Here is a 96721-nt window from a genome sequence, read left to right as displayed (position 1 = left end):
GCGCCCCGGCGGGCGCGGGCGCCCGGGCGGGGCGGGGGGCGCGGGCCGCCGCGCCGGGGGGGGGGGGGGGGCCGCGGGGGGGGGGGGGGGGGGGGGGGGGGGCGCCCCGGGGGGCGGGGGGGGGGGGGGGGCCCCCGCGCCCCCCCCGCCTCCCGTCCGTCGCGCTCAGCGCCTGGTGTTCCGTCGGCGACGACGACGGATCATCGTGCCGACGTACACACCGCTCGCCCCGACGGCGACCGAGTTGACCACCGCACCCGTCCACTGACCCGGTGTGTCCACCGTGCTCGCGAAGTACGCAGAGCCTGCGACGAGCAGGCCGACCGCGACCGCGACCGCGAACCACACGTTCGTCAGGAGCCTCAGCACCGCTCTGCACTCAGGCACATCGGGGTGCGTGGTGCGAGACGGGGTAGACGCGCAGCGACTTCGTACCGCAGCGGATGCCACCACCACTGCCGATGGCATTGCTCGCGAGGAGCGCTGCCACCTGAGCAACGGCACACACCGCCGGGCCGAGCGCGCACATGCCGGAGGCGATCGCGGTCAGCGCCCCGCTGATGATGAGGTTCTGATCGAGCGCGTTGAACGCGACGTACATGCCGTATCGGTCGGACCATGTACCCAGGCGGGCGTCCGGACCGCCGGTGTTCAGTTCGAGCGTCGTTCCGTCTTCCCCCTCGATCACGACGGTCGTCGTACCGTCAGCCGCGGTGTGCTCCGCTGTGATCGCTCCTGCGGACCGGGCTTCGTCGATGGCTCGATGAACGGTCTCCATCGTGACGGAACCCGGCGCGGTGCCGTCGATGCTCTGGGGTGCGTCCGCCGAAGAACGCGCAGCTGCGTTCGCAGCGGGAGCGTTCACGAGGCCGGCTGCGATGAGTGCGCCAGCCAACGCGATACCGGCCGACCGAGTACGGAAGTTCTGCAAGATCGTCTCCTTCGCGAGGTGTGCACCAGGATCTGGTCACCCTGGTGATGAGACCGTAGTGCCGGGAACACCGGATGAGGAACACTGATATATCCTTCACCCGCGAGGTGAACACCACTCGGGGGGGGAGCAGGACAGCGCCGACCGGCCAGCCGGCTTCGTCCCGCGGGCTGATGCCGACGGGCGCGGTGCCGTGTCAGTGTCGGGACGGAGGGGATCCGACCGCTGTCGAAGGAGGCACCACGGACACCGCACACGACCGAGCGCCACGACGACGAGCCCTGCCGGCGGTCCTGGTGGCCGCTGCCGTGCTGGTCGTCGGGACCGGTGCCGCTGTCGGCGTGCACCTCGAGCACGCTGCCGAGGTCGCGCGGCGACTCCCTCCGGCGAGCGCCACGTCGGAGCAGGTCCTGCGCGTCTACCTCCGCGCCGCCGAGGCCCACGACTGCGCAGTGACCGAAGCCCTCACGGCCGCGGACGCGCCGGGTACACCCGGTCAGTCGTGGTGCGGCCAGCGCCAGCCGACGTCGTGGTTCGACGAGCACCCGGACCTGCTGGCCCACCGGAACGTCGGTGCCGTCGAGCGGATCCCGGCCGAAGAGCGCGGCGGGGTCGCCGAGGAGTGCATCCCCGTCGACGTCACCGAGACGAACATGACGGGCGCCGACCCCGGGACCCTGCGGGGGTGGCAGTTCTGCTTCCACCACACCAAGGACGGGTGGCGTCTGTCCGACCAGGGCTACGGCTGATCGGCCGCGCCGCTGACGAGAGGACAACGACGTGACGACCAGACGAGCGACCCGCGCAGAGGCATCGGCCTGCGGGGCGGTGCTGGCGCGCGCGCTCCGGGACGACGCCGTCGTCGCAGCGGTCATCCCCGGCGAACACCGGCGCGAGGAACGACTGACGCGGTCGTACACCGCGAGCCTCCTGACCGGCGCCTTCGCGGACGGAGAGGTCGACGTCGTCGAGTCCGCGGGCCGGATCATCGGGCTCGCCGCGTGGGAACGTCCCGGACACCGCACGGGCCTCGGCGATCGTCTGCAACAGTTCCCGAGGTACCTGCGAGCGATCGGCCTCCGGCACCTGCGGACGGCACTGCGAACGTCCGAGGTGTTCACGCAGCACCGACCCACGACGCCGCACTGGTACCTCGCCGACGTCGCGGTCGACCCCGCCGCCGGCGGCCGGGGCATCGGCTCGGAACTCCTGCGCACCGGTCTCGCGCGCGTGGACGAGGAGCAGGCTGCTGCGTACCTCGAGGCCACGACGCCCGGGAGCCGACGGCTCTACGAACGGTTCGGCTTCGTCGCCGGGGCCCCGCTCGACCTCGTGCCCGGAGGCTACCCCGTCGCCATGCACCGCTCAGCACGTCGCTGACACGGCGCCGGCTCCACGCACTGGCGTGACCGACGGGGACGCGCTACTGTTCCCCGCAGAGGGAAAAGACCCGCGCCGCTCGTCGGCCGGGAGCGTGCACGCGTCTCACGGGAGTCGCCACTTCTTCATCGAAGGAGTGCACCCGTGTCTGCACACACCCCACCCGCCCGTCTCCGTGACGCGTGGATCGCCCTGACCGGGCTGTCCGCCGTGTTCCTGTTCGAGATGCTCGACAACTCGGTCCTCACCGTCGCCCTGCCGACGATCGGCCGTGACCTCGCCGCCTCCACCGCCTCGCTGCAGTGGGTCTCGAGCGCGTACTCGGTCGCGTTCGGCGGCCTGATGCTCCTGTTCGGGGCCGTCGCCGACCGGTTCGGCCGCCGCCGCACCATGCTCGTCGGACTGGTCCTGCTCGCGGTGGCGAGCGCGTCGACCGTCCTCGTGACCAGCGTGGAGCAGCTCGTCGCCGTCCGCGCTCTCATGGGTCTCGCCGCCGCGATGACGACACCCGGCTCGATGGCGCTGACCTTCCGGCTCTTCGCCGGCGACGACCTGCGCGTCCGGGCGCTGACGGTGGTGTCGACCGCCGGGCTCGTCGGGCTGGCGGTCGGCCCGACCATCGGCGGCTTCGTGCTCGCGGTGGCGCCGTGGCAGGTGCTCCTGGTGGCGAACGTGCCGATCGCCCTCGTCGCGCTCGTCGGCATCCGGTCCGGGGTCGCCGCCGACCGGCCGGAGGACCTGCACCGGCACCCGCTCGACCTCGTCGGCGCGGTGCTCGGGACGGCAGCGCTGGTCGGGGTCCTGGTGACCCCGACGCTCGCCGTGTCCACCACCGGCTGGCCGACCTGGGCGGCCGCGGTCACGACCGTCGGCGCCGTCGCGGGCTTCGTCGTCCGCGAGCGGTCCGCCCGGCACCCGCTGCTCGACCTCGCCCTGGCGGCGCGGCCCCTCGTCGCGAGCGGTCTGGCGTACAAGGCCGCGGCCGGGCTCGCCACCGCCGGGCTGTCGTACGCGGTGACCCTGCAGCTGCAGGCCGCGTGGGGGTGGCCGCCGGCCCTCGCGGCGATCGGGACCCTGCCCCAGGTCGTGGTGCTGCTCGTGAGCGGCCGCTTCGTGGGGCCCGTCGTCCGTCGGGTCGGGCTCGAGCGGGCCGCGTGGACGAGCGCCACGGCCGTCGTCGTCGGGCTCGCCGTGTTCACCCTGCTCGGCCGTACCGGGTACCCGGCCGTCGCGGTCGCCCTCGTGCTCGTCGCGGCCGGGATGCGTGTCGTCGGGGCGGTCGCCGGGGCCAGCGTCCTGTCCGGGCTGCCGACCGACCGCACGTCGATCGGGGCGGCGCTCGTCGACACCGCGAGCGAGCTCGCCACCGCGGTCGGGATCGCGGCGACCGGCACGGTGCTCGCGGCGTTCGTCCCGGGCAGCATCACCGCCGCCCGGACCACGGCCGTGCACGCTGCCGCCGTCGTCGGCGCGCTGCAGGTCGCCGGGGCCGTGATCACCGTGGTCGCGGCGCTGCTCGTCGCCGTAGGGGTGCTCCGCGCGCGACGCGGCGTCGGCACACCGGAACCGACGCCGGCCCCGACCCCGACACCGACACCGACACCGACACTGCCGATGCCGATGCCGTCGACGTCCACGTCCACGTCCGCGTCCTCTTCCTCGTCCACTTCCGCCGACCACCACCAGGAGTCCTCCCGTGCCTGAGACCACCATGCCCCGACCGCCCTTCGACCCCGAGCTCGCCGTCCTCCTCACCGCGCTCGAGGCCCGCGGACCGTTCACCATCGACGCCGCGGCCCTGCCCCGGATGCGCGCGCTCGACGTCAGCGAACAGGAGCTCGACGACCGACTGCGCTCCCGCGGCCTCGAGCGGCGGAGCATCACCGTCCCCGGCCACGGCGGCGACTCGATCGACCTCGCGGTGATCCAGCGCACCGGCCGGACCGGTCCGACCACGGGCGTCTACACGATCCACGGCGGCGGGATGGTGATGGGGCACCACCTCGGCAACCTCGACTCGTACGACGACTGGCTGCTCGACCACGACGTCGTGCTCGTCAGCGTGGACTACCGCCTCGCCCCGGAGCACCCCGACCCCACCCCCGTCGAGGACTGCTACGCCGGACTCGTCTGGGTCGCGGAGCACGCCGACGAGCTCGGCATCGACCCGGCGCGCATCGTGGTGGCCGGGCAGAGCGCGGGCGGGGGCCTGGCGGCCGGGACCGTCCTGCTCGCTCGTGACCGGAACGGGCCCGAGGTGCTCGCGCAGGTCCTCGTCTCCCCGATGCTCGACGACCGCGACGACACCGTGTCCACCCGGCAGATCGACGGCGTCGGCGTCGCCGACCGGCAGGCGATGCACTTCAGCTGGGGCGCCTACCTCGGCGAGCGCCGTGGTACCGACGACGTCTCCCCGTACGCGGCACCCGCGCGCGCCGAGGACCTGTCCGGGCTCCCCCGCACGTACGTCGACTGCGGCAGCGCCGAGGTGTTCCGCGACGAGACCGTGGCGTTCGCGAGCGCCCTGTGGGCCGCCGGGGTCGACGCCGAGCTGCACGTGTGGCCGGGCGCCTTCCACGGCTTCACCAGCATGGTGCCGGGTGCGGCGGTCTCACGCTCGGCGGTCGCGGCCCTGGCCGACTGGACGACCCGGCTGCTCGGGGAGCCCGACCCGGTCCGGACGCCGGAGGCCTGACCGGGCGCACCCGGCAGCAGCGGCGGCGGGCGGGGCGAGAGCTCGGGCGGACAGCGGGCGGCGGCGGGGCGAGAGCCAGGGCGGCGGGCAGCGGTGGCGGGCAGCGACGAGGATGGAGCGCACCGCCACCACGGCGGTGGCACCGGCACGTCCCCGACCTCCCCCGGAAGGACCGCACCGCATGCTCATCCCCCGCCCCCGCTCCCGCGTCGACGGCACCGGCTCGTTCACCCTCGACGAGCGCACCCGCGTCACCGCCGACCCCGCGGCCGAACCGGTCGCCCAGTACCTGCAGCAGGTGCTCCGCGCATCGACCCGACTCCCCCTGTTCGGCGCCGGCGGCGCGACCGACGTCCCCCTGGTCGCCCTCCGGATCGCCGCCGACCCGAGCGACCTGCCGGAGGGTCCCGGCGGTGACCGATCGGAGGCCTTCCGCCTCGCGGTCACCACCGACGGCGTCGTCGTCACCGGTGGTGGCCCGGCCGGGGTCTTCTACGGCGTCCAGGCGCTGCTCCAGCTGCTGCCCGCCGACGTGTACCGACGCGGCCGGGTGCGCGCCGAGGGGTGGACGCTCCCGGTCACCGTCGTCGAGGACGCCCCGGCCTTCGCCTGGCGCGGCGTGATGCTCGACGTCGCCCGGCACTTCCGCACGAAGGCCGAGGTGCTCCGCCTGGTCGACCAGCTCGCCGTGCACCGGATCAACCGTCTGCACTTCCACCTGACCGAGGACCAGGGCTGGCGCATCGAGATCACGAAGTACCCGCGGCTCACCGAGGTCGGGTCGTGGCGCACGGAGTCGCAGGTGGGCGCGCACGTCGCCGACGCGGACGGCACGCTCCGGGTGGCCGGCAAGGACGGTCGCCCGCACGGGGGCTCCTACACGCAGGACGACATCCGCGAGATCGTCGCCTACGCGGCCGACCGGTTCGTCACCGTCGTACCGGAGATCGAGACCCCCGGGCACGTCCGCGCCGCGCTGGCCGCGTACCCGGAGCTCGGCGTGCACCCGGACCGACAGCTCGACGTGTGGACCGAGTGGGGCATCGCGCACGACGTCCTGAACGCCGAGGACAGCACGGTGCAGTTCTTCCGCGACGTCCTCGACGAGGTCGTCGCGCTCTTCCCCTCGGAGTACATCGGGATCGGCGGCGACGAGTGCCCGAAGGACCAGTGGGAGGACGACCCGCGCACGCAGGAGCGCATCCGCGAGATCGGGCTCGAGGACGAGGAGCAGCTGCAGGCCTGGATCGTCGGGCAGCTCGCGGCGCACCTCGAGGCGCACGGACGCCGGGCGTTCGGCTGGGACGAGATCCTCGAGGGCGGCACGCTGTCCCCGTCGGCGACGGTGGTCTCGTGGCGCGGGCTGCAGGGCGCGATCACCGCAGCCCGACGCGGGCACGACGTCATCGCGACGCCGGACGACCAGGTCTACCTCGACTACCGGCAGAGCGACCTGCCGAACGAGCCGATCCCGGTGTCGATCGTGCTCACCGTCGACGACGTGTACGCGTTCGACCCGGTGCCGACGGAACTCACCGAGACGGAGCGGGCGCACGTCATCGGCGGTCAGGCGAACATGTGGACCGAGCACGTCGACTCCGTCAGTCGGCTCGACTACCAGCTGTTCCCCCGGGTGGTCGCGCTCTCCGAGGCCCTCTGGTCGGCGGACACCACCGGTCCCCGCGACGTCGGGGAGTTCCGGCAGCGTCTGGCGCACCACCTCGGTCGCCTCGACGCCCTCGGTGTCGAGTACCGGCACGAGTCCGGCCCGCGCCCCTGGGAGGAACGACCCGGCGTGCCGGGCCGCCCCCAGACGCGCGCGGAGCGCGCCGCGTACATCGACGCGGTCACCGCGAACATCGCGGACGGCGCGTCGACGCCGTAGTCGCGACCGGGCGGCGGACGGGAGGCTCGTGGCGGCACCGCGCCGCGCCTCCCGTCCGCCACGCGTCGAGACGGAGCCGTGGTCGCGTCGCCGGGACCGGCATCAGTCCTCGGCTGCGGGGATGATCGACTCGAGCAGGCGGAGCACCCGCTCGCCGTCGACCGCCTCCGGGTCGAGCAGCCACTGCACCTGCAGGCCGTCGGACGCGGCGATGCCGAGGCTCGCGAGGTCGACGGGGTCGAGGTCCGCGCGGATCCGACCGGCCGCCTGGTCCGCGGCGATCAGCTCGGCGAGGTCGGCGCGCAGCCGGGTGAAGCGCTCGCGCATGAAGTCGCGGGTGGCGGGGTGGCCCTCCTGCACCGCGTCGGCGGCCAGGGTCGTGTAGAGCTGCACGAGCCCGGGGACCTCGCGGTTCCGCGACGCGCTCTCCCGCATGTCGCCGATCGCCGACCGCATCCGGTCCGGGGCGTCCCGTTCGCGGACCTCGTGCTCCCGGTAGACGGCGAGCAGCAGTTCGTCGCGGCTCGGGAAGTAGTGCCGGAGTGCCGCGTGCGTGATGCCGAGCGCGTCGGCGACCGATCGGAGCGACGACGCGTCGACGCCCTGCGCCGCGACCATGCGGATCATCTCGTCGAGGATCTGCGCACGGCGTTCGGCGCCCTTGCGGTACCCACCGCGTCGGGGCGGGGTCGCGCCGTCGTCGTCGACCTCGTGCGTCATCCCCCCAACTTACCGCTGGAAGGTTTTCGCGCCACCCCGCGGTCGCCGCTAGGAGTCGTTCGGCTCCGCAGCGCCGTCGGGGTCGACCGTGTACTCGTCCACGGGGGTCGGGGTCCCGACGGCGAGGGCGTCGGTGATCTGGGACAGGCAGCGCGCGAGCACCTCGTTGTCCTCGCTCGACAGGTGGTCCATCACGCCGACCACTGCCTCGTGGAAGCGGGCGTACGACGAGTCGATCTTCTCGGCGGCCTGCACCGTGGGCTCGAGCACCTGTGCCCGACGGTCGGTGGGGTGCGGGACGCGGACGATGTCGCCCTTCGCCGCGAGCCCGTCGACGATCTTCGTGACCGACGCGTTCGAGACGTTGAGCATGACCGCGAGGTCCTTCGGTCCCATCGCGCGACCGTCCCGGTGCGCCTGCAGCATGTACCGCACGGTCAGGAACTCGTTCTTCGTCAGGCCGCTCTCGGTGCGGGCCTGCTCGAGCTGCTGCTCCTCGACGTGCTGCAGGCGCAGGAGTGCGTCGACGGCGACCTTCGCGGCCTTCGACCGCGGCTCCCTGGCGTAGAGGTGGACGTGCTCACGGCGGACGACGGTCAGGGGCATCGGCTGGTGGGGTCTCTCTGTCGGGCGGATCCGGTCGGAGCGGGTGGCTACGCGGTGGGCGCCGTGAAGAAGTCAGCGTACGACGGTTCGCTGCGCGTCGACAGGAGCGAGGGGTCCTGGATGCGCCGGGACACCCATGCGTCGATGACGGCGGGGTCGGTCAGACCGACCCGCGTGTGGGTCGCGGCCAGCCGTGTGGTGCGCGGCATCCCGGAGTACGTGCTGTGCATGAGTGATCCCGCCTTCCTGCGTCGTTGCCGTCCTGGTCGGACGAGGGAACTGTTTCACGACGCGAACGATCAGTGCAACGAACTTTTCGCGTTCTGTACGGTTCGCGCGGCACCCGTCGGGGCGGGGCCAGGATGGGTCCATGGCCTACATCGCCGCGGACGACCGCTACGACTCCATGCCCTACCGCCGGACCGGCCGCTCGGGCCTCGACCTGCCACTGCTGTCGCTGGGCTACTGGCACAACTTCGGCGACGACAAGCCGTTCGAGACGCAGCGGGCGATCAGTCGTCGGGCGTTCGACCTCGGCATCACGCACCACGACCTCGCGAACAACTACGGCCCGCCCTACGGCGCCGCCGAGGTGAACTTCGGGCGGCTGATGCGCGAGGACTTCCGTCCCTACCGCGACGAGATGGTGATCTCGACGAAGGCCGGGTGGGACATGTGGCCCGGACCGTACGGGCAGGGCGGCGGCTCGCGGAAGTACGTGCTCGCCTCGCTCGACCAGTCGCTCGAGCGGATGGGCCTGGACTACGTCGACGTGTTCTACTCGCACCGGCTCGACGCCTCGACCCCGCTCGAGGAGACCATGGGCGCACTCCACACCGCCGTCCAGCAGGGCAAGGCGCTCTACGTCGGGATCTCGTCCTACGACGCCGAACGCTCCCGGCAGGCCGTCGAGATCCTGCGCGACCTCGGCACGCCGCTCCTCATCCACCAGCCGTCGTACTCGATGCTCAACCGCTGGATCGAGGACGAGGGGCTCCTCGACGCAGCCGGCGACCTCGGCTTCGGCGTCATCGGCTTCACCGCGCTCGCGCAGGGGCTGCTCACCGGGCGCTACCTGGACGGCGTGCCGGAGGACTCGCGTGCCGCCGCCGGCAAGTCGCTCGACGCCGGCACCCTGACGGACGAGGTCGTCGGACACCTGCGGGCGTTGAACGACATCGCGTCCGACCGCGGGCAGAGCCTCGCGCAGCTCGCCCTCGCCTGGGCGCTGCGCGACGAGCGGGTGACCTCGCTCGTCATCGGGGCGTCCCGCGTGGAGCAGCTCGAGCAGAATGTCGCGGCGCTCGGCAACCTGTCCTTCACGGACGACGAGCTGCGTCGCATCGACGAGCACTCCGTCGGCGTGCTCGACGTCGACCTCTGGTCAGGAGCCCGTTCCGGCCAGGTGAGCTGACCTCCGCGCGGGTGCGACCCCCGCGGTACGTTACACATCAGTGGGGCGGATCGCCGGGTCGTCCTGCGGGCAAGACTGAAGCCCACCACCGCGGCAACGGTGATGGGCTCCGGGATGCCCTCCGAGTGGAAGGCCGAGGGCGAAGCAACCGCCCCCGGTTTCACTACTCGGGACCAGCATACGCGAGCTCGCTCGCGCATGCAGCCCTCGGTCACTTCCGCTCTTCCTGTCCGCCGGCGCGACACGGAAGGTGGTCTCGATGTCGAAGGACACCGAGCCCGACCGCAGGCGTCAGGTGCCGTGGCTGGGGATCGCGAGCTTGCTCGTGACCCTGGTGCGGCTCCTGCACGACCTGTGGCGGAAGGGCCAGTAGGCAGGACGGCCCGCACCCGATCGGGTGCGGGCCGCTCCGGTCGCCGGCGTCAGGCCATGCCGAGGCGCTCGTCGAGCAGCGCCAGGAGCCGCTCCCGGAAGGGCACCGACGACCAGCCGTGGTCGGCGCCGTCGACGACCGTCAACCGCGCGCCGGGCAGGAGTTCGGCGTAGCGGCGGCCGTACGACACCGGCACGATCGCGTCCTCGGTCCCGTGCACCACGTCGGCGGGCCCGGCGTACCCGGACACCGGCCCGTACACGTCGAGGCCGTCCTGCACGTCGGCGATGAACGCGTCACCGAGGGGCATCCCGCCGAAGTCGAACCAGCCGCGCTCGCGCACCGGGGCGAGGGGCTGCCCCTGGATCGCGTCGTGCTTCGTGATGTCGTCGACGACGACGCCGGCCGGCGACCACAGCGTCAGCGTCCGGACGCGCGAGGGCTCACGCGCCGCGGCGAGCGCCGACTCCACCGCGCCCAGGCTGTGCGCGACGACGTGCACGCCCTGTCCGCGGTCGGCGGCGCGGATCATCGTGACGACCTGCTCCACCTCGTCACGGATGGTGATGTCCGCGAACTCCCCGTCGCTGACGCCCTGCCCGAGTCGGTCGTGGCTGCGGACGACGGCCCCTCGGGTCACCAGGTGCCGTGCGGTCTGCACGAACAGCTGGTGCCCGCCGAGCGCACTGTCGCTGAAGCCGTGCACGAGCAGCACGACGGGGGCATCCGCCGCCCCGTCCTGCGGCTCCCACTGCCAGCCGCGGATCGTCCGACCGTCGTGGTCGAGCGTGGTCGGGGTGGTGCGGGGGTCGACACCCCGCAGCGGCGCGCTGGCCATCAGTTCGTCCGGTCCGCCCAGCCGGCCGGCAGGTCGCCGGGAGCGGTGTCGACCACGGTCTCGTCGTCCTCGCCGACGTGCTCGAACAGCGTGATGTGCGCGAACTCCGGCACGACGTAGATCGGGTAGGTCGGCCCCTCGTCGCGGAAGCGCTGCATCTCGTCCAGGTGGTCGTTCTGGAAGAGCACGGTCTTCTGCCCGTCGAGCTCGATCCAGCGCGGGAAGAAGATCGTCCCGTGCAGGACGCGCTGCTCGGGGATGACGTTGACGACGACGCTGGTGCCGGTCGGCTCGTTCCAGGACACCTTGTAGACACCGGGGGCGAGGGCGACGAGGTCGACGGTCTGGTCCTTCACCCAGCGGCCTCCGACGTGGCCGGTGTGGATGCGGTAGTCGATGGTCGTCGCGTTCTTGACGTACATCTCGTACTGCCAGCCGTTGGCGTAGGTGTAGACGAACCGGTGGCCGACGATGCCGGTGAGGTCCTGGGGCGGTTCGGGGTGCTCGACGGAGGTTTGTGCGGTCATGCGATCGAGTTTGCACCCGGAATGGTTTTGTTGCAAACACTTCTCGCTGCTAGGTTGCCGTGTGTGCAGGGTACGGACGCATCGGACGCCACGACGCAGGTCGCGCGCAGGCTGAGCGACCGCATCGGCCCGTTCCGGCGCGCTCTCCTCCGCACGTCCCGTGAGGTCGCCGACCTGCCCGACCTGCCCGACGCCCAGGTCGAGGTGATGCGCGCCCTGACAGGGTCCACGACGACCCCCTCGGCCCTCGCCGCCCGCCTCGGTCTCGCCCGGTCGACGGTGAGCAACCTCGTCTCGGCGATGGAGTCCGTCGGACTCGTCGAGCGACGCCTGGCCGCCGGCGACGGACGCCGGACCGAGCTCCGCCTGACCCCCCTGGCCGAGGAACGGCTCGCCGCCTACGACGAGGCCTCGGCCGCGGTGCTCGTCGAGGCACTCGGCCGACTCGCACCCGAGGACCGCACCGCGCTGGCCGCCGCGCTCCCCGCACTCGAGCACCTGCACCGCGAGATCACGCACCGCGGCGACCACTGATCGCCATCGGGGCACCGTTCCCAGCAGGCTCCGAGCGGTTTTTTGGCACTCCCGAGGGGAGAGTGCTAGAACGGGTCGCAGTTGAGTCGAGGGGACTCAACGAAGACCACGAAGGAGTTGATCTCGATGACGATGCAGTTCGACCCGTTCCGCGAGCTCGACCGACTCGCTGGCTCCCTGCTCGGAGCCGGAGCCGGTGCTCTCCGCTCGATGCCGATGGACCTGTACCGCACCGGCGACCACTACGTCCTCGACGTCGACCTGCCGGGCATCGACCCGGGCTCGGTCGACGTGGACGTCGACGGCTCGGTGCTGACCATCCGCGCGGAGCGCACGCTCGGCGCCCCGGAGGGCTCGCAGTGGCTCACCCGGGAGCGCCAGCCGGGCACGTTCGTCCGGCAGCTCACGCTCGGTGACCACCTGGACACCGCGCGCATCAGCGCCGCCTACGACAACGGCGTCCTGAGCGTGACGATCCCGGTCAAGGAGTCCGCGAAGCCGCGCAAGATCGACGTGACCACCGGCGGCGGTGCGCAGCAGCTCGCGGTCGGCAGCGGTTCCGCCGAGTAGTCCGGGGGCGTGCGGTGACGACGATCATCAACGCCCTCCTCGCCGTCGCGGTCGTGACGGGAGCGCTGGTCGCGACGAGCCTGGACCGTCGGGTGGCCGTGCTCCTGGGCGCGGCCGGCAGCACGGCGGGGAACTTCCTCACCTGGCTGGTCGCGCCCGGCGCGTGGGCACAGGTCCCGCTCGTCCCGTGGCTCGCCGCGGCCGCCGGCACGGTGGCGCTCATCGCACTCTGGAGCGCGACGCGCCTCTGGTCCGGCATCTTCGAGCCACCGGGCGCACCGCGCGACGACGACACCGCTGCGCTGGCGACGGTGGGTGCGGAGTCGTGACGGCGTGACCACGTGACGGACGGGAGGCGCGGTGCCGGCTGGCACCGCGCCTCCCGTCCGTCTCCCGGTCGCGTCCTGCGACCGGCGGGACCGTCACTCCTTGTGCAAGGTGTCCTGCACGAGGCCGGCGGTCTTCTCGACCACGTTCGGCAGCTCCGTCGTGCCGTAGAACCGGACGTCCGGGTGCGTGGGCGGCGGCATCGGCACCGACGACGTCGGGCCGTCGTGGTACGAGTACTCGCCCTTGCCGTCGAACGACGGGCCACTCGCCCAGGGTCCGTCACCGGCCGCCTTGCCGTCCGAGAAGTTGAGGTACTGGTAGCTGAACTCGGTGTGCTCCTTCGACTGCGGGAAGTTGCTCGGCACCGGGAAGCCCTCCACGCCCTTCTCGCGGAGCTCCGCCGCGGCGGTCGCCCACATGTTCTGGTGCATGGTGTCGCGCGCGATGAGGAACGAGAGCAGGTCCCGCACGCCGTGGTCGTCGGTCATGTGGTAGAGCCGGGCGGCCTGGACGCGCCCCTGCATCTCGGCGTTCTCGTTGGCCGTGAAGTCCGCGAGCAGGTTGCCGGACGCGGTGATGTACGAGCCCTGCCAAGGGTTGCCGTTGCTGTCCACCGGTCGGGCTCCGGCGCCCGCGACGATCGCGTGCTGCACGTCGGTGCCTCCGACGATCGCCGCGACGGTCGGGTCGTCCTGCAGCGCGTCCTCGGTGATGCCGAGCGGGCTCTTCTCGAGCAGCTGCGCGATCATCGTCGCGAGCATCTCGACGTGGCCCATCTCCTCGGCGCCGATGCCGAACACCATGTCGCGGTACTTGCCCGGGATGTGCATGTTCCACGCCTGGAACTGGTACTGCAGCGCGACGGAGATCTCGCCGTACTGGCCGCCGAGCACCTCCTGCAGCTTGCGCGCGTACACCGCGTCGGGCTTGTCGGGGGTGGCCTTGAACTGGAGCTCTTGCTTGTGGAAGTACAACTCGTTCTCCTGTCTCGGTGATCGTCGCACCGTCGTCGTGCACGGCGGCACGGCCGGGTACTGGTCGTCGTGTCCGACGGTCCGCGTCGGTGACTGGGCGGGCGTCCGGGGTGGACGGATCACGCGGGTCCGGTGGCCGGATCGCGCGGACGACGTCCCGGTACCCCCGGTCCGCGCGCGGGTGATCGGCCTAGCGTGTGGCGCATGGACCTCGAACTGCGTGACCGTGTCGCCCTCGTCGTCGGCGGACGGGGGACCATCGGCTCCGTCGTCGCCGAGACCCTCCGGCACGAGGGTGCCCGGGTCGTCGTCGCGTCGAGGAGCGCCGACGGGGACGACGCCGTGACGATGGACACCGCGTCCCAGGAGTCGGTCGACGCCGCGGTGGCCCGGGTGCTCGAGCAGCACGGACGGATCGACGTGCTCGTCGTCACCGCCGCGCCTGCCGCCGGCACCCTCGACCCCGACCGCGCGTCGGACCCCGAGCAGGTGGCCGCGGCGATCGACGGCAAGGCCCTCGGCTTCCTCCGGGTCGCGAACGCCGTGCTGCCCGCACAGCGCGAGGCAGGCTTCGGCCGCGTGGTGGTCGTGAGCGGGCAGAACGCCTACCTGTCGGGCAACGTGACGACCTCGCTCCGGAACGCGGCGACGAGCATCATCGCGGGGAACCTCGCCGACCAGTCGGCCGGCACGGGCGTCACGGTGAACGTCGTGAACCCCGGCAAGGTGACCGACGAACCGGCCACCGCGGTGCAGCCCGGCGCCGGCGGCGAGTCCAGCCCGCAGCAGATCGCCGACCTCGTGGCCTTCCTGTCGTCCCCGCGGTCGGTCGTGAGCGGGGAGTCGGTGTCGATCGCCCACCGTGTGCTCGGACAGTTGACGATCTGACGGGTTCGTCCTGCAGGACGACCCCGTTCGTTCCTCCGCACGATGCACGGCGACCGGGTCGACCGCCAGGCTCGTTGGCATGGAGAGTTCGACCAAGCACGTGATCGCCACCCTCGCCACCTGCGCCGCGATCGTCGTCGTCACCGCGGTGGCACTCGTCGCGATGTCCCCGATGCCGTGATCCACCGGCGTGCGATGATCGAGCCGTGACGGACCGGCGCACGTTCCTCCGGCCGATGCGGCGCCGGTCGATCCTCGTCGACCTCCTCTGGGCCGGGCTCGCGGCACTGCTCTTCGCCGCACCGATCGACGTCGAGCTCGAGCACGCGAGTCCCCTGGCCGTGGCGGTCGCCTGCGTCGCGATCGCGCTCCGCCGCCTGTCCCCGAGCGCGGCGATGGTCGCGACCGTCGCCCTGGGCGCGGTGCAGGTGGCCGGCGGCGAACGGCCGTCGTTGGTCGACCTCGCCATCGCGGTCGTCATCGGTACCGTCGCCGTCGTCGGGACACGGTTCGAAGCCGTGCTCGCCGGCCTCCTCGCCGTGATCGCAGGAGCCTCGGCGTCCATTTACCTCTCCTCGACCGGTTACCGGTACGCCCTGCTGCTGAACGGGCCACGTGACCAGGTCGTCCTCGTCCTCGCCGCACCGGCACTCGTCCTGCTCTCCTTCTGGGCCGCTGGTCTCGCCGGTCGGGCGATCCGGTCGCAGAACGCCGAGGCCGTCCGACGCGCCGACGCCGAGGCAGCTGCCAGCCGGGCGGAGGCCGTGGCCAACCGGGCCGAGGCCGTCGCCACCCGCGCCGTCGACGAGGCCGAGGCCGAGCGCATCCGCGCCGACATCGCCCGCGACGTGCACGACGTCGTCGGCCACTCGCTCGCGGTGATCATCGCGCAGGCGGACTCGGTGCCCTTCCTCGACGACGAGGCCCGCATCCGCGAGGTCAGCGCGACCATCGCCAGCACCGCCCGCAGCTCCCTGGTCGAGGTGCGGCAGGTGCTCGGACACATCGACGGCTCGGACACGGCGAGCGACCCGACGTCCTTCGAGGAGATCGTCCGCGGAATGCGCGACGCCGGGGTCGACGTGGAGCACGCCGTCCGCGGTGTCGCCCGGCCACTCGGTGCCGTGCACGGCACCGCTGCCCGCCGGGTCCTGCAGGAGATGCTCACGAACGCGCTCCGGCACGGGGCACCCGGCGGCGCCGTCGAGGTCCGGGAGACCTGGCGCTCCGCCGACCTCGTGCTCGAGGTCGAGAACGCCGTACCCTCGAGCGCGCTGCCCGTCGGCGCCGAGCTCGGGCTCGAGGAGCTCGCCGCTGCGGCCACCGGCGCCGTGGCCGTCCGCACCGTCGCGACCGGTGAGCAGCCGACGACCGCGTCGACACGGGGTTCCGGCCGGGGCCTCACCGGCATGCAGACCCGACTCACCACGATCGGCGGGTCGTTCGACGCCGCCGTGCTGGACGCCGTGTTCGTCGCGCGCGCCCGCATCCCGTTCGACGTCCGAGGGGGGACAACTCGATGACCGACCCGATCCGCATCCTGCTCACCGACGACCAGGCGCTCTTCCGCGCCGGCCTCCGTGTGGTGCTCGACGCGCAGCCCGACATGCAGGTGGTGGGCGAGGCGTCCGACGGTGCCGAGGCACTCGACCGCATCCGCGAACTCCGACCCGACGTCGTCCTGCTCGACATGCGGATGGCCGGCGTGGACGGCGTCGAGACGGTGCGCCAGCTGTTCTCCGGCGCGTTCCCGGGGCCGCTCCCCCGTGTGGTGGTGCTCACGACGTTCGGCCTCGACCCCGCGGCCGCCACGGCGATCCGGCTCGGCGCGAGCGGGTTCCTGCTCAAGGACACCACGCCGCCGTTCCTGTTCGCGGCCGTGCGCGCCGTGCACGAGGGCAGCTCGGTGATCGCGCCGAACGACCTGTCGCAGCTGTTCGGCGCCGACGTCGACCGTGCCCCCGCCCCGCAGCCCGAGGCCTTCCAGACCCTGACCGACCGGGAGCGCATCGTGTTCGGTTGGGCATCGCGCGGGCTGTCGAACGCCGAGATCGCGGCGAAGGAGTTCGTCACCGAGTCGACCGTGAAGACGCAGATCTCGAGCATCCTCGGCAAGCTCGCGCTCCGTGACCGGGTGCAGCTCGTGGTGTACGCGCACGACCACGGGCTGGCCGGTGCCCGCGACGCCCGGTCCACCGGCCCGTAGGCCGACGCCCCTGGGCCACCGACCCCGGCCACTCGTCCCCGGTACGCTCCGACCGTGTTCCTCCTCGTCGTCGCCGTCGTCTTCGCCGTCTGCTTCGCGGTGTCACGCCGCCGCGACCCGCGCCTGCTCCGCAACGGCGTCTTCCTGACCGCGGCGGTCGTGTTCGGCGTGCTCGGAACGCTCTCCGTCGCAGCCGACCGCTCCCCCGTGGCACTCGTCCTGCTCGCGCTGCTGATGCTCGCCCTGCCCGTCAGTGTCGCGGTGTTCGGCGTCGCCCTCGTCGCGAACGGCGTCACGATGCTCCGCAAGGAGGGCAGGAGCCTCGGCAACCAGCTCTCGCTCATCGCCGGGGTCCTGGTCTTCGCGCTGCCGGTCCTCGCCGTCCTGGTCGTCGTCTGGTTCGGCGCCGTCGGGGTGACCGTGGCGGCGCTCGTCGCCCTGGTGTCCGCCTACGCGAGCGCAGCGTTCGTGTCGTTCGCGGTCTACTCCGTCGTCTACGGGCGGATGCGGCACGGACTCGTGCCGACCGCCGTCGTCGTGCACGGCGCCGGACTCCGGCCGGACGGCACCGTGACCCCGCTCCTGCGCGGACGGCTCGACCGGGCGCTCACGGTCTGGCGTGCCGAGACGGCGCGCGGCAACCGACCGCTGCTCGTGCCGTCGGGCGGCCAGGGCAGCGACGAGGTCCGGTCCGAGGCGGCCGCCATGGGCGAGTACCTCGGAGCCCAGGGCGTCCCGGCGGAGGCCGTGCTGCTCGAGGACCGGTCGACCACCACCCGCGAGAACATCGAGCGGTCCGCCGTGCTCCTGCGGGAAGCGGACCGACACGGCCCCCTCCTCCTGGTCACGAGCGACTACCACGTGCTCCGCACCGCCTCGCTCGCCCGACGCCTCGGGGTCGACGCGCAGGTGGTCGGCGCACGGACCGCGCGCTACTACGTGCCCAGCGCGTTCCTCCGCGAGTTCGTCGCACTGCTGGTCGAGCACCGCTGGGTCAGCGTGATCGCGCTCGGCCCGTTCGTGGTGCTGGCGGCGGCCGTCGTCGTCGGCCAGCTCACCCAGCCGGTCCCCTGAGGCACCCGGCCGACCACGGGACGGACGGGCGGTCCGTGGCAGCGGTGATCCGCGCCTCCCGGCCGGCACGCACCCATCCCACCGCGCGCGACCGTGGGCGGGCCCGGGAACGCGAGAAGGCCCCCGGATCCCTCCGGAGGCCTTCCCTCACCTGGTGCGCGAGGGGGGACTTGAACCCCCACGCCGTTTCCAGCACACGGACCTGAACCGTGCGCGTCTACCAATTCCGCCACTCGCGCCAGCCCGGCAACACTAGCACGCGTGGGAGGGTGCCCGTGACCACGCACAGACGGGCAGGAGCGCCACCCACTACCATGCAGTGGTCCCTGACCGACGAACACGGAGACACATGGGCCTCTTGGACAGCTTCGAGCGAGGGTTGGAGCGCGCCGTGAACGGCGCCTTCGCGAAGACCTTCCGCTCCGGCGTGCAGCCCGTCGAGATCTCCAGCGCGCTGCGGCGGGAGCTCGACACGAAGGCCGCCGTGGTCTCGCGCGAGCGGATCCTCGTGCCCAACGAGTTCACGGTGCGCCTCGCACCACCGGACCACACCCGCATGAACGACATCGGTCGACCGCTCATCGACGAGCTGTCGCAGATGGTGCAGCAGCACGCGGTCGCGCAGAACTACTCGTTCTCCGGCCCGGTGTCGATCTCGCTGCAGCAGGACGGCACGCTGTCCACCGGGATCCTGGAGATCGACTCGTCGACCGTCCAGCGCGACGTCGCCTGGGTCGCCGTGCTCGACATCGGCTCGCAGCGCCACCGGCTGCGCCGCGGCCGCACCGTCATCGGGCGGGGCACCGACGCGGACATCACCGTCGCCGACACCGGGACGAGCCGGAAGCACGTCGAGGTCATCTGGGACGGCAAGCACGCACAGGCCAACGACCTCGGCTCCACGAACGGCTCGAAGCTGAACGGCGAGCGCTTCCAGCAGGCCATCGTCGACCCGGACTCCACCATCGAGATCGGTCGTACCCGTATGGTGTTCCGGGTGATCCCGGAGAACGACGGAGGTGCACGATGACCACGGGCCTGACCCTGCTCGTCCTGCGCTTCGCCTTCCTGGCGGTGCTGTGGCTGTTCGTGTTCGTCATCGTCTTCGCCCTGCGGAGCGACCTGTTCGGCCAACGCGTCCGCACCATCCCGACCGACCCGAAGGCCGGTGCGTCCTCGCCGACGACGCCGGCCGTCCCCGCCGCAGCAGCACCGGCGGCCGCGGCGCCGGGTGCGTTCACGGAACTGATCGGCCAGCCCTCGGGCCCGACGCCGCAGCAGTCGGGTGCCGCACAGCCGCCCGCCGGCGTCCCGACGCGCCTCGTCATCACCGAGGGCTCGCGCGAGGGACTGGAGATGCCGCTCGGCGGCGGCCCGATCACGATCGGTCGCTCCAGCGAGTCGAACGTCGTCATCCGCGACGACTACACCTCGACGCACCACGCCCGCCTCGACCTCCGTGGCGAGGGCTGGGTCCTGTCCGACCTCGAGTCCACGAACGGCACGTTCGTCAACGGTCAGAAGGTGACCGGACCCGTGACCATCGCGGAACGGACGCCGATCACGATCGGGACGACGACGTTCGAGCTGCGGCGGTAACCGGCACATGACGGCTCGCACGCTGAGCGCCGCTGTGTCCCACGTGGGGCGCATCCGTGCCAACAACCAGGACTCCGGGTACGCCGGCACGCACCTGTTCGCGGTCGCGGACGGCATGGGCGGGCACGCCGGCGGCGACGTCGCCTCGGCGATCGCCATCCGCCGCATCCGCGAGGTCGACCGCGAGTTCCCGTCCGCGCACGACGCGGAGTTCGCCCTGCAGTCCGCGCTCATCGCCGCGAACCAGCTCATCACCGAGACGGTGTTCGAACACCAGGAGCTCACCGGCATGGGCACCACGGTGTCCGCGCTCATCCGGGTGGGCGAGCAGATCGCGATCGCCCACATCGGCGACTCCCGCATCTACCGGATGCGCGACGGCGAGCTGCAGCAGATCACCTCCGACCACACCTTCGTGCAGCGGCTCGTCGACAGCGGCCGGATCACCCCGGAAGAGGCAGCCGTCCACCCCCGTCGCTCGGTGCTCATGCGCGTGCTCGGGGACGTCGACGCCGCACCCGAGGTCGACACCGCCGTCATGGACATCCAGACCGGCGACCGTTGGCTGCTCTGCTCGGACGGCCTGTCGTCGTACCTGGCCGAGGAACGGATCCGCCACGCACTCGCGTCGAACATGGACGCGAACCAGGTGACGCAGCGCCTGGTCAAGGAGACCCTCGACCACGGCGCCCCGGACAACGTGACCGTCGTCGTGATGGACGTCACCGACACCGAGCCCGAGGACGACGACGCCGCGGCCACCACCGTCGGCTCCGCAGCCGCACCGCTGACGTTCGAGGCGTCGACCGGCCGGAAGCCGATCCGCCTCCCCACGATCCTGCTCCACCCGCTCAAGGTGAGCTCCGTCCCCGAGGACTCCCACTTCGAGCCCGAGTCCGACCAGTACTTCGCCGAGCTCATCGCCGAGGACCGCCGTCGTCGCATCCGGCGCCGAGTTGCCTGGTCGATCGCACTCGTCGTCGCCGTCGCGGCGCTGGTCGGCGCGGTGTTCCTGGGCTGGCGGATCACGCAGGCGCACTACTACGTCGGGACCGACCGCGGCACGGTCGCGATCTACCAGGGCGTGCAGCAGTCCATCGGCCCGATCGCCCTGTCGGACGTCTACGAGGACACCGACATCTCGGTGTCGTCGCTCCCCGACTACACCCGCGAGAACGTGCGCTCGACGATCAACGCGACGTCGCTCTCCGACGCTCGTGACATCGTGGACCGGCTGCGGAAGGCCGCCGAGACCGGTCAGGACCAGGCCGGCACCGGCGGGGACACGTCCTCGTCGCCGACACCGTCGCCGACCCCGTCGGCCTCGCCGTCGGACGGCGCTTCACCGACGGACGGCGCTTCGCCGACCGACGCGGCGGGAGCCACCCGATGAGCGCCGCGACCGCCCAGTCCTTCACGCAGGCGATCACGATCAAGCTGCGTGAGCCGGCCCGTGCCCGCAACCTCGAGCTCGTGCTGCTCGTCATCGCGTGCGGCATCTGCGCCGGGGCGATGGTGCTCGTGCAGCTCGGCACCAAGGGCCGGATCTTCGACACCGGTGTGCTCTGGGTCGGCGCCGGCATCCTCGGACTCGCACTCGTCATGCACGTGGCGCTCCGGGTGGTCGCCAAGCACGCGGACCCGTTCGTGCTGCCGATCGCCCTGGTGCTCAACGGCATCGGCATCGCCGAGATCTACCGCATCGACGTCCACAACGGCCTGACCGGCTGGGACGCGATCGGCGTCAAGCAGATCGTCTGGACGATGCTCGCGATGGTCCTGGCGACGATCACCGTCGTCGCGGTCCGCAACCACCGCTTCCTGCAGCGCTACCGCTACATCTTCATGTTCGCGACGATCGCGCTGCTGCTCCTGCCGATGCTGCCCGGCATCGGGGAGAACATCGGCGGTGCCCGGGTGTGGATCCGCATCGGCCCGTTCTCGTTCCAGCCCGGCGAGCTCGCGAAGATCACGATGGCGCTGTTCTTCGCCGGCTACCTCGTCACCGCACGCGACTCGCTCTCGATCGTCGGCAAGAAGTTCGCCGGCATGACCTTCCCGCGCGCCCGCGACCTCGGTCCGATCCTCGTGATGTGGGCGTCGGCGATGGCCGTCCTGGTGTTCCAGCGCGACCTCGGGACGGCGCTGCTGTACTTCGGCCTGTTCCTCGTGATGATCTACGTCGCCACCGCGCGGCTCGGGTGGGTCGTCATCGGTCTCGGCCTGTTCATCGGTGGAGCCCTCGTCGCGCAGTCGGTCCTGGTCTACGTCCGAGGCCGCTTCGAGCAGTGGCTCGACCCGTTCGACCAGACGATCTTCGACCGCCAGACCCAGGGCAGCTACCAGCTCGTGCAGGGCCTGTTCGGCTTCGCGAACGGCGGGATCACGGGCACCGGCCTGGGCCAGGGCCGCCCGTACATCACCCCCGTCGCGAACGCCGACTACATCGTCGCGTCGCTCGGCGAGGAGCTCGGGCTGATCGGCGTCTTCGCGATCCTCGCCCTGTTCATCGTCCTGGCGTCCCGAGGCCTGCGCGTGGCCTTCATGGCCCAGGACGACTTCGGCAAGCTGCTCGGCGTCGGCTTCGGCTTCATCATCGCCCTGCAGGTCTTCGTCGTCGTCGGCGGCATCACCCGGATCATCCCGGTGACCGGCCTCACCACACCCTTCATGGCCGCCGGTGGATCGTCCCTGATCGCGAACTGGATCATCGCGGCGATGCTGCTGCGCCTGACCGACTCGATCCCCGCAGAACAGCGCGTCCAGCAGGGCGCGGTCCCCGCCGCCCGTGGCCGTTCCGGACGCGGTGCGACGACCAGGAAGGAGCGCTCCCGGTGAATCGACAGCTCCGCGGCGTCTCGACCGTCATCGTGCTCATGTTCGTCGCGCTCTTCGTGTCGACGACGTCCATCCAGTTCTTCGCGGCCGACTCCCTGCGCGCCGACTCGCGGAACTCCCGCACGATCCTCGACAGCTACTCGACCAAGCGCGGCGCGATCCTGGTCGACGGCAGCCCGATCGCCGAGTCCACCCCCTCGGACGACCAGTACCAGTACCAGCGCAAGTACACGAACGGTGCGCTGTACTCCGCCGTGACCGGCTACTTCACCATCGGGCAGGGCAACACGGGCATCGAGAGCGCCGAGAACACCGTGCTCTCCGGCAACTCCGACGCCTCGTTCTTCCAGAACCTCAACGCCATCCTCACGGGCCAGGACGTCCAGGGCGACAACGTCAACCTGACGATCGACCCGGACGTGCAGCAGGCGGCGTACGACGCGCTCGGCCAGAACAGCGGCGCCGTGGTCGCGATCCAGCCGTCGACGGGCAAGATCCTGGCGATGGTGTCGAAGCCGGCGTACGACCCGAACGCGCTGACCTCGCACGACACCGCACAGGTGAAGCAGCAGTACGACGCCCTGCTTCAGCAGACCCCGACCCCGCTGCAGAACCGCGCGATCGGCGGCGACCTGTACACGCCGGGCTCGGTCTTCAAGCTCGTCGTGGCCTCCGCCGCGCTGAAGGACGGCAAGTACACGCTCGACTCCGAGTTCCCGAACCCGTCCCGCCTGCAGCTCCCGGGCACCAGCACCTACATCAACAACGCCGAGGGTGGTTCCTGCGGCGGTGGCGAGACGGTGCAGCTCCGCACGGCGATCCAGTACTCGTGCAACATCCCGTTCGCCGAGCTCGGTCAGAAGCTCGGGTACGACACGATCAAGTCCGTCGCGGACGAGTACGGGTTCGGCGACGCGATCGAGGTGCCGATGCGTGCCACCGCCAGCCAGTACCCCGACGTCGACTCGACCGCGCAGCTCATGCTGAGCGCCTTCGGGCAGGCCAGCGTGCGCGTCTCGCCGCTGCAGATGGCGATGGTGTCTGCCGGCATCGCGAACGGCGGCAAGGTCATGCAGCCCTCGCTCGTGGACTCGATCACCACGAGCGACCTGAAGACCGTCGAGTCGTTCTCGCCGAAGCAGTACAGCGACCCGCTGTCCGGCTCCGAGGCCGCCGACCTGACCGAGGCGATGCAGAGCGTCGTCAGCGGCGGGACCGGCACCAATGCCAAGATCGACGGAGTCGACGTCGCGGGCAAGACGGGCACGGCGGAAGGCGGTACGGGCGACCCGTACACGCTGTGGTTCACGGGGTTCGCCCCGGCGAAGGACCCGGAGGTGGCCGTGGCGGTCGTCGTCGGGAACGGTGGCGGACTCGGGCAGTCCGGCGTCGGCAACACGGTCGCGGCTCCGGTCGCGAAGAAGGTCATGGAGGCGGTGCTGAACAAATGAGACCCACCAGCGGACTCACTTTCGGTGGGCGGTACCAGCTCTCCTCCCGTGTCGCGATCGGCGGCATGGGCGAGGTGTGGCAGGCGACCGACCTCGTCATCGGCCGGACCGTCGCACTCAAGATCCTGAAGGACGAGTACCTCGGTGACCCGGGCTTCCTCGAGCGCTTCCGCGCCGAGGCCCGGCACGCGGCACTCGTCAACCACGAGGGCATCGCCAACGTCTTCGACTACGGCGAGGAGGACGGCAGCGCCTACCTCGTGATGGAGCTCGTCCCCGGCGAGGCCCTGTCCACCATGATCGAGCGGGAGCACACGCTGCCGGTCGACAAGGTGCTCGACATCGTCGCCCAGACCGCCAACGCCCTGCAGGCCGCGCACGCGGTCGGTCTGGTGCACCGCGACATCAAGCCGGGCAACCTGCTCATCACGCCCGACGGCCGTGTGAAGATCACGGACTTCGGCATCGCGCGCATCGCCGACCAGGTCCCGCTCACCGCGACCGGACAGGTCATGGGCACCGTCCAGTACCTGTCGCCGGAGCAGGCGAGCGGCCACCCGGCGTCGCCGTCGACCGACATCTACTCGCTCGGCATCGTCGCGTACGAGTGCCTGGCCGGACGTCGCCCCTTCACCGGTGAGTCCCAGGTCGCCATCGCGATGGCGCACATCAACGAGCAGCCGCCCGCGCTGCCCGGCGACGTGCCCGAGCCGGTGTCGGCCCTCGTGCTGTCCTGCATCGCGAAGAAGCCGGCGGACCGCCCGGCGACCGCCGCGAACCTCGCCCGTGCAGCCCAGGCGCTGCGCCGTGGGGACGTCGCTGCTGCGACCGTCGCCGTCCCGGCGGTCGGTGGTGGCGGGACCGTCGCGTTCAACCCGCCGCAGGGCCCCGGTGACGACGCTGCGACCGCGCTCATCGGGACGCAGGCGGGAGCGGTCGCCGGCCCTCCCGGTACGCCGCGGTCGCCCGCGGCCCCGGAGGACGAGGAGCCGCGGAAGAAGCGCACCTGGATCTGGTGGCTCGTGGGCGTCCTCGCGGTGCTCGTGATCGGCGGTGTCATCGCGGCGTTCGCGCTCAGCGGGTCGGACGAGCCGGAGCCCGCTCCGACGTCCTCGTCGCCGGCACCCACCCGACCGACGCCGACGCCGACCCCCACGACGACCCGGGTCTTCCTGAACAAGAGCGACTACCTCGGTCGCAACGCCGACGAGGTCCGGAACGAGCTCCAGCAGCGCGGGTTCGAGGTCACGGTGCAGGACGGCAGTCCAGCACCGACGGCGGAGCAGGCCGAGACGGTCGCGGACATCACCCCGACCGGCAGTGTGGTCGAGGGCACCCTCGTCACCATCACCCAGTACACGACCCCGCCGACGGCCAACAAGCCGAACACCCCGACCGCGGGGACGGTGTCGGAGTCCGGCCAGGTCACCTTCAGCTGGTCGGCCGCGACCTGCCCCGACGGGTACACCGTCTCGAAGTACTCGTGGACGGTGTCGGGCGGGAAGGACGCCTCCGGCGCGACCTCCGGTGACACCAGCTCGACGGCCGTCACCATCCAGGCCGACGCAGCGGGCGCCCCGGTGTCGTTCACGTACACGGTCACCTGCGGCTCGCTCGCCGCCTCCGAGTCCTCGGACCCGGCGACCGCGACCTGGGAGCAGACGACCCCCACGCCGACGGGCACCCCGACCGCGCCGTCGACCGGAGCCGCCAAACCCTGACCGATCGTCACCCGAACGGGGGCTGTCGACACCGTTGTGTAACGGTTCGTCGGGAGCCCCCGTCGTCAGCGTTCGGGCAGGAAGCGCTGCCGTACACTTGCCCGGACGGACATTCGGAGGAGTACGTGCCAGAAGGTGTGACCGCGGGGATCACGCTCCTCGCCAACCGCTACGAGATCGGTGACGTCATCGGTCGCGGGGGCATGGCGACGGTGCACGTGGGGACCGACACGCGACTCGGTCGCAAGGTGGCCGTGAAGCTCCTCAAGCCGAGCCTCGCGTCCGACCCGACGTTCCGGATCCGCTTCCGGCAAGAAGCGCAGGCGGCAGCCCGCATGGCGCACCCGACCATCGTGCGTGTGTACGACGCGGGCGAGGAGACCGTCACCGAGCCCTCGGGCAACCAGGTCCAGGTGCCCTACATCGTCATGGAGCACGTCGACGGCCGCGCGGTGTCCGACGTCCTCGACGACGGCCCGCTCGACCCGGCAGAGGCGGTCCGCATCACCGAGGGCATCCTGACCGCCCTCGAGTACTCGCACCGCGCCGGCGTCGTGCACCGTGACATCAAGCCCGCGAACGTCATGGTGACGCACGGCGGTCAGGTCAAGGTCATGGACTTCGGCATCGCCCGCGCCATCACCGACACGTCCGCCACGGTGGCGCAGACCACGTCGATCCTCGGCACGGCGTCGTACTTCTCCCCGGAGCAGGCCCGCGGCGAGACCGTCGACGCGCGGACCGACCTGTACTCCACCGGCGTCCTGCTCTTCGAGCTGCTGACCGGCCGACCGCCGTTCGTCGGCGATTCGCCGGTGGCGGTGGCCTACCAGCACGTGAGCGAGCAGCCGGTCGCCCCGTCCACGCTCGCACCCGAGGTGTCCCCGGCGCTCGACGCCGTCACGCTGCACGCCCTGGTGAAGGACCGCACGCGCCGGTTCCAGAACGCTGCGGAGTTCCGGACCGACCTGCAGCAGGCGGCTGCCGGCAAGGTCCCGGTCTCCACGCGCACGCTGCAGCAGAACGCCGCGCACGACGCGTCCACGATGCTCTTCGGGGTCAACCCTCGCACCACCTCGAACCCCGCGGTCGCGTTCCGAGAGCTCGACGACGACGCCGCCGACCACCGCCCCCAGCGCACGCAGAACCGACCGCCGGTCGCGTGGATATGGCTCGGCATCATCCTGACCGCCGCCGTGATCGCGGGCGTGGTGTTCTTCGTCGCCAACCTGCAGCCGGGCAAGGCTCCGGTGTCGTCCTCGGTGTCCGTGCCGAACGTCGTCGGTGCCACGTGGGACTCCGCGCGCACCGAGCTCGAGAAGCGCGACCTCAGCGCGGTCGAGGTCGGCGAGAACTCCGACGACGTCGCGAAGGACACGGTCATCCGGACCGAACCGGGGTCCGGCACCAACGTCGCCCGCAAGCAGAGCATCAGGGTCGTGGTGTCCCTCGGCCCGGAGCAGGTGGCCGTCCCGGACGTCGCGAACCAGACGCAGGACGCTGCGGAACAGGCCCTGAAGGCCGCCGGCTTCGCGATCGGCGCGATCAACAGCGACTACTCGAGCGACGTCCCCGAGGGCACCGTCATCAGCAGTGACCCGGCGAGCACCACGCAGCTGACGAAGGGTTCGGTCGTCAACCTGACCGTGTCGAACGGCAAGGTGCAGCTGCCGGACGTCACGCAGCAGCCCATCAGCGCCGCCAACGAGGCGCTGGCGAACCTCGGGCTCAACGTCGTCGCGTCACCGACGTACACGTGCACCGGCAGCATCGTGGTGCAGCAGAGTGCGCCGAAGGGTGACGTCGCACAGGGCAGCACGATCACGCTGACCTACTGCGCTGCCTCGGCGCAGCGGCAGTCGCAGGCCCCGTCCGCTCCGGCGGCCCCGGCCCAGGGTGGTGCCGCTGGCGGGAGCGTCGGAGGCGGGGACGGCGGGCAGTAGCCCGGTCCGTCGCGTCGGCTGGCGCGGGCACACGTCCGCCCGCCTGGAGGCACGCCGCACCCACCGCCCCGTCCGTCACGTCGCGAGGCGGTCACGTCGCGAAGGCGGTCACGTCGCGAGGCGGGCAGCGTCGGAAGACGGTCAGCGTCGGAAGACGCGCTGCGTCAGGAGACGGGGAGCGTCCGGTGGACCGGTGGCGTCGGACGACGCACGGCCGAGGTGGCGGACGGCCCGGTCAGCGCCGGCACCCTCCGGCGTGCATCTGCACGCGCTCGACCGGCGCCGTCAGGACCGGTGCTCGGCGATCAGGGGGTTCAGGGCCGCGGCCCGCTCGGCGGCGCCGACCAGACCGGTGGTCTCGAGCCAGTTGCCGACCATCCGGTACCCACCCTCGGTCAGGACCGACTCGGGGTGGAACTGCACGCCGTACACGGGGTGGTCGCGGTGCTCGACACCCATGATCACGCCGCCGCCGGTCCGCGCCGTGACGGTCAGCTCGTCCGGCACCGTGCCGTCCACGATGGCGAGGGAGTGGTACCGCGTGGCCGTGAACGGGTGCGGGACGCCCGTGAAGAGCACGCTGTCGTCGTGGTCGACCTGCGAGGTCTTGCCGTGCATGAGTTCCTCGGCGTGGGTCACCGTCGCGCCGAGCGCCTCGGCGATGGCCTGGTGGCCCAGGCACACACCGAGCAGCGGGGTCTCGGCGTCGATCGCCGCCCGGACGGTGGGGATCGAGACGCCGGCGTCCGCTGGCGTGCCCGGACCGGGCGAGAGCAGCACGCCGTCGTAGTCGGCGATCCGCTCGGCGATCTCGGTTTCGGGAAACGCGTCGTTCCGAACGACGTCGGTGTCCGCGCCGAGCTGCTGCAGGTACCCGTTGAGGGTGTAGACGAAGCTGTCGTAGTTGTCGACGACGAGGATCTTGGTCATGGTCGGATCACCGTACTCGGGGGGGATGTGCGCGGGCTGCTGAGGGTCTTCCCACAGACATGGTCACGGTAGGATACCGGCCATGGCCAAGGACAAGGACCGCACCAAGCCCGCCCGGAGGACCCGAGCCGACTCGGTCGACACGGCGGGCGACCAGCCCAATCCCGTGTGGTTCAAGCCGGTCATGTTCGGCTTCATGCTCGTCGGGCTCGCCTGGGTGATCGTCTTCTACATCTCGAACACGACCCTGCCGGTGCCGTCGCTCGGCTCCTGGAACATCCTGATCGGCTTCGGGATCATGTTCATCGGCTTCCTCATGACCACGCGCTGGCGCTGACTCGCCGCTCTGCACCTCCGACGCCCGTCGCACCTCCTGGTGCGGCGGGCGTCGTCGTTCGTCCGGCCCTTTCGCCGCAGCCCGCTCTCCACAAGCGCAACAGCGACCGCAGCCGTTCATCCACACTCGAGGGCCGATTCTCCACAGTTGTCCACACTTTCCACACGGTCATCCACACCTGCTTCCCCGAGTTGTCCACAGCCTCCTCCACAGTGGGGATAATCACACCCGTGTAACTCACCGAGTTGTCCCCAGTTGTGGATAACTCAGCGGGCAGCTGTGGAGAGCGGTACGCGGAGATGCAGAACGCCCCGCCCCACACTGCGGTGGGACGGGGCGTTCTGACGGTGCTCCGCGGTGCTCAGCCGATCGCGTAGCCGCCGATGCTGAGGTACGCGGCTCCGATGCCGGCCACGAGCAGCACGGCCTCGGCGATGAGCAGACCGATCTGCAGGCCCCGCTGGCGGACGTTCCGGGTCTTGGAGAAGACGAACCCGGTGACGAAGCCGAGGACGATGCCGCCGACGTGCGCCTGCCACGAGATGTTCGTCCCGGGCAGGAACCCGACCACGAGGTTGAGCCCCATTATGACGAGCAGCTGGACGGCGTTGTAGCCGAGGCTCCGCTGGATCACGAAGAACGCCGCGAACAGACCGAAGATCGCACCCGAGGCACCGACCACGGGGGTCCCGGGCGTCAGCAGGGAGACCGCGAGGTCACCGCCGAGGCCGGCCAGGAAGTACAGCGCCACGAAGCGCCACGTCCCGAGCAGGTTCTCGAGGATCCGCCCGAAGATGAACACCGCGAGCATGTTGAACCCGATGTGGAAGATCGACGAGTGGACGAAGAGCCCCGTCACGAGTCGCCACGGCTGCGTCCCGACCAGCGGGGTCCAGTAGCTCAGCCACTGGTTGACGACGCCGCCCGACAGCAGGTTCAGCAGCCAGACCACGACCGACACCGCGATGATCACGGTGGTCGCCTTCTGGTCCATCATCGCGAAGCGACGCCGAGCAACGGTCAGACCGCCCGGCGCCCCCGAGGCACGACGGTTCGCCTGGAACTGCGCACGCTGCTCACGGACGCACTCCGGGCAGTGCACGCCGACGGCCGCCGGCGTCTGACACTCGGTGCAGATGGTCCGCCCACACCGCTGGCACAGGATGAAGCTCTGCCGGTCCGGGTGCCGGTAACAGTAGTTGTCCCGCCCCGGGGCCTGGTCGGTCACCGGGTTCAGACGTCCTCGACGTCGATGCTCTCGATGACGACGTCGTCGAGCGGCTTGTCACGGCCGTCCGTGGGGACGCCCTCGATCGCGTCGACGACGGCGCGCGACTCGTCGTCGGCGACCTGGCCGAAGATGGTGTGCTTGCCCTGGAGCCACGGGGTGGCCACCGTCGTGATGAAGAACTGCGAGCCGTTGGTGCCGCGCCCGCCCTGGATGCCGGCGTTCGCCATCGCGAAGATGTACGGCTCCTGGAAGGTGAGCTCCGGGTGGATCTCGTCGTCGAAGCGGTAGCCCGGACCACCGATGCCCTGGCCGAGCGGATCGCCGCCCTGGATCATGAAGTCCTTGATGATGCGGTGGAAGACGACGCCGTCGTAGAGCTTGTCGGTCGAGACCTTGCCCGTACCGGGGTGCGTCCACTCCTGCTTGCCGGTCGCGAGGTCGACGAAGTTCTTGACGGTCTTCGGGGCGTGGTTGCCGAACAGGTTGACGCGGATGTCGCCCTTGTTCGTGTGGATCGTTGCGACAGCGGTGTGCAGAGACATGTTCCGATTCTCGCATGTACTCCTGACGGTGGGACGGATCACACAGCCGACGATCCGTGACCTGTCAGGGTGCTCGGTGGCAGGATGGGGTCACGCCGATCCGATGGAGGTACCAGATGACGACGATCGAGATCCCGCGCAAGCGTCGGAAGCAGATCAAGAAGCTCAAGGGCAAGACGGCCTCGCTCCTCGGCGAGCAGCGCAAGGTCCTCGAGCACGCGAACGCGATCCTCGCCGAGGCCCGCTCGCACGCTGCCGATGCAGCCCGCAAGGACATCGCCCCGCGCGTGCAGAACGCGATCGACAACGGGATCCGTCCCGCCGTCGCGACGGGTGTGCACGCAGCGACCTCGGCCGCCCAGAGCGCGTCCCACCGCTTCCAGACCGAGGTCGTCCCCGGCCTCGTCGCGACCGCCGGTTCGGTCATGAGCGTCAAGGACCTCGCGAAGGACCCGCGCGTCAAGAAGATCGTGAAGGACGCCCAGAAGAAGGGCAAGAAGGCGAAGAAGGCTGCGGCCAAGTACACGCCTGGCCAGCAGAAGAAGGGTCTGGGCTTCGGTGGCGTCGCCCTCATCGTGGTCGGTGTGGTCGCCGTCGCCGGTGCCGCGTACGCCGCGTACCAGACGCTCCGCGCCGACGACGACCTCTGGGTCGCCGACGACGCCGACTCGGCGGAGAAGCCCGCCGCCTGACCTCCCCGGTTCGTACGAAGGGCCCCGGCACTGCGCGGGGGCCCTTCGTCGTCCCCGGCCCAGCCCGCCCGTCGTGCTCCGATGCCTGCCGATCACCGAGCGGGCACGTTCTGTCACGCTCGCCTCGGTCACTCGACCAGGACAACCCGCTCGGTGGCACGCACACGGCACGACCTGCCCGTTCGCGGCCAGCAGCAGCGTCGTCGCGCGGGAGGCACCCATCCCGTCGGTCGCCGCGGGGCGCGGTCACGCGACCTTCCGCGGCCGCTCGCTCAGGTGCGACGACATGCCGCGCCGGAACACCCACAGACGGCACGTCGTGCGACCGCACTGCACCGCGAACGCCCACCGCGGCCGCACCGCTCACCCGACGACGACCGACGAGGTCCTTCAGCAGCGCTCGCGGGCGACCGCCGCAGAGCGGCAGCACTCGCCGGGCGACAAGCCCCGCAACCGGGTCCGCAGCCGGACCGGAGGCGACGGGACCGGGCGACCATCGCGGAGCGGCGCGCCGGCTGCGCCGGCCAGCACAGAACGAAGCCCCTGCGAAGCGACGAAGTCGCGAGCAAGGGCTTCTGGAGTGGAGCCTGGGAGAATCGAACTCCCGACATCCTGCTTGCAAAGCAGGCGCTCTACCAACTGAGCTAAGGCCCCGTGAGGACCAGCGTACCGGCCCCCGGAGGGAAGTGGTGGGGCTACAAGGACTTGAACCTTGGACCTCTTCGTTATCAGCGAAGCGCTCTAACCGCCTGAGCTATAGCCCCTCAGACCAGATGAAAGCCTACCGTACCGATCTCGCAGAACGAAATCGAGGGCGAGCTGCCATCCGGCCCGGGTGTGTCAGTTGTTCGTGAAGCCCACGAGCAGGCCGCCCGTGATCCGCACACTGAGGTTGTAGAGGACACTCACGATCGCGCCGAGCACGGTGCCGACGACGACGTTGAGGATGCCCACCACGACGGAGAACCCGAGGACCTGCCCGAGGGAGAACTGGTCCATGATCGAGTAGCTGTTCTGCCCGGTGACGTCCTTGAGCAGGGCGTCGATCTGGGTGAAGACACCGGTCTGGTTCAGGATGACCCACACCAGCGCCGTGGCCACGACGATCACGATCGACCCGGCGAGGGCGATGAGGAAGCTCAGCTTCACCATCGACCAGAAGTCGAGGTACACCAGACGCAGGCGGACCTGCCGGGTACCGGTGGGACGTTTCGCCTTCTTCTGGAGCTTCTCGGCGACACTACTCATTGTTCGACTGGTCCTCTCCGGCCTCGTCCTCGACAGGCTCGGTGTCGGCGGGGTCGGCGGGTTCGGGCGCCGCTTCGTCAGGGCTCACCGTCTCCACCGGGCCCGCAGGCTCGATCTCAGGCTCGGCGTCGTCCTGGTCGTCCAGGTTCCGCTCGCTGTTCCGGGCCACCGCGATGATCCGGTCGTTCTCCGCGAACCTCGCGAAGACCACACCCATCGTGTCGCGACCCTTGGCGGGCACCTCGGACACGGCAGACCTTACCACCTTGCCCGACTGCAGCACGACGAGCACCTCGTCGTCCTCGCCCACGATGAGTGCGCCCACCAGGTCGCCTCGGTCGGTGGCCAGCTTGGCCACCTTGATGCCGAGACCACCACGGCCCTGCACCCGGTACTGGTCGACCGAGGTCCGCTTGGCGTAGCCGCCCTCGGTCATCACCCAGACGTACCCGTCGTCCGACACGACCCGCGCGGCGAGCAGCGAGTCGTCGCCGCGGAAGGACATGCCCTTCACGCCGGAGGTCGACCGACCCATCGGACGCAGGGTGTCGTTCGTCGCGGTGAAGCGGAGCGACATGCCGTGCTTCGACACGAGGAGCAGGTCGTCGGTCTCGTCGACGAGCAGCGCCTGGACGAGCTTGTCGCCCTCGCGCAGGTTGATCGCGATGATGCCGCCGGTGCGGTTCGTGTCGTACTCGGTGAGCGCGGTCTTCTTCACGAGACCCTGCTCGGTCGCGAGCACGAGGTACTGCGCGGCCTCGTAGTCGCGGATGTCGAGCACCTGCTGGATCTGCTCGTCCGGCTGCATCGCGAGCAGGTTGGCGACGTGCTGGCCCTTGGCGTCGCGGCTCGCCTCCTGCAGCTCGTACGCCTTGGCGCGGTACACGCGGCCCTGGTCCGTGAGGAACAGCAGCCAGTGGTGGGTCGTGGTGACGAAGAAGTGCTCGACGATGTCGTCCGCCCGGAGCTGCGCGCCCTTGACGCCGCGACCACCACGGTGCTGCGACCGGTAGTTGTCGCTCCGTGTGCGCTTGACGTACCCGCCGCGGGTGATGGTGACGACCATCTCCTCTTCGGGGATGAGGTCCTCGATCGACATGTCGCCGTCGTACCCGAGCATGATCTCGCTGCGACGGTCGTCCCCGAAGCGGTCGACGATCTCGGCGAGCTCGTCACCGATGATCGTGCGCTGCCGGGTCTCCGACGCCAGGATGTCCTGGAAGTCGGCGATCTTCCGCTCGAGTTCCTCGGCCTCGTCGTGGATCTTCTGGCGCTCGAGGGCGGCCAGGCGCCGGAGCTGCAGCTCGAGGATCGCGCGTGCCTGGATCTCGTCGACGGACAGCAGGTCCATCAGACCGGTCCGCGCCTCTTCCACGTCGGGCGAGCGACGGATGAGCGCGATGACCTCGTCGAGGGCGTCGAGCGCGGCGAGGTAGCCGCGCAGGATGTGCGCGCGCTTCTCGGCCTCGCGCAGCCGGTACTGCGTGCGACGCACGATGACGTCGATCTGGTGGTCGACCCACGCGGAGATGAACCCGTCGAGCGACAGCGTGCGCGGCACTCCGTCGACGATCGCGAGCATGTTCGCGCCGAAGTTCTCCTGCAGCTGCGTGTGCTTGTACAGGTTGTTCAGCACGACCTTCGCCACCGCGTCGCGCTTGAGCACGATGACCAGGCGCTGCCCGGTGCGGCCGGAGGTCTCGTCGCGGATGTCGGCGATGCCGGCGAGCTTGCCGTCCTTGACGCCCTCGGCGATCTTGATCGCGAGGTTGTCCGGGTTCACCTGGTACGGCAGCTCGGTGACGACCAGGCACGTGCGGCCCTGGATCTCCTCGACGTTCACGACGGCACGCATCGTGATCGAGCCGCGACCGGTCCGGTAGGCGTCCTGGATGCCCTTGGTGCCGAGGATCTGGGCGCCGGTCGGGAAGTCCGGGCCCTTGATCCGCTGCATGAGCGCGCCGAGCAGTTCCTCGCGCGTCGCGTCCGGGTGCGCGAGCGCCCACTGGGCGCCCTCGGCGACCTCGCGCAGGTTGTGCGGCGGGATGTTCGTCGCCATGCCGACCGCGATGCCGACCGACCCGTTGACGAGCAGGTTCGGGAAGCGCGCGGGCAGGATCGACGGCTCCTGCGTGCGACCGTCGTAGTTGTCCTGGAAGTCGACGGTGTCCTCGTCGATGTCCCGGACCATCTCCATGGCGAGCGGCGCCATCTTGGTCTCGGTGTACCGCGGGGCGGCCGCACCGTCGTTGCCGGGCGACCCGAAGTTGCCCTGACCGAGCGCGAGCGGGTAGCGGAGCGACCACGGCTGCACGAGGCGGACGAGCGCGTCGTAGATCGCGCTGTCACCGTGCGGGTGGAACTGGCCCATGACGTCGCCGACGACGCGGGAGCACTTCGAGAACGCCCGGTCCGGTCGGTAGCCACCGTCGAACATCGCGTAGATCACGCGGCGGTGCACCGGCTTCAGGCCGTCACGGACCTCCGGCAGCGCACGTCCGACGATGACGGACATCGCGTAGTCGAGGTACGACCGCTGCATCTCGAGCTGCAGGTCGACCTGCGAGATGCGGTCGCCGGAGACCACGATGTCGCCTACCTCGCCGTGCACGATCTCGGGCTGCTCGTCGGCGCCGTTCTCGTTGTCGTCAGCCATGTGGCTTGGTCACCTTTCTGGTGGCCCTCCGGTGATCGGCCGGGAGGCACTGGTTCCGTCGGTCGCGCCGGGCGCGACCACAGGGGGTCGGGACTGGTCGACGCGGCTGGCACCGTGCCTCCAGGCCGGTACTAGATGTCGAGGAAGCGGACGTCCTTGGCGTTCTGCTGGATGAACTGGCGACGCGACTCGACGTCCTCGCCCATCAGCGTCGCGAAGACGCTGTCGACCGCGGCGGCGTCCTCGAGCGTGACCTGCAGGAGCGTGCGGGTGTCCGGGTTCATCGTGGTGTCCCAGAGCTCCTTGTAGTCCATCTCGCCGAGACCCTTGTAGCGCTGGATCCCGTTGTCCTTCGGGATGCGCTTGCCGGCGGCGATGCCCGCCTGCATGAGGGCGTCGCGCTCCCGGTCGCTGAACACGTACTCGTGCGCGGCGTTCGACCACTTCAGGCGGTACAGCGGCGGCTGCGCGAGGTACACGTAGCCGCGCTCGATGAGGGGACGCATGTAGCGGAAGAGCAGCGTGAGCAGCAGCGTCGTGATGTGCTGGCCGTCCACGTCGGCATCGGCCATCAGCACGATCTTGTGGTACCGGGCCTTGTCCGGGTCGAAGTCCTCGCCGATGCCGGCGCCGAACGCCGTGATCATCGACTGGATCTCCTGGTTGGCCAGGGCGCGGTCGAGGCGGGCCTTCTCGACGTTCAGGATCTTGCCGCGCAGCGGCAGGATCGCCTGCGTCATCGGGTTGCGGCCCTGCACGGCGGAACCGCCGGCGGAGTCACCCTCGACCATGAAGATCTCCGACAGCGTCGGGTCCTTCGACTGGCAGTCCTTGAGCTTGCCGGGCATGCCGCCCGACTCGAGCAGGCCCTTGCGACGCGTGGTCTCGCGCGCCTTGCGGGCGGCGAGCCGCGCCTGCGACGCCTGGATCGCCTTCCGCACGACGTCGCGCGCCTGGGCCGGGTTGCTCTCGAACCAGTGGGTGAGCTCGGTGCCGACGACGCGCTGCACGAACGACTTGGCCTCGGTGTTGCCGAGCTTGGTCTTCGTCTGCCCCTCGAACTGCGGCTCGCCGAGCTTCACGGAGATGACGGCGGTCAGCCCTTCGCGGATGTCGTCACCCGTGAGGTTGTCGTCCTTCTCCTTGATGATCTTGGTCTCGCGGGCGTACCGGTTGACCAGGCTCGTCAGGGCAGCGCGGAAGCCCTCTTCGTGGGTGCCGCCCTCGTGCGTGTTGATCGTGTTCGCGAAGGTGTGGACGCTCTCCTGGTACGAGGTGTTCCACTGCATGGCGATCTCGAGCGCGATCTTGCGCTCGGTGTCCTCGGCCTCGATCGCGATGACGTCGGGGTGGACCAGGTCCGCCTTCTTCTGCGCGTTGAGGTACTCGACGTAGTCGGGCAGCCCGCGCTCGTAGCGGAAGGAGTCCTTCCGCGACTCCTCGCCCTCGTCCGGGGTGCGCTCGTCGGTGAGGTTGATGCGGAGACCCTTGTTGAGGAAGGCCATCTGCTGGAAGCGCGTGCGCAGCGTCTCGTAGTCGAACTCGACGGTCTCGAAGATGTCGGCGTTCGGCCAGAACGTGATCGTGGTGCCGGTCTCGTCCGTCTCCTCGTCCTTCGAGACGGGGGCGACCGGGACGCCGTCGGTGTAGCTCTGGCGCCAGACGTGCCCCTGGCGGCGAACCTCGACGTCGAGCTCGGAGCTCAGGGCGTTCACGACGGAGGAACCGACGCCGTGCAGACCACCGGAGACCGCGTACCCGCCGCCGCCGAACTTGCCACCGGCGTGCAGGACGGTGAGGACGACCTGGAGCGTCGAGACGCCCTCGGCCGCGTGGGTGTCGACCGGGATGCCGCGGCCGTTGTCGACCACGCGGACGCCACCGTCCTCGCGGATCGTCACGTCGATCGTGTCGCAGTAGCCGGCCAGCGCCTCGTCGACGGAGTTGTCCACGATCTCCTGCACCAGGTGGTGGAGACCCCGGGGACCGGTCGAACCGATGTACATGCCCGGGCGCTTGCGGACCGCTTCGAGCCCCTCCAGCACCTGAATCTGGTCTGCGCCGTACGATGGTTCCGTCGGTGGAGCCTGCTCGGTCTCGTCCTGCGGGATCGTCCGGTCGTCGTCAGATTCTGATGCCATGTCGGGATTGCTCCTGCCTGCGCGCGGAACGCCCGCACACTGCACTCGCCAGTCTACCGCAGGAGCTTCTCTCCACGGGGCTCATCCGCCCGCTGGACGGGTGTTCTTCATCCCCGAGGACGATTTCGTCGGGTCAACCGTAGGTGTCGCGGGGACCACGCCCCTGGACCGTCCTGGGACCGCGTTTCCAGGTGGGGGCGTCCGGCCCGGAAACCCGGATCGACTGCACGCCCGCTCCGGGGTGGCGCTCGGCGATCGTCGTGGTCACGGTCGCACGCATCAGGCGGAGCTGGGTCGCCCATGCCGTCGAGTCGCAGCGGATGACGAGCGTGCCGTCGTCGATGGTCATCGGGCGGGAGTGCTTGGCGAGCTCGTCGCCCACCACCGCGGGCCAGTCCACGAAGAGCTCCGAGCGGGCGAGCGGTTCCGACCAGCCGAGCTCCTGAGCCAGGGCACCGACGACGTCCCCGAGCCCGCGGGGTTCACGCCCCTTGCCGTACGGGACGGTGTCGGCGTCGAGTTCGCGGGAACGGCGGCGTCGGGCGTCGACGGTGCGGAGGGACGGGTCACCGAGGACGGCGCGCAGGTGGCGGTAGACCCGCGCCGGCTCGGAGGGCTTCCAGGGCTTCGGCATCAGGCGTGCGCCTCGTCCGTCACGATCGTGCCCGCCTCGATCCGGACGGTGTGGGCGGCGAGCTGGTCAGGCACGTCCCCGAACACCGCGGCGGTGATGAGCACCTGCTCGTAGTCGGCGACCGCGCCCGCAAGCCGTTCACGCCGTGACTCGTCGAGCTCGGCGAACACGTCGTCGAGGATGATGATCGGATCGCCGAGCGTCGACTCCGCGCGGAGCACCGCGGCGCCGGCGAGCTTGATCGCGAGTGCGAACGACCAGGACTCGCCGTGACTGGCGTAGCCGCGGGCAGGTAACCCGTTCAGCTGGAAGAGAACGTCGTCGCGATGGGGTCCGACGAGGGTCAGGCCGCGGTCGAGCTCGTCCTTCCGCCGCCGCTCGAGCGCGCCCCGGAAGGCATCGGCCGCGGCGGCGACCGACACCGGCTCGTCCGGCGTCCCGAGCACCGGGTCGGTGGCCGCTGCGTCCTCGGGGTCCCCGCCCCGCACGCTGAGCACACCCGAGATCGTCGCCTCGTGCCGTTCGCCGGCGACCGTGGCGTAGGCCTCGGTGACGAACGGCGCGAGCCGTCGTGTCAGGTGGTCACGGGCCGCGATGATCTCGGCACCGAACGCGACGAGCCGGTCGTCCCAGACGTCGAGCGTCGCGAGCGACCCGGACCGGGCACCGCTCGACCGCGCCGTCTTCAGGAGCGTGTTGCGCTGCCGGAGCGTCCGGTCGTAGTCGGCGAGGACCCCCTGCATCCGCGGGGCGATCTGGCCGAGGAGCTCGTCGAGCATCCGCCGCCGGCCGGAGGGCTCCCCGCGGACGAGCGCCAGGTCCTCGGGGGCGAAGAGGACGCTCGTGCAGTAGCGCGGCAGCTCGCGGGGCTTGATCGCAGCGCGGTTGACCTGCGCTCGGTTCGACCCGGTGCGGTTGATCTGCACCTCGGCCAGGATGCTGCGGTCCTCGTGGGCCAGTCGAGCGCGCACGATCGCTGCGTCGCAGCCCTGGCGGACGAGGGCCGCATCGGTCGGGACCCGGTGGGAGCCGAGGGTGGACAGGTAGCCGATGGCCTCGACCAGGTTGGTCTTGCCCTGCCCGTTCCGTCCGACGAACAGGTTCGGCCCGCGTGCGAGGTCGACGTCCGCCTCCCGGTAGTTCCGGAAGTCGGTGAGTTGCAGGTGGTCGACGTGCACGCGGGCCGAGACGAGCTCAGGTGGTTACCTGAACTACGCCTTCTTGACGGCGTGGCCGCCGAACTGGTTGCGGAGCGCCGCGACGGCCTTCATCGTCGGGGACGCGCTGCCCTGACGCGAGACGAAGCGCGCGAAGATCGACGCGGAGATGGTCGGCATCGGCACGGCGTGCTCGATGGCCTCCTCCACGGTCCAACGGCCCTCGCCGGAGTCCTCGACGTAGCCCTCGATCGCGTCGAGCTTCGGGTCCTCGTTCAGTGCGAGCACCATCAGGTCGAGCAGCCAGGAGCGCACGACCGTGCCGCGCTGCCACCCGGCGAAGACCGCGGGGACGTCCTTGATGATGTCCTTGGCCTCGAGGAGCTCGTAGCCCTCGCCGTACGCCTGCATGATCGCGTACTCGATGCCGTTGTGGACCATCTTGGCGTAGTGACCGGCGCCGACGGGGCCGGCGTGCGAGAAGCCCTCCTCGCGGGGGCCCTCGGGGCGGAGCGCGTCGAAGACCGGCATCGCGAACTCGACGTCCTCGGGGGCGCCGCCGACCATCAGGCCGTAGCCGTTGTCCTTGCCCCAGACACCACCGGACACACCGGCGTCCATGTAGCGGATGCCCTTCGCGCCGAGCTGCTCGGCGTGGATCGTGTCGTCCAGCCACTTCGAGTTGCCGCCGTCGATGACGAGGTCACCCTCGGACAGGACGCCGGCGAGGTCGGTGATCACGTCGTCGGTGATCTTGCCGTGCGGGACCATGACCCACACGAGCTTCTTGCCCTCGGGCAGTGCGGCGGCGAGGGCGCCGAGGTCGGCGACGTCGGAGACGGCGGGGTTCGCGTCGTACCCGGTGACCTCGATGCCTGCGTTGCGGAGACGGGCACGCATGTTGTTGCCCATGCGACCGAGGCCGACAAGACCGATGTGCATGATTTCCTCTTCTGTTCGTCGTCGCGCTGGTGGCCAGTGGCGCGTCAGCGCAGTGGTACGGCTGTTGCGCTATCGCAGCAGGAGATTGGGCTGCAGCAGGTACCGGTATCCGTCCGTCGCCGGGGCCTCTTGCGAGGTCTGGCCGGTGATGAGCACCGGGCCCGGCTTGTTGGGGTTCTCCGTCTTGGTGAAGGAGATGCGGACGAACTCGGAGTGCACCGCGTTCAACCCGTCCAGGAGGAAGGCGGGCTTCAGCGAGACCACCGTTTCCTCCCCGGTCAGCAACGCACTGATCGACTCTGACGCCTGCGCTTGTTCGGATCCGATCGCCTCGAGCGTGAGCCCGTCGACCGAGAAGGAGAACCGGAGCGCCGCTTCGCGCTCCAGGACGAGGGACACCCGTCGGACGGCCTCGACGAGTTCGGCGGTGTTGATCACCGCGTGGTCGTTCACCGTCTCGGGGAAGAGCCGGCGGACCGGGGGGTAGTTGCCCTTGATGAGCAGCGAGGTCACGGTCTTGTCGTCGGCGTGGAAGGCGATGAGCTCACGGTCGGACGACCCGCTGATCGAGACCGACACCGTGGACGCCGACCCGAACGTGCGGCCGACCTCCTGCAGGGTGCGGGCGGGGACGAGCGCGTGCAGCGGGGCGGAGCCGACGCGTCCGGAGTCCCACGCGATCGTGCGGACCGCGACGCGGTAGCGGTCGGTGGCGATGAGCGACAGGTCGTTGTCGCCGACCTCGAGCTGGACACCCGTGATGACCGGGGTGACGTCGTCGCGACTGGCGGCGACGGCGACCTGGGACACGGCCTCGGAGAAGGCGTCACCGGGGACGACCCCGGTCTGCTCGCCGATCTCCGGCAGCGTCGGGTACTCCTCGACCGGCATGGACAGCAGCGTGAAGTGCGCCGATCCGCAGGTGACCGAGATCTTCGTGTCCTCGGTGGTGAAGGTCACCGGGGCGTTCGGAAGTCGGCTCGAGATGTCGTTCAGCAGTCGGCCGGAGACGAGCACGGTGCCCGGTTCGTCGATCTGCGCCGTGATCGACGTCTGGGCCGAGACCTCGTAGTCGAAGGACGACAGCGTGAGCCGATCGCCCTCGGCGTGGATGAGGACTCCGGACAGGATCGGGAGGGTCGTGCGCTGTGGGAGGAGCTTCACCGCGAAGGAGACGGCTTCGGAGAAGACGTCCCGGTTGACCTCGAACTTCACAGCTGGGACCCCTGTCGATCGGTTGGACTGTCCGGCCGCCCCATTGTGGCACAGCGGAGCAGGGCCCGGATTTCTTGTCATCCCGCCGTCCACAAGGTTGGCCCGCGGAACTTCATCGTTAACCAGGATCAATGGTGTTAACGCCTGTGCACAGTGTGGATAACTCTGTGCATCCCGCTTCTCCACAGGGAACTACACACGTGTGAGTTGTGAGTCGCGTGTTGGCAGCGTCTGGATGAACAAATCTCATCTATCCGCTTCCATCCCCAGTCTCCACAGGTCGGGTCAGAACTGTGAACAACCGGACCGCGTGTCCTCCACAGTTATCCACAGGCTTTCCACACTGGGGGAAACTCGGCCCATGGAACCGTCTCAGATGGTGGATGCGCGCCGAGGCGGGCCGATCCGCGGGTGGTGGTGCGGGCCTCCTGGCCGACGACGGAACGACGGACGGGAGGCACGGTGCCGTGTCGCACCGTGCCTCCCGTCCGTCAGCCGGTCGCGTCCGCGTCGGCTGCTCGCGCCCGCGTCAGCGGTAGCGGCGGTCCTGCTTGATGCGCGTGGGTGCTGCCTCGGTGGCGGTGGTCCCGCTCGCGTCAGCGGTAGCGGCGGTCCTGCTTGATGCGGCTCGTCAGCTCGGTGACCTGGTTGTAGATCGACCGACGCTCCTTCATCAGCTCGGTGATCTTCTTGTTCGCGTACATGACGGTGGTGTGGTCCCGGTTGCCGAACAGCTGCCCGATCTTCGGCAGCGACAGGCTCGTCATCTCACGGCACAGGTACATCGCGATCTGTCGGGCGGTGGCGATCGCCTGGGACCGGGACGATCCGTAGAGGTCGTCGACCGAGAGCTTGAAGTACTCCGCGGTGTGGTTGATGATGTCCGTCGGCGCGATCACGTTGTCGTCGTCGAGGGTGATCAGGTCCTTCAGGACGGTCTGCACCAGGGCCATGTCGACGGCCGTCCGGTTCAGGCTCGCGAACGCCGTCACGCGGATGAGCGTGCCCTCGAGCTCCCGGATGTTGCTCGACACCTTCGAGGCCATGAACTCGAGGATGTCGTCGGGCACCTGCAGGTGGTCGGACTGCGCCTTCTTGCGCAGGATCGCGATGCGCGTCTCGAGGTCCGGTGCCTGCACGTCGGTGATCAGACCCCACTCGAACCGCGAGCGCATCCGGTCCTCGAAGCCGGTCAGGTGCTTCGGCGCGACGTCCGACGTGATGACGACCTGCTTGTTGTGGTCGTGCAGCGTGTTGAACGTGTGGAAGAAGGCCTCCTGCGTGGAGTCCTTCCCCTGCAGGAACTGGATGTCGTCGATCAGCAGGATGTCGATGTCGCGGTAGCGCTGCTGGAACTGGTTCGAGCGGTTGTTCGCGATCGAGTTGATGAAGTCGTTCGTGAACTCCTCGCTCGACACGTACCGGACGCGGATGCCCGGGTACAGGCTCTCGGCGTAGTGGCCGATCGCGTGCAGCAGGTGCGTCTTGCCGAGGCCGGAGTCGCCGTAGATGAAGAGCGGGTTGTAGGCCTTGGCCGGCGCCTCGGCGACCGCGACCGCGGCGGCGTGGGCGAAGCGGTTCGACGAGCCGATGACGAAGTTGTCGAAGTTGTACTTCGGGTTGAGGCGTGACTCGGGGCGTCCGCCGGTGCCCGGGGAGTCGATCTGGCTCGGGACGAACGGCGCCTCGATGTACTGCCGCGGCGCCGCGCTCTGCTCCACCGGCGCCTGCACGGGCTCGGCGTACTCGGGGACGTGGCTCGCGACGACGGGGTCGACGCGCGGCTCGGACGCCATGTCCGGGTTCACCGTGATGGCGAAGTTCGCGACCGAGTCGTCACCGACCCGCGAGACGGCCTCGGTGATGGGGACCCGGATCCGCTGCTCGAGCATGCCGCGCGTCAGGTCGTTCGGGACCTCGAGGTAGAGCGTGCCGGCGAGCACGCCCTTCGGCTCGACGAGGTTGAGGAAGCCGTGCAGCTGCGGGGTGATGCGGTCGTCCTCGGAGAGGAGGCCCAGGACGGAGGACCAGAGGTCCTCGACGGGGTCGGCCGGCATCGTCATTCGCGCTGGTCTCCTGGTCTGGTGTCGGTGTGCTGGTGTCGGACGTCGGCGGTGGTCCGCCGCTCCCGTGTCGTCCCCGTCGCGTCGAGCCCGTCCGGTCGTCGCGGGTGGCGGCGTGGCTCGGGCCCGCTCGGTCGGAGGTGCTCCACGAGCGTGTCCGGCGCGGCAGATCCACGGGGCCGGACCGCTGTCGCTCCGTGGCGGTGATCCACAGGGTTGTCCACAGTCCTGTCCACGGCGACCCGAGTGCGGACGTCGAGGTGACTCCCCCGTCGCTCCGCGGAACGGGCCGATCGATCACCCCACTGTAAAGGGTCCGGCCGAGTCGTACCGAACGCACGTTTTCCCCAATGTGGATGATGATCGTGCGTGTGCCCCGTGCTCGTCCGGGTCGCGGCGCCGTTTGACCTCACCGCCGCCGTCACGTACCGTTAACCAGTTGACTGCGGCCATTCGGTCGCGCCCGTCGTGTCGTTCGGTTCCGTCGAGCGGCTGTCCAGACATACGTGTCGGCTCGCGCTGAGCCCGTCCTCGAGCGCAGCCGAGTGGAGATCATCATGAGCAAGCGCACCTTCCAGCCGAACAACCGTCGTCGCGCCAAGAAGCACGGCTTCCGCGCCCGCATGCGCACCCGTGCCGGCCGCGCCATCCTCGCCGCGCGCCGCAGCAAGGGCCGCACCGAGCTCAGCGCCTGATCGGGCTCCGCCCCTCGGGGCAGCGCCTGATCCGGTCCCGAATCGGAACCCGGTAGCGATCGTGTTGGCCCGCGCCAACCGCATCGTCCGTGGTGACGACTACCGGTCCGTCGTGCGTCGTGGTCGCAGGAGCGCCACGGCGCACGTCGTCGTATCCGTGGTCCGTCGACCCGTCGGGGCCGAACCCGGTCCGGACGGTCGGACGCGGTTCGGGTTCATCGTCGCGAAGACGGTCGGCAACGCCGTCACCCGCAACACGGTCCGACGACGGTTCAAGGCGATCGCCCACGAGCTGCTGACCGAGGTGCCGACCGGCCATGACGTGGTCATCAGGGCCTTGCCAGCCGCGGCGCAGGCCGGATGGCCTACCCTGCTCGAAGACGTCTCGCGCTCCTTCGCGCGCGGGGTGGAGAAGGCAGCATGAACCGCATCCAGTGGACCCGGCTGGCGTTGAACCGACTGGCCTGGGTCGTCGCGTTGCTCCCGCGCAACGTGTGCGTCGTCGTGCTGCGCGCCTACCGCGCGGTCATCTCTCCCCTGTACGGGAACGTCTGCCGCTACCACCCGTCGTGCTCACGGTACGCGCTCGAGGCCATCCAGCAGTACGGCGTCGTGCGCGGGTCGGCGATGGGGGCCTGGCGGATCGCGCGGTGCAACCCGTGGGCCGCAGGCGGGATCGACGACGTGCGCGAGCGTGATCGTCCCTACCGCCTGACCCGGTTCGGGTTCGTGCTCCCCCCGTCCCAGCTGCACCCCCAGCCGTCCGGCGATGACCGTCGTCCGGTCCTGCTCCCCCAGCGCACTCGAAAGGCGTGACCGTCCTCATGGACTTCATCGGAACGATCCTCTGGCCACTGAAGTGGGTGGTCTCGGCGATCCTCGTGGCCTTCCACTGGATCTTCGAGTCGATCGGCATGGACCCGTCGGCCGGCATCACCTGGGTGCTGTCGATCATCTTCCTGACCTTCGTGGTCCGGGCCGCGCTCATCCCGATCTTCGTCCGGCAGATCAAGTCGCAGCGACGCATGCTCGAGGTGGCGCCGCAGCTGAAGAAGATCCAGGACAAGTACAAGGGCAAGAAGGACCAGTTCTCGCGTGAGGCCATGAGCCGCGAGACCATGGCGCTGTACAAGGAGACCGGGACGAACCCGCTGAGCTCCTGCCTGCCGCTGCTCATCCAGATGCCGATCTTCTTCTCGCTGTACTCGGTGCTGCACGAGGCGCAGATCAACAAGACGGGCATCGGCCTGCTCACGAACACCCTGGCGCAGGACTTCGGCAACGCCGCCCTGTTCGGCGCTCCCCTGCACGAGACCTTCACCAACGCCTCCGGGTGGGAGGTCCGGGTCATCGCCGGTTTCATGATCGTCGTGATGACCGCGTCGCAGTTCGTCACCCAGCTGCAGCTCGTGGCGAAGAACATGTCGCCGGAGACCAAGGCGTCGCCGATGTACCGCCAGCAGAAGATGATGCTGTACATCCTCCCGCTGGTCTTCGTGATCTCCGGTCTGAGCTTCCCCCTCGGCGTCATGTTCTACTGGCTCGCCTCGAACATCTGGACGATGGCGCAGCAGTACTTCGTGATCCGCAGCATGCCGACCCCGGGTTCCGAGGCAGCGCTCGCCCGCGAGGCCCGTCTCGCCAAGAAGGCCCAGCGCCGTGGCACCCCGGTGCTCGCCGAGGCCGGTGCCGGCTCGTCCGCGGTCGAGGTCGAGCCCGTCCGGGTGACGACGCAGCGTCAGCAGCCCGTCGGCAAGAACCGCTCCAAGAAGAACGGGAAGAAGTAAGTGACCGAGCAGGACACCGCCCCCACCGTCGACGCCCCCGTGGAGTCGGACGACACCCGCGACGAAGCGGACATCGCAGCGGACTACATCGAGGAGCTCCTCGACATCTGCGACCTCGACGGTGACATCGAGATCGAGGAGCGTGCGGGTCGGGTCTACCTCTCCGTGACGGACGAGAACGGCGCGCTGCGCGTGCTCTCGAAGCCGGACACCGTGTCGGCCCTGCAGGAGCTCACCCGCATCGCCGTGCAGGCGGAGACGGGCGAGTTCAGCCGGCTCATCCTGGACATCGGCGGCTCGCGCGATGCTCGTGCCACCGAGCTCCAGCGCCTCGTCGACACGGCTGTCGAGCGCATCGAGGCGGGTTCGTCGACCGCGGCACTGCCCCCGATGTCGTCGTACGAGCGCAAGCTCGTGCACGACCTGGTCGCCGAGAAGGGCTTCCACTCGGAGTCCGAGGGCGAGGGACGAGACCGCCACACGGTCGTCACGCGATGACGGACGAGGCCACGCCGGTCCTGGAGCAGGAGCCGGCGGCGGCTGCGCTGCTGTTCGGCGACCGCATCGAGCTCGCACGGTCCTTCACCGCGGAGCTCGCTCGTCGCGGTGAGGAGCTGGGCCTGATCGGTCCGCTCGAACTTCCCCGACTCTGGACTCGACACATCCTCAACTCCGCACTGCTGGGTCCCCTCCTGGAGGCTGACGGTCGCGTCGCGGACGTCGGTTCCGGCGCCGGGCTGCCCGGGCTGGTGCTGGCCATCGCCCGCCCGGACGTCTCATTCACGCTCATCGAGCCGATGGAGCGCCGCTGCGACTGGCTGAACGCCGAGTCCGAGCGACTCGGTCTCGAGAACGTCACCGTCCTGCGTGGGCGGGCCGAGGACGTCGCGGATGCGGTCGTGGTCGACCAGGTCACTGCACGTGCGGTGAGCGCGCTGTCGAAGCTGATCCCCCTCACGGTGCCGCTCGTGCGCTCGGGTGGACAGCTCATCCTGATGAAGGGCGCGCGGGTCGACGAGGAGATCGAGAAGGCTCGGAAGGTCATCCTGCGCAAGCGGCTGACCGACGTCGAGGTGCTCGAGCTCGGGGACGGTGTGGTCGAGGAGACCACGCGAGTCTTCCGGGCTACAGTTGACTGACGCCGCGGCTGGGTCCGGCTCCGCCGGACATCGAACGCCCGACGTTCCACGTGGAACACTGACCCGGGGAAGAGGTCTTCGTTGAGTTCATCGACCGACTACGACGCGTCGACGCCCCTGGCTCGTGAGATCGCGGATCTCAACCGGCGCCGCCGGGCGATCGCCACGCAACAGTTCCCGCTCCCCCGGAAGACCCGCGTCTTCACGGTGTCGAACCAGAAGGGTGGCGTCGGGAAGACGACCACCACGGTGAACCTCGCCGCAGCACTGGCCCACGGCGGTGCTCGGGTGCTGGTGATCGACCTCGACCCGCAGGGCAATGCGTCGACGGCGCTCGGCGTGGAACACCAGGCCGAGGTCACGAGCGTCTACGACGTCATCGTCGACGAAGCGCCGATCGCAGACGCGGTGCAGCGCTCCCCCGAGTCCGAGACGCTCTGGTGCGTGCCGGCCACCATTCACCTCGCTGGTGCGGAGATCGAGCTCGTGTCCCTGGTCGCTCGCGAGCAGCGGCTCCGGACGGCACTCGACCAGTACCTGTCGTCGCTCGACGAGCCCTACCACTACGTCTTCATCGACTGCCCGCCCTCGCTCGGACTCCTGACGATCAACGCCTTCGTCGCTGCGCAGGAGGTGCTGATCCCAATCCAGACCGAGTACTACGCGCTCGAGGGGCTGAGCCAGCTGCTGCGGAACATCGAGCTGATCGAGCGGCACCTCAACCCGAACCTCCGGGTCTCGACGATCCTGCTGACGATGTTCGACGGACGCACGAACCTGTCGAACCAGGTTGCGGCCGACGTCCGCGAACACTTCGGTGACCAGGTGCTCAAGGCCGTGATCCCCCGGTCGGTGCGGGTCAGCGAAGCACCGAGTTACGGACAGAGCGTCGTGTCGTACGACGTCAACTCGTCCGGGTCGCTCTCCTACCTGGAAGCGGCAGCCGAGATCGCAGCACGAGGAGCGCAGGACTGATGGCACCCAAGCGAACCGGACTCGGACGAGGCATCGGTGCCCTGATCCCCACGGCCTCGGACCAGCAGGACCGCCCGGTCGACGTCTTCTTCCCGACCGGCGGATCGCCGGCGTCCGCGCCGTCGGCAGGCACGACCGCTGAAGACCTCGTCGCAGTGCCCGGTGCGCGCCTGGCGAACCTCAACCCGCTCGACGTCGTGCCGAACGCGCAGCAGCCGCGCAAGGAGTTCCGCGAGGAGGAGCTCCAGGAGCTCGTCCACTCGATCCGTGAGATCGGCGTTCTCCAGCCGATCGTCGTCCGTCCGATCGCCGGCGCCACAGGGACCGAGCCGCAGTACGAGCTCATCATGGGTGAGCGCCGCCTGCGTGCGACGAAGGAGCTCGGGCTCGCGACCATCCCCGCCATCGTCAAGGACACCCCTGACGACGCGATGTTGCGGGACGCGTTGCTCGAGAACCTGCACCGCGCCCAGCTGAACCCGCTCGAGGAGGCCTCGGCGTACCAGCAGCTCCTCGCGGACTTCGGGATCACGCAGGAGCAGCTCGCGCAGCGCATCGGTCGTTCCCGGCCACAGATCACCAACACGATCCGTCTGCTCCGGCTCCCCTCCCCCGTCCAGCGCCGTGTGGCGGCAGGTGTGCTCTCCGCCGGTCACGCGCGCGCCATCCTCGCGGCACCCGATGCTGAGGCGATGGAGTACCTCGCCGAGAAGATCGTCAACGAGGACCTGTCGGTTCGCGCCGCCGAGGCCATCGCTCAACAGCTTGCGGCGAAGACCCCGGTGAAGCCGAAGACGGAGCCCTCGAAGCGTCAGGCGCACTTCAACGACCTCGCCGAGCGCATCGGTGACCGGTTGAACACCCGAGTGAAGATCGCCGTCGGTGCGCGGAAGAGCTCGGTGACGATCGACTTCGCCAACGGCGACGACCTGAACCGGATCCTCTCCGAGCTGGGGATCAGCGACGTCGCTGACTGAGCCCAGGGGTCCGCTCGAGACGGCGCTGCCGCACGAGTCGAGCGCTCGCGGCTGACCCATCGCGCCGGGCGGCCGCACTGCTGGCCCTGTGCGTCTCGCTGAGCGACCGAGGGCGCCCGGGGCACATCTGGACCTGTTTCGAGCTTGCGCGCCGCACAGAGAGGCTCAGGGCGCCCGAGGTACGACGGCTGGACCGTTCGTGTTGCATGGGTGCACGGTAATTGTCGTTGTTCCACGTGGAACATGGTGGGGATGGCCACCTTTGCTGGCCGCGCGAAGTTGGCCGGGGTCGTCGTTGGCCTCGAGGTCCAGCAGAGTGGAGAGGTCACCCATCTATGCCGGTCGCCCTTCCGGGCGGGCCGCTGATCTCCGTCCTCACCCAGTCGCGACGAGGTCCGGCGCTGGTTCTGACATTGTCCCTCCCGGAGGAACACGACGGACAATCCGCGCCAGTTGTCTTTCTGCGCGTGCCCGTCGAGCAGTGGCGCCGCGAATGAGCCGACCAACATGCAACGGTTGCTGAGCGCCGATGCTGCGCGCGCTGCTGTCGCCCGTTCGGAGACCGAAGCGCGCGGGCATGAGCGCATGGGCGGTGACTCGGTGAGCGCAGGGGTCCAAATCCTGTTGTGTGCAGCCACCGTCGCCAGACCCCGGCGGCGAGGTCCCGGCCGAGCAGTCCTGTGCTGTGCTCCACCCCGTTGAGCGTCGCCGCAGGCCGCGTCGAGGCGCACCAAGCGAGGCGCCCGTTCGCAACTCTGGGAGAGATGGACGTCGGGATGGCGGTACGACGGCTGCCCGGGCATCGCCGGACGTCAGGGACCGGGGCGCGAGACCGCGCGCTGACCACCCACGTGTATCGTAAGTGTTCCACGTGAAACGTGCCGAGCCTGTCGGAGCTTCCAGAGGCCGACCACGGCGAAGATCGGTTTGATGAGGATCATCTCCCCGAAGCGGTAGTCATCAGCAGGGACAAGCCGCTCGGCCAACGCGGCGTCTTGGCGACGGAGGTACTCGCGAGCCTTCGCAGCGTGCAGCCCGTTCGAGCAGATCGCGATCGAGCTCGGAGCACCGAGGAGAACACGGGCGTTGGCGATGTTCTCCCAGGTCGAAGTGCTTGTCCGGTCAAGGAGGATCGGACCCCGCCAGCCGTCGGCGCGAAGGGCTTCCGCCAGGAGGTCTGCTTCAGGACGGGCGCCGCGGACGGGTCCACCACAGCAGATCATGGTGACGGCTGCTCCGGCCGCTGCGAGCCGCAGTGCGGTCCTGTGTGCGATCCTTGCGCGCCACTTGTTCACGACGTTCGGCCCGGTCCCCCGATTCCCGAAGCCCAGGACGATGACGCTGCTCCTGTCGGGTGTTCGCGGAGCACCGTCCAACGCGCCGGCGGCGCGAGCCAATCCGAGCTCACCACGGGCGTGACGAGCAGAACGGGCGTGCACTGCCTCACCGAACGCGAGCGCGACGACCGCCATGGCTCCGACGGCAGCAACGCAGAAGGGCAGTGTTCCACGTGGAACACTGCCCTTCTGCGTCACGATCAGGCGTGGTGGTCGCGGATGGCCTGCTCGGCGAGTTCTGCGTACGTCCAACCGAGGTCGAAGCCCGAAGCGCTGAGGGCCTGCGGTACCAGCGATGTCTCCGTGAGGCCCGGGAGCACGTTGGCTTCGAGGAACCAGGGGGTGCCGGCGCCGTCGACGATGAGGTCGACACGGGAGACGTGTCGCAGGCCGAGGGCCGTGTGTGCCGCGACCGCAGCATCGGCCGCTGCTCGCCCGAAGTCATCCGAGAGACGTGCCGGCGTGAAGAACGTCGTCTCCCCCGCGTTGTAGCGGGCCTCGAAACCGTAGGTACCGCTCTTCGGCACGATCTCGACCGCCGACAGGGCGACCGGACCGTCGCCCGTGTCGATGATCCCGACGGCAACTTCGGTCCCGCGGATGAGCTGTTCGACGACGACGTCGTCGCAGTAGGTGTACGCGGAGACCATCGCGCGGGGCAGGTCGTGCGGGTCCTCGACCAACGTGACGCCCTGCGCGCTGCCGCCACGGGCGGGCTTCACTGCGAGGGGCACGGGGTGTTCCGCCGCGATGGCGTCGAGGACGCCGACCGCCCCGAGCTCCCGGAGGACGTCGTGCGACAGCGTGACCGAGCGCGGGGTCCGCACGCCTGCGCGCGCGACCAGCGCGGACGAGGTGGGCTTGTCCCACGCGAGCCGAGCGGACGTCGAACGTGAGCCGACGAACGGGATGTCGAGCGCCTCCAGGATGCCCCGCAGGGCCCCGTCCTCACCCGAGGCGCCGTGCAGGGCCGGCCACACGACGTCGGGGCGCGACGCACGCAGGGCGGGCAGCAGCCCGGCGTCGGCATCGCGGAGATCGACCTGCCAGCCGTACCCAGTCAGGGAATCGGCGACGCGTCGACCCGAGCGGAGGGAGACGTCGCGCTCGTGCGAGATCCCTCCCGCGACGACGACGACGTGACGACGGGTGAGCTCGGCCATGCGAGGGTCCTCCGAGGGGAACTGGCGGTGAAAGGGCTGGTCAGGAGACGTTGGGCGGCGGGGCGATGACCGTGGACCGCGACTCGCTGACCGCACTCGGGCGGGTTGCGTGACCGAAGGTCTCGATCAGCTCCAGCTCGTCGTTGATGACGGTCGCCAAGCGCTTGACGCCGACGCGGATCTGGTCCGGTGTGGGGTAGCAGAACGACAAGCGGATGTTCCCACCCCCGCGACCGTCGGCGTAGAAGGCGGTGCCCGGCGTGTACGCGACGAGCTCCTTCACGGCCCGCGGCAGCATGCCCTTCGAGTCGAGCGACTCCGGCAGTGTGAGCCAGACGAAGAACCCGCCGTTCGGCTTCGTCCACGTCAGGTCGGGCAGGAACTCCCCCAGAGCGGCCATCATCGCGTCCCTGCGCTCCGCGTAGAGCCCCCGGAAGGTGTCGACCTGCCCCTTCCAGTCTGCGGCGTCCAGGTAGGCGTTCACGACGTACTGACCGAACGAGTTCGGTGCCAGGACGGCCGACTCGTTGGCGAGCACGAGCTTCTCGCGGATGGCGTGCGGCGCGAGGGCCCATCCGACGCGGAAGCCGGGGGCCAGGGTCTTGGAGAAGGAGCCGAGGTAGACGACGCCCTCGTCGTCGATCGAGCGGATCGCCTGCGGCGCGGGCTCGTCGAACCAGAGCAGCCCGTAGGGGTTGTCCTCGAGCACGAGGATGCCGTTCGAGCGGCAGATGTCGAGGACCTCGATGCGGCGCTCACGGCTCATCGTGACGCCCGCCGGGTTGTGGAAGTTCGGGATCGTGTAGAGGAACTTGATCCGCTTGCCCTGCGTCCGCAGGTTTGCGATCGCCTCGCGCAGCGCCTCCGGGACGAGCCCGTGCTCGTCGGTCGTCACGTGGACGGTCTCCGCCTGGTACGAGCGGAAGACGCCGATGGCGCCGACGTACGAGGGCGACTCGGCGAGGACGACGTCACCCGGGTCGATGAACAGCCGCGTGACGAGGTCGAGCGCGTGCTGCGAGCCGGTGGTGACGACGACGTCCTCGGCACTGGCGCGGATGCCCTCAAGGCTCATCACGTCGACGATGTGCTCGCGGAGGGACCGCAGGCCCTGTCCGCCGCCGTACTGCAGGGCCATGGCGGCGTCCTCGGTCATCACGCGGTCGATCGACCCGGTGACGAGTTCCCGCGGCAGCGCGGAGACGTACGGCATGCCGCCGGCGAGCGAGACCACCTCGGGTCGTGATGCGACGGCGAACAGGGCTCGGACCTCGGAAGCGCTCAGCCCGGCGGTCCGCTGGGCGTAGGAGTCGTACCAGGGGTCGAGGCTGTTGCCGTTCGTCATCGTGTGCTCCGTTCAGTGGGACATTCCCGCCACACTACGACATCGCTCCCCGCATCCGCGGTGGGAGACGGGGGCAGATCCTGAAGCTGTGGCCCGCCCACGCCCAGCTGGCACTCCCCCGGCGCTCCCCTGTCGCTGCCCCGTCGCTCCCCCGGAACGACGACGGCCCCGCTCTCCGGGGAGAGCAGGGCCGTCGTGTGCTTCGCGGTGACTACGCCAGGAACTCGGCGAGGTCGGCCTCGAGTGCGGGCTTCGGCTTCGCGCCGATGACCGTCTTGACGACCTCGCCGCCCTTGAACACCTTCATCGCCGGAATGGACGTGATCTGGTAGTTCATGGCCGACTGCGGGTTGTCGTCGACGTTGAGCTTGACGATCTCGATCTTGTCGGCGTGCTCCGCGGCGATCTGGTCGAGGATCGGGGAGACGGCGCGGCACGGACCGCACCACTCGGCCCAGAAGTCGACGAGGATGGTCTTGTCGGACTTGAGGACCTCGTCCGAGAAGGTGGCGTCGGTGACGGCCTTTGCGTTGGACATGTGTGCTCCTTCGAGAAGTTCAGTTGGTGCAACGGCTGGGCCGCTGCGGTATTCCGGTCCGGGTCAGGCCCGTGCGGCCTCGACGTCGATGATCGCCGGGCCCTCGGGGGTGACGCCCTCGGCCTGGTCGACGAGCGCGTCGTCGAGGTCGGCGAGGTACTTCTCCGCGTCGAGCGCAGCGACCGTGCCCGAACCGGCTGCCGTGATCGCCTGGCGGTAGGTCGGGTCGATGACGTCACCGGCGGCGAAGACACCCGGCAGGTTGGTCCGCGACGAGCGACCCTGGACCGCGATGGTGCCCTCCGGTGCGAGGTCGATCTGGCCGTGGATCAGGTGCGTGCGCGGGTCGTTGCCGATGGCGATGAACAGTCCGTCGAGCTGGAGCGAGGATTCCTCACCGGTGACCGTGTCGCGGAGCGTGACGCCCTCGACCGCGGAGTCACCCGTGATCCCGGTGACCTCCTTGTTCCACGCGAACTCGATCTTCGGGTCGTTCATCGCGCGGTCCTGCATGATCTTCGATGCGCGCAGGGAGTCCTTGCGGTGGATGACCGTCACCTTGTCGGCGAAGCGGGTGAGGAACGTCGCCTCTTCCATCGCGGAGTCGCCGCCGCCGACGACCGCGATGTTCTTCTGTCGGAAGAAGAAGCCGTCGCAGGTCGCGCACCAGCTCACGCCGTGGCCGGACAGGCGCTCCTCGTCGGCGAGGCCGAGGTGGCGGTACGCCGAACCGGTCGCGTAGATGACCGCGAGGGCCTCGTACGTCTCGCCGGAGCCGACGGTGACCTTCTTGACCTCGCCGGTCAGGTCGACCGAGACCGCGTCGTCGTACAGGACCTCGGCGCCGAACTTCTCGGCCTGCTCCTGCATCTTGATCATGAGGTCGGGACCCTGGATCCCCTCGGGGAAGCCGGGGAAGTTCTCGACCTCGGTGGTCTTGGTGAGCTCGCCGCCGGTCTCGACGCTGGACGCGACGATCAGGGGCTTGAGCTCCGCGCGCGCGGCGTAGATGCCGGCGGTGAACCCGGCGGGACCGGAACCGATGATGATGAGCTGGCGCATGCCTCGCTGCCCTTCCGTTGAGTGCTGACCGGGTCAACACATGGTACCGGCGGGACATTCCGGCCCACCGGTGAGCGGACAGCCGGTGAGCGGACAGCCGGTGGGCGGACAGCCGGTGGGCGGACAGCCGCCGGTCAGCGTCCGAGTCGGCCGCGGAGGAGCTTGACCGCGTTCGCGATCTCGCCGTTCCTGGCGACGACCAGGACACCGAAGTACACGACCGCCATCGCCGCACCGGCGAGGGCGATGGTCACGAGCGCACCGGTCCGGTCGGACATCGCGAAGCCACCGGAGGAGAACGTGCCCAGTGCCCACACCACGACCGCGCCGACGACGCCGGCGACGAGCGCAGCGACGACGAACTGCAGGTGGGAGCGGGCCACCAGGGGACCCTCGATGCCGTTCAGGCGACGACGGACCAGGACGAGCGCGATGATCGTCTGCGCGGTGCCGGCGAGCGTCGTGCACGCCGCGATCGAGACGCCGACGATGCTCTGCGGGAAGGTCGCGACGGCGAGGGCGCCGACGACGAACAGCACCGACTGCACGCACTGCATGAGGAACGGCGTGCGGTGGTCGTGCATCGCCCAGAAGACCCGCTGGATGATGAAGAGCATGCTGAACAGCACCAGGCCGGGCATGTAGGCGAGCAGCACCGCGCCGATGGAGAGCGCCTGCTCGTACGTGCCGCCGAACATGCGTCCGAACGGCACGGCGACGACGATGAGCGCCACCGACGCGAACACCGTGAACAGCCCCACGATCCGGAGCGACAGCGACAGGTTGCGCCGCACGGCGTCGAGGTCACCGCGGCCGGCGTCGTGGCTCATCCGCGTGAAGTACGCCGTCGCGATCGACACCGCGAAGATCGAGTGCGGGAGCATGAACAGCAGCCACGCGTTCTGCAGGACCGCGTTGCCCGCGGCACCCGTCCCGAGGGACGCGACGCGCGACTGCACGATGCCGGCGAGCTGCGTCACGAGGATCATCGCGAAGAGCCACCCGGCGGCCGTGCCGGTCGCCTTGAGGCCGACCCCGCGCCAGCGGAAGTCCGGTCGGAACGACAGGCCGGCCCGCTTCCAGAAGAACGGCAGGAACGCTGCCTGCGCGAACACGCCGAGCGAGGCACTCCCCGCGAGGACGGCGATCTTGAGCGGGGTCCAGCCGTCGACCGAGGAGTTCACCTGCTGGCCGCCGAACATCGCGATGAAGACGACGAGGCCGGCGATCGCGATGACGTTGTTGATGAGCGGCGCCCACGTGAACGGACCGAAGACCTGCTTGGCGTTCAGGACCTCGCCGAGCAGCGAGTACAGCGCGTAGAAGAGGATCTGGGGCAGGCACCAGAAGGCGAACGCCACCGCGAGGTCCGTCTGGGCCGGCGTGAAGCCCTTGCCGTCACCGCTGGCCTGCTGGCTGTAGACGAAGACGAGGAACGGCGCGAGGACCGTCGCGACGATCGTGATGACGACGAACACGGTGGCACCGAGCGTCACGATCTTGTTGACGTACGCCGTCCCACCGTCACTGCTCTGCTGCATCGAGCGCACGATCTGCGGGATGAGCACGGCCGAGAGCAGGCCGCCGGCGATGAGCGCGTAGATGTTGTTCGGCAGCTGGTTCGCGAGGGCGAATGCGTCGGCACCCGGCGAGGACGCCTGGCCGATCGCGAACGCCAGCACGAAGGTCTTGCCGAAGCCGAGGACGCGCGAGAGCATCGTGCCCGCCGCGAGCATCGCGCTCGCTCGTCCGAGGTCCCGCTCGGCAGCGGGTTCCGCGTCGACGGCGGGCTGCTGCTGCGTGCTGATGATCGGCTCCTCGGGATCTGGCGTGGTGTCGTCCTGGTCCGGACGGCCGGCCTGGAGGCGCGGCTCGCCGCCGTCGTCCACCGTCGCGTCCGCAGGGCGCGTACCGGCCTGCTGTGGTGCGACGCGCGCGGGACCGGACGCGGCAGTGGTGCCGACCACGGCGGCGGCGGGTGCCGCCTGTGCGACGTGGGACGAGCCTCCCGACCGGGCAGGGGCGCCGGGGGCATCGGGCTGGACCGCGAGCGGACGGTTCGGGTCGTCGTCGTCCTCGTCGTCGAGCTCGCCGTTGCGGCGGCGGATGCGCTTGCGGATGCTGCGGAAGATCCCGAAGCCGAAGATCGCGACGAGACCGATCGCGGCCACGGCGGTGATGACCGTCTCCCACTGCGCCTGCACGTTCAGCTCGACCGTGGTGGGTTCCGACACGGTGACCCCGGTCGTCGTCGTCAGGGACATGGTCAGGCTGACCTTGCCGTTCGCGACCGAGCGGACCGGGATGGTCGTCCGGGTAGAGGACTGCGGCTGGAGCTTCACCTCGATGGCGTTGCGGACCACCTGCAGCGCCGAACTGGACGGCTGGACGTCCAGGAGCACCGTGATCGGGTACTCCGACCGGTTGCGCACCGACACGGGCAACGACGAACGGTCGCCGAGCAGGGTCAGTGAACTCGAGTCGGGGATGCTGACCTGGTCGGTGGTCTGCGTCCAGGTCCGGACCTGCTTGGCGACGGCGGTGGCGAGGGCGTCGGACTCGTCGCGCCAGGCGTTGGACGACAGCGCGAGGAGCCGCAGCCGTGCGGGGGAGGTGACCAGCGTGGGGTCGTCCACGGCCGACGCGAAGGCGGTGAGGTCCTGCTCGCTCTCGACCAGTCGGCGCAGCTGGTCGAGGCGGTCCGGCCCGTCGTCCGCGGGCGCGAGCGTGAGGGAGCCGGCGGTGGCCTGCGCCGCGGTCGACAGGTCCGAGGGCGAGACCCAGGGGGTGTCCTCGAGCGCGTCGAGGGCGCTGCTCAGCATCGTGGAGTCGGTCGGCCACTCGCGGCCGAGGGTCAGGAGCACGGGGCTCTGGGCGCTGCCGGAGCGGGCTGCGGTGGCGAGGGTCGCGGTGAGCTCGGCCATCGCGGTGTCGTGGTCGGGCTGGTCGGTCGCGGTGGCCGCCTCGCGGAGCAGCGCCGACATGCCCTGGTCGGCGACGAGCACCTTCTGGTCGCCGATGCGCTCGGAGGCCGCGACGGTGGTGTCCGGGCCGGCCGAGGTGTTGCCGCTCGCGACGATCGTCGTCCCGGTGCCCGCCTTCGCGAGCGCCGGCAGGTCGTCCGCAGCGAGGGTGCCCTCGACCGGCCAGGCGACGTCGTCGAGCGCGTACGGGAAGTCCAGCAGGCTCGCGGTGGTCGGCAGCGTGGTGGTCGCGCCGTCGGCGCCGTCCTGTGCCGTCCCGTCCTGGCCCGTCGCGTCCTGTGTTGCGCCGTCCTGGGGGTCCGCGGTCGCGCCGTCAGGAGAAGTCGGCCCCGCGTCCGGTGTCTCGTCCGGGGCGGCACCGGCGGTGGCCGTCGGCGTCCCGGAGTCGGGGGTCGTCGGGGTCGGGGTCGGCGTGCTGGCACCGGGGAAGTTCTGCTCGCGGACCTCCTGGTCGAGGGAGATCACGCCGGGGATGCCGTCCGCCCCGGCCTGTCGGAGCCCGGTGACGTCGGCGTCGGCCCAGGGCAGCGCGAAGGTCTCGTTCCGGAGCCCCTCGAGTCGGTCGAGCCAGGTGCGCGCACTCGAGGGGGCGTTCTCGCCCAGCAGCCGGATCGAGGCGACGATCCGCGGATCGACCCCGAGGGCGACGTTGTGGTCGGCGGCGGCGTCGAGCTGCTGCGTGAGGGTGCCGTCCACCGCGGTCGCCGCGGCGAGGTCGGCGGCGCTGATCACGCCGTCGGCGGTGGCGGGGAGGGTGATCGGCATCGCGACCGAGACGCCGACCGGGGTCTGCTGGAAGTCCGGGTACCAGGTGATCGCGGACCGGGCGACCGCGGAGGTGCCGTCCGCGGTGTACTCGGCGGCGATGCGTCGGGCGCCGAACGAGGAGTACCCGCCGAGGGCGACGTTGCCGGGCGCGATCGTCACCGTCTGCGTCACCGATCGGTGCGCCGGGACCGCCGGGACGTCCGCGGAGTCCATAGGGGCGCCGAGGTAACCGGTCGCGCTGGTGTCGGCGAGCCAGTCGGAGAGGACGTCCCGCGTGCTCTCGGAGCGGAAGATGTCGAGCTCGACCGACCCCTCCGGGACCTCGGTGTCGGTGTCGTTCGTCACCGTCACGGTGAGCTGGAGCTCCTGGTCGCGCCGGACGATCCCGCGGTTCGCGGGGGCGATCGAGACCGAGGTCTTCCCCCGGTCGGCAGCGGCCGGCGCCGCGGTGCGGGTCGTGGTGCTGTCGGCCGCGGCGGCGTGCGCGGCCTCTGGGCCGGTGGGCGTGACGACGAGGCCGATGGCGACGAGGGCCGTGGCTGCGGCGGCGAGCGTGGAGCGGAGGATGTGCATACAGGAGGGCCCGAGGGTCGGTTCCGGCCGAGCACGAGTGTACGAGGGCGCGCACGGGACGAACCCGTGCGCGCTCGGTCTGTGCAGAACTCGCGGAGGGTCTGGGAAGATGGGGGCCGTCATGCAGTCCGTTGCCCAGGCCGTCGAACGACTCGACGCACTCGCCGCCACCGAGCCCGTCGCCACCCTCGCTCGGGCGTTCGCCGACGCCGGACACGAGCTGGCCCTGGTCGGCGGGCCCGTGCGCGATGCGTTCCTCGGCCGTGCGGTCACCGACCTCGACTTCACGACCGACGCCCGCCCCGACGACGTCCTGCGCATCGTCGAGCCGATCGCGAGCGCCACGTGGGACGTCGGCCGGCAGTTCGGCACCATCGCCGCCCGGGTCGCCGGCGAGCAGGTCGAGATTACGACCTACCGCAGCGACGTCTACGACGGCGAGACCCGCAAGCCCGAGGTGGCGTTCGGCGACACCATCGAGGACGACCTGCTCCGCCGCGACTTCACGGTGAACGCCATGGCGCTCCGACTCCCCCAGCGCGAGCTCGTCGACGTGCACGGCGGGGTCGAGGACCTGCTCGCCGGACGACTGCACACCCCGCAGGCGGCTCCCGTCTCGTTCCGCGACGACCCCCTGCGGATGATGCGTGCCGCACGCTTCACCGCGCAGCTCGGCTTCACCGTGTCCGACGAGGTCCGGTCCGCGATGACGGAGCTCGCCGACTCGATCGAGATCGTGTCCGCCGAGCGGGTGCGGGACGAGCTCGTGAAGCTGCTGAACACGTCCGAGCCGGTCCCCGGCATCCGCCTGCTCGTGGACACCGGGCTCGCCGAGCGCTTCCTGCCAGAGCTCCCCGCGATGCGGCTGGAGATCGACGAGCACCACCACCACAAGGACGTCTACGAGCACTCGCTGACGGTGCTGTCCCAGGCGATCGGGTACGAGGCCGAGCGCCACCCGGGCGAGGCACCCGACACCGTGCTCCGGCTCGCGGCGCTGCTGCACGACATCGGCAAGCCGGCGACCCGGAAGCTCGAGCCCGGCGGGGCCGTGAGCTTCCACCACCACGACCTGGTCGGCTCGAAGCTCGCGAAGAAGCGGCTGCGGGCGCTGCGGTTCGACAACGACACCATCGCCGCGGTGTCCCGCCTGATCGAACTGCACCTGCGGTTCTTCGGCTACACCGAGGGCGCCTGGACCGACTCCGCCGTCCGCCGCTACGTCCGCGACGCCGGTCCGCTGCTCGAGCGCCTGCACGAGCTCACCCGTTCGGACGTCACGACGCGCAACCGCCGCAAGGCCGACCGCCTCGGCTTCGCCTACGACGACCTCGAGGACCGCATCACGGCGCTGGCCGACCAGGAGGAGCTCGACGCGATCCGTCCCGACCTGACGGGCGACGACATCATGCGCATCCTCGACATCCCGCCGGGGCGTGCCGTGGGCGAGGCGTACCGGCACCTGCTCGAGGTCCGGATGGACGAGGGTCCCCTCGGCGCGGACGAGGCCGAGCAGCGCCTGCGCACCTGGTGGGCCGAGCGCGACGCGACCGCCTGACAGGCCGCGACCGCCGGATCGAACGCGACCGCCTGGCGGGCCGGAGCCGCTCTGCACAGCCGGTGGCGCGCCTCCAGGCCGTGAGCTAGGCTAGTGGGGTTGTCCGCGCGCTCCTGCGTGTCCGGACACATGCATCAACCCTCCTGCTCCGGGAACCGCCCGGAGCCGCCGAGACCAAAGGAGGTGGGTTCCGCATGCACCAGTACGAACTGATGGCGATCCTCGACCCCGAGATCGACGAGCGCACCGTCGCTCCCAGCCTGGACAAGTTCCTCGCGGTCATCCGCAACGACGGTGGCACCGTCGACAACGTGGACGTCTGGGGCCGTCGTCGCCTGGCCTACGAGATCGCGAAGAAGTCCGAGGGCATCTACGCCGTCGTCGACTTCACCTCGACCCCCGAGGCCGCCAAGGAGCTCGACCGTCAGCTCGGTCTCTCCGAGGCCGTGCTCCGCACGAAGGTCCTCCGCGCCGAAGAGGCGATCGCCCAGGTCGCCGCGCAGAAGCAGCGCGACGAGGCCCGCGCGGCCCGCAAGGCCGCGAACGCGACCGCGAGCGCCGAGTAGGTCATGGCCGGCGAAACCGTCATCACGGTGGTGGGCAACCTCACCGCGGACCCCGAGCTGCGCTACACGCAGAACGGGCTCGCGGTGGCGAACTTCACCATCGCATCCACCCCTCGCACGTTCGACCGTCAGGCGAACGAGTGGAAGGACGGCGACGCGCTGTTCCTCCGTGCGAGCGTGTGGCGCGAGTTCGCCGAGCACGTGGCGGGCTCGCTGACGAAGGGCTCGCGCGTGATCGCGCAGGGTCGTCTGCGTCAGCGCTCCTACCAGGACCGTGAGGGCCAGCAGCGCACGAGCATCGAGCTCGAGGTCGACGAGATCGGCCCGTCGCTCCGCTACGCGACCGCACAGGTCACCCGTGCTGCGGGTGGCTCCGGCGGCGGTCGTGGCCAGGTCGGGGGCGGCAACGCTTCCGGTGGTGGCCAGGGCGGGAACGGCGGCGGCTGGAACGGCAACAGCAACGGCGGCGGTCAGTCGGACGCACCGTGGTCGCCCCAGGGCGGCCAGCAGGGCGGCAACGCACAGTCGAACGACGTGTGGAGCCAGCCCGGCGGTTCGTACGACGACGAGACCCCGTTCTGATCCTCAGCGGTCTGACGGACACACAACTTCTTCTTCTCTAAGGACAAACAATGGCTGGAAAGAGCACCGGCGACCGCCGGAAGCCTCGCGGCAAGGGCGGCAAGAACGCCGCTCCCGCGAAGTCGATCAAGGTCGGCGTCATCGACTACAAGGACGTCGCGACCCTTCGCAAGTTCATCTCGGAGCGTGGCAAGATCCGCGCCCGTCGCATCACCGGCGTCTCCGTCCAGGAGCAGCGCCTCATCGCCCGTGCCGTGAAGAACGCCCGTGAGATGGCGCTCCTCCCCTACGCCGGCTCCGGCCGCTGATCGGAGGACTTCCCATGTCGAAGCTCATCCTCACCCACGAGGTCTCCGGCCTCGGTTCCGCCGGTGACGTCGTCGACGTCAAGAACGGCTACGCCCGCAACTACCTCATCCCCCAGGGCTTCGCTGTCGCGTGGTCCAAGGGCGGCGAGAAGCAGGTCGAGTCGATCCGTGCGGCCCGTGCCGCTCGCGAGCTCGCCACCATCGAAGAGGCCCAGGACCTCAAGATGAAGCTCGAGAACGCGACCATCAAGCTGACCGTCAAGGCCGGCAAGGACGGTCGTCTCTTCGGCTCCGTCCGTCCGGGCGACGTCGCCGACGCCGTCCAGGCGCAGGGCGTCGGTTCGCTGGACAAGCGCAAGGTCGAGGTCCCCGCGACCATCAAGACCGTCGGTGACCACGAGGCCACCGTGCGTCTGCGCGAGGACATCACCGCGGTGATCTCCCTGCAGGTCGTCGCCGCCAAGTAAGCAGCGTCACCACCGTCGAAGGGCGGGTCTCCTCCGGGAGGCCCGCCCTTCGTCGTGCGCGCGGGTCACGTCCGTCGGACGGTCGGCCGTGCACGCGGCGTTCATCGCCCGCTCGTGCTGCGGAACTCCAGGTGAACAGCCCTCGAACACCCCCGTTCGGGGGCATCCGCGCCGGTACCGTCGTCTCGGCTTCCGGTACCGGAGGCGAACGACATCGAGACCAGGAGCACGACATGCCCAACTTGAACGTCACCTACGGCGAGATGCAGGACGCCGCGACCCGACTCGTGAACGGTGAGCAGGACATCACCTCGAAGCTGCGGGAGCTGAAGGCCCTGGTGGACTCGCTGATCTCCGGCGGCTACGTGACGGACCAGTCGTCGGTCGCGTTCGGTAGCTCGTACCAGGAGTTCAACGACGGTGCGACGAAGACCATCGAGGGTCTCGAGGGCATGTCGATGTACCTGAACAAGGCGGCCGAGGCGCTGCAGCAGACCGACCAGGAACTCGCGAACGCCATCAAGTAGCGCGGGGCACCGGGCGGTCGACCACAGACCGCTCCGGACGACGGGCGGCCCACTGACGGGCCGCCCGTCCCACCTTCCACCGGCACACCGGCACGGGCAGCGATCGGGAGCACCCATGGCAGACCTCATCATCACCAAGGCCGTCCTCGAGGACTCGGCCACGAAGCTCCAGCACATCTCCGACGAGCTGGAGCACCAGAAGTCCGACGACCGCGCACTGACCGAGGTCTACGGCCAGCACGACGTGCAGCGGGCGATGCACGACTTCTCCGGCGACTGGAAGATCCACCGCGGCAAGATGACGGGCGCGGTGAAGGACCTGCACGACAAGATGCAGAAGTCCGTCGAGAACTGGTCGGCGCTCGAGCACGACCTGGCGGAGAAGCTCACGACCGAACGCACGGACACGGGCCACACCGACGGGACGGCCGCCTGATGCCCGCCCGCGGAGGGAACTGGTCGCTCGTCGGCGAGGCCTCGGACCCGATCGTCGCGGACACGCAGGTGGTCCACGAGCTGGTCGACTACTACCGGTCGATCGCCGACGAGATCCGCAGCGAGGCGGACGTCCTGAAGCGCATCGGCGAGGGCGACGAGTCGCAGTTCAAGGGCGAGTCCGCCGACGCCGTCCGGAAGAAGAGCGGCGAGGTCGCTGCTTCGCTGCAGAAGATGTCCGGCCGCTACGACGCGATCCGGGACGCCCTGACCGGGTACCTGCCGTCGCTCGAGACCGCGCTCGACGAGTCCGCCGCAGCGTTGCGTGAGGCCGAGGACGCGTCGGCAGCCGGGTCGCGGGCCGCGAGCATGGTCGACCCGTCGCAGGGTCGGGCGCAGGACGCCCCGCCCATGACCGCGGACGAGCAGGGGGCGGTCGACGCGAAGCACCGCGCGACCGAGGACGCACGGGCGGGAGCGGACGCGGCGACCGCGAAGCTGCGACGCGCCGTCGACACCCTGAACGGTGCCGGCCGCCAGGCAGCGTCGACGATCCGCGCGGCCTGGGACGACGGCCTGCACGACACCCTCGGCGACAAGATCAAGGCGTTCTTCTCGAAGCTGCTCAAGATCCTGGTCAAGATCTTCACCTACATCGGCATCGCCCTGGCCGCGCTGGCCATCCTGATCCCCGGCGTGGGGATCCTGACCTTCATGGCGGCCGTGGCGGCGTCCGTGACCCTCGTCGCCAACATCGCGCTCGCGAGCATGGGCGAGGGCTCCTGGCTCGACGTGATCACCTCGGCGGTCGGTCTGGTGCTCGTCGGCGTCGGTGGAGCCCTGACGAAGGCGGTCTCGACGCTGAAGACCGCCGGGCTCGCGAAGGGGTTCGCCGGCTTCCAGAAGACGTCGCTGGACAAGATCAGGAACCTGCAGGACCTGCGCTCCGTGCAGATCACGAAGGCACTCGGCGCCCGTACGGGAAGCGAGTACTCCGCGGCACGGACCGAGATGCGGGAACTCGGCGAGCAGATCGCGACGGTGAAGCAGACCTTCACGGCCTCGAGGACGAAGAACGTGCTCGACGGCTTCAAGGAGAAGCCGAACTGGTGGCGGCCGAACCGGGCGCTCTGGAACGAGGACAAGGCGAAGGTGCTCGACGTCTTCGGCAAGGACGGCAAGGGCTGGCAGTGGGAGCGCCTGTTCAGTGTCGACCGGCAGTTCGAGATGACGAAGATGCAGAAGGAGATGTGGTCGAAGTACGGCGTGCAGATCGCCGCGTCGCCGACGTGGCACTCGTGGGCCGCCGGTGGTCGCGTCGTGGCCAGCTGGGCGAACACGTTCGTCTACGGCCAGGGCATCAAGCCGACCGGCTGGGGTGGTGACCAGGAGCGGGTCCCGGGCTGGAAGGACGCGAACGCGGCGCTCACCAAGGGCTGATCGCGCCGGAGCCTGTCCGGCTTCCGGGGGACAACGGGCCGCTTCCCGCAGCGCGACACGCCGATACTCGCGAGTCTCGACACGTCGGTGGCATGTGAATACTGCTCGGTACCGAGCCCGGGGCGACGGCGATGTACTGGAATGTGCACATCACTGTGCACGCTCCCGGGTGGACCGCGTCGAGAAATGTACCCCCCGAGATGGTTCCGCTCTGGAATAACGTTCCCGGTGTCCCTCGACCGGGGGGCGCGACGAACGACAGGAGCAGGCCATGCCCAACTTGAACGTGACCTACGGCGAGATGCAGGACGCCGCGACCCGACTCGTGAACGGTGAGCAGGACATCACCTCGAAGCTGCGGGAGCTGAAGGCCCTGGTGGACTCGCTGATCTCCGGCGGCTACGTGACGGACCAGTCGTCGGTCGCGTTCGGTAGCTCGTACCAGGAGTTCAACGACGGTGCGACGAAGACCATCGAGGGTCTCGAGGGCATGTCGATGTACCTGAACAAGGCGGCCGAGGCGCTGCAGCAGACCGACCAGGAACTCGCGAACGCCATCAAGTAGCGCGCTCCCCGCGCCCCGGTCGACGCTGCCGTCAGCGACGTCGGCCGGGGCGCGTCCCGTTCCCGTCCCGTCCCCCTCGGAGGTACCCGTGTCCGATCTCGTGATCAGCCAGGAGCTCAGCGACAGCGCCGCGAAGGTGCACGCCATCAACGACGAGCTCGAACACCAGAAGTCCGACGACGACCAGTACCACGGCGTCTTCGGTGAGTCCCACCTGCAGGACGCCTTCTCGCACTTCAGCAAGGACTGGAAGCTCCACCGCGAGAAGATCCGCAAGAACGTCGACAAGCTCGACAAGAACCTGCAGAACTCGGTCGAGACGTGGCGCGACCTGCAGCAGCAGCTGACCGACGGCCTGCAGTCGCACGAGGAGTCCGCCTGATGGCCGGCCGCGCAGGCGACTGGGCCGCGCTCGACGAGCCGGGCGACCCGATCACGACGCAGCCGGCGAAGGTGCTCGAGCTCGCGGCGTACTACCGGGACATGGCGGAGTCGATGGAGACCACCGCCGCGACGCTCGAGAAGGTCGGCAGCGGCGACGAGTCCGTCGGCAAGGGTGAGGCCGTCGATGCCGTCCGCAAGCGGGCGAAGGACGTCGCCGGCTCCCTGAAGCAGATGACCGGACGCTACCGGTCGGCGGGCGAGGCCCTGACCGGCTTCGCCGCCGCGGTCGGCGACGAGAGCGACCGCTCGGCGGGCACCGTCATGGGGACCTCGTGGCAGGCGCTGCAGGACGCGATCGCCGCGAAGGGTGACCTCGGTTCGGCCCAGGGACTCGCCGACCCCGTCGCCGATGCGAAGGCGGGCGGGAAGGAGCCGACGCCCGAGGACACCGCGGACAGCCAGAAGCGCGCCGACCGGATCTCCGGTGCCGAGGGCGCGGTCGCGGCGGCGAAGCGGAAGCTGCAGGACGCCCGCGACCAGCTGAGCGCCGCGGGTCGGACGGCCGCGAGCACCATGCGGGACGGCTGGCACGACGGCCTGCACGACTCCGGCTGGTACAAGTTCATCCACATGCTCATCAAGATCCTGACCATCATCGGGATCGTCCTGGCCGTCTTCGCCTTCCTGATCCCGGGCCTCGGCATCGGCGCCATCCTCGGAGCCATCTCCGCGGGGATGACCCTGATCGCACAGGCGGCGACCTTCGCGATGGGCGAGGGCAACGTCTTCGACCTCGTCATGGCCGTCGTCGGCGTGCTGACGCTCGGACTCGGCACCGCGATCACGAAGGTCACCTCGACCGCCGTCAGCAACGGCATCAAGGCGACCAAGGGCGCGATGACCACGAAGTTCGACAAGGCGCTCGGGACGGCGAAGGCCGAGGTCACCGCGCGGAAGGCCGACCTGGAGGCCGTGAAGACGTCGCTCACGGCCGCTCGTGCGCGCAAGGCAGCAGCGACCACCGCGGCGGGCCGGAACGCCGGCCGACGCGAGATCGTCGCGCTCCGGAACGAACGGGACACGCTCGCACAGGTGCTCCACGGTGCGAAGCGGAACCTCGAACGGACGAAGGTCGAGTCCATCGGGACGAAGGCCGACTTCGCGGCGAAGTTCTCCGACAACCCGAACTGGTGGAACGTCGCGAAGATCCACAAGGTCATCGCGAACGACGCGAAGCTCGTCAAGAAGCAGTTCTGGACCGAGGTCGGCACCCGCGGTGGGCTCAAGGACTGGGGCGAGCGTTTGGGTGGCGTCGACTTCCAGTTCACCCGCGACCGCTTGAGTGACTTCGAGAAGCTGAACCGCCTCCGGTCGGGCGTCACCGCGGCGCCCTGGTACCACGCCGGCGCGAACGGCTTCATGAGCGCCTGGGGCAAGGGCAACGCGATCGCCGGCCTGGTGATCGGCCCGATCGGCATCGGCGCCGACCAGGAGCGGCCGTGGACCGAGTGGGTGGCGGAGCACAAGCACCCCGTCACCGACCTGCCGACCGTCCCCGCCGCCCAGCGCTGACCCCCGCTGCACCCCCGAGAGGACCACCGTGACCACCGCCACCGTCTCGTCGAGCATCACCACCGACGGCGCCACCTGGCTCCTCGTGCCGCACCCGGACGAGGTCGACACCGCCTGGCGTGCCGAGACGCTCGAGCTGTTCGACGCGGTCGTCCGGCTCGACGACGAGCGTCCGGAGGGTCGGACGGACGAGCGACTCGACACCGTCGCGGCACTCGACACGCTGCTGGCGTTCCGCGCCGGTCTCGGGCCGGGTCAGTGGCTCGTGGCCTCGCTCGCGGTGCCGGGGAACTGGCCGCTGCCCGTCGTGGTCACCGTCGGGCTCGCCGAGGGCGGCACCACCGAGCTGCTCGACCTGGCCGGAGCGACCGGTGGCCTGCCCGTCGAGCCCCCGTCGGTCGACGAGCTCCCGGAGCACGTCGGGGGCGAGGGGCCCGTCGTCACCCGCTACGACCTCGACGAGGACGGCGCGATCTGGGCGAGCGTCACGGCCGTCCGCCGGGCCGACGGCGTCGACACGCACGTGCTCTGGCGGACGACGGACCTCGGGCTCGTCCCGGTCTTCGCACCGCTCGTCGTCGACCTGCTCGCCACCGTGGAGAACGAGGTGCACGCATGACCGCTCCGACCGCGTCGTTCCTGGTCGTCGTCCCGCCCGGGTGGGCACGCCTGCCGGCCGGCGAGGACCAGCGCGGGGAACTCGGCGAGATCGTCCGCACCGTGATCGCCCGGGCGCTGCCGGACGACCTGCCGCGGGACCGCGCCGAACCCCTGCGTCAGGAGATGCGGAAGCGCCTGCTGGGCGCCGTCGTCGAGGCCGGGGACAGCGGCGCCACCGCGGTGTACATGCCGGTCCAGCCCGTCGACGGCTACACGCCCCCGGTGTCGATCATCGAGTCCGAGGTGGACGACGACTCCGAGGAGGCCCCCGAGCAGGTCGTCGCGCAGTTGCTCGCCGAAGCCCTGCCGACCCGGCGCGACCCCGACGACACGGGGCTGCGCGAGGTCGACGGCGGCATCGCCGCACGCACCGAGCAGACGGTCCGGCGCGCGGACGTCGCCGCCGAGCTCCCGGAGGTCGGCGCAGACCTGCCCGTCGTCGACGACCGCCAGGTCACGTACTCGATCCCCGTCCCGCACCGTCCGGGTCGGTGGGTGCTCATGTCGTTCTCGGCGATCAGTCGCAGCGACCCGGCGGACCCCGAGGCCGCCGAGCAGCTCACCGACGCGCTGGTGATGCTCTTCGACGCCGTGATGACCACCTTCCGCTGGACGGACGTGCCCGGCACCGACCCGACCCCGCTCGAGCGCCGGATCTCGCAGATCGCCGAGGCCCGCGCATGAGCTGGTCGTTCCTCGCCCCCGAGTCACACCTGCTGCTCACGATGTCGGTCGTCGTGCTCCTGGGAGCGCTGGCCGTCGTGGTGCCGACCCTCGTCGCGCTGCGCCGCCGGACCTCGACCGACGCCCTGGTCTGGGCCGACCAGGTCCGCCGGGACCCGGCCGCCGCCTGGGCCGTCGACCGGGTGCTCCGCGGCATCGAGGCCTCGTGTGCCGGGGCAGGCGTGCTGTTCCCCGGAGCGGTGCGGATCACGATCGGTGCGATCGTGCGGATCGACGTCGCCTCGCCGACGATCGCGCCGCCGGCACCGTGGACCGCCACGCCGGACGGTCGGACCTGGTCGGCGCCGATGTGGGCGCTGCAGACGCTCCCGCTCGTCGGCGGAGCCCCGGCCGAGTTCGCCACGGCGGTGTCGCTCGGGACCCGCCAGGACGAGACGGTCGTGGTCGACCTTCGCCGGGTGGGCGGGATCGTCGCGCTGCGCGGGGAGGGTGCCGCCCGACAGGCGCTGCTCGTCCGGCTCGTCGAGCAGCTCGCGACCGCACCGTGGGCCGTCGGCACCAGCGTGCTCGAGGTCGGCTCGCCGGTCGGGGTGGGCACGCCCGTGACGGTGCACGAGGCGGTCGCGGCGGTGACGGCCGACGCGACCCCGGGCCTCCTGGTCGTGGCGCGGGTGCCGGCCGGTGCGGACGGGCGTGAGCTCGCCCGTCTGCTCGAGCGGCCGGGCGGCCGCTGGGCGTGCGTCTCGGCCGCACCGCACCCGCTCGCGCGCTGGACGGTCGAGGCGCGCCGGGACGGCACGCACGTGTCCGACGAGCTCGGGACGCTGCAGTGGGCGGCCCTCGGCCGGTCCGTCCCGGCGGACCCGGCGGCGTCGGCCGGGAAAGCGCTGCCGGCCGACGTGCGGGAACAGGCCTGATGCGCGTCGTCGTCACGGTCGTCGACGACGCGACCGGCGAGCACTCCGACGTCCTCGTCGACGCCGCCGGGCAGACGCCCATGCGGACCGTCGTCGACGCACTGGTCCGTCGCACCGGCGGACGACCGGTGCCCGAGGGGGCGCCCGACGGCGACGTGCCGTTCGCGCGCAGCGGGCTGGTCGACGGCGCCGTCCTGCACGTCGGTGGCGCCGAGCGGCCGCAGCCCGAGCACGGCATCGTGCACCTGCTCGTCGTGGGCGGTGTCGACGCGGGTCGCGTGCGCCGGCTGCCACCGGGGACCGTCCGCATCGCCCTCGCCGACGACGGCGCGGCAGCCGTCGGGGCCGCCGCGGGCGGACGGACCGGTCTGGAGGCACGGACCGCGTTCGACGGATCGGTGACCGTCCGGCTCACCCCGACCGAGGACGACGGCGAGCGTCCCACGGACCGTCCCACCCCGACGCTCGAGGGCGACCCGGTCACCGTCGAGTGGCGCGACTGGTCGGCCGGCGCCCTCGTGCGCCTCGGTGACACGGTGCTGAGCGTCGGCCCCGTCGAGGTCGTCGACCGGATGCTGCTGCGCCCACCGGACTCCGGCCAGCTCGACTTCAACCGGCCGCCGCGGCTGCTCCCGCCCTTCCTGCAGACCGACTTCCGGATCCCGAAGCCGCCCGTGGCGCCGCAGCGCTCGGCGATCCCGTGGATCATGGTGTTCGTGCCGGCGATGTTCGGCATCGTGATGGCGACCGTGTTCCGGTCGCCGTTCTACCTGCTCTTCGCGGCGATGACCCCGATGATGGTCATCGGCCAGACGATCAGCTCGCGGCGCACCGGCAAGAAGAGCCACCGGAAGCAGCTCGCCGAGCACCGCGAACGGGTCGCCGCGCTCGAGACGGCGATCGACCAGGCCGTGCTCGACCAGCGGGACCAGCGGCGGACGTCCGCGCTCGACGCCGCGTCGCTGCGGGTCGTCGCGACCACCCCCGGTCGACGGCTGTGGGAGCGTCGGCCCTCGGACGGCGACCACCTGCACGTGCGGATCGGTACGGGCGACCTGCCGTCGACCGTCACCGTGGTGGACGACCGCGACCTCGACGGACTCGCGCACGCACCCCGGGTCACCCGAGGCGTCCCCGTCACGGTGCCGCTCGCCGAGGTCGGGGTGCTCGGCATCGCCGGCGCGGGTGACTCGCCGCGGGAGCTCGGCCGCTGGGTGCTCGGGCAACTCGCCGTCACGCAGAGCCCGCGCGAGGTGCAGTTCGTCGTGCTCACGGCGCAGCAGCACGTGCCGGCCTGGGCGTGGACCCTCTGGCTGCCGCACATGCGGCCGACGGCCGGCCAGGAGGCCCTGGCGCTCATCGGTGCCGACGGGGAGACGATCGGGCGGCGCCTGGCCGAGCTCAGCCAGGTGCTCGCGGAGCGCCGGGCCGAACGGCAGAAGAACGGCATGAACCGCACCCGGTTCTCGCCTGAGATCGTCGTGGTGCTCGACGGCGCCCGACGTCTCCGTGCGATGCCCGGTGTCGTCGGACTCCTGCGCGACGGGCCCGCGTGCGGCATCCGCCTCGTGTGCATCGACGAGGAGGAGTGGCAGCTCCCCGAGGAGTGCGTCGCCACCGTCACCCACCGCAGCCCCACCGAGCTCGTGCTCCGTCGGCAGCTGTCCGCACCGGTCGAGCTCGTGCTCGCCGACCGGGTCGCGGACGACTGGTACGACGACGTCGCACGCGGGACCTCGCCGCTCCGGGACACGAGCGGGTCCGACGGCGACGGCCTGGTGCCGGACGCCGCACGACTGCTCGACGTGGTCGACCTGCCGCAGCCCGACGGCCCGAGCGTCGCCGAACGCTGGGCAGCATCCGGCACGAGCACCTCCGCGGTCGTCGGCATCGGGATCGACGGCGCCTTCGAGCTCGACCTGGTCAAGGACGGCCCGCACGGCCTGGTCGCCGGCACGACCGGTTCGGGCAAGTCCGAGTTCCTGCAGACCCTCGTCGCCTCGCTCGCACTGCGGAACCGACCGGACCGGATGACGTTCGTGCTCGTCGACTACAAGGGCGGAGCGGCGTTCAGCGTCGCCTCGGACCTGCCGCACACCGTCGGGCTGGTCACCGACCTCGACCAGCACCTGGTCGAACGTGCGCTCCGGTCGCTGCGTGCCGAGCTCACCCGACGCGAGCACATCCTGGCTGCGTCGGGCGCGAAGGACATCGAGGACCACGAGGCGCACCTCGCCCGCGGTGGTGCCGGCGAGCAGATGCCGCGGCTCGTGCTCGTGATCGACGAGTTCGCGGCGATGGTCACCGAGCTGCCCGACTTCGTCGCGGGGCTCATCGGCATCGCCCAGCGCGGCCGGTCGCTCGGGGTGCACCTCATCCTGGCCACCCAGCGCCCCGGCGGTGTCGTCGGTCCGGACATCCGGGCGAACACCAACCTGCGCGTCGCGCTGCGCATGACCGACTCCGGCGAGAGCACCGACGTCATCGACGTGGCCGACGCCGCACGCATCCCGAAGAGCGTGCCGGGGCGCGCGTTCGCGCGCCTCGGTCACTCGTCGGTGGTGCCGTTCCAGTCGGCGCGGGTCGGCGGTCGGTGGGCCGGCGAGGAGGACCCGGCCACGGGCCTCCCGTTCGTCCGCGTGCTCGACTGGCGCGACTTCGCCACCGCACCACCCACGCGACCCTCGCGCAGCGACCAGGCGACCGCCGCGACGGACCTGTCGGTCCTGGTGCAGGCGATGGGGGACGCCCGCGACCGGCTCGGCATCGGACGGGTGCACAGCCCGTGGTTGCCGCCGCTGCCGGAGCTGCTGCCGCTCGCCGGGGTGGCGTCCGCCGCCGTCGGGTCGCGCCGGGAGACGTCGTCGACCGACGACGCCCTCCGCTTCGCCGTCGGACTCGAGGACCTGCCGGACACCCAGGAGCAGCGCGCGGCCGAGGTCGACCTCGCGCGGTTCACGCACCAGTTCGTCGTCGGCGCGCCGGGGTCCGGTCGGTCGACGGCGCTCCGCACGCTGGCCGCGTCGGCGGCGCGCTCCCTGTCGTCCGCCGACCTGCACGTGTACGCGATCGACTGCGGCAACGGCGCCCTCGCGTCGCTCCAGCAGCTGCCGCACTGCGGTGCGGTGGTGCAGCGGACGCAGGTCGAACGCGCCACGCGCCTGATCGACCGCCTGACGCGGGAGACCGCCCGGCGGCACGACCTGATCGCCGCGGCATCGGCTGCGGACATCACCGAGCAGCGTCTGCTCGCCGCACCGGGCGAGCGGCTGCCGCACGTGCTCGTGCTCATCGACCGGTGGGAGAACTTCACCACCTCGCTCGGCGAGGTCGACGGCGGAGCGCTCACCGACGCCGTGCAGTCGTTGCTCCGCGACGGTGCGGCCGCCGGGATCCACGTCGTCGTGGCCGGCGACCGGTCGCTGCTGTCGTCGCGGATGTCGACCCTCACCGACGACAAGATCGTGCTCCGGCTGACCGACCGGCTGGACTACTCGCTCGGCGGCATCAACCACCGGAAGCTCCCCGCGTCGATCCCGGCCGGTCGCGGGTTCCGCGCCGACTCGGGCACCGAGGTGCACTTCGCCACGCTCGGCACCGACGTGTCCGGCCAGGGGCAGACCACCGCCGTGCGGGACCTCGCCGCGGAGCTCCGCGCGAGCTCGCCGGTCCCGCCGTCGCCGCGTCCGTTCCGGGTGGACGCGATGCCGAAGGACCTGGACCTCGACACCGCGCTCGCGCTCGAGTCCGCTCCGGTACCGACCCCGATGGTCGCCGTCACCGGGGTCGGCGGGGACGACATGGAGCTGCAGACCGTCGACCTGCGCACGGGCGGCGGCACGTTCGTGGTCGCCGGGCCGTCGCGGTCCGGCCGCTCCACGATGCTCGCCGCGATGGCACGGTCGCTCCTGGCGGGCGGGACGTCGCTCGTCGTGCTCGCGCCGCGACCGGGACCCGTGCGGGACCTCGAGGGGCTGCCCGGTGTGCGGGCGGTGTTCAGCGGGGACGACGTCACGCAGGAGCAGCTCGAACCCGTGCTCGCGCCGGACGGCGCTCCCCTGGTGCTCGTCGTGGACGACGGCGAGCTGCTCATCGACTGCTCGGCGGCTCGGTGGCTGCGCGACTGGGGTCGTGCCGCCGTGGACAACGGGCAGGGCATGCTGCTCGGGGGCAACACGACGGGACTCGCGGCCGGGTTCGGCGGGTGGCAGGTCGACGCGAAGAAGAACCGTCGCGGGGCGCTGCTGTCACCGCAGGACACCCTGGCCGGGGACCTGATCGGGGTGCGCATCGCGCGGTCGTCGATCTCGTCGCGGATCGAGCCCGGATCGGCGCTCGTGCACCTGGGGACCGGGCTGGCGTCGACGCTGCAGGTGCCCATGGTGCCGGCCGGGACGCGAGCGGGGACGCAGGCGTGGCCGCGGGCAGGGACCGAGTCCGGCGCTCTGGTGGGCTGAGGCCGGTGCTGGCTGGTTACTCCTCGCGGCGCGCTGCCGATGCTGGGAGCGGCCCGAGAACGATCCCCACAGGGACCCGGTTTGTCAAGTCGTTGTGCACAGTGCGGGCTCCGATCCATCAACCTTCAAGGTGCAGTTGAAGCACGGTTTTCCACACACCATGTGCAGCAGGAAAGCCCAGGTCAAGTGATCGAACATGCATTCGAGGACCATCTTGTCCACATGTTCGTCCACAGTTGTGCACATGGAGACCCGGCGTGTTCGACATGGTCTCCACAGAGTTATCCCCAGGGCTGTTTGCTGGGGATAACTCTGTCCCCGTAGCTTGGCCCAGCGACTCGGCGGAGGCAGGGGATGTCGGTCGTCCGGGGTAGGAAAGCCGGTGTGGGCCGAGGTCCGCACCGTCACGACAAGAGGGAGTCCGTGTGTCGATCGCGCATCTCGATCCGTCCCCGCAGGACCTGTCCGAACGGGGCTCGGAACGGACGCCGCCGCACGACCTGCTCGCCGAGCAGTCGACGATCGGCGGCATGCTGCTGTCGAAGGACGCCGTCGCCGACGTCATCGAGACCGCCCGCGGCGTGGACTTCTACATCCCCAAGCACGAGGTCATCTTCGACGCGATCCTGTCGCTCTACTCGCACGGCGAGCCCACCGACGTCATCGCCGTCACCGACGAGCTGACCAAGACCGGACTGCTCTCCCGAGCCGGCGGCGCCGAGTACCTGCACAGCGTCACGAGCATGGTGCCGACCGCCGCGAACGCCGGGTACTACGCGGCGATCGTCGCCGAGAAGGCCGTGCTCCGCCGCCTGGTCGACGCCGGTACCCGCATCGTGCAGATGGGCTACGCGTCCGAGGGTGAGGTCACCGACCTCGTCAACAGCGCCCAGGCCGAGGTCTACAACGTCGCCGGCGGCGTGCAGACCGAGGACTACGTGCCCCTGACCGACGCCATCGGGGCCGCCATCGACGAGATCGAGGCCGCCAAGGGCCGCGACGGGCAGATGACCGGCGTGCCGACGGGGTTCAGCGGCCTCGACGCCCTGACGAACGGCTTCCACCCCGGGCAGCTCATCATCGTCGCCGCCCGCCCCGCGCTCGGCAAGTCGACGCTGGCGCTCGACCTGTGCCGCGCCGCCGCGCTCAAGCACGACCAGACGGCCGCGTTCTTCTCGCTCGAGATGGGCCGCGCCGAGATCGCGATGCGCCTGCTGTCCGCTGAGTCGAGCGTGCCGCTGCAGAACATGCGCAAGGGCACCGTGGACTCCCGCGACTGGACCACGATCGCCCAGACCCGCGGGCGCATCAACGATGCCCCGTTCTTCATCGACGACTCCCCCAACATGACGCTCGTCGAGATCCGTGCGAAGTGCCGCCGGCTCAAGCAGCAGCACAACCTCAAGCTCGTGGTCATCGACTACCTGCAGCTGATGACCTCGGGCAAGAAGGTCGAGAGCCGTCAGCAGGAGGTCTCGGAGTTCTCGCGTGCGCTCAAGCTCATGGCGAAGGAGCTCGGCGTGCCGGTCATCGCGCTGTCGCAGCTGAACCGTGGTCCGGAGCAGCGTGCGGACAAGAAGCCGATGATCTCGGACCTGCGTGAGTCGGGGTCCATCGAGCAGGACGCCGACATGGTGATCCTGCTGCACCGTGAGTCGGCGTACGAGAAGGACAACCCGCGTCAGGGTGAGGCGGACCTGATCGTGGCGAAGCACCGCAACGGGCCGACGGACACCATCACGGTGGCGTTCCACGGGATGTTCTCGCGGTTCGTCGACATGCCGCAGTAGGCGGGGTGTTGTCGTCCGTCAGCTAACTTGTCCAACTGCCACACAGCGTGTCCTGAGATACGGAGTTGGACAGGTTGTTTGGCAGTCCGGTCGGCGGGCATGTCGTCTAACGCCGCGCTCAGCCCTTGTCTGTCGGGGGGCGTCCGCATGGCGTGCGTGAACTGAGATAGTTCGCGGACCACCTATGTGAGACAGAGTTCGCTCCAGAGCAGGGCCGTAGGAACCCGAAGCTCCCGGAGGGTAGCCTCGACTCACTGGTGGACCGGCTACCGGGCGCCGAAACGGGCTTGGCGGGTCCCATCCCGGCGTCGCGGGTCGACAATAGCGTTAGCGTGATGCGGTGTACACGTTGTCCGACAGCATCGACTAAGAGGACCGTCATCTCTACGGCGCGCTCGCGATCCGGATCCTTGACGTTCTGACGCTGTGGGACCGCCTGCTTGACGATCTCTACTGGGTTGCCGGGGAGTGGGTGGCAGCGAACAACTCACACGCGAGTCTCCTCCAGGGTGCGAAGCTGCGACGCCGTCGCGACGATGACGCAGCGCAAGACTTCTTGACGCTGTCTCGAGAGGCGGGTGCTTCGGTTGACCGAGCGCTGTTCCTCAACGTATTTCGTCGAGTGCAGCAACCCCGGCATCACATTGCCCACGCTGGGCCATGAACGCCATGACTGACGATGGTGTCGCGAGCATCGGGATCCCGCACAACGCGGGCAACAAGCGCGTTCGGAACCTGGACGGGCAGAAGAGCAGGATCACGATGGCCCTGATACAGAAGCATTTGAAGGACCTGGAGTGACTTCTGCACCGACTGGGCATGGATGAGCTTGAACGAATACGGAGGTCCGCTCTCAACCGATCGCCACCGAAGTGCTCCGCCGCCGGACCGACCCGTGCCTTGGTGATGATCCCCGGGCGCACCTGCTTACAGGGCCCAGTCGCCGAACTGCTATCGGAACGCTTGTGAGCAGCAGCTGAGGCAGCCCAACGCCGTCGGCCCGGAGACGCTGAACACAACTACCATTCATCGGCAAGCCGGCAGAAACGTTCTCAACAACAGATTCTCGACCGAAGCGAGCTATGCCTCGGAGGTGGGCATTTCTGCGCTGCTGCAAACGGCAGTGCGCTGTGTTTAATTTCCCCGTGCGCCGCTCAGCAGGACCGACGGATCCCTTTGTGGTGTGGCAAACGTCGCACGTGCTCGTGCGCGAGTAATTGCAACATGTAGAGCGCGCCGCCCAACTTCAATAGATGCATTCTCGCGCGCAAAGCGCGTGTACTTTTCCTCGTACACAATCACTTCATCGAACTCTTTACCCTTCGATCTATGAACGTTCATCACAACGAGGTTGCTGACTGGCGTTCTTGCTGCTGTCATCTGGTGGGCGACGATCGCGTCTCGCAGAATTCGAGCGCTATCGACGTAACGACCGTGGTTCCGCCATGCGCGACCGAGTTCAACCTCCACATCGCTCCCACGAGACACCAGGCTCACCGTCCTCGACGAGCGTCCTGCGCGGGCAATCTCTTTGTCCTCGCTGTCACGAGCAATTGAAGCGATCGCGAGGAAGTCCGCGAACGGGTGCCCGCTGCGCGCCCGTGTCAAGCTCGTTTCGAGCAACAGTCGTAGTCGGCGAACAGCCACGCGTTCAGCGCGCACCACCCCGGCTTCGAGCGTGTCTGCTGATTGACGCAGCGTTTGTACGACCTTTGCTGCTGCTTGCGACAGGCGCTCGCTTCTCGTCTGCAGGTATGTCGCCATGGCCCGGCAGACGGCCGCCAGCGACATCTGGCCAGCGTCGGGCTGCTCTAGGACCGCGGCAAGGAAGACGGCGGCGGCAAATGCATCCTCCTGGTCAGAAACAAGTTCCATCCGCAGTGCTGGCAAAGCGGCTGATTGAGCCACCGTCATATAATCCCACACCTGTTGCGACAATTGGTTCGTCGGCGTCAGTACCGCGACAGTGCCGTTCGACTCCCGCTGGCGCTTCAATGCCGCAAGGATGAGCCACTTCAGCTGAGACAGGGGCGGATAACCGATGCCGACGATGTCAACGGCATCGTATTCGTCGAGCTTGTTCTCGCCTATGATGTCCACGCCGACAAGAACGTCCTGTCCGAACTGTGCAATGGATCCTTCTGGGCTTCGCCAATTCCAGGCGGACAGATCGAACACGGCGGGCGAGACGACGTCCATGAACTCGTCAAATCGATGCTCATTTGCGCCGGGAAGCCAATCGTACATGCGCTGATTAGGGTCGCCCAGTGCAACAAGCGCGCAATCGTCAACAAAGTTTTGCAGCAATCGCCACTGTGGGTTGACCGTGTCCTGAAACTCGTCCAGCATGATGATCGGGTAGGCATCGGCGTAGGCTTTCCTAATCAGAGGAAAGTTCTCGAGGACCTCGGCGCTCCAGTCTGCGAAGTAATCGAATGCCACCAGCCCGTCGGTGAGAAACAGCTCGCGGTTTGCAGTGTTCACGTCAGTGCTGCCAGGCAGTGAACTATTGAACGCGTACTGCTCTCCGGGCGACATGAGCCGTAAAGCACGGGGCGCACCCAATAGATACGCATGGCTTTTCAAGATTGACCAGGCAAATCCATGATAGGTACTCACGCTAAGCTTGTGGCGTAGTTCCGGAGGAAACCAGGCCGCGGAGTGTTCGAGGACACGTTGCGTGGTGGCGTTCGCGAAACTTAGGAAGAGCGCGGAACTGTGATCGAACCCTTTTGACGTCTGCGCCCACCACGCTGCGCGTCGCAGTGCCGCGGTAGTTTTGCCGCTTCCTGCACCGCCGATGACGGTCGCATGGCCACTGCTCGCAATGAACGCCTTGATGACCTCGTCGTAAAGCGTCTCCTCGGCAGGCGTCACGGCGTCTCTTCGTCAGCGGATGACGGTTCGGCGGTCGAGACGCCGGCCCCCTCAGCCCGCGGTAACGGTGATCGCGCGAGAGCACGCAGGTCGCGTAGCGCGGCGGCCATCGTCATCGGGAACTCGGCGAGCGAGAGTGTTGCTAGGAGTTCTACTGCGACCGGGTCTCCCTTAGCTTTCACAAGCAGCCTGTGCAGCGCCTTGTCATACTCAAGCGTCGACTCATCCAGCGGACCCTTAACATGCGCGGGCCAGAGCGCATCCGCGATCTGCTGGTCAACGAACGCCCGGCGTCGCTGCTCCGGTATTTCCGAGATGAGCAGATCCTCAAAGCCCTTATACTGTTGCTCAATCGTGAGGTCGCTCGCGGCGTTGATCTGCTCGAGGACAGCCGAATCCTGTTTATCAAATACGGTTGCGACCTGTTTCCCAAGGCCTTTAAAGAACTCTGCCAGGCGTGCCACGTTGGTTTCACTCTCGGCGTCGAGGAACGCCCATCCGTCCGAGTCGAGGCGGCCCATGTCGGATGCGCCGAGGAGCCGTGCTCGCTTGCCCAGTGCAGAGTACCCAGCAATCTCCGACTTTCCTTCGGAAACAATCACCCGCCTTGAGAGCAGCGCTTCGGCGAAACGAGTGCGCATTCCTTCATGGAAGAACTTGCGCTTCAATCCACTCGGCAATTCAACGGCTCGCCCCGTCATCGCACCGCTGGCGTGGTCGCGCGATAGGACCATCATCTGTTCTGGCTCGAACTCTTCAAGGATGTATGGTGAGTGCGAAGTAAAAACGGATTGCCCTCCCTTGGTTATCTCTCTAATGAGGTCGACAATCCGTTTCTGGGCAGTCGGGGGCAATGAAATCTCCGGCTCCTCGACGGCAAAGATGACGGTCCCCTCCCGCCTCTGAGCGATCATCGTGAGCATCGCGATGACCAGGGAGTTGATGGTTCCCGACCCCTGGCGCTGGAAGGGTGCTGCGTGGCTGCTTGCGCCCGTGGTCACGAATGCCCGGAGCGTCCGCCGCAACTCCTCTCGCGTGAGATCGGAGACTCGGAGGTGCGGAGTTCCAGCCCACTCCGAGGAGACAATGTCCCGCAACGTACTTTCAAGCGTAGCGAGGACCTCTCCGAACTTGTCGACGTCACCCGAGTCGGTAACCTCGCCAGCCGACGCGACCGGTAAGGCGCTCGCAACATCGATCGCTCGAAGTCGGTCTAGAAGCTGCTCCCACATCTGTACTTCAACCTCGTAAGTGCGCAGTACAACGTCGAGCAGCGACCCGCGCTCCATTGACAGCGCGCGGCTGCCGGTGCGGAGGGTTCTGAGCAAAAGAAAGCCGAATGCGCGCTTGTCTGTGGCGGTACAGCGAGCAAGGCTCTGCCCGTCAGGCGCCGCAGGGACAAGGAACCAGGTGTCGCCCACGAAGTCGTCCTCGTCCTTGTCATACCGCCCGACGAACTTGATCCGGATGCATGCCTCGCCGCCGGGGCTGCTCGGCGGCATTTCCATTGCAATCTCTTTGCCGGCATCCCAATACTCAACGTGACTCCGGAAGCGGGAGATCAATTCCGGCGTCAGGCCAGCAATCGTTACGATCACTGTCACTTCAGTGTCGAGGTACCGACCACCATAGAAGTCGTGCTCACTGATTGGGGGTCGACGATAGAGGCGGTCGGGACCGATAGTGAGCTCGATCGCTTCGAGCAGGGCTGATTTCCCCGTGTTGTTGTCTCCGAGAAGAACGGTCGTGTCCGTCAAGACGACCGAAGCGCGGGAGATACCCCGGAAGTTCTCAACGTCTACCCTTGCGACCCGCACCATGCCTCCTCGAATCGACGGCCATCAAGCCGTCCTTGTTCCACTTTCGCACGGCCCGGCAAGCCTGCGACTGCAACGCGCCGCCCACATTTGGCTTGTATTCGCGAGGCGCTCGTGAGTGAAGCTTCAGCTGATGCTTCGCTTACTGAGCCCGTAGGGCCCGAAGTCTCGAGGCGTCCCGATTGAGGATCGTCTATCGGACGTCGGTGACCCCAGACGCCTACTGGGTCAGTTCGAGGGGAACAGACGCCGGGAGATCCACACGATGAAGTTGACGATCAGGAGGGCGGCGATGGCGAGGGGGGAAAAAGCCCCAACCATATGCTGAGCCCGCTTCGACGGATCCGACTCCGAGGGCGACGGTCACAGCTGCGGACAGCACCACAAGAACGGGCACGACGAGGCTCAGAGGAGGTTGAGCGTTGAGTGCGAGCTGCGTGTCGTGAACCCATCGCTTGAGCTTCCGTGCCGAGCGCAGTCTCGGTAGCGGCTCCCTCACGGCCGCTGTGTTTCTCGAGTCTCGATCACGAGGTCGGCAATCTCCGCCGCAATCTCGTCAATGGGAGTGTCACTGGTTGATCGAGCGAATTTGTCGGCGAGGGAGGGGCTGTGCGCGGAGATGGCGGCATGGTCAACGTTGTGCCAGACCGGCAACAGGTTTTGCTGCCCGCCGACGGTGAGGGTGACGATGCCGTCGAGCTCGTACTGGGGCCAGCCCTTTGAGAAGTAAGCGTCACTGAACACGACCGCCGCGAAGCGACTGCTGCGTAGCCCCCGGTCGATGCGACGTCGAAGGCTGTCGCCGATGCGCAGCTCAGCCTTGTCAAGCCACACCGAGACTCCCCGGTCTTGCAGAGCTTGCGCGAGAGGGAGCGCGACGTCGGCCTTATCTTCGCTGGCATGCGAAAGAAAGACGTCCCAGGTGCGCCCGTCGAAGTCCGCATCGGACTCAGGCGGAAGCGGACGACGGACGGAGACCTGGCCCGAGACGCCTCGTTCCGGTGCCGATCGGTACTCAGGCAGATTCCCGCGAGGAGGCGGCTCTACCGCGACTGTCGCGTTAATGCGACCTTTCGCACCGCCGAGGTCGATGGCGACATACCAGTGCCCGTTGGACGGCACCGTGAGTCTTGCAGGACTCCTCTTGACGAGTCCTCCGGCGTATCGGAATCGTCCACCTCGGCTCGCCGCATACGTGCGGTAGTTCGACGAGTCCATCAGCAGAACGTTCGCCTGCTGACGCAGGGTGACGACGACCGTCGCCCCCTTCTTCAGCTGCCCGAGATCCTTCTTGAGATGTTCCATACCTTCAGCCTACGAGCGACCTCTGACGCGTCAGTGAGGATCCTTCTCGGCCAGATGCCAGTCAACGGGCAGCCAACGGACGTTCGAGGAACTGCACGACTCTCCGGATGTGTCTACCTTCGCTGCAAGTCGTCAGCCAGACTGCGCCACATGTCACGGTGGCGAATCGCGGCTCGCCTCACTGCCGGTCGGCAAAGCTCGGAGGCATCTGAATTTGCGCCGCAACCCGCAGTCGATGGTTCCGACGCTCAACTCGCTCCGAAACCTTGCCGGATTCAGCCTCGGGTGGTCGCTCTGCGCCCGCGTCGCTGCGGAATCTGTGCCACTAGTTCTCGACCGAGAACGCGGGCTTCGGTGAGTGGGACCTCGTCGGCGTCGCCGAGGTTAGTTCCGCCCTCTGGAAGTGTTCCCGCGACATGAAAGTGCAGATGAGGGATTGCTTGGTGCGCGCCCGTTCCGTTGTTCTGCCACACGGCGATGCCCGGGCGTTGGTATGTGCGGTCGATCGTGGTAGCCGCGTCCCTGACTGCGAGCATGAGGTCTTCCGCCTCAGCGTCCGCGAGGTCAAGCAGTGTGGGGACATGTCGAGTGGGAAGTACCAAGAGGTGCCCGATGCCACGTTGCTCTTGAGTGACAAGAACAGCGACGCGGGGTTCTGTCCAGAGAATGGTGTACGGACGTGTGCCAGCGAGGTAGGAGCAGAACGCACAGCTATCAGCCTCGGGGAGTTGCAGTGCCGAGTCGCTCATGAGGGCCTCAACGAGTTCAAAAAGGCCTGTATCTCCAGATGGTCGAGAGTGTCGTACTCGTTTGCCGGCGCGACAATGATCAGTTCATCACAGACCTTCTGCGCGCGGGAGGCGAGCATGAACGAAAGAGCAATGAACCGGACCGAGTCGACCGATGGCAGTACGGAGGATAGCTTTGATTGCCCGCCGCCGATCATGGGGATGCAGACAGTCATCCCGTTACTCTCGGCCCGAACGACCTTCCATAGCTCGCTGAGGCTGTTCCACACGCCATCGGTCGTCGACGATGCGCTGCTCTTGTTGTCCATTCGTGTGTATGCCACGAGGAAGAAGCGACGAGCGTTCTCGCGGAGCGTGACGGTGGTTCCAAGCTCGTATCGCTCGGTTTTGCCTTGCTTACCAGGGATGCTTCCCACAGTGGCGACAGCCGCCAGCTCGTCATTGATGTCGTTGTCCAGCTTGGGCAGGTCGCCGCCGTAGATGCGGTGGAGGAACTGCCCCTGCACACTGCGCGGGTCGATGTGAGGCGGCGCCGTGTCGAACGTGTCACTGGCGCCGATGATGAGGTGTGCTTCGTGCTGGTCGAATAGATTGCCGCGCCGCAGCGAGATCTTTGTCGTTGGTGCCTGGTAGCGAGTGGCGACAGGTCGCGGCCATGCCCGGGTGATGCCGTACACCAACGCGGCCACAATGCCTACCCCACCCAGCCACGCTTTGCTGGTGAAGAAGTTCGGGTCGAACAGTACGACGACGCCGCCGATACTGGCGAGCACGCCGACCAGCGCGAACGCCTGAGTCACAAGGATCTTCCAGAACCGACCGGTCCGGATGTCCCGCAGGAGCGGGGCCATCACAGCCCCAGATCAGTGTAGACGTGCTCCTCGTAGTAGTGAGGCCCCGTCTTGCTCGATGCGGCGTAAGCGGGGGCGTAGTTGTCCAATGCATGCTTGATGATCGCGGGCTGGAAGGAGACGGACAACGTGTAGTACTCCGCGTCGAGCAGAGGCTTCGGAATGAAGTTCCGATCGACGCGCCGATCACCGTCAAGGTTGGCCACCACGACCGGCAGGTTGAACTCGGCCATCACCTTTACCTCATGCGCAAGGAAAGATGTCCCATTCGAGCCCTTACGTCGCGCGTCGGCGCTTCCGAGGAGGATGACCTGCTTGGCGTTCTTCATCCGATCTCGCAAGTTGCGCTTGATGGTCTCGGGTTGGCTAGTGTCGAGCGAGACGAACAGGTCATGCGCATCGTAGAAATTGAAGTCGATGTTCTTGTTCTCCCGCCACGCCTCCATGAGCCGGTAGGAACGGATGTCCTCACTGGCGAAGGCGACATACGTCTTGTTGCGATAGCTCATGGCGTCCTCAGGTTTCTCGATGTGAGAACAATTCATATCACGCGCCCCCGACATGAAGGGACTGCCGCAGACTCATGTCCGCCTGCGGCGGCGAGAACGTCCCACAACTGCACGGCTGGGGGAACGTCTTGCAGGGCGGTCCCGTTTCGCCGTAGCGGACCTAGCGTCGACCGTTCTGCGGTCATCGCGCAGTAGTTCGGTGGCTCTCGCGTCGGGGTGGTCAGCTACAACACCGAGCCGACGCGGCTCCCGAGCACGACGTGAAGGGCGTCGTCGCGGGCTTCAAGAGCCCTGGTATCACTGTCCGATACCCGGTCGTCAACCGGACGCCCGGCAGTCGGAAGGGGGTCTTGAAGGACTGCGCCGAGCACTGTCCGGATGGGTGGTCCGGAACAGGTTCCGGTGAAGGTGCCCTGTGCCGACATGTTGCCGTCGCCCCACCCTGCACTGGAACATCACGATGAGCACCGCTGGAATGACCGACCGACCGACCTGCTTTCGCGCTCTCGGTCAGGTGAACCGCGCCGGCACCGACCGTGCTCGTGAAGTGCTGTCTGCTCCTTTCACCGGGGGCAGCGGAGACCGTGACCGAACGTCGCGCAGGAATCAGCCGGCGATCCCGTCGAGCTCGTGGACGTCGTCGTCGGACAACTCGATCCCGGCACCCGCGATGTTCTCGCGGAGGTGCTGCGACGACGAGGTGCCCGGGATGAGGAGGATGTTCGGCGATCGCTGCAGCAGCCACGCCAGGGCGACGGACATCGGCGTCGAGCCGATCCGCGTCGCGACCGCCGAGAGGGCGTCGCTCTGCAGCGGGCTGAAGCCACCGAGGGGGAAGAACGGGACGTAGGCGATGCCGTCGGCGTCGAGGTCGTCGATCAGGGCGTCGTCCCACCGGTTCGCGAGGTTGTACATGTTCTGCACCGAGACGATCGGTGCGCTGGAGCGTGCCTGCGCGACCTGGTCCGCCGTGGCGTTGCTGACCCCGAGGTGGCGGATCACGCCCTGTCGCTGCAGGTCGACGAGCGTCGCCATCGCGTTGCCGATGTCCTCGGCGACGGGTCCGTTCGCGTCCCCGAGGTGGAGGTGCACCAGGTCGAGGGTGTCGACGCCGAGCTGGTCGAGGTTGTCGTCGACCTGCGCGCGGAGCTCGTCCGGCTCGCGGGCCGCGGGCCAGCCGCCGTCGGGGTCACGTCGGCCGCCGACCTTCGTCGCGACGAGCAGGTCTGCGGCGTAGGGATGCAGGGCCTCCTTGATGAGGTCGTTGACCACGCGAGGACCGTAGGTCTCGGCTGTGTCGATGTGCGTGATGCCGCTCGCGACGGCATCGCGGAGGACGGTGATCGCGGCGTCGTGGTCCTTCGGTGGCCCTGCGACCCCGGGGCCGGCGAGCTGCATCGCGCCGTACCCGAAGCGCGTGACGGTGCGGTCGCCGAGTGTCCAGGTGCCGCCGGGGAGTGCGGTCGAGGTGGTGGAGGTGGTGTGCATGGTCGCCTTCCGGGGGCTTGTGGGACGTGGTGTCGTCGATCAGTCTTGAGGTGCTGCTTCCCGCTGGGAAGGAGTTACCCACAAGTGCGTAGGTACCCGGGAGGGACGAGATGGTGACGACGACGGCTGCCCAGAAGAAGGCCGAGGCGAAGGTGCAGTACGACGCCTTCCTCGCCGCCTGCCCCAGTCAGCAGCTCCTCGCCCGGGTCTCCGGCAAGTGGGTCACGCTCGTGCTGTCGGCGCTCGGCAGTGGTCCAGACTGCGACGGCGAGCCCCGGCCGATGCGGTACTCCGAGCTGGCGCGGACCCTCGCGGGGGTCAGCCCGAAGATGCTGTCGCAGACGCTCCGGTCCCTCGAACGCGACGGTCTGGTGTCCCGGCTCGCCACGGCGACCGTCCCCGTCACGGTGACCTACGAACTGACGGCCCTGGGGCTGTCGCTGCACCAGACGGTCCGACAGCTCAAGACGTGGTCCGAGCAGCACCGTGACGAGGTCGCGGCGCACCAGCAGGCGTTCGACGCGACCCGATGACGGACGCGGGCGGCGACGGCCGCTGGCACCGCGCCTCCAGGCCGGCGGCCCCTGGTGCGGCGACGCACGTCCGACGGGCCGGCGTCGGTGACGCCGACGCGGTGGGGCGGTTCCAGGTCCGGGCCTGGGAGCAGACCTACCGCGGGATCGTCCCGGACGCCTTCCTCGAGGCGCGGTCCGTCCGTTCGGGGATCGACCGCTGGGCGGAGCGCATCCGCTCCGGTGTGCGGCAGGTGCTCGTCGCGGAGTCGTCGGACGGGAGCCTCCTCGGAGTGGCAAGCACCACGCGTGCTTCCTCGGTGCAGGAGGACCTGCCCGACCTCGAGCTGGCGACGCTGTACGTCGATCCCGTCGCACACGGGAGCGGGTTGGCGTCGGACCTCCTGGAGGCCGCGACCGGCGGCGAGGACGCGCACCTGCTCGTGTTCTCGGTCAACTTGCGTGCTCGACGCTTCTACTCCAGGCACGGATTCGTGCTCGTCGGTGAGCCGGTGCTCGACCCGGGGACCGGCCTGGACGAGGAGCGGTGGGTCCGTCGGTCGCGCCGTGCCGGATGATGGGTCCGTGAACCGCACCGACCGCCTCTACGGCATCGTGGAGGAGCTGCGGGCCGCCGCACCGCGGCCACGCAGCGCACGTCGCCTCGCGGAACGGTTCGAGGTGTCCGTGCGGACCGTCGAGCGGGACCTCGCGGCGCTGCAGCAGTCGGGTCTGCCGATCTGGGCCGAACCCGGCCGCACGGGTGGGTACGTCATCGACGCATCGGCGACGCTCGGCCCCGCCGGCTTCACGCCGGACGAGGCCCTCGCGGTGCTGATCGGCCTCGGTGCCCTCGGCACCAGCCCGTTCCGGCAGGCCGCCGGCACCGCAGCACGCAAGGTCCTCGCCGTCATGCCGGACTGCGACGCGGCACGCGCGGGTGCCGCCGCGTCCCGGGTGCACTTCCTGGAGGCCGACGAGGACCCCGTCACGCCGGTCGCCTTCGCCGACGCCCTGCGTTCGGACCGCGTGGTGCGGCTGCGGTACCGGGCTGCGGACGGCACGGAGTCGACCCGCGACGTCGAACCGCTGGGATCGATCGAGAAGGACGGGCAGTGGTACCTGGTCGCCTGGTGCCGACTACGCGACGGTGTCCGGGCGTTCCGCGGCGACCGGATGGCGTCGATCGAGGTCACCGACGAGCGACCGCCGAGGCGCGTCCTCCGGACCGAGGACCTCGGCATCCGGTACGGGCGACTGCGGCCCGTCGTCGGCGACTGACCGCGAGCGACGGATCTCCGCGAACACCGACAGGACGGTGTCGCGACCACCGGTGAAGCTGGGCGCCGACCACGTCAGCACCAGCTCCACCGGAGGAATCTCCTTGTCGTTCGCATCCATCCGCATCGTCACCGACGACCTCGACGGCCTCGTCGCCTTCTACGAGCGGGTCACCGGGCAGCGCGCCGAGCGTCCCGCGCCCGTCTTCGCCCAGTTCACCGGCCCCGGAGCGACCCTCGCGATCGCCGGCACCGCCACCGTCGCGATGCTCGGCGGCGCCCTGACGCCCGCCACGAACCGGTCCGTGTTCGTCGAGTTCGAGGTCGACGACGTCGACGGCGCGTTCGCGGAGCTCGGCCTCACCGACGAGGACGTCGTCCTCGGACCGACCACGATGCCGTGGGGCAACCGCTCCGCCCTGGTGCGCGACCCCGACGGCAACGTCGTCAACCTGTTCAGCAGGCCGGAGCCCGACCGGGCGGAGTGATCGCGGCACCGGCGCCGATCACTGACGGCCCCGCCGTGTCCGGGAGGGACGGGGCGGGGCCGCGGGAGGAGCCTCCAGGCCGGGACGACCTACCCTGGACGGATGCTCTCCCGCCGTGACGCCGCCATCCGGCTCGACATCCCCCTCGAGATGGCCGCTCGCCACGGCATCCCCTCCCACCTGAGCGAGGCGGAGCTCGAACGGATCGAGCAGGATCCGCCCGCGTGGCTCGTGCAGTCCCGGGGCAACCGCACGGGGGCGAAGAAGGTCTGGGCGCACCTGGAGTGCGCCGTCTGCGGCTTCTCGGAGCAGGAGCGGCCGAAGAAGTGGTGGCCGGAGTGGACCCTGCTGGTGTGCGACGACCACGACGAGGTGCCGCCGCCCGCGAGCGGGACCACGCGGCACCTCGTGTACGGCATCGGCAGTCGGTTCACCGCCCTGGTCGACGAGCCCGCCTGAGCGGACCCGTTCAGTTGTCGAGCGTGACGTCGGCCCACGGAACCGGCGTCACGCCGCCCGTCTCCCAGTCCCGGCGGAGCACCCCGTAGGCCACCGACGCCAGCGGCTCCCCGCCCTCGACCGGCCACGACTCCCGGTAGTACGCCTCCTGCACCCACCCGGTGCGCAGGAACACACGACGCATCGCGGTGTTGTCCTCGCGCGTCTGCCCCTCGAAGCGCGTGACATCGGGCATCGTGCGGAACACGTGGTCGGTGACCGCGCGCAGGGCCGGCACCCCGAGCCCTCGCCCGCGGAACGCCGGGGTGAGCCGCAGGTCGAGCAGGGGTGCGGGGTCCTGCAGGTCCTCGAGCACGACCAGACCGACGCGACCGAGCCGGTCGTCGTCGAGCCACCACGAGTCGTGCTCGTCGTCGCGGAACGCGCCACCGTCGACCGCGCGCTCCAGGTCGGCGCGGGTGGGCCGCGTTCGGATGTGGAAGGGGAAGTGGGCCGACGTGTGGAAGGTGACCAGGGCCTCCCGGTCGGCGCCCTGCGGGTCGGTCCTGGTCAGCGTGATCGTCACGCCCCCACGGTACGACCCGGGGCGGTCAGCGCTCGGGCGGGGCCGTGGCGAGCAGGATCTGGGCGTCGAGCATCGGCTCCGCGCCCGCGGTCCGCGCCAGCGCGTCCGCAGCCGTGCGCACGGCGGACCGCTCGTCGGGGGTCATCCGGCGCAGTGCCGCCCGGAACTCGACGGCGCGACGTGCGAGCACGTGCTCGACGAGCGCGACGGCGTCGTCACCGGCGGTGACCAGGACCTCGCGACCGGAGGTCCTCCGGGTGACCCAGCCGTCCCGGACCAGCCGGTCGACCATCCGGGTGATGCCGGACGGGAGCAGTCCGAGCTCGTCGGCCAGGTCGCCGGCACGCAGCGGTCCGCGGGTGACGAGGAGGACGAGGATCCGGTACTGCTGCAGGGTCACCTGCTCGAGCGCCGGTGCGAGGGAGCGGAGCACGATGCCGAGTCCGACGACCGACGCGTCCACGACGGACGACTCCGTTCGTGACTGCTGCTCATCGTCGTCGCTCACGCGGACAGCCTACGGTGACGTGGCCCGGTCGACGCTGCGGTGGTCCGGCCGGAACCCGTGGTCGGTCCCCCAGAGCACCGCGTCGACCCGCGTCCGGGCGCCGATCTTGCTGTAGAGCGTCCGGATGTGGGTCTTCACCGTGTTCGGACTGAGGTGCGTGAGGACGGCGATCTCCTCGTTGCGCTTGCCCTGCGTGATCAGGGCGAGGATCTCGGACTGCCGGTCCGAGATGCCGTGCTCGCGGCCCGGCCAGTCGACCCCGGGGCCGCTCGGGACCCGGCGACGTGGTGCGTCGAGGACCTGCTCACCGGCAGCGACCCGCAGCAGGCCCTCGGCGAGTGCGTCGGCGGTGGAGCTCTTCGCGAAGTACCCGGTCGCTCCGCGGGCCACGGCGGCGTCGATGAGGTCCTGGTCCATCTTCCAGGTGAAGACGGCGACGGTGCGGATCCGGGGGTTCCGCGCCAGCCGGGTGACGTCCTCGTCGTCGGGCTCCGGTTGGGCGAACGTGTCGTAGAGGGCGACGTCGACGTCGGTGGTCACCCGGTGGCGGGCGTCGAGTTGCACGACCTCGAGGCGGTCCGAGAACGGTGCGAGCAGGTCGGCGAGGCCGCGCAGGACCAGCTCGTAGTCGTTGACGAGCGCGACACGGATGCGGTCGGGCATCTGGATCCTCTCAGGACCACCCCTGGGGGTGAGACGGACACGGGGTGACGCGCGTTGCGTCGGGATCACCACGCTACGGACGGCGATGTACCCCGTCTGCAGCCGGGCCTGGGAACCGCGACGGTTGCCCAGGAGCAAGTTTTCCTGGTCGGCGCTGTTCCGCCGGCCCTCGACCCCCCCGGAAGGACCCCCATGTCGGATGCACTCGCTCCGTGGAACGCGACGCTGACGCTCGCGGAGCACTCGATCATCGTCTACGCACTCTCCGTCGCCGGCCTCGCGCTCCTCGCGTTCTTCGTGAAGTCGCTCGTGTCGACGAACGAGGTCACCGGTCGCTACCGGACCGGCGTCTACGCGGGGACGGCGATCACCGGCGTGGCCTTCCTGTCGTACGTCGTGCTCGTCGCGTCCTTCGCGCTCGGCTACGACCGCAAGGGTGACTCGTGGGTCCCGAACGCGAACGCGATCCTGTCCTGGGCGCCCCGCTACTTCGACTGGACCGTCACCGTGCCGCTGCTCGTCATCGAGCTGCTGGCCGTCGCCACCCTGGCCGGCGTCGCGGCCCGACGTCTGCGCGCGGTCGGCGTGGCCGCCGCGTTCCTGATGATCAGCACCGGGTTCGTCGGCGGCGTCGTGGTCGACTCCGGCACGAGCATCCCGGCCCTCTGGACCTGGGGCGTCATCTCCGGCGTCTTCATGGTCATCCTGTACCTCCTCGTCATCTACGTGGTCGTCAAGGGCGGCCGGGACCTCAAGGGCTCCGAGGCGGCGGCGACGCTCCGCAACGCGGGGATCCTGCTCATCGTCACGTGGATGGCGTACCCGATCGTCTTCGGGCTGCAGGGCTGGGGCCACGGCGGTGCGGTCATCACCTGGATGCAGGTCGTCCTGTCGGCCGCCGACATCGTCGCGAAGGTCGGCTTCGGCGCGATGATCCACAAGGTCGCCAAGTTCCGGTCCGCCGAGGACGTCCGCGCCGGCGTCGACACCCTGCCCGAGGCGCTGTGGGTCTCGTCCGAGAAGCTGTCCGACGGCACGCTGCCGAACTCCGCCACTGCGCACCACTCGCAGCACGCGGCCACCGTTCCCGGTGCGCAGCATGGTCGTCGCTGACCTGTCGGTCGCGACCAGCTCGGGGGTCGGAGCGAACGTCGCTCCGGCCCCCGGCCCCGTCCGTTCGGTCCTGCCGGGCACCGTCGACGTCGCGATCGTCGGGGCAGGGTGCTCCGGTCTGGCCGTGGCGGTGCGGCTCACCGGGGCCGAGGCCGAGGCCGAAGCCGCGACCGATGTCGATGCCGATGTCGATGTCGATGCCGGCGTCGGCGCTGCGCGGACTCCGTCCGTCCTCGTGCTCGAGGGGCGCTCGACGCCCGACCCGCGGTCGTGGTGCTCCTGGGACGACGGCAGCGACCCCCTGGCCGAGGCGCGGTCGGCGAGCTGGGTTCGCTGGGAGGTCCGTACCGACCGGGGAACGAGCACCGGGAGCGACCCCGCACACCCGTACGTGCTCGTGCGGGCCGCTGACCGTCGGAGCGCCGCCGACCGACGCATCTCGGCCGGACGACACGACACCGGTGGGACGGTCCACGTCGTCGACGGTGCCCCGGTGTCCGCGATCGCCCGGACCGACGACGGGTGCGTGGTGACCTCCCGGCTCGGGACGGTCCACGCGCGTCAGGTGCTCGACGCCCGCGGGCCCCGGTGCCCGGACCACGTCGGGGCAGGCCGCGTGCTCCTGCACCAGCGGTTCGTGGGGCACTGGATCACCGCCGACCGACCCGTGTTCGACACGTCGACCGTGACGCTCATGGACTTCACCGGGCAGGACGCCGCCGGGCCCGTTCGGTTCGTCTACGTCCTGCCGGTCTCCCCCACCGAGGCACTGGTCGAGAGCACCCTGTTCACCCGGGACGCCGCCGATCCGTTCGACCACGAGGCCCACGTCGCCGGGTACGTCGGGCGACGGTGGGGGCTCGGTCCGGACGAGTGGCGTGTGGTCGACGAGGAGCGCGGGTGCATCCCGATGACCGACGCACCGGCGCAGCCCGACGCGCGGTGGTCTGCGGCGGCGGCCGTCGTGGGGACGACCCGGCCGAGCAGCGGCTACGGCTTCGCCCGGAGCAACCGGCACAGCGCCGTCGTCGCGCAGCACCTCGCCGCCGGCACCGCGGTGCCGCCGTTCGTCGACGGCTGGCGGACGCGCTTCCTCGACGCGGTGTTCCTGCGGTTCCTGCGGGACCGGCCGGAGCAGGCCGCGGAGGCGTTCCGTCGACTCTTCGCGCTGCCCGGTCCCCTCGTCGTCCGGTTCCTGTCGGAGCGGTCGGGCCCGATCGACGAGCTGCGCATCGTCCTCGCGCTGCAGAAGCGCCCGTTCCTGGCGGCACTGGTCCGGACCGTCCGTGACACGGTCGTCCGCACCCGGAGCCGATCGTGACCGCGGTGCCGGCCCGTGCCCTGCCCGACCGCGGGTTCGCCGCGCCGCCCGCGCTCCGCACCTGGGTCGCCGACCGCGTGCTCGCGCCGGTCACCGCGGTGCTGGCGCTCGTCGCACTCGCCTGTGCCGTCACCACGCTCGGCGGCGTCGCCGTCCCCCTGGCGGTGCAGCTCGTGCCCTTCGCGGTGAGCGTGCTGGTCTTCGGGCTCCCCCACGGCGCCCTCGACCACCTCGTGCCCGCACGCCTGCGTCCGGGGACGAGCACCGCGCGGTCGGTCGTCACGGTCGTGGCGCTGTACCTCGTCGTCGGCGCGGTGACCGTGGCGCTCTGGACCACCGCACCGCTGCTCGGGTTCGCGGTGTTCGTCGGGATCACCTGGTTCCACTGGGGGCAGGGCGACCTGTTCGTCGACCGGCTGCTCGGCGACGGCGTGCCCGGTGCGCTCGGGTCCACCCTGACCGTGGCGGTGCGCGGAGCACTGCCGATGCTCGTGCCGTTCGTCGCGCAACCGGGCGCTGCGGTGCACGTGGTCCTCGAGTCGGCGGCGGTGGTCGACGGGAGCCTCGACGGCGCAGTGCTCGTCGTGCCCGGGGCGGTCCGGCTCGCCGGGGCCGTCCTGGTCGTCGCACTCGTCGTGCTGCACGTCGTGGTCGTCGCCCGCTCCGACGGACCGCGGTGGCGGCAGGTCTCGGAGGACCTCGTGCTCGTCGCGTTCTTCGCGGTCGTGCCGCCGGTGCTCGCGGTCGGCCTGTACTTCACGCTGTGGCACGCGGTCCGGCACATCCTGCGACTCGAGCTGACCGAGCCGACCAGTGCGGGGCAGCTGCACCGCGGGCGGCTGCTCGCGCCGTTCCTCCGCTTCGCCCGCCAGGCGTGGCCGATCACCGCGATCGCGGTGGCGATGCTCGTGGCGCTCGCCGTCGTGGTCCGTCGCGCCGACCTCGGCGTCTACCTGGTCCTGATCGCCGCACTCACCACCCCGCACACCGTGGTCGTCACCTGGATGGACCGGGTCCAGCGCACCTGGGCCGGAGGCCCGCCCGAGGCCACCCGCTCAGCACCCCGAACGAAGGACACCCCGTGACCACCACACCCGCTCCCCGTCCGTCCGGCCTGCGCACGGGCGCGGTGTTCGCCGGTCGCATCCTCGTCATCGCGGCGGCCGTCGGCCTGGTCGGGTGGATCGCCTTCACCCTGTCGAACGTCGTGGTGCCCCTGCTCATCGGGCTGGTCGTCGCGGCGCTGCTCGTACCGTTCAGCGCCGTGCTGCAGCGTCGCGGTGTCCCGGGGTGGCTCGCGATCATCCTCGCGCTGTTGTCGCTCGTCGTCGGGATCGCCCTGCTCGTCTTCCTGGTCGTCTGGCGCGTCAGCGAACAGCTCCCGAGCCTCGAGGACCGCACGGTCGCGCTCATCGGCACCGTGCAGGACGTGCTGCGGCACCCGCCGTTCGGCCTGCCGTCGGTCGACCTCGACACGCTCTCGACGGACGCCAGGACCTTCGTCGAGCAGCACGCCGCCGAACTGCAGCAGGGCGTCGTCGTCGCGGGTGCCACCCTCGTGCACCTCGGCGAGGGGCTCTTCATCGTGACCTTCGTGACGATCTTCGCGCTCACCGGCGGTCGTCGGATGTGGGAGTGGGTCGTCTCGCTCTTCCCCCGGGCCGCGCAGCACCGGATCGGCGTCGCCGGCGAGGCGGGGTGGACGACGCTGACGCACTTCATCCGCGTGCAGGTCGTCATCGCGGCCACGGACGCGATCGGCATCGCGCTCGGGGCCTTCCTGCTCGGGGTGCCCCTCGCCGGACCGATCGGTGTCGTCGTCTTCGTGGGGGCGTTCATCCCCGTCGTCGGGGCCTTCGCCGCCGGCGCGGTCGCGGTGCTGCTCGCCCTCGTGTTCAAGGGCTGGGTGGTCGCCCTCGTCATGCTCGGGATCGTCGTGCTCGTGCAGCAGCTCGAGGGTCAGGTGCTGCACCCGTTCCTGACCGGGTCCGTCGTCGCGGTGCACCCCCTGGCGGTGCTGCTCGCCGTCATCGCGGGCACGACCATCGGCGGGATCGCCGGCGGGTTCTTCGCCGTGCCGCTCGCCGCGACCGCGAACTCGATGATCCGTGCCGCCCGGCAGGACGACCCCGACGTCGAGATCGCCCTGCCCGTACCGAAGAACGCCGAGCCTGCGGACTGAGCCCGCCGCCGGGGCCCGCCGCCCGGCCCCGCGGTCACCGCCCCCGGCGGTAGGCGCTCCCGTCGCACGTGTGCACCGCGTCGTCGTCGAAGAGCAGGCGGAGCGAGTACGCCGCACAGTCGACGAAGGTCGCGATGCTGATCCACGTCCGGGACCGTCGGAGCTCGCCCTTCGACGGGCCGTCCGAACCGATGCCCGCGCGGTGCACCACCCAGGCCAGGTCGCGGGCCTCGGTGTCGAGCCACCGCATCACGGCCTCGTTGTCCCGGTGCTGCCCGTCGTAGGAGCGGGCGATGGTCGCACGGACGAGACGCAGCACGGGCATGAGCCGCTTCCCCGGCGCCGCACTGAGCCCTCCCGCCTGGTACAGCAGGCGGCGCACCCCCTTCCGGCGCATCGCGGGGACGAGCTCCTGGACGAAGGCGGTGTTCACGAGGCGGTCACGCTGCGCCACCACGTCGCCGAGCATCAGGACGACCGCGTCCACCCCGTCGAGCAGGGCGTCGAGGTCGAGCGGTGCCGTGATCGAGCCCTGCACGACCTCGAGCGCGTCGTGTTGCACGGGGAGCTTCGCGGGATCACGGGCGAGTGCACGGACACGGTGGCCGGCATCGAGGGCGAGTCGGGTGAAGTGCCGTCCGGTCTGCCCGGTCGCACCGAGCACCAGGAGTGTGCTGGAAGTGGTCATGGGACCAATCTAGGCAGTGACAAGAATCTGGTCAATGCCTAGATCGGGAGTAGGATGACCCGGTGAGCGACCGACCCTTCCACCACGGGAACCTGCGCGCCGCGCTGCTCGACGAAGCGATGTCCGTCGTGCGCGAGTCCGGCGTCGATGCGCTGTCCCTCCGGGAACTCGCACGCCGGGTGGGCGTGAGTCACGCCGCACCGCGGAGTCACTTCGCCGACCGGCAGGCACTGCTCGACGACCTCGCCGAGGCCGGCTTCCGCCGCCTGACCAGCGAGGTCCGGCGGGCCGTCGACGGACGCCACGACGTCCGGGAGCGGTTCCTCCGCGTCGCGCACGCCTACGTGGACTTCGCCATCGACGACGCCGCGCTCATGGACCTCATGTTCCAGACCGGCGCAGCCAGCCGCCCCGACGCGGTGTCGGATGCGGCCCGGGACCTCTTCGACACGCTCGACAGTGCGATGGGTCCGCGGGTCGCGGGGACGGATGAGGGCGCCCGCGACACGTTCAAGATGCTGTTCGCCGCGTCGATGCAGGGCATCGCCGCCCTCGTCGCTGCCCATCGGCTCGCGCGCGCTGACGGAGACCGGCTCGTCGGCGACGCGATGGAGATGATGCTCGGGTCGGACCTCGCGGCCCGGACGGTCAACGCCCGCTGACCACCGCGTCCCGCCGCATCCGCACCAGGCTCGCACCCGTCGCGCCCGCCATCGCCACGAGGATCACCACGAGGGACACCCACGTCGGGATCTCCGGCGCCCACGAGAAGCCCTCGCCGCCGTTGAGGAACGGCAGCTCGTTCTCGTGCAGGGCGTGCAGCACGAGCTTCACACCGATGAACGCCAGGATGAGCGCGATCCCGTACTTCAGGTAGACCAGGCGCTCGAGCAGCCCACCGAGCAGGAAGTACAGCTGCCGCAGGCCCATCAGGGCGAAGACGTTCGCGGTGAAGACGATGAAGGCGCTCTCGGTGATGCCGAAGATCGCGGGGATCGAGTCGAGCGCGAACAGCAGGTCCGTCGTCCCGATCGCGATGAGCACGATGAGCAGCGGGGTGAAGTGCTTCGCCCCGTCCTGGGACACGCGGAACTTCATGCCGTCGAACTCGTCCGTGATCCGGACCCGCCGGCGGAGCAGGCGGACGAGGGCGCTGTCCTGCTGTTCCTCGTCGTCGTCCTCGCGGAGCTGCTGGATCGCGGTCCAGATCAGCCACGCGCCGAACAGGTAGAAGATCCAGGTGAAGTCCTCGATGAGCTGCGCGCCGACCAGGATGAACACCCCGCGCAGCACCAGGGCGATGATGATGCCGAGCATCAGCACCTCCTGCTGGATCGCCTTCGGCACGCTGAAGCGCGCCATGATGATGACGAACACGAACAGGTTGTCGATGCTCAGGCTGTACTCGGTCAGCCAGCCGGCGACGAACTGCCCGGCCGCGTCCCCACCCGCGAAGACGAGCGTGAGGACGGCGAAGACGAGCGCCAGCCCGACGTAGACGCCGACCCAGGCTCCGGACTCCCGCAGGCTCGGCACGTGCGGCCGCCGGGCGACGATGAGCAGGTCGACGAGCAGGATCGCGACGAGCGCGATGATCGAGCCGACCTCGAAGACGACGGGGAGCTGGGGCATCGTCCCAGTCTGGGGCATGCGGACGGGAGGCGCGGGGGGGGGCCCCCCCCCCCCCCCCCGCCCCCCGGGGCGCCCCCCCCCCCCCCCCGGGGGCCCCCCCCGCGGCCCCCACCGCGTAAAGGGGGGGGGCCCCGGTGTTGTTCAACACCGGCGACCGCCCGCCGGCGGGGGCGG

Annotated in this window: 94 protein-coding genes and 3 tRNA genes; 57 read left to right on the top strand and 40 right to left on the bottom strand. The window is 69.8% G+C overall.

What is annotated here, in order from left to right:
• Nucleotides 1-165: 165 nt before the first annotated feature.
• On the bottom strand, nt 166-369 hold the full coding sequence (locus ACIPEQ_RS16045) for a hypothetical protein (protein ID WP_250366452.1): 204 nt from the start codon (nt 367-369) through the stop codon (nt 166-168).
• Between the two features lie 10 nt (nt 370-379).
• Nucleotides 380-931 (bottom strand): hypothetical protein, encoded by a 552-nt coding sequence (locus ACIPEQ_RS16040; RefSeq protein WP_402715935.1) that lies wholly within the window; start codon nt 929-931, stop codon nt 380-382.
• 296 nt (nt 932-1227) lie between these two features.
• Here ACIPEQ_RS16040 and ACIPEQ_RS16035 point away from each other — a divergent pair, with 296 nt between their 5' ends.
• The 5 genes from ACIPEQ_RS16035 (at nt 1228) to ACIPEQ_RS16015 (ending at nt 6891) form a co-directional block, all read left to right on the top strand.
• Nucleotides 1228-1680, top strand: coding sequence for a hypothetical protein (locus ACIPEQ_RS16035; protein ID WP_250366450.1), 453 nt, complete (start codon nt 1228-1230; stop codon nt 1678-1680).
• Nucleotides 1681-1711: 31 nt separating this feature from the next.
• A complete protein-coding gene (locus tag ACIPEQ_RS16030; RefSeq protein WP_402715934.1) occupies nt 1712-2311 on the top strand; it encodes a GNAT family N-acetyltransferase in 600 nt (199 codons plus the stop codon).
• Nucleotides 2312-2455: 144 nt separating this feature from the next.
• Nucleotides 2456-4015 carry an MFS transporter gene (locus tag ACIPEQ_RS16025; RefSeq protein ID WP_402715933.1) on the top strand — a complete coding sequence of 520 codons (1560 nt, stop codon included), beginning with the start codon at nt 2456-2458 and terminating at the stop codon, nt 4013-4015.
• Nucleotides 4008-5006 (top strand): alpha/beta hydrolase, encoded by a 999-nt coding sequence (locus tag ACIPEQ_RS16020; RefSeq protein WP_402715932.1) that lies wholly within the window; start codon nt 4008-4010, stop codon nt 5004-5006. The genes ACIPEQ_RS16025 and ACIPEQ_RS16020 overlap by 8 nt, the downstream gene beginning before the upstream one ends.
• Before the next feature lie 181 nt (nt 5007-5187).
• Nucleotides 5188-6891, top strand: coding sequence for a beta-N-acetylhexosaminidase (locus ACIPEQ_RS16015; RefSeq protein WP_402715931.1), 1704 nt, complete (start codon nt 5188-5190; stop codon nt 6889-6891).
• Nucleotides 6892-6993: 102 nt separating this feature from the next.
• Here the strand turns inward: ACIPEQ_RS16015 and ACIPEQ_RS16010 are convergent, their stop codons facing one another.
• The 3 genes from ACIPEQ_RS16010 to ACIPEQ_RS16000 are packed head-to-tail and all read right to left on the bottom strand — an operon-like array spanning nt 6994 to nt 8447.
• On the bottom strand, nt 6994-7611 hold the full coding sequence (locus tag ACIPEQ_RS16010) for a TetR/AcrR family transcriptional regulator (RefSeq protein WP_402715930.1): 618 nt from the start codon (nt 7609-7611) through the stop codon (nt 6994-6996).
• A gap of 48 nt (nt 7612-7659) precedes the next feature.
• Nucleotides 7660-8217: a MarR family winged helix-turn-helix transcriptional regulator gene (locus ACIPEQ_RS16005; RefSeq protein ID WP_066651217.1), complete on the bottom strand. Its 558-nt coding sequence runs from the start codon at nt 8215-8217 to the stop codon at nt 7660-7662.
• A gap of 47 nt (nt 8218-8264) precedes the next feature.
• Entirely contained in the window at nt 8265-8447 is a 183-nt protein-coding gene (locus ACIPEQ_RS16000) for a hypothetical protein (protein WP_126890000.1), read from the bottom strand.
• Between the two features lie 140 nt (nt 8448-8587).
• Here ACIPEQ_RS16000 and mgrA point away from each other — a divergent pair, with 140 nt between their 5' ends.
• Entirely contained in the window at nt 8588-9631 is a 1044-nt protein-coding gene (gene mgrA / locus ACIPEQ_RS15995) for an L-glyceraldehyde 3-phosphate reductase (protein WP_402715929.1), read from the top strand.
• A gap of 422 nt (nt 9632-10053) precedes the next feature.
• Here mgrA and ACIPEQ_RS15990 read toward each other — a convergent pair whose 3' ends face one another.
• Complete coding sequence (locus ACIPEQ_RS15990) at nt 10054-10842, bottom strand: alpha/beta hydrolase (RefSeq protein ID WP_402715928.1); 789 nt, start codon at nt 10840-10842, stop codon at nt 10054-10056.
• Nucleotides 10842-11369, bottom strand: coding sequence for a phenolic acid decarboxylase (locus ACIPEQ_RS15985; protein WP_209675857.1), 528 nt, complete (start codon nt 11367-11369; stop codon nt 10842-10844). The genes ACIPEQ_RS15990 and ACIPEQ_RS15985 overlap by 1 nt, the downstream gene beginning before the upstream one ends.
• Nucleotides 11370-11432: 63 nt before the next feature.
• On the opposite strand from ACIPEQ_RS15985, the gene ACIPEQ_RS15980 reads away from it, so the two are divergent.
• The 3 genes from ACIPEQ_RS15980 (at nt 11433) to ACIPEQ_RS15970 (ending at nt 12802) form a co-directional block, all read left to right on the top strand.
• Nucleotides 11433-11903, top strand: a complete 471-nt coding sequence (locus ACIPEQ_RS15980; protein ID WP_402715927.1) for a MarR family winged helix-turn-helix transcriptional regulator — start codon at nt 11433-11435, stop codon at nt 11901-11903.
• A gap of 126 nt (nt 11904-12029) precedes the next feature.
• On the top strand, nt 12030-12473 hold the full coding sequence (locus ACIPEQ_RS15975) for an Hsp20/alpha crystallin family protein (protein WP_402715926.1): 444 nt from the start codon (nt 12030-12032) through the stop codon (nt 12471-12473).
• Nucleotides 12474-12487: 14 nt separating this feature from the next.
• The gene (locus ACIPEQ_RS15970; RefSeq protein ID WP_402715925.1) at nt 12488-12802 is read left to right on the top strand and encodes a hypothetical protein; all 315 of its coding nucleotides are present in this window, start codon (nt 12488-12490) and stop codon (nt 12800-12802) included.
• Nucleotides 12803-12895: 93 nt separating this feature from the next.
• Here ACIPEQ_RS15970 and ACIPEQ_RS15965 read toward each other — a convergent pair whose 3' ends face one another.
• Nucleotides 12896-13777 (bottom strand): manganese catalase family protein, encoded by an 882-nt coding sequence (locus tag ACIPEQ_RS15965; RefSeq protein WP_402715924.1) that lies wholly within the window; start codon nt 13775-13777, stop codon nt 12896-12898.
• Between the two features lie 204 nt (nt 13778-13981).
• Here ACIPEQ_RS15965 and ACIPEQ_RS15960 point away from each other — a divergent pair, with 204 nt between their 5' ends.
• The 4 genes from ACIPEQ_RS15960 (at nt 13982) to ACIPEQ_RS15945 (ending at nt 17945) form a co-directional block, all read left to right on the top strand.
• The gene (locus ACIPEQ_RS15960) at nt 13982-14665 is read left to right on the top strand and encodes an SDR family NAD(P)-dependent oxidoreductase (protein ID WP_402715923.1); all 684 of its coding nucleotides are present in this window, start codon (nt 13982-13984) and stop codon (nt 14663-14665) included.
• Nucleotides 14666-14871: 206 nt separating this feature from the next.
• Entirely contained in the window at nt 14872-16188 is a 1317-nt protein-coding gene (locus ACIPEQ_RS15955; protein WP_402715922.1) for a sensor histidine kinase, read from the top strand.
• Nucleotides 16185-16871, top strand: a complete 687-nt coding sequence (locus ACIPEQ_RS15950) for a response regulator transcription factor (protein ID WP_126889991.1) — start codon at nt 16185-16187, stop codon at nt 16869-16871. Before ACIPEQ_RS15955 ends, ACIPEQ_RS15950 begins: the two co-directional genes overlap by 4 nt.
• A 54-nt stretch (nt 16872-16925) precedes the next feature.
• Nucleotides 16926-17945 (top strand): YdcF family protein, encoded by a 1020-nt coding sequence (locus ACIPEQ_RS15945; RefSeq protein WP_402715921.1) that lies wholly within the window; start codon nt 16926-16928, stop codon nt 17943-17945.
• Nucleotides 17946-18097: 152 nt separating this feature from the next.
• On the opposite strand, the gene ACIPEQ_RS15940 is transcribed toward ACIPEQ_RS15945, so the two are convergent.
• Nucleotides 18098-18184 (bottom strand) — tRNA-Leu (locus ACIPEQ_RS15940).
• 110 nt (nt 18185-18294) lie between these two features.
• Between ACIPEQ_RS15940 and ACIPEQ_RS15935 the strand changes: the two genes are divergently transcribed.
• The 7 genes from ACIPEQ_RS15935 (at nt 18295) to pknB (ending at nt 27497) form a co-directional block, all read left to right on the top strand.
• On the top strand, nt 18295-18975 hold the full coding sequence (locus ACIPEQ_RS15935; RefSeq protein WP_402715920.1) for an FhaA domain-containing protein: 681 nt from the start codon (nt 18295-18297) through the stop codon (nt 18973-18975).
• The gene (locus tag ACIPEQ_RS15930) at nt 18972-19544 is read left to right on the top strand and encodes an FHA domain-containing protein (protein ID WP_402715919.1); all 573 of its coding nucleotides are present in this window, start codon (nt 18972-18974) and stop codon (nt 19542-19544) included. The genes ACIPEQ_RS15935 and ACIPEQ_RS15930 overlap by 4 nt, the downstream gene beginning before the upstream one ends.
• A 7-nt stretch (nt 19545-19551) precedes the next feature.
• Nucleotides 19552-20937, top strand: a complete 1386-nt coding sequence (locus ACIPEQ_RS15925; RefSeq protein WP_402715918.1) for a Stp1/IreP family PP2C-type Ser/Thr phosphatase — start codon at nt 19552-19554, stop codon at nt 20935-20937.
• The gene (locus ACIPEQ_RS15920) at nt 20934-22382 is read left to right on the top strand and encodes an FtsW/RodA/SpoVE family cell cycle protein (protein ID WP_402715917.1); all 1449 of its coding nucleotides are present in this window, start codon (nt 20934-20936) and stop codon (nt 22380-22382) included. Before ACIPEQ_RS15925 ends, ACIPEQ_RS15920 begins: the two co-directional genes overlap by 4 nt.
• Nucleotides 22379-23833, top strand: a complete 1455-nt coding sequence (locus ACIPEQ_RS15915; protein ID WP_250366435.1) for a penicillin-binding protein 2 — start codon at nt 22379-22381, stop codon at nt 23831-23833. Before ACIPEQ_RS15920 ends, ACIPEQ_RS15915 begins: the two co-directional genes overlap by 4 nt.
• Nucleotides 23830-25554 (top strand): protein kinase, encoded by a 1725-nt coding sequence (locus ACIPEQ_RS15910; protein WP_402715916.1) that lies wholly within the window; start codon nt 23830-23832, stop codon nt 25552-25554. Before ACIPEQ_RS15915 ends, ACIPEQ_RS15910 begins: the two co-directional genes overlap by 4 nt.
• Before the next feature lie 125 nt (nt 25555-25679).
• Nucleotides 25680-27497 (top strand): Stk1 family PASTA domain-containing Ser/Thr kinase, encoded by a 1818-nt coding sequence (gene pknB / locus ACIPEQ_RS15905; RefSeq protein ID WP_402715915.1) that lies wholly within the window; start codon nt 25680-25682, stop codon nt 27495-27497.
• A 285-nt stretch (nt 27498-27782) separates the two neighbouring features.
• On the opposite strand, the gene ACIPEQ_RS15900 is transcribed toward pknB, so the two are convergent.
• A complete protein-coding gene (locus ACIPEQ_RS15900; protein ID WP_402715914.1) occupies nt 27783-28427 on the bottom strand; it encodes an anthranilate synthase component II in 645 nt (214 codons plus the stop codon).
• A gap of 82 nt (nt 28428-28509) precedes the next feature.
• Between ACIPEQ_RS15900 and ACIPEQ_RS15895 the strand changes: the two genes are divergently transcribed.
• Entirely contained in the window at nt 28510-28764 is a 255-nt protein-coding gene (locus ACIPEQ_RS15895; protein WP_111228127.1) for a cell division protein CrgA, read from the top strand.
• A gap of 361 nt (nt 28765-29125) precedes the next feature.
• On the opposite strand, the gene ACIPEQ_RS15890 is transcribed toward ACIPEQ_RS15895, so the two are convergent.
• Both ACIPEQ_RS15890 and ACIPEQ_RS15885 read right to left on the bottom strand, forming a co-directional pair.
• Nucleotides 29126-29992 (bottom strand): rhomboid family intramembrane serine protease, encoded by an 867-nt coding sequence (locus ACIPEQ_RS15890; RefSeq protein WP_402715913.1) that lies wholly within the window; start codon nt 29990-29992, stop codon nt 29126-29128.
• A 5-nt stretch (nt 29993-29997) separates the two neighbouring features.
• The gene (locus ACIPEQ_RS15885) at nt 29998-30537 is read right to left on the bottom strand and encodes a peptidylprolyl isomerase (RefSeq protein WP_126889981.1); all 540 of its coding nucleotides are present in this window, start codon (nt 30535-30537) and stop codon (nt 29998-30000) included.
• A gap of 116 nt (nt 30538-30653) precedes the next feature.
• Here ACIPEQ_RS15885 and ACIPEQ_RS15880 point away from each other — a divergent pair, with 116 nt between their 5' ends.
• Nucleotides 30654-31229 (top strand): hypothetical protein, encoded by a 576-nt coding sequence (locus ACIPEQ_RS15880; RefSeq protein ID WP_126889980.1) that lies wholly within the window; start codon nt 30654-30656, stop codon nt 31227-31229.
• Between the two features lie 581 nt (nt 31230-31810).
• Here ACIPEQ_RS15880 and ACIPEQ_RS15875 read toward each other — a convergent pair.
• From ACIPEQ_RS15875 to dnaA, 10 genes are all read right to left on the bottom strand, one after another.
• Nucleotides 31811-31883: transfer RNA gene (locus ACIPEQ_RS15875), tRNA-Ala, on the bottom strand.
• Between the two features lie 33 nt (nt 31884-31916).
• Nucleotides 31917-31993, bottom strand: a tRNA-Ile gene (locus ACIPEQ_RS15870).
• A 76-nt stretch (nt 31994-32069) separates the two neighbouring features.
• Nucleotides 32070-32477 (bottom strand): DUF3566 domain-containing protein, encoded by a 408-nt coding sequence (locus ACIPEQ_RS15865; RefSeq protein ID WP_126889979.1) that lies wholly within the window; start codon nt 32475-32477, stop codon nt 32070-32072.
• Nucleotides 32470-35133 carry a DNA gyrase subunit A gene (gene gyrA, locus ACIPEQ_RS15860; RefSeq protein WP_126889978.1) on the bottom strand — a complete coding sequence of 888 codons (2664 nt, stop codon included), beginning with the start codon at nt 35131-35133 and terminating at the stop codon, nt 32470-32472. Before gyrA ends, ACIPEQ_RS15865 begins: the two co-directional genes overlap by 8 nt.
• A gap of 131 nt (nt 35134-35264) precedes the next feature.
• A complete protein-coding gene (gyrB, locus tag ACIPEQ_RS15855; RefSeq protein WP_402715912.1) occupies nt 35265-37274 on the bottom strand; it encodes a DNA topoisomerase (ATP-hydrolyzing) subunit B in 2010 nt (669 codons plus the stop codon).
• A gap of 133 nt (nt 37275-37407) precedes the next feature.
• Nucleotides 37408-37908 carry a DciA family protein gene (locus tag ACIPEQ_RS15850; RefSeq protein WP_209675847.1) on the bottom strand — a complete coding sequence of 167 codons (501 nt, stop codon included), beginning with the start codon at nt 37906-37908 and terminating at the stop codon, nt 37408-37410.
• Nucleotides 37908-39086, bottom strand: a complete 1179-nt coding sequence (recF, locus tag ACIPEQ_RS15845) for a DNA replication/repair protein RecF (protein ID WP_402715911.1) — start codon at nt 39084-39086, stop codon at nt 37908-37910. Before recF ends, ACIPEQ_RS15850 begins: the two co-directional genes overlap by 1 nt.
• 33 nt (nt 39087-39119) lie before the next feature.
• Nucleotides 39120-40007 (bottom strand): phosphogluconate dehydrogenase (NAD(+)-dependent, decarboxylating), encoded by an 888-nt coding sequence (gene gnd / locus ACIPEQ_RS15840; RefSeq protein ID WP_126889975.1) that lies wholly within the window; start codon nt 40005-40007, stop codon nt 39120-39122.
• A gap of 69 nt (nt 40008-40076) precedes the next feature.
• Nucleotides 40077-41222: a DNA polymerase III subunit beta gene (gene dnaN / locus ACIPEQ_RS15835; RefSeq protein ID WP_402715910.1), complete on the bottom strand. Its 1146-nt coding sequence runs from the start codon at nt 41220-41222 to the stop codon at nt 40077-40079.
• Between the two features lie 596 nt (nt 41223-41818).
• Nucleotides 41819-43285 (bottom strand): chromosomal replication initiator protein DnaA, encoded by a 1467-nt coding sequence (dnaA, locus tag ACIPEQ_RS15830; RefSeq protein ID WP_058728337.1) that lies wholly within the window; start codon nt 43283-43285, stop codon nt 41819-41821.
• Between the two features lie 557 nt (nt 43286-43842).
• Here dnaA and rpmH point away from each other — a divergent pair.
• The 8 genes from rpmH (at nt 43843) to ACIPEQ_RS15790 (ending at nt 48858) form a co-directional block, all read left to right on the top strand.
• Nucleotides 43843-43980 (top strand): 50S ribosomal protein L34, encoded by a 138-nt coding sequence (rpmH, locus tag ACIPEQ_RS15825; RefSeq protein WP_019181680.1) that lies wholly within the window; start codon nt 43843-43845, stop codon nt 43978-43980.
• Nucleotides 43981-44041: 61 nt separating this feature from the next.
• Nucleotides 44042-44404, top strand: a complete 363-nt coding sequence (gene rnpA / locus ACIPEQ_RS15820; protein ID WP_402715909.1) for a ribonuclease P protein component — start codon at nt 44042-44044, stop codon at nt 44402-44404.
• Nucleotides 44401-44796, top strand: coding sequence for a membrane protein insertion efficiency factor YidD (gene yidD / locus ACIPEQ_RS15815; protein WP_402715908.1), 396 nt, complete (start codon nt 44401-44403; stop codon nt 44794-44796). The genes rnpA and yidD overlap by 4 nt, the downstream gene beginning before the upstream one ends.
• A gap of 8 nt (nt 44797-44804) precedes the next feature.
• The gene (yidC, locus tag ACIPEQ_RS15810) at nt 44805-45767 is read left to right on the top strand and encodes a membrane protein insertase YidC (protein WP_402715907.1); all 963 of its coding nucleotides are present in this window, start codon (nt 44805-44807) and stop codon (nt 45765-45767) included.
• Nucleotides 45768-46265 (top strand): R3H domain-containing nucleic acid-binding protein, encoded by a 498-nt coding sequence (locus ACIPEQ_RS15805; RefSeq protein ID WP_126889970.1) that lies wholly within the window; start codon nt 45768-45770, stop codon nt 46263-46265. It abuts the gene before it with no gap.
• On the top strand, nt 46262-46906 hold the full coding sequence (gene rsmG / locus ACIPEQ_RS15800; RefSeq protein WP_402715906.1) for a 16S rRNA (guanine(527)-N(7))-methyltransferase RsmG: 645 nt from the start codon (nt 46262-46264) through the stop codon (nt 46904-46906). Before ACIPEQ_RS15805 ends, rsmG begins: the two co-directional genes overlap by 4 nt.
• A gap of 81 nt (nt 46907-46987) precedes the next feature.
• Complete coding sequence (locus ACIPEQ_RS15795) at nt 46988-47881, top strand: ParA family protein (protein ID WP_402715905.1); 894 nt, start codon at nt 46988-46990, stop codon at nt 47879-47881.
• On the top strand, nt 47881-48858 hold the full coding sequence (locus tag ACIPEQ_RS15790) for a ParB/RepB/Spo0J family partition protein (RefSeq protein ID WP_402715904.1): 978 nt from the start codon (nt 47881-47883) through the stop codon (nt 48856-48858). The genes ACIPEQ_RS15795 and ACIPEQ_RS15790 overlap by 1 nt, the downstream gene beginning before the upstream one ends.
• Nucleotides 48859-49670: 812 nt before the next feature.
• Here ACIPEQ_RS15790 and ACIPEQ_RS15785 read toward each other — a convergent pair.
• The 6 genes from ACIPEQ_RS15785 to ACIPEQ_RS15760 all read right to left on the bottom strand — a co-directional run bounded on the left by ACIPEQ_RS15785 (nt 49671) and on the right by ACIPEQ_RS15760 (nt 58628).
• Nucleotides 49671-50330 (bottom strand): ElyC/SanA/YdcF family protein, encoded by a 660-nt coding sequence (locus tag ACIPEQ_RS15785; protein WP_402715903.1) that lies wholly within the window; start codon nt 50328-50330, stop codon nt 49671-49673.
• Between the two features lie 65 nt (nt 50331-50395).
• Nucleotides 50396-51358, bottom strand: a complete 963-nt coding sequence (locus tag ACIPEQ_RS15780) for a D-alanine--D-alanine ligase (protein WP_402715902.1) — start codon at nt 51356-51358, stop codon at nt 50396-50398.
• Nucleotides 51359-51398: 40 nt separating this feature from the next.
• Entirely contained in the window at nt 51399-52703 is a 1305-nt protein-coding gene (locus ACIPEQ_RS15775) for a PLP-dependent aminotransferase family protein (RefSeq protein ID WP_402715901.1), read from the bottom strand.
• 211 nt (nt 52704-52914) lie between these two features.
• A complete protein-coding gene (gene trxA, locus ACIPEQ_RS15770) occupies nt 52915-53241 on the bottom strand; it encodes a thioredoxin (protein ID WP_022832611.1) in 327 nt (108 codons plus the stop codon).
• Between the two features lie 63 nt (nt 53242-53304).
• Entirely contained in the window at nt 53305-54303 is a 999-nt protein-coding gene (trxB, locus tag ACIPEQ_RS15765) for a thioredoxin-disulfide reductase (RefSeq protein WP_126889963.1), read from the bottom strand.
• A gap of 134 nt (nt 54304-54437) precedes the next feature.
• Nucleotides 54438-58628 carry a DUF6049 family protein gene (locus ACIPEQ_RS15760; protein WP_402715900.1) on the bottom strand — a complete coding sequence of 1397 codons (4191 nt, stop codon included), beginning with the start codon at nt 58626-58628 and terminating at the stop codon, nt 54438-54440.
• A 121-nt stretch (nt 58629-58749) separates the two neighbouring features.
• Between ACIPEQ_RS15760 and ACIPEQ_RS15755 the strand changes: the two genes are divergently transcribed.
• From ACIPEQ_RS15755 to ACIPEQ_RS15675, 17 genes are all read left to right on the top strand, one after another.
• Nucleotides 58750-60186, top strand: coding sequence for a CCA tRNA nucleotidyltransferase (locus tag ACIPEQ_RS15755; protein WP_402715899.1), 1437 nt, complete (start codon nt 58750-58752; stop codon nt 60184-60186).
• A gap of 194 nt (nt 60187-60380) precedes the next feature.
• Nucleotides 60381-60752 (top strand): 30S ribosomal protein S6, encoded by a 372-nt coding sequence (gene rpsF / locus ACIPEQ_RS15750; protein ID WP_058728349.1) that lies wholly within the window; start codon nt 60381-60383, stop codon nt 60750-60752.
• 3 nt (nt 60753-60755) lie between these two features.
• Nucleotides 60756-61334, top strand: coding sequence for a single-stranded DNA-binding protein (locus ACIPEQ_RS15745; protein WP_126889961.1), 579 nt, complete (start codon nt 60756-60758; stop codon nt 61332-61334).
• Between the two features lie 50 nt (nt 61335-61384).
• The gene (gene rpsR, locus ACIPEQ_RS15740) at nt 61385-61642 is read left to right on the top strand and encodes a 30S ribosomal protein S18 (RefSeq protein ID WP_017887834.1); all 258 of its coding nucleotides are present in this window, start codon (nt 61385-61387) and stop codon (nt 61640-61642) included.
• Nucleotides 61643-61656: 14 nt separating this feature from the next.
• Complete coding sequence (gene rplI, locus ACIPEQ_RS15735) at nt 61657-62109, top strand: 50S ribosomal protein L9 (protein WP_069712629.1); 453 nt, start codon at nt 61657-61659, stop codon at nt 62107-62109.
• 233 nt (nt 62110-62342) lie between these two features.
• Nucleotides 62343-62636 (top strand): WXG100 family type VII secretion target, encoded by a 294-nt coding sequence (locus tag ACIPEQ_RS15730; protein ID WP_058748771.1) that lies wholly within the window; start codon nt 62343-62345, stop codon nt 62634-62636.
• Nucleotides 62637-62751: 115 nt separating this feature from the next.
• Nucleotides 62752-63072, top strand: a complete 321-nt coding sequence (locus ACIPEQ_RS15725) for a hypothetical protein (RefSeq protein WP_354027259.1) — start codon at nt 62752-62754, stop codon at nt 63070-63072.
• Complete coding sequence (locus tag ACIPEQ_RS15720; RefSeq protein WP_402715898.1) at nt 63072-64511, top strand: hypothetical protein; 1440 nt, start codon at nt 63072-63074, stop codon at nt 64509-64511. Before ACIPEQ_RS15725 ends, ACIPEQ_RS15720 begins: the two co-directional genes overlap by 1 nt.
• A 271-nt stretch (nt 64512-64782) precedes the next feature.
• Nucleotides 64783-65076 (top strand): WXG100 family type VII secretion target, encoded by a 294-nt coding sequence (locus ACIPEQ_RS15715; RefSeq protein WP_058748771.1) that lies wholly within the window; start codon nt 64783-64785, stop codon nt 65074-65076.
• Between the two features lie 88 nt (nt 65077-65164).
• On the top strand, nt 65165-65458 hold the full coding sequence (locus ACIPEQ_RS15710) for a hypothetical protein (RefSeq protein WP_058748770.1): 294 nt from the start codon (nt 65165-65167) through the stop codon (nt 65456-65458).
• Nucleotides 65458-67032: a hypothetical protein gene (locus ACIPEQ_RS15705; protein WP_354027257.1), complete on the top strand. Its 1575-nt coding sequence runs from the start codon at nt 65458-65460 to the stop codon at nt 67030-67032. Before ACIPEQ_RS15710 ends, ACIPEQ_RS15705 begins: the two co-directional genes overlap by 1 nt.
• 28 nt (nt 67033-67060) lie before the next feature.
• Nucleotides 67061-67651: a hypothetical protein gene (locus ACIPEQ_RS15700; protein ID WP_402715897.1), complete on the top strand. Its 591-nt coding sequence runs from the start codon at nt 67061-67063 to the stop codon at nt 67649-67651.
• Complete coding sequence (locus ACIPEQ_RS15695) at nt 67648-68376, top strand: hypothetical protein (RefSeq protein WP_402715896.1); 729 nt, start codon at nt 67648-67650, stop codon at nt 68374-68376. The genes ACIPEQ_RS15700 and ACIPEQ_RS15695 overlap by 4 nt, the downstream gene beginning before the upstream one ends.
• Nucleotides 68373-69293, top strand: a complete 921-nt coding sequence (locus ACIPEQ_RS15690; protein ID WP_402715895.1) for a hypothetical protein — start codon at nt 68373-68375, stop codon at nt 69291-69293. Before ACIPEQ_RS15695 ends, ACIPEQ_RS15690 begins: the two co-directional genes overlap by 4 nt.
• A complete protein-coding gene (locus tag ACIPEQ_RS15685; RefSeq protein ID WP_402715894.1) occupies nt 69293-73750 on the top strand; it encodes an FtsK/SpoIIIE domain-containing protein in 4458 nt (1485 codons plus the stop codon). Before ACIPEQ_RS15690 ends, ACIPEQ_RS15685 begins: the two co-directional genes overlap by 1 nt.
• Before the next feature lie 425 nt (nt 73751-74175).
• Nucleotides 74176-75540, top strand: coding sequence for a replicative DNA helicase (dnaB, locus tag ACIPEQ_RS15680; protein ID WP_066657525.1), 1365 nt, complete (start codon nt 74176-74178; stop codon nt 75538-75540).
• Between the two features lie 669 nt (nt 75541-76209).
• Entirely contained in the window at nt 76210-76341 is a 132-nt protein-coding gene (locus tag ACIPEQ_RS15675; RefSeq protein ID WP_402715893.1) for a hypothetical protein, read from the top strand.
• A gap of 333 nt (nt 76342-76674) precedes the next feature.
• Here ACIPEQ_RS15675 and ACIPEQ_RS15670 read toward each other — a convergent pair whose 3' ends face one another.
• The 7 genes from ACIPEQ_RS15670 to ACIPEQ_RS15640 form a co-directional block, all read right to left on the bottom strand.
• The gene (locus ACIPEQ_RS15670) at nt 76675-78417 is read right to left on the bottom strand and encodes a UvrD-helicase domain-containing protein (protein WP_402715892.1); all 1743 of its coding nucleotides are present in this window, start codon (nt 78415-78417) and stop codon (nt 76675-76677) included.
• Nucleotides 78414-80237, bottom strand: coding sequence for an ATP-dependent nuclease (locus ACIPEQ_RS15665; RefSeq protein ID WP_402715891.1), 1824 nt, complete (start codon nt 80235-80237; stop codon nt 78414-78416). The genes ACIPEQ_RS15670 and ACIPEQ_RS15665 overlap by 4 nt, the downstream gene beginning before the upstream one ends.
• A 492-nt stretch (nt 80238-80729) precedes the next feature.
• Nucleotides 80730-81539, bottom strand: a complete 810-nt coding sequence (locus ACIPEQ_RS15660) for a DUF1883 domain-containing protein (protein ID WP_402715890.1) — start codon at nt 81537-81539, stop codon at nt 80730-80732.
• 275 nt (nt 81540-81814) lie between these two features.
• Nucleotides 81815-82288: an HIT family protein gene (locus tag ACIPEQ_RS15655; RefSeq protein ID WP_402715889.1), complete on the bottom strand. Its 474-nt coding sequence runs from the start codon at nt 82286-82288 to the stop codon at nt 81815-81817.
• Nucleotides 82285-83139 carry a macro domain-containing protein gene (locus ACIPEQ_RS15650; RefSeq protein WP_402715888.1) on the bottom strand — a complete coding sequence of 285 codons (855 nt, stop codon included), beginning with the start codon at nt 83137-83139 and terminating at the stop codon, nt 82285-82287. Before ACIPEQ_RS15650 ends, ACIPEQ_RS15655 begins: the two co-directional genes overlap by 4 nt.
• Nucleotides 83139-83648 (bottom strand): TIR domain-containing protein, encoded by a 510-nt coding sequence (locus tag ACIPEQ_RS15645; RefSeq protein WP_402715887.1) that lies wholly within the window; start codon nt 83646-83648, stop codon nt 83139-83141. The genes ACIPEQ_RS15650 and ACIPEQ_RS15645 overlap by 1 nt, the downstream gene beginning before the upstream one ends.
• Before the next feature lie 606 nt (nt 83649-84254).
• Complete coding sequence (locus ACIPEQ_RS15640; RefSeq protein WP_402715886.1) at nt 84255-85136, bottom strand: oxidoreductase; 882 nt, start codon at nt 85134-85136, stop codon at nt 84255-84257.
• A 110-nt stretch (nt 85137-85246) separates the two neighbouring features.
• Between ACIPEQ_RS15640 and ACIPEQ_RS15635 the strand changes: the two genes are divergently transcribed.
• The 5 genes from ACIPEQ_RS15635 to ACIPEQ_RS15615 all read left to right on the top strand — a co-directional run bounded on the left by ACIPEQ_RS15635 (nt 85247) and on the right by ACIPEQ_RS15615 (nt 87875).
• A complete protein-coding gene (locus tag ACIPEQ_RS15635) occupies nt 85247-85669 on the top strand; it encodes a winged helix-turn-helix transcriptional regulator (RefSeq protein WP_402715885.1) in 423 nt (140 codons plus the stop codon).
• Nucleotides 85666-86226 carry a GNAT family N-acetyltransferase gene (locus tag ACIPEQ_RS15630; RefSeq protein ID WP_402715884.1) on the top strand — a complete coding sequence of 187 codons (561 nt, stop codon included), beginning with the start codon at nt 85666-85668 and terminating at the stop codon, nt 86224-86226. Before ACIPEQ_RS15635 ends, ACIPEQ_RS15630 begins: the two co-directional genes overlap by 4 nt.
• Nucleotides 86227-86233: 7 nt before the next feature.
• Nucleotides 86234-86929 (top strand): helix-turn-helix transcriptional regulator, encoded by a 696-nt coding sequence (locus ACIPEQ_RS15625; RefSeq protein ID WP_402715883.1) that lies wholly within the window; start codon nt 86234-86236, stop codon nt 86927-86929.
• A 103-nt stretch (nt 86930-87032) separates the two neighbouring features.
• On the top strand, nt 87033-87416 hold the full coding sequence (locus ACIPEQ_RS15620) for a VOC family protein (protein ID WP_402715882.1): 384 nt from the start codon (nt 87033-87035) through the stop codon (nt 87414-87416).
• A gap of 102 nt (nt 87417-87518) precedes the next feature.
• Nucleotides 87519-87875 carry a hypothetical protein gene (locus ACIPEQ_RS15615; protein ID WP_402715881.1) on the top strand — a complete coding sequence of 119 codons (357 nt, stop codon included), beginning with the start codon at nt 87519-87521 and terminating at the stop codon, nt 87873-87875.
• Nucleotides 87876-87885: 10 nt separating this feature from the next.
• Here the strand turns inward: ACIPEQ_RS15615 and ACIPEQ_RS15610 are convergent, their stop codons facing one another.
• From ACIPEQ_RS15610 to ACIPEQ_RS15600, 3 genes are read right to left on the bottom strand one after another with little or no spacing between them, the layout of a single operon-like run.
• Nucleotides 87886-88440, bottom strand: coding sequence for a GNAT family N-acetyltransferase (locus ACIPEQ_RS15610; RefSeq protein WP_402715880.1), 555 nt, complete (start codon nt 88438-88440; stop codon nt 87886-87888).
• 25 nt (nt 88441-88465) lie between these two features.
• A complete protein-coding gene (locus ACIPEQ_RS15605; protein ID WP_402715879.1) occupies nt 88466-88948 on the bottom strand; it encodes a MarR family transcriptional regulator in 483 nt (160 codons plus the stop codon).
• A 9-nt stretch (nt 88949-88957) separates the two neighbouring features.
• Nucleotides 88958-89611 (bottom strand): response regulator transcription factor, encoded by a 654-nt coding sequence (locus ACIPEQ_RS15600; protein WP_250366397.1) that lies wholly within the window; start codon nt 89609-89611, stop codon nt 88958-88960.
• A 192-nt stretch (nt 89612-89803) separates the two neighbouring features.
• On the opposite strand from ACIPEQ_RS15600, the gene ACIPEQ_RS15595 reads away from it, so the two are divergent.
• Genes ACIPEQ_RS15595 through ACIPEQ_RS15580 form a run of 4 tightly spaced genes read left to right on the top strand, consistent with a single transcriptional unit; the run spans nt 89804 to nt 94227 of the window.
• On the top strand, nt 89804-90724 hold the full coding sequence (locus tag ACIPEQ_RS15595; protein WP_402715878.1) for a bacteriorhodopsin: 921 nt from the start codon (nt 89804-89806) through the stop codon (nt 90722-90724).
• Nucleotides 90711-92045: a lycopene cyclase family protein gene (locus ACIPEQ_RS15590; RefSeq protein ID WP_402715877.1), complete on the top strand. Its 1335-nt coding sequence runs from the start codon at nt 90711-90713 to the stop codon at nt 92043-92045. The genes ACIPEQ_RS15595 and ACIPEQ_RS15590 overlap by 14 nt, the downstream gene beginning before the upstream one ends.
• The gene (locus ACIPEQ_RS15585; protein ID WP_402715876.1) at nt 92042-93130 is read left to right on the top strand and encodes a Brp/Blh family beta-carotene 15,15'-dioxygenase; all 1089 of its coding nucleotides are present in this window, start codon (nt 92042-92044) and stop codon (nt 93128-93130) included. The genes ACIPEQ_RS15590 and ACIPEQ_RS15585 overlap by 4 nt, the downstream gene beginning before the upstream one ends.
• Entirely contained in the window at nt 93127-94227 is a 1101-nt protein-coding gene (locus ACIPEQ_RS15580) for an AI-2E family transporter (protein WP_402715875.1), read from the top strand. Before ACIPEQ_RS15585 ends, ACIPEQ_RS15580 begins: the two co-directional genes overlap by 4 nt.
• Before the next feature lie 34 nt (nt 94228-94261).
• Here ACIPEQ_RS15580 and ACIPEQ_RS15575 read toward each other — a convergent pair whose 3' ends face one another.
• Nucleotides 94262-94915 carry an NAD(P)-dependent oxidoreductase gene (locus ACIPEQ_RS15575; protein ID WP_402715874.1) on the bottom strand — a complete coding sequence of 218 codons (654 nt, stop codon included), beginning with the start codon at nt 94913-94915 and terminating at the stop codon, nt 94262-94264.
• Between the two features lie 62 nt (nt 94916-94977).
• Here ACIPEQ_RS15575 and ACIPEQ_RS15570 point away from each other — a divergent pair, with 62 nt between their 5' ends.
• Nucleotides 94978-95577: a TetR/AcrR family transcriptional regulator gene (locus tag ACIPEQ_RS15570; RefSeq protein WP_402715873.1), complete on the top strand. Its 600-nt coding sequence runs from the start codon at nt 94978-94980 to the stop codon at nt 95575-95577.
• Here the strand turns inward: ACIPEQ_RS15570 and ACIPEQ_RS15565 are convergent.
• A complete protein-coding gene (locus ACIPEQ_RS15565; protein WP_402715872.1) occupies nt 95564-96547 on the bottom strand; it encodes a TerC family protein in 984 nt (327 codons plus the stop codon). The two genes, ACIPEQ_RS15570 and ACIPEQ_RS15565, sit on opposite strands and share 14 nt — an antisense overlap.
• Nucleotides 96548-96721 lie beyond the last annotated feature (174 nt).

This window comes from Curtobacterium sp. NPDC087080 (assembly GCF_044745105.1).
Lineage (GTDB): Bacteria > Actinomycetota > Actinomycetes > Actinomycetales > Microbacteriaceae > Curtobacterium.
The sequence above is the reverse complement of the archived record's forward strand: the minus strand, read 5'-3'. Positions and strand labels throughout refer to the sequence as shown.

Bases quoted from the DNA above. Each gene is read 5' to 3' on its own strand.
- ACIPEQ_RS16015 (WP_402715931.1), top strand. From the start codon at position 5,188: ATGCTCATCCCCCGCCCCCGCTCCCGCGTCGACGGCACCGGCTCGTTC.
- ACIPEQ_RS16010 (WP_402715930.1), bottom strand. From the start codon at position 7,611: ATGACGCACGAGGTCGACGACGACGGCGCGACCCCGCCCCGACGCGGT.
- ACIPEQ_RS16005 (WP_066651217.1), bottom strand. From the start codon at position 8,217: ATGCCCCTGACCGTCGTCCGCCGTGAGCACGTCCACCTCTACGCCAGG.
- ACIPEQ_RS16000 (WP_126890000.1), bottom strand. From the start codon at position 8,447: ATGCACAGCACGTACTCCGGGATGCCGCGCACCACACGGCTGGCCGCG.
- mgrA (WP_402715929.1), top strand. From the start codon at position 8,588: ATGGCCTACATCGCCGCGGACGACCGCTACGACTCCATGCCCTACCGC.
- ACIPEQ_RS15990 (WP_402715928.1), bottom strand. From the start codon at position 10,842: ATGGCCAGCGCGCCGCTGCGGGGTGTCGACCCCCGCACCACCCCGACC.
- ACIPEQ_RS15985 (WP_209675857.1), bottom strand. From the start codon at position 11,369: ATGACCGCACAAACCTCCGTCGAGCACCCCGAACCGCCCCAGGACCTC.
- ACIPEQ_RS15975 (WP_402715926.1), top strand. From the start codon at position 12,030: ATGACGATGCAGTTCGACCCGTTCCGCGAGCTCGACCGACTCGCTGGC.
- ACIPEQ_RS15960 (WP_402715923.1), top strand. From the start codon at position 13,982: ATGGACCTCGAACTGCGTGACCGTGTCGCCCTCGTCGTCGGCGGACGG.
- ACIPEQ_RS15950 (WP_126889991.1), top strand. From the start codon at position 16,185: ATGACCGACCCGATCCGCATCCTGCTCACCGACGACCAGGCGCTCTTC.
- ACIPEQ_RS15935 (WP_402715920.1), top strand. From the start codon at position 18,295: ATGGGCCTCTTGGACAGCTTCGAGCGAGGGTTGGAGCGCGCCGTGAAC.
- ACIPEQ_RS15930 (WP_402715919.1), top strand. From the start codon at position 18,972: ATGACCACGGGCCTGACCCTGCTCGTCCTGCGCTTCGCCTTCCTGGCG.
- ACIPEQ_RS15925 (WP_402715918.1), top strand. From the start codon at position 19,552: ATGACGGCTCGCACGCTGAGCGCCGCTGTGTCCCACGTGGGGCGCATC.
- ACIPEQ_RS15920 (WP_402715917.1), top strand. From the start codon at position 20,934: ATGAGCGCCGCGACCGCCCAGTCCTTCACGCAGGCGATCACGATCAAG.
- ACIPEQ_RS15910 (WP_402715916.1), top strand. From the start codon at position 23,830: ATGAGACCCACCAGCGGACTCACTTTCGGTGGGCGGTACCAGCTCTCC.
- ACIPEQ_RS15900 (WP_402715914.1), bottom strand. From the start codon at position 28,427: ATGACCAAGATCCTCGTCGTCGACAACTACGACAGCTTCGTCTACACC.
- ACIPEQ_RS15895 (WP_111228127.1), top strand. From the start codon at position 28,510: ATGGCCAAGGACAAGGACCGCACCAAGCCCGCCCGGAGGACCCGAGCC.
- ACIPEQ_RS15885 (WP_126889981.1), bottom strand. From the start codon at position 30,537: ATGTCTCTGCACACCGCTGTCGCAACGATCCACACGAACAAGGGCGAC.
- ACIPEQ_RS15880 (WP_126889980.1), top strand. From the start codon at position 30,654: ATGACGACGATCGAGATCCCGCGCAAGCGTCGGAAGCAGATCAAGAAG.
- ACIPEQ_RS15865 (WP_126889979.1), bottom strand. From the start codon at position 32,477: ATGAGTAGTGTCGCCGAGAAGCTCCAGAAGAAGGCGAAACGTCCCACC.
- gyrA (WP_126889978.1), bottom strand. From the start codon at position 35,133: ATGGCTGACGACAACGAGAACGGCGCCGACGAGCAGCCCGAGATCGTG.
- gyrB (WP_402715912.1), bottom strand. From the start codon at position 37,274: ATGGCATCAGAATCTGACGACGACCGGACGATCCCGCAGGACGAGACC.
- ACIPEQ_RS15850 (WP_209675847.1), bottom strand. From the start codon at position 37,908: ATGCCGAAGCCCTGGAAGCCCTCCGAGCCGGCGCGGGTCTACCGCCAC.
- gnd (WP_126889975.1), bottom strand. From the start codon at position 40,007: ATGCACATCGGTCTTGTCGGCCTCGGTCGCATGGGCAACAACATGCGT.
- dnaA (WP_058728337.1), bottom strand. From the start codon at position 43,285: ATGACGATGCCGGCCGACCCCGTCGAGGACCTCTGGTCCTCCGTCCTG.
- rpmH (WP_019181680.1), top strand. From the start codon at position 43,843: ATGAGCAAGCGCACCTTCCAGCCGAACAACCGTCGTCGCGCCAAGAAG.
- yidD (WP_402715908.1), top strand. From the start codon at position 44,401: ATGAACCGCATCCAGTGGACCCGGCTGGCGTTGAACCGACTGGCCTGG.
- yidC (WP_402715907.1), top strand. From the start codon at position 44,805: ATGGACTTCATCGGAACGATCCTCTGGCCACTGAAGTGGGTGGTCTCG.
- rsmG (WP_402715906.1), top strand. From the start codon at position 46,262: ATGACGGACGAGGCCACGCCGGTCCTGGAGCAGGAGCCGGCGGCGGCT.
- ACIPEQ_RS15790 (WP_402715904.1), top strand. From the start codon at position 47,881: ATGGCACCCAAGCGAACCGGACTCGGACGAGGCATCGGTGCCCTGATC.
- ACIPEQ_RS15785 (WP_402715903.1), bottom strand. From the start codon at position 50,330: ATGGCGGTCGTCGCGCTCGCGTTCGGTGAGGCAGTGCACGCCCGTTCT.
- ACIPEQ_RS15780 (WP_402715902.1), bottom strand. From the start codon at position 51,358: ATGGCCGAGCTCACCCGTCGTCACGTCGTCGTCGTCGCGGGAGGGATC.
- ACIPEQ_RS15775 (WP_402715901.1), bottom strand. From the start codon at position 52,703: ATGACGAACGGCAACAGCCTCGACCCCTGGTACGACTCCTACGCCCAG.
- trxA (WP_022832611.1), bottom strand. From the start codon at position 53,241: ATGTCCAACGCAAAGGCCGTCACCGACGCCACCTTCTCGGACGAGGTC.
- trxB (WP_126889963.1), bottom strand. From the start codon at position 54,303: ATGCGCCAGCTCATCATCATCGGTTCCGGTCCCGCCGGGTTCACCGCC.
- ACIPEQ_RS15760 (WP_402715900.1), bottom strand. From the start codon at position 58,628: ATGCACATCCTCCGCTCCACGCTCGCCGCCGCAGCCACGGCCCTCGTC.
- ACIPEQ_RS15755 (WP_402715899.1), top strand. From the start codon at position 58,750: ATGCAGTCCGTTGCCCAGGCCGTCGAACGACTCGACGCACTCGCCGCC.
- rpsF (WP_058728349.1), top strand. From the start codon at position 60,381: ATGCACCAGTACGAACTGATGGCGATCCTCGACCCCGAGATCGACGAG.
- ACIPEQ_RS15745 (WP_126889961.1), top strand. From the start codon at position 60,756: ATGGCCGGCGAAACCGTCATCACGGTGGTGGGCAACCTCACCGCGGAC.
- rpsR (WP_017887834.1), top strand. From the start codon at position 61,385: ATGGCTGGAAAGAGCACCGGCGACCGCCGGAAGCCTCGCGGCAAGGGC.
- rplI (WP_069712629.1), top strand. From the start codon at position 61,657: ATGTCGAAGCTCATCCTCACCCACGAGGTCTCCGGCCTCGGTTCCGCC.
- ACIPEQ_RS15730 (WP_058748771.1), top strand. From the start codon at position 62,343: ATGCCCAACTTGAACGTCACCTACGGCGAGATGCAGGACGCCGCGACC.
- ACIPEQ_RS15725 (WP_354027259.1), top strand. From the start codon at position 62,752: ATGGCAGACCTCATCATCACCAAGGCCGTCCTCGAGGACTCGGCCACG.
- ACIPEQ_RS15720 (WP_402715898.1), top strand. From the start codon at position 63,072: ATGCCCGCCCGCGGAGGGAACTGGTCGCTCGTCGGCGAGGCCTCGGAC.
- ACIPEQ_RS15715 (WP_058748771.1), top strand. From the start codon at position 64,783: ATGCCCAACTTGAACGTGACCTACGGCGAGATGCAGGACGCCGCGACC.
- ACIPEQ_RS15705 (WP_354027257.1), top strand. From the start codon at position 65,458: ATGGCCGGCCGCGCAGGCGACTGGGCCGCGCTCGACGAGCCGGGCGAC.
- ACIPEQ_RS15695 (WP_402715896.1), top strand. From the start codon at position 67,648: ATGACCGCTCCGACCGCGTCGTTCCTGGTCGTCGTCCCGCCCGGGTGG.
- ACIPEQ_RS15690 (WP_402715895.1), top strand. From the start codon at position 68,373: ATGAGCTGGTCGTTCCTCGCCCCCGAGTCACACCTGCTGCTCACGATG.
- ACIPEQ_RS15685 (WP_402715894.1), top strand. From the start codon at position 69,293: ATGCGCGTCGTCGTCACGGTCGTCGACGACGCGACCGGCGAGCACTCC.
- ACIPEQ_RS15675 (WP_402715893.1), top strand. From the start codon at position 76,210: ATGACTGACGATGGTGTCGCGAGCATCGGGATCCCGCACAACGCGGGC.
- ACIPEQ_RS15665 (WP_402715891.1), bottom strand. From the start codon at position 80,237: ATGGTGCGGGTCGCAAGGGTAGACGTTGAGAACTTCCGGGGTATCTCC.
- ACIPEQ_RS15660 (WP_402715890.1), bottom strand. From the start codon at position 81,539: ATGGAACATCTCAAGAAGGATCTCGGGCAGCTGAAGAAGGGGGCGACG.
- ACIPEQ_RS15655 (WP_402715889.1), bottom strand. From the start codon at position 82,288: ATGAGCGACTCGGCACTGCAACTCCCCGAGGCTGATAGCTGTGCGTTC.
- ACIPEQ_RS15650 (WP_402715888.1), bottom strand. From the start codon at position 83,139: ATGGCCCCGCTCCTGCGGGACATCCGGACCGGTCGGTTCTGGAAGATC.
- ACIPEQ_RS15645 (WP_402715887.1), bottom strand. From the start codon at position 83,648: ATGAGCTATCGCAACAAGACGTATGTCGCCTTCGCCAGTGAGGACATC.
- ACIPEQ_RS15640 (WP_402715886.1), bottom strand. From the start codon at position 85,136: ATGCACACCACCTCCACCACCTCGACCGCACTCCCCGGCGGCACCTGG.
- ACIPEQ_RS15635 (WP_402715885.1), top strand. From the start codon at position 85,247: ATGGTGACGACGACGGCTGCCCAGAAGAAGGCCGAGGCGAAGGTGCAG.
- ACIPEQ_RS15630 (WP_402715884.1), top strand. From the start codon at position 85,666: ATGACGGACGCGGGCGGCGACGGCCGCTGGCACCGCGCCTCCAGGCCG.
- ACIPEQ_RS15615 (WP_402715881.1), top strand. From the start codon at position 87,519: ATGCTCTCCCGCCGTGACGCCGCCATCCGGCTCGACATCCCCCTCGAG.
- ACIPEQ_RS15600 (WP_250366397.1), bottom strand. From the start codon at position 89,611: ATGCCCGACCGCATCCGTGTCGCGCTCGTCAACGACTACGAGCTGGTC.
- ACIPEQ_RS15595 (WP_402715878.1), top strand. From the start codon at position 89,804: ATGTCGGATGCACTCGCTCCGTGGAACGCGACGCTGACGCTCGCGGAG.
- ACIPEQ_RS15590 (WP_402715877.1), top strand. From the start codon at position 90,711: ATGGTCGTCGCTGACCTGTCGGTCGCGACCAGCTCGGGGGTCGGAGCG.
- ACIPEQ_RS15575 (WP_402715874.1), bottom strand. From the start codon at position 94,915: ATGACCACTTCCAGCACACTCCTGGTGCTCGGTGCGACCGGGCAGACC.
- ACIPEQ_RS15565 (WP_402715872.1), bottom strand. From the start codon at position 96,547: ATGCCCCAGCTCCCCGTCGTCTTCGAGGTCGGCTCGATCATCGCGCTC.